The following is a 115,343-nucleotide window of genomic DNA, read 5'->3' as shown; positions in this document are numbered from 1 at the left end:
GACCAAGGTCTTCACTACAAGCGATTCTGCCAATCCCCCGCGCGCACTCACACGACAAATCAAAGAGTTACCGAGGCAGCCATATCAGAAATCGGTGAAAAACACTGGAATCGACGGGCGAATAGCGAAAGTTGGGCTAAGAATCCCAGCTGGTCAAATTCGTCAATCATTAGCGTTTTACCCCTTTCCGCTTCTGGCAAATCTTCTTCACTCGGCGGTTTCAAAACCGAAATGCAACAGGTTAATGAAGGGTTGAAGGTGTTTGCGTGTTGGTCTCGAGCATGCGCGCAAAGACTTCCAGAGGCGAGTGAAAGGCGTGGGTAGCACGGGGCCTGCTGTTCAGGCTGTCGGCGATGTCGTCAAGTTCATCCTGGCTGTAGACTGAGAGATCGGTGCCCTTGGGCAGGTACTGGCGTAGCAGTCCGTTGGTGTTCTCACAGGTGCCACGCTGCCACGGACTGTGCGGGTCACAGAAATACACGCGCACGCCGGTGGCGGCGGTGAGTTCCGGATGCCGCGCCATCTCCGTGCCCTGATCATAGGTCAGGCTCTGACGCAGTGGCGTGGCGATGGAGTTCAGTTTGGCGGTGAAGCCGGCCAGCGCTGAGGCGGCGGTGGCATCCTCCATCTTCGCGAGCAGGACAAGCCGGCTGGTGCGCTCGACCAGAACTCCCACGGAGGACTGGTTGCCCGCACCCTTGATAAAGTCTCCCTCCCAGTGCCCGGGCATGACCCGATCGTTCACCTCAGGCGGGCGCACGTGGATGCTCAGCATGTCGGCGATCTTGCCCCGTCTGTCGTTGCCACGACTGCGTGGCATTCGCGTGCTGCGAGCCTGGCGCAGACACGAGATGAGCTGGCGGCGCAGTTCGCCGCGCGGGTGTGCATAGATTGCGTTGTAGATGGTCTCGTGCGAGACGTGCATGGAAGGGTCATCGGGCCACATGCGCGTCAGCGTACCGGAGATCTGCTGCGGCGACCACTTCCAGCTAAGCAGACTGAGCACAATGCGCCACAGTGCGCCTTGGGGATTAAGCTTACCCGGCGTGCGCGCTGTAGCCCGCCGGTTCGAACTGATGGCCTGCGCGACTGCCGAAGCGTAGCCGCGCACCGGACACGCATTACGCGCCAGTTCACGGCTGACGCTCGAAGCTGAGCGGTCAAGCGTGCGGGCCATGGCCCGCACGCTCAAACCCTGCTGTTTCATGCTGGCAATAGTGATACGTTCTTCAGGCTGCAACTGCTGATACTTTCTTGTAGTCATGTGCGCACCTTAGCAGATCAAGGTGTTGCACTTCAAAATTGATCGCGCCCTCCCATAAAGCAGATAGAAATCACGCAAAGGGAAAGGCGCTTTCAATTCAAGCTTGACGACTAACCAACGGTTCGCAACTCGTCTGCCGTGCTTTTCGAGCACTTCGAGATACTCGAATTTAATCGCGTCGTTCATGTTGTGGCAGGCGGAAGTCTGCCGTGAGCCCTTTCATTACCGTCCGGAAAGGCGCCGGCATCGCTTATTGCATGGCGGCTGTTGCGTCTGTGATCGTTTCGATCGTTGCCGCTTTCGTGATCGCTTCGACCGTCGTTACCTCGCCGACCATTTTCGACTTTGGCGACAGCCGCTGAAAGTCTTCCAGCGTATGTCTTGTCGCATGCGTCTTGCCGTCCGCGTCTGTGAACGTCACGCCGAACATCACGTTGAGTTCTTTTGCCGCCCCTAGTCTCGTGCTGCAGTTCATCTCGGCGACCACACGGGGCGACCATTGCTCGCTAATCAGCGATAACTTCGCGTCGAAGTTGACGGGACTGCGCTGGACCTGATCGACCTGGGGCGTTTGACTTTCGGCTGCCATGCTGAGCTCCTTGCGATAAATGAAGTTACAAGTCTCGCGCTGGCGCGGTGCAGGGTCTTGAACGATTGTGCGGGTTCAGCGACCGGCATGGCCGCCAGCATCGACGATCTTCAACCACCTCGCCGGCGACACACCATACGCTTTCATGAACTGCCGGGTCATGTGGCTTTGGTCCGCGAAGCCCGCACCCACCGCGCAATCGGCGAGTGAGTGCCCGCGCAACATCAGGCCGCGCACAAGATCGAGCCGTCGCATGGTCAGGTAACGATGAGGGCTGGTGCCGAAGAAGCTTCTGAAGTCTCGAGACAGGCTCCAGCGGTCGCGTCCACTGGCGAGCGCGAGTTCGTCGAGCGTCACAGGGCGGTCCAGCGCGTCATGGATGTACTCGCGCGCTTTCTGCGCCGCGCGGAAATCGCCGCAATGTCGCTGCGCGGGAGAGCCTGCCGCCGCGTCCAGCGCTGCTGCCAGATCGAACAGTGCATCGTCCTGGGCAAGAGCGTCGCTGTGCGCTTCCTCGTCCAGCAGCATGGCGTGCACGGCGGCGCGCAAGCGTGCGTCGTCTGAGATGCCCCCGGGGACAAACGGCAGCGGCTTCTCGCCGAGCGCCTCCTGAAGCAGCGCGGGTGCGACATACACCATGCGATACATGAAGCCAGCCGACGTTCCCGCTTCGCCGTCGTGCTCCTCGTCGGGATGCAGCACGATGATCTGTCCGGGAAGACTGTGACGTTTCTCCCGTCGATAGCTGAATGACTGAACTCCACCGAGGGTCACACCGATTGCGTAGGTATCGTGGCGATGCATCTCGTAGCCATGGCCGTGAAAGAATGCTTCGATCCTTTCGATCCCACTCGGTCTACCCGAACGGCGAATCCAGTCGCCGGCGGAGTCGGTCGTATCAGGTCGAACGCCCGGGTTTTGCTCGTGCGCGTTCACGTTGCCTCCAGAATGTCGTGCGACAGGAACCAAGCTTCCGTCGGATGGGTTGTGCGTATCGCTTCAATGACGGACGGTATTGACGGACCCGCACAATCGTTCAAGACTCGCTGTGTGGCCGCACCTTACAGTTGTTTTAATCGTACAACTGCAGGAGGTCAGATGGAAAGGCTGATCGCATCCCTGTCGGAAACAGGGCGACCTTTGGCGGCCCTGATTCTCGCGTCTCTGGTCATCATGGGCAGCCCCGGGCCCTCGACGATCAGCGTGACGGCGGTCGGCGCCTCGTTTGGGGTTCGGCGCTCGCTTCGCTACACGGGCGGTCTTATCGCGGGCACGATCGTGGTGCTGCTGATGGTGGCGATGGGCGTCGTGGCGCTGGTGACGTCGGTGCCGCATGGCGATCGGGTACTCAGTGTCGTGTCCGCCGCATACATCCTTTTCCTGGCATACAGGATCGCAACTGCTCCGCCACTTGAACGACAAAAAGGGCGACTGGCAGCGCCGCCATTCACCGGAGGCGTTCTGCTGGCTGTTGCAAACCCCAAGGCCTATCTCGCGATTGCGGCCGTGTTTGCAGGAACGACCGTCATCGCAGGTAACCACACCCTCGACGCAGTTGTCAAAATAGCGCTGCTAAGCTTGATGATCGTGATCATTCATTTGTTCTGGCTGGTGGCGGGCGTTTCGCTGTCCCGCTTTCTTCATGAACCGGGAACGTCGCGACTGTTTAATCTGTCAATGGCGGTGGTCCTCGTGATGGTAACGTTGATTGCCGTCGTGACTTGAACATGCTTCGGCAGCGACAGAGGCGATGTCCAGCAGAAAAAGCAACACAACAACAGGATGAAAAGGCGTGGGCGAAACTGAAAACACCCTTTACTCTGATAGCAGACTAATCGGTATCTACGATTTATTGAACGCCGGCGATCATGATTTCACGTTCTATGAAGCGCAGATCGCGACACCGCCGAAATACGTGCTGGACGTAGGTTGTGGCACCGGGGTCTTCGCTGTACGTTTGGCCAGCGGAGGTCACAAGGTCGTCGCGGTCGACCCGTCACCGGCGATGCTGGGCTATGCGCGCAGGCGTGCCGGAGCGGACAGGGTGAACTGGCTGGTCGGAGATGCGGCCACCGCGCCGGGCGACACGCCGTTCGATGTGGCGACCATGATCGGGCATGCGTTTCAGTGTCTTCTCACCGACGACGAGGTGTCGGCAACCCTGCGGGCGGTTCGGGAGCGTCTCTCGCCTGGCGGGCGATTCATGTTCGAAACCCGCAACCCTGCGGTTCAACCGTGGCTCGGATGGACGGCGCAGCATTCCAGACGCGCGATCCGCACCGACGACGGCAGTCAGGTCGAGGTATTCCACGAATGCACTTCGGTTCGAGGTGAAATCGTTGAGTTCGACACGCACTACGATTTCGTCGAAGCAGGCGTGCACCTGACCAGTCGGAGCCAACTGCGGTTCATGTCGCAGCCAGTGCTTGCCCGCCACCTCGATGCGGCTGGATTTCGTGAAGTCACCTGGATCGGAGGCTGGGACGGACGCTCCTTCGACGAGGCGTCGAGTGCCGAGATAATCGCAATATGCCGCAACGACCAGGCGTCAGTCCGCCGTTTACAGGATTTCGAACACGCTATACAGCGAACCGTATGAGAACCGGTGTCCCACGCCCTGCCGCACCTCGGCCGGTCGGCTGTGCGCGCGAGATTCGCATTCGATGGCGACCTATGACAAAATAGGCCACGCGCGGACCGTCAATGCACGGCGTTCGCGATCTGCCGGCATCGAACCTTGGATCCTCTTTCCGCCACCGTACCTATCTCGCTCGTCAACGGCTTCCTCGCCGGCGCCGACCCTGCTGCGGTCGAGCGTCTCGCAGAGCAGTCGGGGATACCGCACGAATTGCTGCACGAGCCAGGCGCGCGGGTGACCCAGGAGCAGTTTTCGACGCTCTATCGCAGGCTTGCCAATGAGCTCGACGACGAAATGCCGGGTATCTTCAGCCGGCCGCTGCGCAATGGCACGCTTAAATATCTGTGTCTGAGCCTTCTGGATGCCCCGCGACTGGAAGTCGCGCTGCACCGGTTTGGCCAGTTCCTGCATCTGCTTCTTGACGAGTTCAACTTCCGATCGCAACGCGATGGCGATGTCTGCCGCGTCGAACTGGCCGCGAATCCGGACGGCCCACCGCTCAGCGTGCTGGGCCGCGAGCTGATGCTGAAGCTCGCGCACGGCGTGGCGTCGTGGTTGATCGGGCAGAAGATTCCGCTTGTCGAGGTGGAGTTCGATTTCGTGCGTCCGCCGCGTGCGAGCGACTACCTCTATCTTTTCCCCGGGCCTGTGCAGTTCGGCTGCGCGAGAACCATCATGTCTTTCGACGCCGACTACCTCGACATGGCGATCCGGCAGCGCAAGTCCGATCTGAAGACGTTTCTGTCGCGTGCGCCGGAAGACTGGATCTTCGTATCGTTTGCCGAGCAGATGGTTTGCCACCGGGTTCGCCAGTACATCGCCGGTTGCCTTCCGGTCATGCCGACTGTCGAGGTCGTGGCGCACGACCTGCATTACTCCGTCCGCACGCTGTGCCGCCGGCTGTCGGCTGAGGGCACGACGTTCCAGGCGATCAAGGACGAAGTGCGCCGCGATATTGCGATTCAGCGTCTCACGCGTTCGGCCGACGCCATCGGGGCCATTGCCTACGACGTCGGCTTCGACGACCCCACCGCGTTTCACCGCGCCTTCCGGCACTGGACGGGTAGTACACCCCAGACGTATCGCAGGACGGCCTGACGTAAAAGTCTACGCAGACGGAGCAGACCCCTCGACGTAGTGCTTGCCGAAGCGCTGCCTGAGCGTGAGCTTCTGCAACTTTCCCGTCGCGGTCAGCGGCAGCTCGGAAACGAAGATGACGTCATTGGGAATCCACCACTTCGCAACCTTGCCGTCGTAGAACGCCAACAGTTCTGCCGCGGTCAACGCACTGTCCGGACGTCGCACGGCGATCAACAGTGGGCGTTCGTCCCATTTCGGATGCTCGCATGCAATGCAGGCAGCCATGGCAATCTCCGGATGCGACATGGCGACGTTTTCCAGTTCGATGGAAGAGATCCATTCGCCGCCAGACTTGATCACGTCCTTGCTTCGATCGGTGATCTGCATATAGCCATCGGCGTCGATCGTCGCGACGTCACCGGTCGGAAACCAGCCGTCTTCGAGCGGCGACTGGTCCACGCCGTAGTAGCGGTCCAGCACCCAGTGGCCGCGCGCCATCAGGTCACCCGCCGACTTGCCGTCCCACGGCAACTCCTCGCCGCCGGAGCCGACGATCTTCAGGTCGATACCGGCGATGGCGCGGCCCTGTTTTGCGTCGATGCGCGCCTGCTCGTCGGCGCACTTGCTGGCGTAACCGGGCGAGGGCGAACAGACCGTGCCAAGCGGCGACAGCTCGGTCATGCCCCACGCGTGGATCGTGTCGATGCCGCATTCGCGCATCGACGTGGCCAGTTGCGGCGGGCACGCGGCGCCACCGACGATCGCCCGCTTGAAGAGAGGGTTGCGCTTGCCGGTGCGGCGCATGTAATCCACAAGTCCGAGCCAGATGGTCGGCACGCCCGCCGAGACAGTCACGCCTTCCTGTTCGAACAACGTGCACAGGGACTCGCCATCGAGCTTCGGTCCCGGCAGGACCAGTTTCGCGCCGACCATAGGCGCTGAAAACGGCAAGCCCCAGGCGTTCACATGGAACATCGGAACCACGGGCGAGACGACATCGCACGCGGACAGGCAGAGCGCATCCGGTGACACGGAGGCGTAAGCCATCAGCGTGAGCGAGCGATGCGAATACAGCACGCCCTTCGGGTTGCCGGTCGTGCCCGATGTGTAGCAGAGGACCGCAGCCTGCAGTTCATCGAACTGAGGCCAGACGAAGTGCTGAGGCTGCCCATCGATAAAAGACTCATAGCTCTCGAGCGGCACCGCGAACGATGGCGGCAACGCGGCCTCGCCGCACAGCATCATCCACGTTTCGACCTGTGGACACAAGTGCGCAATCTGCTCGATGAGAGGAGCGAACGACATGTCGAAGCAGACCAACCGGTCGCGCGCATGATTGATGATGTAAGCGATCTGCTCGGGGAACAGGCGTGGATTGATCGTGTGGCAAACGGCGCCGATACCGGCAACGCCGTAGTACAACTCCATATGGCGATAGCCGTTCCACGCGAGGGTTCCGACGCGGTCGCCCGCGACGATGCCGCGGCTCGTCAATGCGTTGGCCAACTGCATCGAGCGAGCGTGGCAGTCCCGATAGGTGTAGCGATGGATGTCGCCTTCGACCCGGCGCGACACAATCTCGACGCTGCCGGTATGCCGTGCCGCCTGCTGAAGCAGCGAGGAAAGCAATAGGGGCATATACATCATCTGGCCGACGAGGTTCATCGGTAAGTCTCCTGACTGAGCGTTCAGTCTCAATTCTGTTGAGGCGGGACAGGGTTCCTTCAGCGCGTTCAGCACTTGCAGCGCCTTTAGCACGTCGGATCCGATCAGGTCTTTGCCGCAGATTGCGAAGATCTGCGGGGCGTTGCCTCTTGCGACTCATTCTACTGAAACAGGGTAGCCGCGACACTGGCAGGCCAGGCCGATTCATTGACAAAACCCGCCAAGGCCAGGATGCAGGCAATCGCGTTCGGTCGTCGCCCGGAGGGTTCCTGCAAAGCGGCAGATTTTGTCAATGAAAGGGCAGGTTTGGATATTGGGCATGGCCGGCGCGCCCGTTACGATGAGGCATCCGGATCACGTTGTGCAAGCGCCAGATTCGCCGCGCGACGCATATACTCATCCAAAACACACGAAGGAGACGCGCGATGACTTATACCGCACCCGTAAAAGACATGCTGTTCACGATGAAGGAGCTGGCCGGCCTCGACACCGTCGCCGCCCTGCCGGGCTTCGAGGACGCCAACCTCGACACCGCTCAGGCGGTCCTCGAAGAGTCCGCGAAACTGTGCGGCGAGGTGCTCGCACCGCTGAACGTCGAAGGCGATCGCAACCCGAGCAGCTGGCGCGACGGCAACGTCACCGCCACGCCCGGCTTCAGGGACGCCTTCCGTCAGTTCGCCGAAGGCGGCTGGCAGGGCGTGCAACATCCTGTCGACTACGAAGGCCAGGGCCTGCCCAAGCTGATCGGCACGGCATGCATCGAGATGCTCAACGCGTCGAACCTGTCGTTCGCGCTGTGCCCGCTGCTGACCGACGGGGCCATCGAAGCGCTGCTCACCGCCGGCACCGAAGCGCAGAAGCAGACCTATGTGCCGAAGCTGATCTCGGGCGAATGGACCGGCACGATGAACCTCACCGAGCCGCAGGCGGGCTCCGATCTGGCGCTGGTGCGCACGCGCGCCGAGCCGCAGGGCGATGGTTCGTACAGGCTTTTCGGCACCAAGATCTTCATCACGTGGGGCGAGCACGACATGGCGGAGAACATCGTCCATCTCGTGCTCGCGCGCACGCCCGATGCGCCCGAAGGCGTGAAGGGCATCTCGCTGTTCATCGTGCCGAAGTTCATCGTCAATGAGGACGGCACGGCGGGCGAGCGCAACGATGTGCATTGCGTGTCGATCGAACACAAGCTCGGCATCAAGGCGAGCCCGACGGCGGTGCTGCAGTTCGGCGATCACGGCGGCGCGGTCGGCCACCTGATCGGCGAGGAGAATCGCGGCCTCGAGTACATGTTCATCATGATGAACGCGGCGCGCTTCGCGGTGGGCATGCAGGGCGTGGGCGTGTCGGACCGCGCGTACCAGAAGGCGGCCGCGTATGCGAAGGAGCGCGTGCAAAGCCGCCCGGTCGACGGCAGCGCGAAGCAGTCGGTGTCGATCATCCATCATCCGGACGTGCGCCGGATGCTCGCGACGATGCGCGCGCTCACCGAAGGCTCGCGCGCGCTGGCCTACGTGGCAGCCGCCCATTGCGACATCGCGCACCGTCATGCGGATGCGGCGAAGCGCGCCGAACATCAGGCCATCTATGAATTCCTCGTGCCGGTCGTGAAGGGCTGGAGCACCGAGCTGTCGCTCGAGGTGACGAGCCTGGGTGTGCAGGTGCACGGCGGCATGGGCTTCATCGAGGAAACGGGCGCGGCGCAGTACTACCGCGATGCGCGCATCCTGCCGATCTACGAAGGCACGACGGCGATTCAGGCGAACGACCTGATCGGCCGCAAGACGGTGCGCGACGGCGGCGCGGTGGCGAAGGCGCTGCTGGCTGATGTTGCGCAGACGATCGAGGCGCTCGGGCGGCACGAGGGCGCGGCGTTCCGTTCGATGAAGCGCTACCTCGAGCAGGGACATCGCTCGCTGGCGGCAGCGGTTGATTTCGTGGTTGCGAACACGAAGACCGATCCGAACGCGGTGTTTGCCGGTAGCGTGCCGTATCTGAAGCTCGCGGGGATCGTGCTGGGCGGTTGGCAGATGGCGCGTGCGCTGCAGGTGGCGGCGCAAAAGCAGTCGGAAGATCCGTCGTTTTACGGCGCGAAGATCGCGACCGCGCAGTTCTTCGCGGAACACGTGTTGCCGCAGGCGACGGCGCTCGAAGCGTCGATCGTGACGGCGAAGGGCGGCGAGGGGGTGCTGGCGCTGGCGGAAGATCAGTTCTGACGGCGGGACCAGCAATCATGTCTCCGCCGCGCAAACAATCCTGCCCGGTGAAGTGTATCGGAGGCGACCAGGGCATTGCTGCTATATTCGAGAACCTTCAACAAGCGCAATACATTGCGTCGCTGAAAAGGAATAGCCATGGCAATCAACTCCGTTGGGATTATCGGTGCAGGCACGATGGGCAACGGCATCGCTCAGGTCGTTGCCGTCGCAGGGTTCAAGGCGGTTCTGATCGATGTCACCGAAGCCGCACTCGCGAAAGGCGTGGCCACGTTGACCGGCAGCCTCGAACGGCTGGTCGCGAAGGGCAAGCTGGACGCGGCGGTGCGCGATGCCGCTCTCTCGCGCATAGAAACGTCGACTGACTATCAGCGGCTCGCTACCGTCGACCTCGTGATCGAAGCGGCCACGGAAAACACCGAACTGAAGATTCGTATCCTGCGGCAGATCGAATCGGTGGCACGCCCGGACGCGATCATTGCATCGAACACATCGTCGATCTCGATCACGGCGCTCGGTGCGACGTTAGCCGATTCGTCGCGCTTTATCGGCATGCACTTTTTCAACCCGGTGCCGCTGTTGCCGCTGGTCGAAATCATTCGTGGTGTGCAGACGAGCGCCGACACTGTCGAAGCCGTGCGCGAAATGACGGTGAAGCTCGACAAGTCACCGATCAGCGTAAAGAATTCCCCGGGTTTCGTGGTGAACCGCATTCTCGTGCCAATGATCAACGAGGCGTTCTTCGTGCTGGCTGAAGGCGTCGCTACGGCGGAGGAGATCGACGCGGGGATGCGTCTCGGCGCGAATCACCCGATCGGCCCTCTGGCGCTTGCGGACCTGATCGGGCTTGACGTCTGCCTGTCGGTCCTCGATGTCTTCCTGAAAGACTTCGGCGATTCGAAGTATCGCGCCTGTCCACTGTTGCGGGAACTGGTCGCGGCGGGTCATCTGGGACGCAAAGCTGGCCGGGGTGTTTATCGCTACGATCAGGCGTAATGCTTTTATCTGATCCGGGGCGTGCGCAGGTTCCCGCCGTCGAACGGGACCGGCTCGAAAGCGCATAGGTCGCCGGGGGCTTGTGTGACGATTGCGGAGTCTCTATAATCCGCGCCTCAACAGGCTCGTAGCTCAGCTGGTTAGAGCACCACCTTGACATGGTGGGGGTCGTTGGTTCGAGTCCAATCGAGCCTACCAACGCACAATCGACGTGGACGGAAGCTGTCGCAACGTGTTGCCGGCAGCTTCCGCTTCCATTCGTCGTTACATCTTCTCATCCATTCCTCATCACGGATTGTTGTGGGCACGGCCCTTGAAGAGCGGCGCCGTGCAGCAAACGGACCCATGCCGGTTCGTGCCGGCGCGGCGGGCGTCGTTTATACGGCGCATTCGGATGCGACTTGAGCCTCGGCGGGACGGAGCATCGGTTAATGTGCCGGTAATTCCTCGAAGTATATTAATTGGCATGCCGAAGTAAATATCGGTTGTCGCCTATATCACACGAATGGTTGCGTCACGAGGTTCAGTGCGGGCTTTGAGGTGGAGCGCCGCGCTCCGGCAGGACGTGCAGCGAGGCCGTGTAAGCTCTCGATCTGGAAGGTGCGAGCCCGATTGCCCGTATCGACGTGAGCCCGGCGACATGCGTGAACAATGAACAGAGGAATGACAGTGCTGAAGATCAATCCGGAACGGTTGTTGGACGATCTCAAGCAGTTGCGCAGCTTCGGCGCGACCGGGCCAGGCGTCGTGCGTCTGGCGCTTTCGCCTGTCGATATGGAGTCGCGTCGCTGGCTTGTCGAGCGCATGACCGACGCGGGGCTGGATGCTGTCATTGACGGCGTGGGCACGGTGTTCGGACGTTCCCGCAAGAGCGGGCCGGCGCTTGTGATCGGCTCGCACACCGATACGCAACCGACGGGTGGCTGGCTCGACGGCGCGATGGGCGTGATCTATGGAATCGAGATTGCGCGCGCGCTGGCTGAAAACAAGGAAACAAGCCACCTGGCGGTCGATGTGGCATCGTGGATCGATGAAGAGGGTACCTTCGCCGGGCTGCTAGTAGTTCGTTCCATCAATACAGTTACTAAATAAGCGATAATAGCCTCGTTTCGTTCGCAACTCTTGACGGAGGTGACGATGGCGAGGAAGTCCAAACGTGCGGCGCTGGTGCTTACACCGGAGCAGACGACGACGCTCAAGGAACTTGCTGGATCGAGGACAGCGCCCGCGCGCGAAGTCGAACGGGCGAAGGTGCTGTTGGGCTACGCCGCGGGCACTTCGATCACGGAGCTGCAACGCCAGCTCGGGTTCAGTCGTCCGATGATCTATCGCAGCGTTGACAAGGCGCTGGCAGCAGGTGTGCAAGCGGGTTTGAAAGACAGGTACCACCGGCCGCATGAACCCGAGATCAGCGATGAAGCCAAAGCCTGGGTGGTGAGCATCGCGTGCACCAAGCCCAAGGATCAGGGCCTGGCGGCCGAGTTGTGGAGCATCTCCGCACTGGCGCGGTTTGTATCTGAAGGAGCCGAGGCCGCTGGATTCGCTCGCCTGGCCAACGCTGGCAAGAGCACCGTGTGGCGCATCCTCAACGAGAACGAGATCAAGCCCCACAAGATTCGCTACTACCTGGAAAAACGGGACCCGGAGTTTGACCGCAAGATGCAGGAAGTCCTGATGGTCTACCGGGATGTCTCGATCTACCGGGAGGGCGCCGTTCATGATGCGCGACCCAACCCCATCTATACCGTCAGCGTCGACGAGAAGCCGGGTATTCAGGCGATCGGATTGACCGCGCCGGATCTGCCCCCGGTACCGGGCAAGGCATCAACCGTCGGGCGCGACTACGAGTATGTGCGTCGGGGCACGGTATCGATTCTCGCCGGAATCGACTTGCACTCGGGTCACATCTTCGCCAACGTCGAGGACCGCCACCGCAGTGTGGAGTTCATCGCGCTGCTCAAGCGCCTGGACGAGTACTATCCGAGCGAGGCCATCATCCGCGTGGTGCTGGACAACCATTCGGCCCACATCTCCAGGCAGACCATGGCCTATCTCGCCTCGCGCCCCGGGCGCTTCGAGTACGTTCACACACCCAAGCATGGCTCCTGGCTTAATCTGGTCGAATGCACCTTCTCCAAAATGGCCCGCACTTTCCTTCGCCACATCCGGGTCAAATCGATCGATGAACTGAAGGAGCGCATTCTGAGGGGCATCGAGGAATTCAATGCCTCACCGGTTGTCTTCCGCTGGAAAAAGGTCGACCTCGGCGTGGCTTAATATGTAACGACTTTGATGCAACGATCTACTAGGCAGTCGCTGCTTCGTCGGCGATTCCGTCGAGGAGTCGATCCGGAGCGCGCGAAACCATGAGGGGCTGCTTCTTCAGGATGCGCTGCGGATTGCGGGGCTTGCCGGCAGGCCACAGGTTCGCCTGGAGAAGGGGCGGCACATGGGTTACCTCGAGCCGCACATCGAGCAGGGCGGACGGCTGGAGGCTGCGGGCAAATCCATTGGCGTCGTTACCACGATCGTTGGCCTTCGCGAATTGCGGTTGCGCTTTACCGGCCAGCGCAATCATGCCGGCACGACGCCCATGTCGATCCGCAGCGATGCCGGCGCGGCGCTCGTTGCGTTTATCGCCGGGATGAACGAAGCGTTCGGGCAGCTAGCCGACGCCGATACCGTGTGGACGGTCGGCCGTATCGACCTCGACCCGGGCTCGCTCAGCGTCGTACCTGGTCAGGCCGACATGTATCTGCAATTCCGCGACGCGAATGCTGCCCGTCTGCGGGCGATGGAAACGAGGCTGGCGGAGCTGGTCCAGGAGTTCAATGCGCGAGGGCCGGTGGGCGTGGTATTGACGGATGCCGATGAACCCATGGAGCCGGTGACCATGGATGCGACGCTTCAGGCGCATATCGTGAGCGCCGCCGAGGCCGTGGCGCCCGGTCAGTGGATTCGCATGCCGAGCGGGGCTGCTCACGACGCCCAGCTCATTGCGGCTCATATCCCGGCCTGCATGCTGTTCGTGCCCAGCATCGGTGGCGTGAGCCACGACTTCATCGAGGATACGGCCGAGGAGCATATCGTCCTCGGCTGCCAGGTCGCCGCCACGGCTGCCGCCGCGATGTTGCAGACATGGTGGGAGAAACGATCCTGATTCCGTTTGCCAATCACCCATTGTCATTGTCGTGATGCGAAGAAGCTGCTGGTTGACGACAGCAGCCTGCGAGGCACTTGAAGCACGTGCGGCCCGATGTTGGCCGCTCCTCCCTCGATCTCGACGCGGGCCACACACAGAGTGCCGCGTCAGAACGCAGCGGTATAGATCGCCAATGCGTCAGCTTCGGAAACGGGCCGCGGATTGTTGATCAAAAGCCGCGTTTGCAGCATGGCGTCGCTTGCCATTCGTTTCAGGCCGTCTTGTTCGATGCCCACTTCTCGCAGCGTGGAAGGAATCCGGGTTGCGGCGATCATCTGTTCGAGGTGCGCGATCAATGCCTGGGTTTTGCTTTCGGCGCTGCCAGTCGCCGCCGGCACGATCACGTCAGCGAGCTCCGCGTACAGTTGAGCCGCGGCCTGGGCGTTGAACTTCAGCACATGCGGGAGCACGAGCGCATTCGAAAGACCATGCGGAACGTGATAGATGCCACCGATCGGATACGCCAGTGCATGGACCGCGGCGACCGGCGAGTTGGCGAACGCCTGGCCCGCGAACGTCGCGCCAAGGAGCATGGCTTCGCGCGCTTCGCGATTGTTCCCGCTCTCGCATGCGCTCAACAGATTGCGTGACAGCAGTTCGAGCGCCTTCACCGCGAGCATGTCGGACACCGGGTTCTTCAATCGCGCGGACGTGTACGCCTCGATTGCGTGCACCATCGCGTCGATGCCGGTTGCGGCGGTTGCGGCGACGGGCAGCCCCAGCGTGAGTTCCGCATCCAGAATCGCCAGATCCGCGATCAACTGCGGCGCAACGACGCCCATCTTCTTCGCTTCGCCCACGGTCACGATCGATACGGCTGTGACTTCGGAACCCGTGCCCGCTGTAGTCGGCATCTGGACCAGAGGCAATCGCGAAACCGTGATCCGGTTGACGCCGTACATGTCGGCCAGCACCTGCTCCTGTTGCGGGACCAGCACGGCAAGCAGCTTCGCGACATCCATCGACGACCCGCCGCCCAGCCCCAGCACGATCTCCACGCCCGCTTCGCGTGCGTGAGACGTCGCCTCCAGCACGATATGTTCGGGCGGATCGGCGATGACGTCGTCGATCACCGTTGTGTTCCAGCCGTAAGCGGCGAGATCGGCCAGCGCCGGATCCAGCAGGCCACTCCTGTGAAGGAACCCGTCCGTGACGACGCACAACCGCGTCAGCGTCGGAAACTGCTCCCGCAGCAAAACACCCAGACGGCGCGCCGCGCCAAACTCGACGACGAGCGTCGGAACGGTTTGGAAGCGAAATGAGTTCAAGGCTTGTCCTCCTCGCGCACCATGTAGCTCGTGACCGCCAGCAATTCCACAACCCTGTGGCCGTTGCCCGGGCTGGCATGGTAATGCGCAATCACCTGCAGGTAAGCATCAGCCATCGATCACTCCGTCAAGTTCAGCACTTCAGCGTTCAAGGTCCCGATTCAGAAGTTCGCTGCCGCGGGTGGCCGCGCGGCGAGCCGCGCCCGCAACGGGCTGGCACCGCTGTGGAGCCTCGATGCGGCATTGTATTTGATCAACACGGTGTTGGTGACATTGCGTGCCTGCGTGCCGGGAGATTCACGCCTCGCTTGTCGCTTCTACAAACAGACGCGCGATGACGGGGTGCCGAGATGAACGCCGCCGCAACAATCAGCAGTGTGGAACGCCGAAGCGGCCAACGTCACTCGACGTCATGCCCACGTACGAATGCGGCTTCCGGCTGGTGACGTCGCCGGTGTTTCGGGCAGCACTATCTGCACGCGATCGTACATACCAGGGCGGACACGCCGGTTACTGCGCCGATCAACCCGCCCAGGGCAAATGTGCCGACGGTAGTCGAGCAACCTTGCAGGCTGAGAGCGACCGTCAACGTTAATGCAATCACAATGCTACGCATAGGCGTTTTTTAGTTTTGAAGTTCGTAAGCCAGGGCTCATAGGCCATCAAGCATGTGCTCGCATATGTCGCGCCGATATGAAAGCGGGCAATGCCTGGTGTCGGGTCTCAGCATTGCCCACAGCACTCGCGAGGCGGAAGAAGCCACCGCCTTTCGCCTGTTTATGGACTAACGTGCCGCAACTTCAGGGGCCGGTTTTTTCATCTGGCGGACTGCCGCTTCAGCGGACGGAGCAAGCTTTTGCGCGGACAGCGCGGCTTCGAAAGCAGCGTTCTGCACGGCCTTTGCCTGTTCGTAGTCGGCATCGAGTTCCGCGATGCGACGCTCATACCAGGCGGAGACGCATGCGTTGTCCGTGCAGTTGTGTTGTCGCCAGAGCCACTGGTGCGTTCGGTCTGCTTCAATCGAGCGTGGGTCGGCGGCTGTGTCCCGGGCTCGTTGGTATGCGATGGCGAGCTTGTCGTCGAGCGCCGATAGTCGCTCGTCCTGGCAGACGATGCGCTCCGAGGCCGATGACTTGCCGGTGCAATGAAAGCTTGCCGCAGACGCATCGATGCAGAAGAGGGCAGCGATGGAAGAAACCGCAAGCGCTTTCGCAGACTTTGAGAGCCACTTCGGGGTTGACGGATATTCAGTGTGTGCGGGCATGTGGACGCTCCTTAAGCGACATGTCGGATTCGATACGTGACGCCCGATTTCGCATGGCTGACGAGTCTGGTCGGTCTTTGCCAGCGGCCATGAATGCGGGGCGTGAGGTGAGCTTAAGGCGATTCGCTGATCGTCATTCCGCAATAACAGGGGGGGTTCACGGAGCCCTTACCAAAGATTTCCAGGCTGTTGTCCAGCCTTGCGCGCGGCATTCGCGACCGGACTTTCCGCCGTGACGGCGCATGGGGTCGGCCGCTGCACAGCGGCTCCGCAATTCGACATGGAAGCGCAGGAAAACACAGTGGAAAGCCACTAGAGTCGCGCCTCGCCTGTTGGTCTCGCCGCCGACGGTGCCCTTTTATTAATGTTGCGCTGCAAAACTCTTAAGTTCGGGTTATCCTCGTAAACCCGAAGACCTCGATGGTTTCCGGAAGCACGTTTGTCGGCCTCGTGCCACATCGAGCGCGCCTCTCCAGCGCAACACCCCGTTTTGATTTTCCTTTCAACGCTTTCATTCTGATTGCGCTGATGGATCCGTTTTTTCGCTTTCCTGGTGGCTTTAACAAATAGCACATGCAATCCGCTCCACTTCTCAGCCTTTTGATCTGGATTCCCATTGCGGCGGGCGCCATCGTCATGCGCGCCGGCTCCGATCGTTCCGCCGACCGCGTGCGCTGGCTCGCGCTCATCGGCGCGATTGCCGGCCTTCTGCCGGCGATCCCGCTCGTCGCCCGCTTTCAGAACAGCGTTGCAACTGCGCAGTTCGTCGAGCACGTCAACTGGCTGCCGGAGTTCGGCATCGGCTGGCACCTCGGCATTGACGGCATCTCGTTGTGGCTGGTCGTCCTGACGGCGCTCACCACGATCATCATCGTGATCGCTTCGTGGCGGTCGATTACCGTGCGCGTCGCACAGTACTTCGGCGCTTTCCTGATGTTGTCGGGTTTCATGCAGGGTGTTTTCACGTCGCTCGACGGCATGCTGTTCTTCATCTTCTTCGAAGCGACGCTGATTCCGCTTTACCTGCTGATCGGCGGCTGGGGGCACTCGAACCGCACGTACGCGGCAGTGAAGTTCTTCTTCCTGTCGTTCATCGGCTCGTTGGCGATGCTGATGTCGATGCTGTACCTGTATAGCCAGACGAAGTCTTTCGACCTCGACAGCTGGCGCGCACTGCATCTGGACCTGCTACCGCAGGTGCTGATTTTCCTCGGCTTTCTCGCGGCCTTTGCCGTCAAGGTGCCGATGTGGCCGCTGCATTCGTGGCTGCCGGACGTTCACCTTGACGGTCCGACCGGTGCGGCCGTGATGATCGGCATGCTCAAGCTCGGTGGCTACGGGCTGCTGCGTTTCGCGTTGCCGATCACACCCGATGCAAGCCATTTCTTTGCGCCGGCGATGATTACGCTCTCGCTGGTTGCAGTCATCTACGCGAGCTTGCTGGCCCTCGTGCAGACCGACATGCGCAAGCTGCTCGCGTATTCGACCGTTGCACACATGGGGCTCGTCACACTGGGTCTCTTCATCTTCAACCGTATCGGTCAGGAAGGCGCGATCGTGCAGATGCTGTCCTACGGTGTCGTGTCAGGCGCGATGTTGTTGTGCACCGGCATGCTGTACGACCGCACGCAAAGCGGCGAAATCGCTGCTTATGGTGGCGTCGCCAATACGATGCCGAAGTTCGCTGCCTTCGCGATGCTGTTCTCGATGGCGAATCTCGGCTTGCCGGGCACGTCCGGTTTTGTCGGCGAATTCATGGTGTTGATGGGCGCGATCCGTTTCAACTTCTGGATTGGCGCGATCGCGGCATCGACGGTCGTGCTGAGCGCTGCCTACACGCTGTGGTTCTACAAGCGCGTGATTTTCGGCAAGATTGCCAACGCCCGGGTAGCGAAGCTGTCCGACCTCGGCCGGCGCGAATTCATATTGCTTGGTGCGATGGCGCTGCTGGTTCTCGCGATCGGCCTTGATCCGAAGCCGTTCACCGATGCGATCGATCCCACCGTCGGCAATCTGATCGCGCAGGCAGAGCATGCAGGACATCCGGGCGATTCCGCGCCGTCGGAGAGCGTCCCGTTGCGCGCCAGCGTGCCGGCTGTCGTCAATGTGCACCTGCCTGGCTGATCGCCGCATAGCGATGATCAATTGGCGTGAACAGCCCCTGGAACCCTTCGCGGGTCATTCTCCAACCCGGTAGCATGTCGTCGCGCCCTGAGACCGGGCTGGGCGCGGGTAGGGAAGCGCCCGGAAGTCAGGTTGACGGGCCCCTGCGTTATTTAAGCCCGACATACCAGAACTGGGTCGGGCCAAACGGATCGATCCTGAAGCCGGTGATGTCCTTGCGCAGCGGCTGGTAGACCGTCGAGTGCGCGATCGGCGTGAATGGCACCTGCTGTTTGAAGATCTCCTGCGCCTCGGTATAGTACTTCGTGCGCTCCGCCGTATCGGTCGTTTGACGCCCCTTCCGGATCAAGTCATCGAACGGCTTGTAGCACCACTTGGAGAAGTTGCTGCCGTTCACTGCCGAGCATCCGAGCAGCACGCCCAGCCAGTTGTCCGGATCGCCATTGTCGCCAGTCCAGCCGATCAGCATCGCGTCGTGTTCCCCCGCATGCGCGCGCTTGATGTACTCACCCCATTCATACGTCACGATCTTCGCCTTCACGCCGATCTTCTCCCAGTCGGCCTGAATCATCTCCGCCATCAGACGCGCGTTCGGGTTATACGGCCGCTGCACCGGCATGGCCCACAGCGTCAGTTCGAAGCCGTCCGGAAGGCCGGCTTTCGTGAGCAGCGCCTTTGCCTTCGCGGGATCGTACGGCGCATCGCGCAGACTCCCGTCGTAGGACCATTGCGTGGGCGGCATTGGATTGCTCGCTGCCTGGCCCGCGCCCTGGTACACGGATTGGATGATCGCCTGCTTGTTGATCGCCATGTCCAGAGCCTGACGCACTTCAACCTGATCGAGCGGCTTGCGCGTCGTGTTGTACGCGAGGAAGCCGACGTTGAAGCCGACCTGATGCGGCAGTTGCAGATTCGCGTCCGCGGCCAGCGACGCAATGTCCTGCGGGCGCGGATAGCTCATCACTTGACACTCGTTTTGCCGAAGTTTTTGCACGCGTACGGCCGGGTCGGTCGTGATCGAAAAGATCAGTTTGCCGACCTGCACGACACCAGGCTTCCAGTAGTCGGGGTTGCCGTCGTAGCGGATGGTCGAGTCCTTCGTATAGCTGCGGAAGATGAACGGACCCGTGCCGACCGGATTGAGGTTGATGTCCGCCGGCTTGCCAGCCTTCAGCAGTTGATCGGCGTATTCGGCGGAAATCACCGACGCGAACGGCATGGCGAGTGCCTGCAGGAACGGTGCATTTACCGCGTTCAGCGTGAAGCGGACCGTGTACGGATCGAGTTTTTCAATTTTTTCGATGCTCTTGTCGAGGCCCATATCGGTGAAATACGGGAACGCTACCGGGTAGGCGGTGCGAAAAGCATTGTTCGGATTGAGCATCCGTTCGAACGTCAGCATGACATCGTCGGCATTGAACTCGCGCGTCGGCTTAAAGAAGGACGTCGTGTGGAATTTGACGCCGTGGCGCAGATGGAACGTGTACGTCAGGCCATCGGGGGAGATTTCCCACGATTCCGCCAGACCAGGTTCCACTTTGGTGCCACCGTGCTGGAACTCGACGAGCCGGTTGTACACCGTGTAAGACGCTGCGGTGAACTCGACGCTCGTCGTGTATTGCGCCGAGTCGAAGCCGGCGGGACTGCCTTCCGAACAGAATACGATGGTCTTGTCGGGCAGCGGCGCGGCGTTGCACGTCGCGTCGAAGCCAGCGAGCGCAAGGGCCGTCAGGGCGGCAAACCCGACCACACGAAAGGCGGACAACCGAAGACGTTGCAACATGGGCGCACTCCTGCGGAAAACCAGTGTGATGCGAGCGATGCGTCAAGCGACGTGTTGAAAGCTTAGTAAAAATTTTCCGTTGCGGGTAAGGAGATTGCGCTCCCCGACCGGGAGCCGGTACTCGGTCCACGAATGACGCCCGCGCCGTCGGCACGGACGCCCGTGACTTCAAATTGCCGGCTCCTTGATCGTTTAGGGAGACGGGATTTGCGTTCAGGGAGGGAGGCGTCATGTCCACCGGCAGGCAGAAATTCGACGTTCGCCACCGCGCTCCACGCGTGCAGATTGAATACGAAGTCGAAGTGGACGGCGACGAACAGAAAAACCGGTTGCCGTTCGTAATGGGCGTGCTGGCCGACCTGTCGGGCAAGCCCGCAGACCCGTTGCCGCCGGTCGCGGAACGCAGGTTCGAGGAGATCGATGCCAATAACTTCGATAGCCGGATGAAGGCGATCAAGCCGCGCGTCGCGTTTGAGGTGCCGGATACGCTGACTCAGGCAGGCGACCTCAGCGTCGACATGACCTTCGAGAGCATGGACGACTTTGCACCCGGCGCACTCGTGCGCAGGATCGACGCGCTTCGCCAACTGCTCGAGGCGCGTACCCAGCTTGTCGGTCTGCTCACCAGAATGGATGGCAAGGCAGGCGCGGAAGAACTGATTGCGAGGATGCTGAAAGATCCGGCGTGGCTCAAGACGCTTGCATCGGACGGTCCGCCAGCCGGGAGCACGTGATGGCGCACATGGGTTTGCGCAGCTGTCGCAAGTCCGCCGCCCAGAGGCGCCCCAGGCGCCGGTCGATACCACGTATCGAAAGCATCTACCGGGAGAATGCCACCATGTGCAAGACACCTCGATCCTCCGGCCCGCCGCCGGCTCGACCGGATGCACAGGGGGCGATGCCCGAAGGCGACGACCTTGCCGCCCTGCTGGAAAAGGAGTTCAGATCGAAGACGGAGGGGACGAAGAAGGCGCTACGGAGTGAGGTGCGGACACTGGCGCAGCAGGTCCTGTTGCAAGACCAGGTTGTCCCGGACGATGTTGTTCGGACGATCCAGACCCTGGTCGCGGGGATCGACGGGAAGCTCGCCGGGCAGTTGAACCTGATCCTGCATCATCCGGAATTTCAGCAGCTAGAGGGCTCGTGGCGCGGTTTGCACTACCTCGTCAACAACACCGACACCAGCGAGATGCTGAAGATTCGCACGCTGAACATCGCGAAGAGCGAGCTTGGCGAAACCCTCGAGCGTTTCAGGGACGACGCGTGGGAGCAGAGTCCGCTCTTCCGGACGGTCTGCCAGGAACCTTTCGCGCACGTCGGCGGTGAGCCGTTCGGCGCGCTGATCGGCGATTTCTACTTCGATCACGGGCCACCCGATCTGGAACTGCTTGGCGGGATGGCGAGTCTCGCGGCCGCTGCGCAGGCGCCGTTTATCGCGGGCGCGAGCCCGAAGCTGATGCAGATGGATTCGTGGCAGGAGCTGGCGAGACGGCGCGATCTGACCGGGATCTTCAACGCGCCCGAATATGCGGGCTGGCGGTCGCTGCGCGAATCCGCGGCCGCGTGTTATGTCGGCCTCGCCATGCCGCGGTTTCTGGCGCGCATGCCCTATGGCGCGCGCACCGCGCCGGTCGACCAGTTCGAATTCGAGGAGGACACCGGTTCGGCGGAGCATGGGAAATATGTGTGGGCCAACGCGGCGTATGCGATGGCCGTCAATATCAACCGGTCGTTCAATCTGTATGGCTGGTGTGCGAGGATTCGCGGCGTGGAATCGGGCGGGGCGCTCGAAGGCCTGCCGGCGCACAGTTTTCCGGGCGACGATGGCAGCGTCGAGACGCAATGTCCGACCGAGATCGCGATTTCGGACCGCTGTGAAGCGGAACTGGCGAAGAACGGCTTCATGCCGCTTATTCACCGCAAGCACGCGGACTTCGCCGCGTTCATAGGCGCACAGTCCCTGCAAAAGCCCGCTGAATACGACGATTCCAATGCGACGGCGAATGCCGCTCTGGCCGCGCGCCTGCCGTATTGCTTCGCCTGCAGCCGGTTTGCGCACTATCTCCGGTGCATTGCGCGCGACCGGCTCGGGACATTCAAGGGGCACGCCGACATGGAGAGGTGGCTTAACAACTGGATCATGAATTATGTCGATGGGGATCCGCTCCATTCGTCCGAATTCACCAGGGCGCAAAAGCCGCTTGCCGCTGCGAGAGTCAGGATCGAACCAGTCGAAGGCTCGCCCGGTTACTACACGTCACAATTTTTTTTGAGGCCGTACTACCAGCTGGACGGGCTCACCGTTTCGCTGTGCATCGTGTCGACGCTGCCCTCCGGAAAATTTGCCGCTTAAGCGTCACCGGCGCGCTCGATGGCCACCAGCCGCTTTGTGTCATTGGCTCTCACATTGAAACAATGCGTCCCAATGTTTACTCCGCGCGGTACCACAACGGTTTAGTGCCCTCTGGCTCACTTCCTGCCTTCGCGTAAATGCCCGTTTTCCCGATATTCAAATAAGCAACATGTCGTTGTCTGAGAATTTGACCCGGTCGAAAATATTCTGGCTCGAAGCAGACCATAATGTAATGAGGCAGTTCGAAACCGGGCGCGCAATCGTCGACCGTTTGCGCATGACCGACGCCGCAGGAAGAAGGCTCATCCTAACGCGAAGAAACGCATGCACATTCTTCTCGCCGGCCCCGCCGGATTACTTCCTGACGGAGTTGCACGCATTCTGCGCGATCTGGATCCGGCGGCAGAAGTCACATGCGTCGACTACGCGGGGGCGGCGCTCGACACCAGCGCGCCGGCCGATCTCGTCGTGCTCGACGGCGACTATCTGAAAGAGGCGCTGCAGGCGATCGACGCGATACGCAAACTGGTACCTGCTGCGCCGATCGTGGTGCTGCTCACGACAACCGATCCGAACACTGTCGAGAACCTGATCGCCTCAGGCGTCACAGGCTGTTTCGACAAATCTGAATCCTCCTCCGTATTGCTCGACGCATTGCGTCTGGTGCTATCGGGAGGCATCTATCTGCCGAGGGCGTTGGTGGACTTCGCGGTGAATCAGCACGGTCCGCGCGAAATTCCGCATGCAAAGCCGGACAAGGAGTCGCAGGACAGCCCGCGCGCCCTGACTCCACGACAGATCGAAGTGCTGGCGAGAGCCGCGCGCGGCGAATCGAACAAGACGATCGCGCGTCACCTGGACATTGCCGAAGGGACCGTCAAGGTGCATCTTTACACGGCATACAAGGCACTCAAGGTGAGCAGCCGCAGTCAGGCCAGCGTCGCTGCGACGCGTCTGAAAACCGTTGCCGACGAGCAGATCCGCCAGGCGCTGGAGGGACAGCTTTCAGTCGGGCGCCTGCTCGCATACATGACGCGCACTCAGTACCGCCGCGGCGAGACGCTCTTTCGCCAAGGCGATCCTGCCGACGCGCTGTACTACGTCGTGCGGGGAACGATCCGGCTGAAGGAGATCGATGTCGACGTGGGTCCCGGTACGATGCTCGGCGAAATCGGACTGTTCTCGCCCGATCACAGACGCACCTGCACGGCCCGGTGCGAAACCGACACGGAGTTGCTGACGGTCACGGCCACCGACGCGATGCGGCTCTACTACCAGGACCCGGAATTCGCGGTATACCTCATTCATCTCATTACGCGCCGGCTCGAGGCGGACAAACGGCGCTCCTCGTCCTAGGCCATGGCTTCGAGCGCATCGCTTGCGAAGCCTCGCACGGACCACTCTGATACCTCTGTCCACGGGTCACGCACGCGATGAAATGCTCGCCTGCAACGCCCCGCAGTGCGTTAAAAATGAGCAGTCAAAAACCGTTTATCGGCTATAACTCATACAAACGCGAATCCGGTGAAGACGACCCAGAGTCACGCATCATCCATTGATACGTGCGCCTTATCCAGACAGGTCTTCAGTAGCGTGCACGAGTCGTCGGCGCAGCACGTAAAGTGCTGTCGCGCCATCCGGCAACGCGTGAGCAGAGGCGGGCGGACGTGCGTCATGGCCGACGCACCTCACCATGCCAAGGGCTTCCGAAAAGCAGGTTCGAACAATGTGACCCCAAACGTTTCACATTCATCGGATGAATTCGTGCGGGTGGTCCGGACAGTGCTGTTCGCCGACCTGGTGGAATCGTGTCGCCTGATCGAGGACGATGAAGCGGGTGCGGCCACGCGATGGCGCGATCTGCGAGCCCATATCGAAAGCAGGATCGTACCGGCGCATAGCGGTCGCCTGATCAGGACAGAGGGCGACGGGTTGATGGTCACGTTCGTCAGCGTGCATCACGCTGTGCAGGCCGCCTTCGCGATCCAGCGTGCGTGCGTGAGCCTCAACGTCAACCTTGTGCCGGCCCAGCACCTGCTGTTGCGCATGAGCCTGCATGTCACCGAACTGTTCGAGGACCAGCGCGACGTGTACGGACGCGGCGTCAATCTGGCCGCACGCCTCTACACCCTGGCCGGGCCCGGTGAAATTGTGGTCTCGGTGGAAGTTCGCGACCAGTTGACCGCGGAACTCGACGCCGACATCGAGGACCTCGGCGATTGCCACCTCAAGCACCTGAAGCGTCCGGTGCGGGCGTATCGCATTGGCGCTCCGGGGCCGCGCCCTGTGATCGAGCCGCATAGCTCATTTCTGCCTGAACTTCGCCCGACGATCGCCGTCATTCCCTTCACCGCGCGCGGCGTCCAGCCCGAGCACTTTGTGCTTGGCGAGGTGCTGGCCGATGAGATCATTTCGTCGTTGTGCCGTACATCGGAACTGGAAGTCATCTCCCGTTTATCCACCACCGCCTTTCGCGGACGCGACGCGACGCTTGACGAAGTCAGCGATTTTCTCGGCGTCAACTACGTCCTGTCGGGTGCTTACCGGATCTCGGGCGATCATTTGATACTCGTTGCCGAACTGGCGGAAACGAAGTCGCGCCGTGTCGTGTGGAGCGACAGCCTCACGGGCCGCATAGCGGAAATCATGAATGGCGACGATGACCTGACGCATTGTGTCGTCTCCGAAATCAGCACGGCGATCATTGCTCACGAGGTGCAGCGCGCCCAGTCGCAGGCATTGCCGACACTCGAAAGCTGCACGCTGTTGATGAGTGCGATCGTGCTGATGCATCGCGGCGTGGCCTACGATTTTCACCGCGCGCGGGACATGCTCGAAGTTCTCGCTGAGCGCGCGCGCCGTCAGGCGACGCCGCACGCATGGCTTGCGAAATGGCATGTGCTGCGCTTTAACCGCGGCTGGACGAACGACAGGCTGAGCGAGGCCGAAGCCGCGCTCGATTGCACGAAGCGGGCGCTCGATGTCGATCCGCGCTGTTCGCTGGCACTGGCCATCGACGGCTTCGTCCATACCAGTCTGCTCAGGCGGCTGGACATCGGGCAGAAGCGCTATGAAGAAGCGCTGAGCGTCAATCCCAACGATTCGCTTGCCTGGCTTCTCGACGGCACCCTGCACGCATTCAAGGGCGAAGGGTCGGTCGCGGTCGATGCCACCGAGCGCGCGCTCAGGCTGTCTCCCCTCGATCCGCTGCGTTCGTTTTATGAATCGCTCGGCGCCACCGCGGCTCTGTCCGCGGGTCGCTACGAGCGGGCGATCGAACTCGCGCAACGCTCATTGCGCTCCAACCGCACCAACACATCGACGCTGCGCGCGCTTGCCATTGCCCAATCGCTGCTCGGGCAGACTGAAGCGGCTCACGCGACGGTCAACGAAGTGCTCGCCTACGATTCGACGCTGACCGTCACGAGCTATCTGGAGCGTTCGCCATGTGCCGGGTACAAGACCGGTCCAATCTGGTCCGAGGCGTTGAGGAGGGCAGGATTGCCCGCGTAGCCGCAGTTCACGGGCTGGTTTGATATCGAAGACGGAGGAGCGATCGTGAGCGGACTCGGTGGTGCAGGCGGGGCGGGCGGCGCGGGTGGCGCTGGCGGCGCCGGTGGTGCGGGCGGAGGGAACGACGTGGGCGGCGCGCCCGCCTCCGGCGGAGGGGTGACCTATGAGTCCTGGCTGTTGGCGGACGCCCTGATCGGTCACCGCGACGGGATAGTCGGCAACTGGAAAGGCAAGCAGATCGAGGTCGACCTCAACGAGGGACCGGCGCTGCGGCTCGTCGAAGACCCGGCGCAGCTATGGAGATGGGAACCGTGGGTGCGGGCAACGGTATTCGATTTCGAGCTGTTGTCCAACCTTCACTTTTCCAGGTCGAGCGACGGCAAGGTGAGCCTGTGGCACAAGGGCGGTGCGCCCGGCGGACAGGGGACGGGCTGGAGCGGCCAGGACGAAAGCGGCAAGGGTGGCGGCCAAGCCAGCATGACCCGGATCGCGAGCATGATCCGGCCGCCGGAAAGGGCCTTCATCGAGCAACTGGGAAAGATGGACGAATACGCCGATCTGCGGGAGGACCGCGCATCGGAGATTCTTTACCAAATGGGACCGCAGCTCGCGTTCTGGAGTTCGATCGCGAACCTTCATCCGGCGCGTACGCCCAAGACACTGGAGTTGCTCGATACGGTGGTGCGCTTTGCGATCTTCGTGGAAATGAGGTTCAAACACGCGCTGGCGGTACCGCGCCCCATCGACTACTCGCCCCAGGTACAGCCGATGATCCAGACACCGGGGCACGGCTCGCTTCCGAGCGGTCACGGCACGCAGGCCTATATCGTCTCGAATGTCCTCTGCGCGCTGCGCGGCCAGCCGGAAACATCGGTGTTCGGACAACAGCTCATGCGCCAGGCGTACCGCGTCACCATCAACCGGACGATCGCTGGCGTGCACTTCCCGGTGGACCACATCGCGGGACGGTTGCTCGGCACCACGCTTGCCGAGTATTTCGTTCACCGCTGCAAATACGTGCCCGGGAAGCGAGGCGGATTCACGCCCAGAACGTTCAACGGTCCAAAGTTCAATGGGCTTCTCGACTTCGAGCCGCACCAGCCGTTGAATATGGCCGAACTCCTTGCCTGGTGCCAAAGGGTCCCCGACAGAGACCCTGAGGAGGTACGTCGCGACGATTTCGGGTGGATCGAATGGTGCGATACCGAATCGGAGGTCGAAGGATCTGAAATTCTCGCGTGGATATGGAATCAGGCGGCCGCTGAGTGGGACAACCGGGCGCTTGCCACGACGCGGCTTCCTGGTACCTGAACGGACCTCCCGTCCTTCTGCAAAAGAGGTGGACCCATGGGCACGCACTGGATGTCAGGCGTCGCAGATAGCTGGACCGGTCAGGACTGGACCGGGCGCGCGGATGATGCCGCGCGTATCGATCCGTATCTCGTCTGGGCGGATGCGACGCAGTTCGTCGATCTAGGTCACCCGCCGGCGCATCGGGTTCGCGTGATGATCGAACTGGTGGACCAGCACCCAACCCGGGGAGCCGGGGATGCGCAGCAGTTTGCGCGTATGGTCGAGAGCCAGCAATGGGGCGAATGGCTCCAGGTGTCGCCGCTGTATCTGAACCCGCCTGCGGATCTCGTGCGGACCCGCTTTCTCACCGCAGCGGTCACGAAGCGGTTCTTTGCAGAACTCGACGGTTTGCTCAAGGGTATCGTGGCGCGTGTCGAGCTTGGGCTGCCCGTGGTCCCCGACGATGCCGTCGTGCCCGTACCGGCGATCAGTTATCCGTTCGATCCCGATCGTACGGTCGACCCCCTTGCAGGGGTGGATGAAAAGTGTCACCCGGTTTTCATGGGCGTTATCGACGACGGTCTGGCATTTGCCCATCAACGCTTTCGCGAAGTCGATACTGACGAACCTTCGACGCGGATCGAGTGCTTCTGGGACCAGGGGCCGCCCGGGATACCGACGGATGCAGTCTACGGGCGGGAGTTTCTGAAGCGCGACATCGATCACCTGATGAAGCAATGCCTGTACGGCGGACTGGTGGATGAGGACGCCCTGTACAGAGAGGCCGAATACATGAGCGTGCGGCACCGATGGGCGCACGGTACTCAGATCATGGACCTGGCATGCGGTGCGAAACCGGCCGAAGCCCCGCAGGCGGCAGGCGCGCAAGCGCCTCAGCCCACGCACCACGCGCACAGCGCCGACGGCTCGAAAGAGGTGGGCGAGCCGCACATCATCTGTGTCCAGTTTCACCCGCCGGGACGCACGATCCGCGACACGTCAGGTCTCTGGTTCGGGGTATATGCGCTCGACGCGCTCCGCTATATCCTGCATCGCGCGAACCAGCTTGCCAGGGGCCCGTGTCCGGTGATCGTCAACCTGAGCTACGGTTACATTGCAGGACCGCACGACGGCAGCTCGATGATCGAAGACGCGATCGATGAACTGATTGAACGACATCCTGATCTTTCCATCGTGATTCCCGTCGGCAACAGCAATCTGGCCCGGTGTCATGCGGAATTTCTTCTCGAGCGTGACAAGTCCCAGACGCTCAATTGGCGCACGCTGCCCGATGACGCCACGCCGAGTTTTCTGGAAGTCTGGCTGCCGCCCGACGCCGACGCCGGCCAGGTCGAGCTCGAAATCACCACGCCCCGTGGCGACAAAAGTCCGTCTATCAGGCTAAACGAAGTGCATACGTGGAAGCCGGCGGGCGACGTCCTGTGCACGGTGGTCTATCTGCGTCGCGTCGCAACGGGGAGCCGGCAGATGATTCTCGTCGCGCTCGCGCCCACCACGACGCACGATCCCGAACGCGATACTGCGGACACTGGCATGTGGATGATCCGCGTCACAAACGGAGGGAAGTCCGATCTTCGTGTGCACGCGTGGATACAGCGCGATGAGACCGCGTACGGGTACCCGCTGCGCGGCCGCCAGACACGCTTCGAAGATTGCCGGTACAGGCGCTTCGATTGCTGGGGGCATGAGAAGGACACGGACGACGGCAACGAAAATAGCTGGGTCAAACGCAAGGGGACGATCAACTCCGTGGCGACAGGTAAATACACGGCTGTTGTTGCCGGCTTTCGCGGCAGCGACGGCAAGCCGGCGCGCTACTCTGCCACCGGACCAGGCGTAGAGCCGGGGTACCTGGGCAAGCCGCTGCGGGAGGGACCGGACGCAGCCGCTGTCAGCGACGACTCGGCCGCATGTTTCGGCGTCCTTGGTGCAGGTACGCGAAGCCGTAGCGTAGTCGCCATGGATGGAACCAGTGTCGCCGGCCCTCAGATTGCACGAATGCTGGCAAGGGAAAAGCTGCGGCAGATGCACGCCCGGTGTATCGCCGGAGAACCGGCCGGTGTGACTGCCCACAGCACGACGGACCACGAGTGGGCACGTAACTGGGTCGAGTCAAGGGCGTCGAAGGAGGAGCGGATCAGGTCGGAGAAGCACGAAGCGAACGCCGGGCAGGGGCCGCCTCCACATGCCATACCGCACGCCGACAAGAAAGAGTTTCCGAACCAACGGGAAGGCGCTGGCCGCATTCCTCCGCCAGCAGGCGACAGGATCAAGAGGCTCGACTTCGACTCCTGATGCACGATGGACACGGAGGCGAGCGCGATTGGCGCCCCTTCCGTTGGCGGTTCTCTTTCCGGCAACGCAATATGAGGCAACGCAAGGTAACTCAAACCGTGCGGCCCCAGCGACGTGTGTCAGGTATTGCGGACATGTCTTCGGTCGTCTGGCGGCCAGCTGCGGTTCTCGACTTCAACGGCACGAGCTTGCACGAGGCGATGGCGTCAATCCATGCGGTCAGCTGCCGCCCTTGTAAAACTCCTGCATGCGCTGCTGTTCTCCACTGCGTTGCGATCTCAGCAAATCCTGGTAGATGTCGTTCCGGGTTTTCGGACCGGACATGTTGGGGCCGCCTGACATGCCGCCACCTGAGGTCGAGGGTCCCTCGGCCTCCATGGTTGCCTGGGTGGGTGCAGTCGCTGAATCCGGACTGACGTCCGCAGCGCTGGCTTGCCATGACGATGCGCAAAGCAGTCCGCCTGCAAGTATGTAAGCCACTTTCATGTGAGTCTCCTTTCAAGATGGTCAGTGCGGTTTTGCACTGCGCAGATTCGCGGGAACGACGCGTACGGCGAATGACGCGAACAGACAGGCACACTCACCGGGACGTGATGGCGGCGGTTCTCATTCTTGATAGCCAGCTAGCTGGATGCACGAGAAACGTGTGAGGAAACGAGCTTTGAGAAGGAGAACGTCCCGCAGTCCGCCATGCAGATCAGACGAGCGAGATGCGCGGGAATTGAACCCAGGTCTCGATCTGGATAGCGCAAGACATTGCCGGATCTGGCAATAAGCTTTCGATGGCATTTCCTGATCAGCGGAATGCTGGCGCCGCCAGCAACGCGTAGTGGTTTACACCGTTGGCCACGCAATCAATCCTTCATCAAGCGCTGCTACGGTAGCGCGGTTACACCTGTCAGTCCGTATACGAACAATCCCCCTAATGCCGTACGGAGACTATCAATGCAAACCACTGTCCTTGCCCCGCCGACTCGCCATCCTCTCGTTGCTGGCCGTCGGCCACTCGTCGCGCTCACATTGGTTGCCGCCAGTATCGCCGCGCATGCGCAGCAGTTTTCTTTCGGTGGCGAAAACCGCTTTCAGCCAGGTTTCCTGGTGATCAGCCGCAGTACTTACGACAATCTGTCGAGCAACGTTCAGGTGGGCTCGATTTTGCCGCCGAACTGCGCGAACACGACGGGAGGCTGTTCTGCATCAACCGGTGCGCCCAGCGACGGCACGTATCCGTACGTATGGAACAACGACGGCTATGACGGCAGTTTCGGCATTACGTCGCGGATTTTCCTCGATCAGATCACGCCAGGAGGCGGGTTCGTGAGCACACTCGAAGTGCCTAACAGCCTGCAGAGGGGTTTCGCGCGCGACCAGATGGTGACCAGCTTCAGTTCAAAATCAGAACTCGGCCTGCATCTGTCCACCGACGGCAAGTATTTGACCTTCATGGGCTACGTCGCGCCGGTCAATACGCTCGACGTATCGAACTCGAACACTCCGGGTGTGATCGATCCGACTAACCCCGTTGGACAGAATATCTATCGTGCTGTCGCCCGCGTCGACCGCGATGGACATTTCCGTTTCACCGAAACCAACGCCTATAGCGGCAATAACGGCCGCTCGGCGATCCTGAACAACAGCAACGGTCACGACATCTTCTACACGGCGGGCAATGCCGGCAACGGCGCCAACCCGCAACCGGATGGCGTGATTCTCGGCGCGGGCGCCCAGTTCATCGACGCATCGAAGCAGCACGAAGCGCAGCAGAATCCTGGCACGCCGACTCCGCTCGGCAGTTTCTCGATCACTGAACTCGGCGCCAAAGCCGACAAGATCGGCAAGGACGACAACTTCCGCGGCATGACGGTATTCAACAACGTGCTGTTCTTCACGAAAGGCAGCGGCGGCAACGGCGTGAATACGGTGTACTTCCTCGATACGACGGGTAAGGCCTGTCCGTCGGGTGTGGGTGTGCCGTCGGCTACGGCGACGCTGCCCACGACGCCGCTCGCCTACAACCCGGCCACGCTGCAATCCAGCGGCCTGCCGAGCAACATGTGCGTGCTGGCAGGTTTCCCGGCAACCCCCAACAAGTCCGCGACGACGCTCTCCTACCCGTTCGGACTCTGGTTCGCCGATGCCAATACGCTCTACGTGGCCGACGAGGGCGACGGTTATACCGGCGGCACGGATCTGTATGCGCACGCGGCCGCACAGACGGGCGCAGGCCTGCAGAAGTGGGTATACAACGCGGCTGCGAAAAAATGGACGCTGGCCTACACGTTGCAAGCGGGTCTGGATCTCGGCACGCAGTACACGGTGCCTGGCTATCCGACCGGCTCCAACACGGCGACCGGTCTGCCCTGGGCACCCTCGACAGACGGCCTGCGCAACCTGACCGGACGCGTCGAGGACGACGGCTCGGTGACGATCTGGGCGATTACGTCGACGGTCAGCGGTAACGGCGATGTCGGCGCTGATCCGAACAGGCTGGTAGCGATTCGCGACGTACTGAAGAACACCACAGCCGCCGGCGCGGCGCGCGAGAAATTTGTCGTGTTGCGCGGTGCGGGGTTTGCAGAAGTGCTGCGCGGGGTGTCCTTCACACCGGGCACGGACGTGGATCACCGGTTCTGATACGCGATGTTGTTTTGAAATCGAACGGGCGGTCGGTCGGGTGTCTGCCGCGCCCGTTCTGCGATGTCAGCGGGTAGGCGTGGCCGGGACTGGCCACGCGCCGGGTAGTGTGGGTGGCGCGCGGGATGCGCGGTAGCTTCGCTGCCGTCGGTTCGATTGATCTTTCTCGTACCTGCGGTTAGCTACGCTCAAGCACTTTCAATATTTGTTCTCGTTGTGCTGATTGCGCCGTCGCCACAATCGCGGAAAGATTGTCTGGTAGCATGGCCTTCGCACTGCGCAATTTGCGAAACAGTCAGTACGCTCCAGCCGGCGGATCACTGAGACTTCTTCGATTCGGCAACGCGTTCGATTGCTGGCAGGCGGCCCATGCCAGATCGCAAGCTGCTTTCATGATCGGCCGTGGCCCCGGGTTCATGGGGCTGTTTTCTCGCATCGTTCATCTGCCATCCCGCATGACCGACAAGTCCATAGTGTCCAGCCGTCCTCGTGTTTCATGCATTATTTGCGCATTCAACGAAGCGCCCCGAATCGGCGCGGTGCTGGCGGTTGCATCCGTCCATCCGCTGCTGGACGAAGTCATCGTGGTCGACGACGGCTCAACCGATGGCACCGCCGAGGTCGTCAGGCGGTTTCCTTCGGTAAGGTTGATTACATCCCCCTCTAACCGCGGCAAGAGTGCAGCGATGGCTAAAGGCATCGACGCCGCGTACAACGAGTTGCTGATGTTGCTCGATGCGGATCTCAAGGGACTCGCTCCCGGACACATCACGGCGCTCGCTGCTCCGGTTCTGAGTGGCGCCGCGGCTGTCAGTATCAGCCTGCGGGAAAACAGTCTGCTGGTGTTTCGCGCAATCGGTCTCGACTTCGTTTCTGGCGAGCGAGTGGTCAGCAAGGCCTTGCTCGGCGACACGCTTGGTGAAATTCGCGGCTTGCCGCGCTTCGGAATCGAAGTGTTCATGAATCGCCGGATTATCGCGCGGCGGCTGCCGATCGCGGTCACGCACTGGCCTCACGTCACGCAGGCCCGGAAGACCGAAAAGCTCGGCTACTGGAAAGGGATGCGCGCGGAGTGGCGCATGATCGCCGACCTGTTGAAGGTCACGTACCCGCTCGCACTGCTTTCGCAGACGTTTCGTCTGTTTTCGTTGCGGGTCGATCATGCCAGCCGCGTGCCGTTTCTCGTACGGATCAGGAAGCCGCGCGGCAACCTGGTCTGAGCTGCGTCGCGTGACCAGGCCCTATTCCGCCGCCGGCGTTCGCGAACGCCGGCGCCACTCGAGAGCAGCGAAGCCCACGGCGCCCAGCATCAGCGGGCAATAAAGCGTGGCGAAGCGCCACAGGACCAGCGCTGTCGCCATCGTCGCACGCGGTACCCAGTTGGCGAACACCGCGGCAAGTGCAAGATCTCCCCCTCCACCGCCGGCGGGGATGCCGGTCCAGAGCGCGGCATGCAGCACCACCGCCTGCACGGCGAGAACGAATCCGGGCGGCAACGGGTAGCCGAGCTCAAGCAGTGCAAACCACAACGCGCCGTAGCGAAGCAGCCATTGCAGTGTGGTGAGCAGCAGCAATGCGACAAACCGGTCGCGAGGCCCGGTCATGAGGCTCGCCCATTGCGCGCGCACATTCTGGCGGAAACGGGCCAATTGGGCCCTCCGTGCCCTGAGCCACAGAATGCGGCGGCAAACGGCGTCTAGCGCGCGCTCAAGAGGCCGGCGGGAAACCCATAGCATGCCCACAAGAATTGCCGCTCCGGCCACCACTCCCGCGATGATGGAGAGGTTGATCCCCGGCAGTCCCGTCGCTAGCGGGCCAACCAGCGACACCAGGGAGATCGGCACGGCTAGCGCGAAGAACGTCAGGTCGAGCACCTGGTCGGCGCTGACGACTGTGGTGGCTTTCGCCCACGAGGCCCCTGAGCGCTGCAGCAAGCCGATATTGACGCCGTACCCCGCAGCTCCGAGCGGTGAGACGAGAAAGGCGAAGTCAGTCACGAAGGTGATGGCGACCGTGCGCATGAAACGAAGCCGCAGGCCAAGCGCGTTTTGCAGCAACTGCAGCTTGCCGGCCTTGGCCAGCGCACTGACGGCGGCGCCCGCGGCCAGCAGCAGAAACACATGCGCAGGTACGGCCCGCAAACCGGCCGCCAACTCATGCGCGCCCAGCAGGAAAGGCGCGGCCATCGCCAGTCCGCCCCCGAGCAGGGCCAGCATCAAGGCGGCACTACGGATGCGAGATCCGCTCAAACGTGCCGCCCTGGTGCACGCTGAAGGGTGGCGAGCGCCGAGGTCCGTGCGTCGCTCAACAACGCCGAAGCGGTTGGATCTTTCATCGCAAGCTGAGCTTGGGCAGGCTGGGGCGTGTGCATGTGGATCGAGGGATTGTGACTGCAGCGTGACGATTTGACAGGGCGCGAAGCGGGACAGTCGAGCGTGTTGCACTGTCCCGCTATCGGGCGCCGTGGGTCGCTAAGGGGCACCATGGGTCGCGATCCTACCAGTATTTTCTAACGCGACAATGTCGGGCTTTCTCGAGGCGTTGCGCGGAGACTTTCGCTCTCGACTGACGTTTGAAGCGGTGTCTGGCGAGGCGGGCACTCATCAAGGCGCGGCGCCTCGCGTGCCCGCTTCAGCGCTCTCGAAAACGGCTATTGCGACAGAATTATTAAAGTCTGTTCCGGATATCGCAACAGTGTTCCTCGTATGCCGGCGTTACTCTGACGCCCGCGGATTTCTATACTTGCGGGCGACTTCCTCCCGTGATTTCCAACACCATAGAGTTTCCTCGTGAAAAAAATCCCTCTCGTCATAGCGGTATCGTCGGCGCTTGCTGCATCGTCTGCTTACGCACAGAGCTCCGTGACGTTGTACGGTCTGATCGACGCCGGTCTGATGTACACCAATAACGTCGCCAAGGGCGGCACCTCGGGCTCGCTCTTTCAGGCAACAAGCGGCAACATCAACGGAAGCCGGTTCGGTTTGCGCGGCGCCGAGGACCTCGGTGGCGGTCTGAAGGCCATCTTCGTGCTGGAAAACGGGTTTAACGTGCAGAACGGCAACCTCGGCCAGCACAGCCGCCTGTTTGGTCGCCAGGCATTCGTGGGCCTGAGCAGCAACGAGTTCGGTACGGTGACGCTGGGCCGCCAATATGATTCGCTGGTCGACTTCGTCGCGCCGCTGTCGGCCACGGCTGGGACGTTCGGCGACACCGGCTTTGCGCACCCGTTCGACAACGACAACCTGAACCACTCGGTGCGGATGAGCAACGCGATCAAGTACACGAGCAACAACTACTCAGGCCTGAAGTTCGGCGGCCTCTACGCGTTCTCGAACAGCACCGACTTCTCGATCAACCGTGCTTACAGCGCCGGCGCAAGTTTCAACTATGGCCCGTTCAACGTGGCAGCCGGCTACCTGCAGATCAACGGTTCGAACAGCACGACGAATACCGGCGGCGCAGTTGACCTGGGCGAATCGACCGCGAACGGCACGGGTGGATTCCTGCTCGGGTCGAACGTTCAGCGTACGTTCGGCGCGGGCCTGAACTACACCTTCGGCCCGGCGCTGATCGGCTTCGTATATACGAACAGCCATTTCCAGGGCACCAACTCGTTCAATCTCAACAACGGGTCGCAACGGTTCGACAACTATGAACTGAACGCCAAATACGCACTGACACCCGCGGTCACGCTCGGTATCGCCGATACGTTCACCGATGGCCATCTGTCAGGCGCGACCTTGACGGGCAAGACTCCGTTCGGCACGGATCCTAAGTTCAATCAGGTCAATCTGCAGGCCGTCTACGCGTTTTCGAAGCGCACGGACGTGTACGCCGAAGGCATGTATCAGCGCGCCATCGGCCAGAACTATGTCGCGTTCATCAATACGGCGGGTGGCGCGTCGTCGACGGGCAACCAGGTGGTCGGTACCGTGGGACTGCGCACGCGTTTCTAAGCGTGTCTGCCTGAACGTGAGAGGCCTTTGCTGCAGCGATTTCTGCTGTTGAAAGGCATCTCGCGAGACAGACGGAATTCGCACGTCTGCGCGGACTGGATCAGATCATCGAGCGTGCCGCGCAGGCCGAAGTCCATCGGGACGTCATCTTCCTGCAATCGCCGGCTGCCAGCGAGGTCATGCTGCGCAGCGCCGCCACGGAACTCGAGCGGCTCGATGCCGCATTCATCCGCTGTGGTGTATCGAATCGATCGATATCCATCATATCGGCCGGCTGATTCTGGATCTGGCACGGCCGTACCCGTCACGCGTGCACCTTGGCACCGAAATGAAACGGTGCGTCCGCCAGCGATGGCGGACGGCGCATCAGGACCTTATTGATCGATGCCGACGATCACGCTCGACGCCTTGAAGATCGCGACAGCGGGTTTCCCGCTGGCAAGCCCAAGGCGGTCTGCGCTTTCGTTGGTGATGATGGCTGCGACCTGCGCGCCACTTTGCGCCGCGATGACGACTTCCGAGTTGACGGCGCCTTTGGTCACCGAAGCAACGTTGCCAGCAATGCAGTTGCGCGCCGACACCTTGCTGCTGTCGACATCGACCATCACGATCACCGACGATGCCTTCACCAGCGCAAACGCCGGCGTGCCGGCGGCGAGCCCGAGCGAGGCGGCGCTGCCGTGCGTGATGATGGCGACGAGGGTGAGGCCCTCCTGCGTGCGCAGCGTGATTTCGTCATTGACGACGCCTGGCTTGACGGCGGTTACCTGACCGGCAAAGTGGTTACGGGCGCTGGTTCGCATGGTCATCTCCGTGTGCGGGATTTCCGAGGTGCCGTGGGAAACGGTGGTTGATGGTGTCTGCACGAGTGTACCCGGGAACCTGCAACCGGCACACATGGCCAGTTCGGTGGCGGGACCCGCAACCACCGACATTGCTGGTCTGCACGCCGCGAAGGTCAGCCGGCGGCGGGCTGCGAGCCGGAAAAAACGTCGGCGCACAACGCACGTCCGGCGTCGCTCAGGCGCGCGGTGCCGGTGCCTTCCTCGCTGAACGTCGTCTCGACGAATCCGCTGTCGACGAGCGCCGTCAAGTGACGTCGCAAGCCGCTCATCGGCACGCCGGCCTGCTTCGAGAGCCTGGCGAGCGACCACGCGCGCCCCGGCGTCTCATGCTCCGCGCGCCACAGTTGCGTGAGTACAGCGACCAGCACGGGATCGATTTCATCGTTCATCTGCGTCTCCTTGCGGGCCGTTTCAGGCCATTTGTGCGACGAGTTCGCCCAGCGTTTTCAGCGCGTCTTCCGTCTGCGCAGTCCACGGATAGCTGTAGTTCAGCCGGATGAAGTGGCGAAACACGTTGCGTGTCGAAAACATGTAGCCAGGACCGATCGTGATGCCGCGGGCAAGCGCAGCCTGATAGAGCCACATCGAATCGACGCGCTCAGGCAGTTCAACCCACAGCACGTAGCCGCCTTGCGGCGCGGACGTGCGCGTCCCGGCAGGAAAGAAGCGCTGAACCATCGCGGTCATGATGCGCGCCTGTTGCCGGTACACCCTGCGCACATGCCGTAAATGGCGATCGTAACCGTCCTGGCGGAGATAGTCCGCGACGGCGACCTGCGGCACGGAAGGCGTCGTCAGCGTATTGAGAAACTTGAGCTTCTCGACCTGCGCCCGATACCGTCCGGGCATCGCCCAGCCGATCCGGTACGAAGCCGTCAGGCTTTTCGAAAACGACGCGCAATGCAGCACGAGCCCTTTGCTGTCGAAGTTTTTCAATGTCGAGGGCCGCGATTCGCCGAAGTAAAGCTCCTGATAAACATCGTTCTCGATCACCGGAATGTCTTGCGCGCCGAGCAGTTCGACGAGCCGCTTCTTCCGTTCGTCCGGCATCTGGAAACCCAGCGGATTCTGGAAGTTCGGCATGACCATGCATGCCGCGATCTTCCGCGCGGCGAGAATCTGTGCGAGCGCGTCGAGATCGATGCCATCGGCGGGATGGGTGGGGACTTCGATGGCACGCATGCCGAGCCGCTCGATCGCGTGAAGCATCGCGTAGTAGGTCGGCGATTCGACGGCCACCGTGTCGCCCGGCTTCGCGACGGCCTGGAGACTCAGGTTGATGGCCTCGGTTGCACCCACGGTGATGATGATTTCGTCGGGATCGACCGGTACGCCATTTTCGGCGTAGCGCCGCGCGATCTGGCGCATCAGTTCGGGATTGCCGGGCGGCAGGTCGTCCATCAGGTTCCAGCTTGCGCGACGCCGGGCGATTGCGTTCGCGTACTGGTTGATGCGGCGCCACGGAAAGAGCGACGGGTCGGGATAGGGCGAGCCGAGCGGCATCGCAGCGTTCGTGCGGATGCTGCGCAGCGTCGACAGCACGAGGCGGCTGACATCGACTTCCGAGGCGACCGCGGGCGGCGCGGAAGCCGGACTGCGCGCGGCGCGCGCAGGTCCTGGTTCGCGCACGAAGTAGCCCGACTGCGGCCGGCTCTCGACGACGCCCCGGCTTTCCAGCACGGCGTACGCATGCAGCACCGTCTTGATGCTGACGCCGTGTTGCTGGCAGGCCTTGCGCACCGACGGAATCCGCTCGCCCGCCGCGAACACGCCGCGCCGCACGGCCGACTCGATCTCGTCGGCAAGTTTTTCGTAGAGCTTCATGGGTTCTCGTTGCGGTGGAATGCGGCAAGTCTATGTCAGATTGCCTGTAACTGTATCCCTCCAGTTTCATGCTTTCTGTGTGCCGTGCCATTTTTGGAACACAGTACGCTTGCGTTCATCCACCTTTCCGTCTGCCTATCAGGCTGTTTCCAGCCCCCAGGTCATGAAGAAACCAGAAGCCCGTATCGAACCGTACACGCATCCAGCGGCAGGCTGGGGCGCGCTGAAGTACGTCGCGATCAATCTCATCAAGGAAAAGGTCGCGGGCGGCAACTATCGGACGCTGCTCGCGCAGAACCAGCCGGACGGCTTCGATTGCCCCGGTTGCGCGTGGCCGGATCGCGAGCACGCGTCGACGTTCGAATTCTGCGAGAACGGCGTCAAGGCCGTGGCCGCCGAGGCGACCGGCAAACGCGTGACGCCCGCCTTCTTCGAGGAGCACACGGTTTCGGAACTGATGGGGCAGTCCGACTTCGAACTCGAACAGCACGGCCGGCTGACGGACCCGCTCGTCTACGATGCGCTCCGCGACCGCTACGTGCCGATCGGCTGGGACGAGGCGTTCGACCTGATCGCCCGGCATCTGCAGGCACTCGACGATCCTGACCGCGCGGCCTTCTACACGTCCGGCCGAGCGAGCAACGAAGCCGCGTTTCTGTACCAGCTGTTCGTGCGCATGTACGGCACCAACAACTTCCCCGACTGCTCGAACATGTGCCACGAGGCGACGAGCCGCGGCCTGCCGCATACGGTCGGCGTCGGCAAGGGCACCGTGACGCTCGACGACTTCGAACACGCCGATACGCTGCTTCTGTTCGGGCAGAACCCGGCCACCAACCATCCCCGCATGCTCGGCGAACTGCGCGAGTGCGCGAAGCGTGGCGCGACCATCGTATCGATCAATCCGTTGAAGGAGCGCGGGCTCGAACGATTTGCCAGCCCGCAGCACCCGGTTGAAATGCTCACGATGGGCAGCACGAAGATCAGTTCCGTCTTCATCCGGCCGAAGGTCGGCGGCGACTTTGCGCTGATCAAGGGCGTCGCCAAGCGCTTGATCGAACTCGACGACGAAGCTGTCGTGTCCGGGCAGGAACGCGTGCTCGACATGGACTTTATCGCCGGGCACACGGTCGGCTTCGATGCGTTCGCCGACGATCTGCGCGCCGAAAGCTGGGACACGATCGTCGCGGAAGCGGGCGTGACGTTCGAAGAGGTGCTCAGGCTCGCCGACATCTACGTGCAGGGCCGCGCGGTGATCTCGACGTGGGGCATGGGTCTCACGCAGCACAAGAACTCCGTGCCGACCGTGCAGATCCTGTCGAACCTGATGATGATGCGCGGCAATATCGGCCGGCGCGGCGCGGGGCTGTGCCCGGTGCGCGGCCACTCGAACGTGCAGGGCGATCGCACGGTCGGCATCGAGGAACAACCCACGCAAGAGTTCCTCGACCGGCTCGGCGAAGTCTATAACTTCGAGCCGCCGCGCGAGCATGGCCTCGATGTCGTCAACACGATTCAGGCAATGCTCGATGGGCGGGTGAAGGTGTTCATCGGACTCGGCGGTAACTTCTCGATCGCGACGCCGGATACGCCGCGCACGTGGGAAGCGATGCGTTCGTGCGACCTGACCGTCCATATCACGACCAAGCTGAACCGCAGCCACCTCGTGCACGGTCGCGATGCGCTGATCCTGCCGACACTCGGCCGCACCGAAATCGATTTGCAGAATGGGGTCGCGCAGGGCGTGAGCGTCGAGGACTCGATGAGCATGGTGCACATTTCCTACGGCATGAACCGGCCGGCTTCGCCGAATCTGCTGTCGGAAATCGCGATTGTGGCGCGCATGGCGCACGCGACGCTCGGCAGCGACAAGGTTGACTGGCTCGCGCACGCGAACGATTACGCGCTGATCCGCCACGGCATCGCCAAGGTGATCGACGGCTTTGACGACTACAACGAGCGCCTGAAGCATCCGGGCGGCTTTCATCTGGGCGTCGCTTCGCGGGAGCGGATCTGGAAGACGCCGAGCGGCAAGGCGCAGTTTCTCGTGCACGCCATCGCGGTCGATACACCGATCCACCGCGCCCGCGCCCGGCACGGCCAGCGCCTGATGACGCTGATGACCACGCGCTCCCACGACCAGTACAACACGACGATCTACGGTCTGGACGACCGCTATCGCGGCGTGTACGGCCAGCGCCGCGTGCTGTTCGCGAACAGGGAAGACATCGCGATGCTCGGCTTTGCGGCCGGTCAGCGCGTGGACATCACGAGCGTGTGGGATGACGGAATCGAACGTCGTGCCGATGGCTTTCTACTCGTCGAGTACGACATCCCGCGCGGATGCCTCGGCGCGTACTACCCGGAGACGAATCCGCTCGTGCCGCTGTCGTCGGTAGCGGATGGGGCCGGGACGCCTACGTCAAAGTCGATTCCGGTGCTCCTGACCGCGTGTGTGGAGGCTGTGGCGGCCTGACTGCGCAGTTGGAAACGCGCCAGAGGCTGTCCGCAAACGCCTCCGCAGCACCCGTTCAGGCTCGTGTGCGGTTAGACAGCGCTGCCTGTCAACGCCTGACGATTTTTGACAAAACATCTGGGGAATTGCGGTTACTCTAGCGAGGCAATCCTTTCGGGCGCGGCGTTTATTTACGTAGGATACTTAAGCATGTCGCAACAGCAGAACAGCGAAACGACGTACCTCTTTGTCACCATCGGTTCGCGCACTGAGCGTGGCGGGCGCGTCACCCGGGTAACAACATGCTGCCGCTGAGCGCCGGCAAGGATCGGGGGAGCATTCATGCGTAAAGCAGCGGTCCGCGACGGCGATCCTACAACAACGGGCGGGTACGTCATTGGCACTTCGACCAGGATTAACGATAAGGGGAAGAAGGTTGCCCTGACTGACGATCACGCCACCTGTGGGAACTGCACGGGTACATACAGGATATTCGGGACCGGAAAAGGAATGTCGGACAAGGGACGGGCGGTGGTTGTCGATGGCGATTCCGTACTTTGCCCCTGCGGAAAGAACCGGGTTATCGTCGGCAGCAATCCGGGAATCTTTCTCAATACGGACCGGGGTTCGGCGGTTGCACGCAACGCGGCGAGCGCGGCGCAATCCGCCATCGCGACAGGCGCATCCGTCGCGACCTATGACGAACAAGTTCGCGCCGCCGCGTCGGGCGGCGCGCTCGACGGCTATCCGTACTTTGTCGAAACGGCGGACGGGCGCACGTTCTCTGGACGTGTAGGTGCGAACGGGCTGTTGCCCCGGATCGAAACCGATGTGGCCGGCACGTACGCGATCTATTGGGGCGACGAAGCCCTTGCGAGACGGGTAGGGGCCTGAAGCATGCCGAACAGAAAAACAGTGGTCAGAACAAACCCAACGTCCAATTCAATCAAGGAAGTGTCACTGAAGGTGCTGACCTTTCGGGAATTGTGGGACAACTACGCGACGGGTGATCCGTACAACGATCCGAACGGGCAATACGGGAATCAGTGTGCGATACGCATGAGTGTAACCTTCCATCGCGTCGGCATCGAGATGAAGTCGTTCTCTCAGAAGCTGGTCAAGCCGGCTGCCGGCAGGTCGAGCGTCGGTCGCCTTTTGCTCGATGGCAAGCCTACAGCCACGCGGGCCGACGAGTTGGCCGAGTGGCTACAATTGCGGCCAATCGCTGGGCTTCCGCCGGCAGAGAACATTACCGGACCGGATTGGGCATCCAGGGTCAAGGGCCGAACCGGCATCATTGCCTTTTCCCGATACTGGACACGCGATGGCGAAAAGTCGGACGATGCGAGCGGAGGGCATATTGACCTCTGGAACGGAACCCGACTGACCATCAGCGGCCCGATAGACTCGTTCGCAACAATTGGCCGAATGCTAGGTATGAACTCCTTTTTCGCGGGGTACTCGTTCGGATTCTCAGATTTGAGGCAGTCCAAACAAATCTTGTTCTGGGAAGTAAAGTGAAAAGATTCTTGGCAATCCTGGTCTTTGCCATCGCGGGGCTGGCCGCAGGCTGGCTCGCTTCCGGATCATTCCTTGCGTTTTCTCCGAGATGTGGATACGACTGTGAGAACCGGGTATTCGGGATATTTTTCCTAACTACGATCGGAGGCTTCTTTGGATTTGCTTTGATCGGCCATCTTGCAACGCGGAAGCGCCATATTACAGTCAAGACAGTGCTGGCTGTCAACGCAGCTTTGTGCTTGCTCATGCTGCTTCCGGCATGGGGCTTTTACACCTGGAAACTACATCAGCACTATGTAGAAGCCGAAGCGGAGCGACCGGTTAAGCCCAATCTTGAATTCTTGCACATGACCATTGCGACTCGTCCTGTGCAAGGATATACGGGCAGTGATTTTGGTCCAATTGAGCCGATGCGGGCGATTCCTCAATGGCAGCGCTGCCTGATTGGTACGGCACAATGCGAAAAGCGGCCGAGGCAGGCGGAGATGCTTTGCAAGGATGGAGTCGTATACGTGAATGAAGCAGATTGGCACGCTTTCAGTCTTATTCCCAGCGAAAATTTGCCGGGCACTATAGCGCTCCAGTCAATGGACCTGTGTGCTAGCCAATAGCCAAGCCGACTGGAAGCCACAACCGATCAAAAGTACAGGCGGCGCGCTAATCGGATTGTCGCGTCGCTTGCTGTTTCCGCGAGGCGTCACTGGTTGCGGGGGCAGTATGACGCCTGGATGAAGAACGATCCCAACTACCGCGAAGTGCAGCACCCTAGCAACAAGGCCGCTTGGCAGGATAGCCTTCAGGCTGCGAGAGACGTGTACTACGGGGTGTACCGCCTATTTTCTGGCCCGACGCCAATAGCAACGCTACATCTCAACACATCGTTCATACAACCTGAAGTTGAAAGGCTGCGGTTTGAACGGAAGCGTTTGGTGGTTTGGTACCGAGACGATTCAGGCGGCGTTAGACAGGCCTCCGTCGCGGTTCCAGTCAAGTAGGTCGAGTCAGTCGACCGTCGTCGTGGTTGTATGAGCAAGTGTAGCGGCACGCACACAACAAAACGGTAGGATCGCGAAAGCCGCACGATTCGGAACGGCCTTCTTGCGTGTGCTACGCAAGGACTCAGGAACGAGGCTGCATCGCTGCCTTCAATGGGGCACGTGCGAAAGGCGAGGCGGCATAGACACTGGCCCGATGGTGCGGCAACCGCCGCTCAACCGGCGCTGAGTTCTTGCTGTCTGCGCACCCGCGCATCTTCGTCGAGACGCGTCTCTTCGAGTTCCTGCAGCACGGCATCGAGGTCGACGGGTTGGGTGTCTTCCTCGACACGGCCTGTCAGTTCGACATCGACGTGCAGTGCGCCCGCTTCGAAGAGCGTCCAGATTTCCTTGCCGTAACTCGCGGTGAGAAGCCGCGGCGCAAACCGGCCAAAGTAGGCGGCCAGGTTGTCGACGTCGCGTTCGAGCATCGCCGCCGCTTCGTTGTTGCCGGCCGCGTCGACGGCCTGTGGCAGATCGATGATCACCGGTCCGTCCGCCGCGAGCAGGATGTTGTACTCGGAAAGGTCGCCGTGAATCACACCGGCACACAGCATGCGGACCACCTGGTTGAGCAGCAGCGCGTGCAGTTCCAGGGCGCGTGCTTCGGTCAGGTCCACGTCGTTCAGGCGCGGCGCGACGTCGCCCGTTGCATCGACGACCAGTTCCATCAGCAGCACGCCGTCGGTGCAGATGTAGGGCTGCGGCACGCGCACGCCCGCATTGTCGAGTCGGAACAGCGCATCCACCTCGGCGTTCTGCCACAGTTCTTCCTGCATCTGGCGGCCGTAGCGCGTGCCTTTCTCCATTGCGCGCGCCTGTCGGCTGTTCTTGACCTTGCGGCCTTCCAGATACGAAGTCGCCTGTCGGAAGCTGCGTTGCTTCGCGTCCTTGTAGACCTTCGCGCATCGCGTCGAGTCGCCGCTGCGCACGACGTAGACCGTAGCTTCCTTGCCGCTCATCAACTGGCCGATCACTTCGTCGATGAGACCTTCTTCGACAAGCGGGATGAGTCGTTTGGGTACTTTCATGCGGCCGCCCGGGCGGCCGCGGGACATGCGGCGCAGAAAGGGGCGGATCGTGAGGGGCGAGCCGACCGCCCTTGGGGACGGTGCTGGACAGGCTGAGTCCCTTTAACGGTAAGCGTATTCGGGAAACGGGGGCTTGGGCCGCGGGATGCGGCCGGCAGGCAATCGGCCTGCGAAGGGATGAAAGTCATGCCGGATTATACGGGCGCAGCTGTCAAGGGCATTTTCCCGGTGCTTTTTCTTTTGTGTCCAGTCCGGCCGTCATCCGCATGGAAGCCGCGCGCAACGGTGTCGGCGGTTCCCCGGTTGTAGCCGTAGAATCGACAGGCTTGTGAAGCCCGTGCCCTTGATGTGATCGTCCGGATCATCCCCCTTTGTCTTCAGGTTCGAGATTAGCCGATGAACGCAACCGCTGCCGCTCAAGCCGTCGCCCGCCCCGAGATCTGGCTGATCCGTCATGGCGAAACCGAATGGAGCCTCTCAGGCCAGCATACGGGGCGCACCGATATCCCGTTGACCCCGCGCGGACGTGAACAGGCGCACGCGCTGGCATCGCATCTCGCGGGGCAGCGCTTCGATCGCGTGCTGACGAGCCCGATGTCGCGCGCGCTGGAAACCTGCCACCAGGCGGGGCTCGGCGAGCAGGCCGAAGTGGAGCCGGACCTGAGCGAATGGAACTACGGCATCTATGAAGGGCGCACAACGAAAGAGATCAGCGATAGCGTGCCAGGCTGGTCCGTGTGGAATTCGCCGATTCCAGAGGGCGAAAGCCTCGAGCAGATTCAGGCGCGGGCGCGATCGCTGATTCAGCGTCTGCTCGCGTCGGGCGGGCGCATCGCACTGTTCTCGCACGCGCACTTTCTTCGCGTATTCGGCGGCTGCTGGATTGGCGATTCAGCCGCGCTCGGCGCGCATCTCTTTCTCGACACGGCGTCGATCAGTATTCTTGGCTTCGATCACGAGAACCGCGCGATACGTCAGTGGAATACGCGTTGCGCGCCGTGAAGTCAGGGTTGTCATGGAGCTTTCGGAGCGGGGTCTGGGCGTACGATAGCGGGACAAATATCGGGAGATACAGGTATCCGCGCGGGCCGCGGCCCCACAGGGAGGTGGCAGCACGCATTTCAGTCTATCGCCAGCTTGCGCGTTTTATGGGTGTCCCTACGACATGGACACCTATGAATGTCTGTACCGGTTCTCTATCGTGAACACTTGGTGAGCCACTTCATGATGAAGCGCAGAACCTTCCTGATCGGTGGTGCCGGCGCGGTGGGCGCGCTGCTGATTGGCTGGTCGGCGCTGCCGCCGCGCCAGCGTCTGACGACCTCAGTGCCGTTGCCGGCAGAGGGTGCCCAGGTGGCGCTCAACGGCTGGGTCAAGATCGCCGCGGACAACAGCGTCACCGTCATGATGTGCAAGGCGGAGATGGGGCAGGGCATCCACACCGGCCTCGCGATGGTGCTGGCCGACGAGCTCGACGCCGACTGGTCGCAGGTGAAGGTCCAAAACTCGCCCATCGACAAGATCTACAACAACCTGCAGGGCGTCGTCGACGACCTGCCGTTTCGCCCGGACGACGCCAGCGCACTCAGCCGTCTCTCGGACTGGCTGGCGCGCAAGCTTGCCCGCGAAGGCGGCACGATGATGACGGGCGGCTCGTCGAGCGTCAACGATCTCTGGATGCCCATGCGCGAAGCCGGTGCGTCGGCCCGCGTGATGCTGGTCGGCGCTGCCGCCGACCTGTGGAAGGTGCCGGCTTCCGAATGCCGCGTGGAGGCGGGCAAGGTGCTGCATGCGTCCGGTCATGCAGCCCGCTTCGGCGAACTGGCCGCGCTGGCTGCGCAGCAGCCGCTGCCCGTCAGGGTGGTGTTGAAGGAACCGTCTGAGTTCAAGCTCATCGGCAAGCCCCTGCGGCGCATCGAAGCCGGGTCGAAAATCAATGGGACCGCGCGCTTCGGCATCGATGCGCAGCCCCCCGACCTGTTGTACGCCAGCGTGGTGATGTGTCCGACACTGGGCGGCTCCGTGCGGCATTTCGACGGCGCTGCGGTCGCGGCGAAGCCAGGCATCGTCAAGGTGTTCGCGGTTGCGCCGTACAACGGCGGCACCGGCGGCGTCGCGGTGATTGCCGACAACCCCTTTCGCGCGATGAATGCGGTTACCGCCGTCGAAGTCGAGTGGAACAACGGTGCGGCTGCCACCCTGTCGAGCGCCGATGTCGACCGGCGCCTCGGGCAGGCGCTCGACAGCAGCCGGGGTCACACGTACTACCAACTTGGCGACGTCGATGCCGCGTTGAGAAAGGCCGCGCAGACCATCACCGCTGAATATCGCGCGCCATACCTTGCGCACGGCCCGGTTGAGCCGGTCAACTGCACGGTGCAGTTCAGGGATGGCGAGGCCATCGTGTGGGTGTCGACGCAGGTGCCGGCGCTCGCCCGCACACACGTTGCGAAAGTGCTGGGCATCGATGCCGACAAGGTCTGCGTGAAGTCGCAACTGCTCGGTGGCGCGTTCGGACGGCGGCTGGAGATGGACTTCGTCTCGCAGGCCTCGGCTATCGCGCGCGAAGCGGAAGGCAAGCCGGTGCAAACGCTCTGGTCGCGCGCGCAGGACATGACGCACGACTTCTATCGCCCGGCCTGCCGCTCGCGCTTCAAGGCAGGTCTCGACGCTTCAGGGAAGCTGATCGCCTGGCATAACACGTCGGCCAGTCAGGCGATCGTGCCGGAGTCGCTCGCGCGCAACTACAGCATACCGCGCGTTCCGATCGACAAGACCACGTCGGAAGGCGCGTTCGACCAGCCATACGAATGGCCGAATGTGCGCGTCGGCCACAAGATCGTCGACCTGCCGGTGCCCGTGGGCTTCTGGCGCTCGGTCGGTCATTCGCATCAGGCATTTTTCACCGAGAGCTTCATGGACGAACTCGCGGTGGCGGCAGGCCAGGACCCGGTGGCCTTTCGCCTCGGCCTCCTGACAGAGCATCCGCGCCATCAGGCGGTGTTGCAGCGTGCGGCGACGCTGTCCGGTTGGGGCAAGCCGCTCGCGCGAGCCGCCGATGGCGCCCGATGCGCACGCGGCGTCGCGCTGCACGAGGCGTTCGGCAGCGTCGTCGTGCAGGTGGCGGAGGTTTCGCTGGCACCCAACAAGACCGTTCGTGTGCACCGGGTGGTGTGTGTGATCGATTGCGGTCTGCCGGTGAACCCGAACCTGATTCGTCAGCAGATGGAGAGCGCGATTGTCTTCGGCCTGTCGGCCGCCCTGCAGGACGAGATCACGATCGTCAACGGGCAGGTGCAGCAGCAGAATTTTCTCGAGTTCCCGGTTGTGCGCATGTGCGAGTGCCCGGTCATCGAAACCGAGATCATGCCGAGTCAGGCGCATCCTCAAGGCGTCGGCGAACCGGGTACGCCGCCGATCGCGCCAGCCGTGGCCAATGCGCTGTTTGCGCTGACGGGCCAGCGTCTGCGTACGTTGCCGCTGAAAGTCGCATGAATACAGGAGAAGCGCGATGACATCTCTGAACGTCAACGGCAGGATCGTCAGTGTCGAGACGGACGCCGATATGCCGCTCCTGTGGGTGCTGCGGTGCGAACTCAGGATGACCGGAACGAAGTTCGGCTGCGGCGTGGGAATCTGCGGCGCCTGCACCGTGCATCTGGACGGCCATGCGGCGCTCTCGTGTCAAACGCCGGTCTCGACCGTCGGCGAGCAGAAGGTCACGACGATCGAAGGCCTGCGCGGCGCCGAGGCTCAGGCAGTCAAGGCGGCCTGGCTCGATCTGGACGTCGTGCAATGCGGATATTGCCAGAGCGCGCAACTGATGGCGGCCAGCGCGCTATTGAAGCAGAAGCCGCATCCTACCGATGCTGACATCGATCTGGCGCTTTCCGGCATCGTTTGCCGTTGTGGCACGTACCCGCGCATACGGGCGGCGATTCATCAGGCGGCAAAACGATAGGACCCGCGGGGAAACGTCTTGACCGGAGTTTGCAATGGTTGACTTTCGGTCCGGCAGTAAGCCACTACTATTGGCTGGTCACGTTACATTGCGTTGCATTAGATGAAACCCATGCATTTCTTTGCGCTTGCCGGGTGCCTGTTTGCGCTGACCTTCACGTCCCTGATTCTGCTGCTGATTTCCTGACCCGTTGTCGTCCGGTAAAAGCATCTGGCGGCATATGAGTTGACGGGCTCCCGTCTGCGGGGCGCCTTCACGGATGACCTGATGGCACTTATCGATAGCCGCAATCGTTCGGGCGACGGAACACCGACGGGCGTGGCAGCGATTCGCTACACTGGATGCTTCCCGTGTTCATGGAGAGGCGTTTTTCATGGCAACCCGAAAGACAGCAGGCAAAGCGGCGCAGATCCGCGTCGGCATCGGCGGCTGGACGTTCGAGCCGTGGCGCGGCGTGTTCTATCCGGAAGGGCTCGTGCAGAAGCGCGAACTTGAGTACGCCAGCCGCAAGCTGACCACGATCGAAATCAACGGCACGTTCTACGGCTCGCAGAAACCCACGACGTTCGCAAAATGGCATGACGAGACGCCTGACGACTTCGTCTTCTCGCTCAAGGCGCCGCGTTTTGCGACCAACCGGCGCGTGCTCGCCGGAGCAGGCGAAACCATCGAGCGGTTTTTCGCAAGTGGCGTGCTGGAACTGAAGAACAAGCTGGGACCTGTCAACTGGCAACTTGCCCCGACCAAACAATTCGACCCTGAAGACTTCGAAGGCTTTCTGAAGCTGTTGCCCCAACGTATCGACGGACGGGCGATACGCCACGCCGTCGAGGTACGGCACGACAGCTTTCGCGACGAGGCATTCGTTGCGCTCGCACGCGAGTATGGTGTCGCGATCGTGGTCGCGGGGGATTCGAAGTACCCGCAGATCGCGGACCCGACCGCTCCGTTCGTCTATGCGCGCATCATGGGCACAACCGAGTCGCACCCTCAGGGCTATGCCGACGATGCGCTCGATCTGTGGACTGAACGGGCGCGTGTCTGGGCAGCCGGTGGCACGCCGAAGGGACTCGAAACAGTCCGCAAGCCACCGGCCAGGGAAGGAGCACGTGACGTTTATCTGTACGTGATCAGCGGATTCAAGGCGCTTAACCCGGCTGCCGGCATCGCGATGATCGAGCGGCTCGCCAGCGGCGCCTGATCACGCTGCAAGCAGGGTGATGGCATAGTGGGTATGATCCCCAGGTCGCCTTCCCCAAAAGCTGCAGGCCCAGTAAGCGGTCCGCGGGGAAACCGCCGCGCATGGCAGAGGGATGCGCCTTGCGCCGGACCCGAACCCGTTTGATCGCTTTCGACACATCCAGCTATCCAACTGCTCCTGCTATCGTCTCGTTCATGCAGCCAATCATCTCGGTATCTGACCTTTCGAAAACCTACGCCACGGGTTTTCACGCGCTAAAGCAAATCAACCTGAGCATCCGGCGAGGAGAAATCTTCGCGTTGCTAGGGCCGAACGGCGCCGGCAAGACCACGCTCATCAGCATCATCTGCGGGATCGTCAACGCGTCTGCAGGCAAGGTGATCGTGGACGGCCACGACATCGTCGAAAACTACCGCGCCGCGCGGACCATGATCGGTCTCGTGCCGCAGGAACTGACCACCGATGCGTTCGAAACCGTGTGGGCCACGGTCTCATTCAGCCGGGGGCTGTTCGGCAGACGGGCGAATCCTGCTCACATCGAAAAGGTGCTCAGGGACCTGTCATTGTGGGACAAGCGCAACAACAAGATCATCACGCTTTCGGGCGGCATGAAGCGCCGCGTCCTGATCGCGAAGGCGTTGTCGCATGAACCACAGGTGCTGTTTCTCGACGAGCCGACCGCGGGCGTCGATGTCGAGTTGAGGCGCGACATGTGGAATCTGGTGCGCTCGCTCAAGTCCAGCGGCGTGACGATCATCCTGACCACCCACTATATCGACGAAGCCGAAGAGATGGCGGACCGGATCGGCGTGATCAACGGCGGCGAAATCATGCTGGTCGAAGAGAAGCATGAGTTGATGCGCAAGCTCGGCAAGAAGCAGTTGACGCTGCAACTGGAGCGCGCGCTCGAAACCATTCCATCTCAACTGCTGCCGTGGAAGCTGGAGCCGTCGCCCGACGGCACCGAGCTGACCTATACGTACGATACGCAAGGCGAACGCAGCAGCATCATCGCGCTCCTGAAAGACCTGAACGATTCAGGTATCCGTTTCAAGGATCTTCAGACGACACAGAGTTCTCTTGAAGACATCTTTGTCAGTCTGGTGAGGAAGGGTCAATGAACATTCACGCAATCCGCGCCATCTACCGCTTCGAGATGGCCCGCACGTGGCGCACGCTGATGCAAAGCATCATCGCGCCCGTCATCTCGACATCGCTCTATTTCGTCGTGTTCGGTGCGGCGATCGGCTCGCGCATCAAGGAAGTCGATGGCATCAGCTATGGCGCTTTCATCGTGCCTGGCCTGATCATGCTGTCGCTGTTGTCGCAAAGCATTTCCAACGCGTCATTCGGTATCTACTTTCCGCGGTTCACCGGCACGATCTACGAGCTGTTGTCAGCGCCCGTGTCCTACCTGGAGATCGTGGTGAGCTATGTCGGCGCCGCGGCGACCAAATCGATCGCGCTCGGTCTCATCATCCTGGCCACGGCGGGCCTCTTCGTGCCGCTTCAGGTGCTTCATCCGTTCTGGATGATCCTGTTCCTCGTGCTGACGGCGATCACGTTCAGTCTGCTGGGGTTCATCATCGGCATCTGGGCCAACAGTTTCGAGAAGCTGCAGCTCGTGCCGCTACTCATCATCACCCCGCTGACGTTTCTGGGCGGCAGCTTCTATTCCGTCAACATGCTGCCGCCGGTCTGGAAGGTCGTTACGCTGTTCAATCCGATCGTCTATCTGGTGAGCGGTTTTCGCTGGAGCTTTTATGGCCTGGCGGACGTTAGCGTCGAAGTCAGTCTCGGCATGACGGCGCTGTTTCTCGCGGTGTTTCTCGCTATCGTGGCGTGGATATTCAAGACCGGATACCGGCTGAAGACGTAGCGTCGCTGCATGGCTGTCTGGGCATGCGTGTGGAATCCGTCCGGTTTTCTCAAGTCAGGCGGCCGATCCGCATCTCATACTCCGGGATGAGCGTCACGCTGTCCAGCGTCGCCACCTGATCCCTTGTTTCTTGACGCGGGTCGAAGCGTTCGTCCAGGTAGACCGGCGAGTCCGCCCGCAACGGCAGCACGGTGAGCGTTAGCGGCACAGCCGGATCGATCGGCACATTGCACAGCCCGATATTCCACGGCAGGCCAGTGTAGAAATCGTCGTCGACCAGATCCGCGCCGGAGAAAAGTCGTCCGACATCGCCCGTGTAGCGGATCGACAGGTACGCGTTGCTGAGCCCCTTCGTCGCATCGGCAGGCAAGGCGATGCGCCACGCGGCGGATTTGCCGTACGTCTCTGGCAGCGGTTCGACGCTCGCGTTCGCCGGGCCGCCGTGGGCGATCGGCGGTACTTCCGCTGCACCGCGTATCTGATTCACAGCGACCGTGCCGGAATGCGGATCCGCATGGGCCGTGTACATCTGGAAAATTCCCGCATCGGGCAGTGCGTCAAGCGGCAGGGTTGACGGTGGCTTCGCATCGAGCGGCGGATAGACGCCGAGGGCGAACGTCGAATCACCGACCGAGCGCAGCACCAGTTGTCCGTGCGACTCGAACACGGTTGCGTCGGTGATGACGAGGCGGCGCGCACCCTCGATCGGCACGACCGTCGCACGTTCCGCGTCGCGCTGCGACAGCAGGGCGACCATGAACCGGCGGCCGCTGGCTGTCGTCACGGAAATGGCGTCGCCAGGGCTGAGGTTCACGACCAGCGCGTCATCCACCACGCGTACCGGCACATTCTGGCCGCTGTCCGAGGTGATGCTTTTCACGCTGCGCGTCTCGAACGCGAACTCCGACGTAATGCCATCGGCAGCACGAAACACCCAGGTGTCGCCCGCGAGCGTGGTTAGCCGCGTCATCGGTTGCGCGCTCGCGTAGCGCAATTGCGCGTCGTGCAGAGGCAACGCGACCGGCCACACGAAATACGTCCCCGACGGAATATCGACCGGTTCTGCAGGCAACGTCACCGTCCGGTCCCGCAGTTTTACGGCAAAGCGCACGCCGTGCCGAACGGGCAGCGGATGCTGGCGCACGTGGTTGTTGAAGAACAGAAAACCCCGTTCGCCATCCGCGCGGACCGAGAACCTTGGCGTGTCGGGATCGTCGGCGGATCGTGGTGTGAGATCGGGCTGACAGACCGTGTACGTCGCGAGTGCCGCGCCCCATTCGTGCAGAAAGAGATGCATTGGACGAATCTTGCCCAGCACCGGATGCGCCTCGCCGTTCGATCCGAAGGGCGCCTGGAAGTCGTAATTGACAACAGGCAGGTCGTTCCAGCCACCCGTGGCGGTCGATTCCTGTCCGTGCAGCAGGTGAGGCGGATTGCGTCCGCCATGGAACATGTAGTAGCCGTACAGGTTCACCCCGGAGCCGAGCTGAACCGGCAACATCGCGCCGATGTCGTCCGGATCGATGACCGGACGACGCCGGTACATCGTCGGCACACCGCCGCCGTATTCCGCGCCGAGGAACGGCGTTTCATGGGTGACAGCGTCGGCGTCGCCGGCCGCCCCGCCTTTGGTCTGCGCGCCGAGGTCGCCGCCGACGCGGCTCGTAAAGCGGAACGCATAGACTTCGTTTGGCGGCGATGCGATGCTCGTCGTTGCCCACGGCAGATCCGGATATCCGCCGAAGACCGGTGTGACTTCCCGGTGTGGAAATACCGCGTTGTCCCAGCCGGTCACCGTATAGAGCGGCGTATCGAGTCCGGCGTCGACGGCGAGATGCTTGAGGGTCGCGACATGCGCGGCACCCTGGTTCGGGCCCGTGAGGTTGTACTCGTTTTCGAGCTGCACGCCGATCACCGGACCGCCGTCTTTCCAGAGTTCGCCTTCGAGCTGCGCGGCGATCTGCCGATAGAAGCGCTCGACGTGAGCGAGGTACATGGGATCGTCAGAGCGGGAGGGCATCTGGTTCACGACCCATTCAGGGATGCCGCCATAGCGCACCTCGGCATGCACCCACGGGCCGATGCGCACGAACACCAGCAGGCCCTGCCGCGCGCAGGTCTCGACAAAGCGTCGCAGGTCGCGGGGTCCGTTCCAGTCGAAGTGGCCTGCCTCGGCCTCGTGATGGCTCCAGATGATGTACGTTGCGAGGATCTCGATGCCTGCGCACTTGACCTTCGCCAGTTCGTCGTCCCATTGTGCTTCGGGCACGCGCGAGTAGTGGAACTCGCCCATGACGGGGAGCCATGGTGCGCCATCGCGTGTCAGGTAGCGGCTGTTGATGCCGATCGTGCCGCCGTCTGGATTCGTGTCGGTACCCATGCGCAGCGTGCTGCTGCGGGGCGCCTGGGCTGGCTGGCTGGCGTCGACGGTCAGCAGCGTGACCGTGCCCATCCGGGCCGTGGCCGCACTGCTACCCAGCATGGCCGCGTCCGGCGCGGCCATGGCCATGCGTTCGACGCGGTTCGTCACGGGTTCTCCCACGCGCAGACGTCGGCTGTGCGAAGCTCGCGGCCGCCCAGCACGAAGCGCGCGTTGGCCGGCGCCGGTGCGCTTGAGGTATCCGGCCCGAAGTTGAACGCGAAGGTCACGTTGCCACGGCGGCGCAGGCGAATGCCGTCGGGAAGCGTCGCGATTTCGATGCCGGCGTCGCGCGCGGCGCCTTCGAGCAGCGCACGATGCAGCGCACGGTCGAACCAGGCGCCCGCATAGCGCACCCGGTCGTGGGCGACGACGGCGGGCCAGCCGTCGTCGAAGCTCGCCAGCACTTCGGCTTCAGCGCCAGGCTGCAGATGCTCGCGCCAGTGCACTGCGATTCCAGCGACGCCGCCAATCGACGTCGCAGGCTGCAGGGTCGGGCGCAGCGATTCGACTTCCAGCACCTGGACGGGCAGCGCAGCTTGCAGCAGGCCAGGTGGCAGTTCGGCCGGAATCGCGAACTCTGCGGTCTTGGAGCCGCTGCGCGGCCCGAACACCCATTGCGCGGATGATCGCCGGATCGCCTGCACGAGTGCGTCAGTGATCACGGCAAGACCCGGCACGACCACGAGTCTGTATGACGAGAAGTCCGCGTGAGGCGGGACGATGTCCACGTCGAGCGACATTTCGCGCAGCGCCTGATAGTACTCAAACGCGAGCGTTTGATAGTCGAAGGTTTTTCCGTGGCGCTGGATCTCGAACATCCATTGCGTCTCATAGTCGAACACCAGCGCCACTTCAGCGCGCGAGACGGGAGCGAGACCGGAGAGCACCGAAGAGTCCGAAATTTCCTTTGCGGCAAGCGCGACTTCACGGCCCCCGGGCGAAAGCTCGTTATTCGGCAGGTTAAGGCCCGAATGCATCTGTTCCTGCGCGTACGGACATTGACGCCAGCGGAAATACGACACCAGCTCCGCACCATGTGCAAACGCCTCGTAGGCCCACAGGCGGACCATGCCGGGCGCGGGCACCGGATTCCACGGCGCCCAGTTCACCGGTCCGGCCTCCTGCTCCATCACCCAGAAGCGCCCGGCGCCGATCGCGCGGTAGCGGTCGTGATCGAATGCGGACACATCCGGGTGGCCGGTACGTGCATAGCGGGCCTTGTCTTCCTCCGGTAACGCGATCACCTCGGTGCGGGCGAGCGGATAGCTATCCCATGCGGCGACGTCGACGCTGTGGTCTTCAACGAAACGGTAGTGGTCGAAGGTCGTGAAGAAGCCCATGAAGTTGTGCAGGACATCCACGCCGGGCGCAAAGCGCCGCAGCACCTCGACCTGCTCGCGATGGAACTGCGCGACTTCATCCGACATGAAACGGCGGAAGTCGAGCAGATGGCTCGGGTTCGCGTCAGTCGGCGTGAGGTTCGGCAGTTCGATGGCGTCGAACGATGGATACTCCATGCTCCAGAACACGTTGCCCCACGCGCGGTTCAGCGCGCCGACCGTTTCATGGCGGCGCGCGAGCCACGCGCGAAAGCGCGTGCGCGCAGCATCCGAATAACTCGGCACGGTGTCGTGACAGCCCAGTTCGTTGTCGGTTTGCCATGCGATCACCGCGGGGTGCCGTCCGTAACGTTCGGCCATCGCGGTGACGATGCGCAGGCATTCGCGGCGATAGCGCCCGCTCGATACATCGTAGTGGCGGCGCGAGCCGAAATTCCAGCGTGCGCCGTCGGCGCGCACGGGCAGGATCTCCGGCCAGGCGTCGACCAGCCATTTGGGCGGCGACGCGGTGGGCGTGCCGAGGATGATCCTGAGTCCGGCGGACGCGAGCGTGTCGACGGCTTCGTCGAGCCATTCCCATGTGTACTCGCCGGCCTTCGGCTCCATCCGGCTCCACGCAAACTCCGCAATGCGCACGTGCGTGATGCCCAGTTCGACCATCCGTCGTGCGTCGTCGGCCCACATCGACTGGGGCCACTGTTCGGGGTAGTAGCAAACACCTAGCTGCATCGGGATTCTCTCTTGTTGAATGGGGGATCAGCCCTTGCTGGCACCGAAGGTCAGACCGGCGACGAAGTGCTTCTGCATCGCAAAGAACATCAGCACGGAAGGCAGGGCGGCCAGTACCGAACCGGCAGCGACGAGGTTCCATGCCGTCGTCCACTGACCCTTGAGCGCGGCGACGCCGACCGTGATCGGCGCGGCATCGTCGCCTTGCGTGAGGCACAGCGCCCAGAAGTAGTCGTTCCACACGAAGGTGAAGACGAGGATGCCCAGCGCGGCCAGCGCCGGACGGATCAGCGGCAGCACGATGCGCGCGTAGACCGTCCATTCGCTTGCGCCTTCCACGCGCGCGGCCTCGATCAATTCGTACGGCAACTGCTTGATGAAGTTGCGCAGAAACAGCGTGCAGAAACCAGTCTGAAACGACACGTGAAAGATCACCAGCACCCATACGGTGTTGTAGATGCCGACTTTCAGCGCCATGTCGCGCACGGGGATCATCAGGATCTGCACGGGCACGAAGTTTCCGGCGACGAACGCGAACAGCACGGCGGTGTTGCCGCGAAAGCGGTAGGTCGCGAGGGCGAAGCCCGCCATCGAGGCCAGCACGATCGCGCCGATCACGGAAGGCACCGTGATCAGCACGCTGTTGGCGAAGTAGTGGAGCATCGGCGTCTGCGTGAGCGCCGCGCCGTAGTTCTCCCACAGCGCGAAGTGTTTGGGCCAGGCCCAGTAGTCGCCTTGCGAAAGCTCGTCGGACGAGCGTATCGACGTCACGAGGACGGCGAGCATCGGCAGCAGCCACACAATCAGCGCGAGCGGCAGCGACGCCTTGTACAGCGCGCGGTTGAATGGTTTCCAGCGTTCGACGGGAAGCGGATACATGACGAAGTCCTCTGTAGATCAGCGTTCTTCGCGCAACATGCGGCGCAGGTGGAACACGATGTAGACGAGCATGATGGCGAACAGGACGACCGCAATCGACGCCGAATAGCCTTCGCGGTAATACTTGATGGCCTGGTCGTACATGTAATAGGCGAGCACCGTCGAGCTGTCGAACGGACCGCCTCCGCTCATGACCGCGATCAGGTCGAAGCTGCGCAGCGCGCCGATCACGGTCAGCACGACGGCCATGAAAGTGGCGGGCCGCAGTTGCGGCAGGATGACGTGCCAGAGAAGCCGTACACCTTTCGCGCCTTCCATGCGCGCGGCTTCGACGACTTCCGGATTGATGGCAGTGAGCCCGGTCAGATACAGCACCATGCAGTAAGGCGCCTGTGGCCACAGTGCGGCAAAGACGATGCCGAAGGTGACCGTATGCGGATCGCCCAGCACGGGAATGCCATGCCCGACGATCATCCGCAGCAGCCCGAACGTCGGATCGTAGAACCAGCTGAACACCAGCCCGACAACGACGCCCGACAGCACGAACGGCGCGAAGAACAGCGACTTCACGACGCGCATACCCTTGATCTGCTGGTTCAGATACAGCGCGAACACAAGGCCGAGCGGCGGCGCGAGCAGGAAGAGGGCGAGCCAGATCAGGTTGTTCTTCAATGCGACATAGAAGACATCCGCATGAAACAGTTCGACGTAGTTCGCGAAGCCGACGAAGCTCTTCGGCGTCATGCCATCCCAGTTATAGAAACTGAGCGTGATGCTGCTGATGATCGGATAGATCACGCACAGGCTGAAGAGCGCGCACGCGGGCAACAGGAAGAAAAATGCCGCACGATGCTGCCTGCGCCGGGTTTTCGGCGTACGCCGGCCCCGAGCGGCCGGCAGGCTGCGGGCTGCTGAAGTGGACATTCGAATGGCCTCGTAAAGTCCGCGCTGAAGCACCTCCCCGGAGCAGACAGCCCATGCTGCCTGCTCCGGGAGGACGGTGACGTTACTTCTTGTAGATGCGCTTGCGCGTCGCTTCGAGTCGATCGAGCAGCGCGTCGAGTTGCGACGGGTCGCTATAGAACTGCTGCATCGCCTTCATGCCTTCGTCGGCCATTTCTTTCGTCATGTCGCGATCGTAGAACTGCGCGATGCCGCCGGTGGTATTGGCAAGCGTCTGGAAGCCGACCTTCGAGATCGGATCGTCGGGTTCCGTCGCCTTGCTGTTCGACGGCAGCTGGCCCCAGCCGCGGGCGAGATCCGCGTTGATTTCAGGCGACTCCATGAAGGCGAGCAGGCGCCGCGCGTCGGCCTTGTTCTTCGCCTTTGCCGGGATCAGCAACACGTTGACCGGACCGTCTTCGGCAGTCGGCACGTTGGCGTCGACGACCGGGAAGCGGAAGAAGCCGGTTTGCGGTTTGATCGATTCCGGAATGCTCGCCGAGAAGAACGTGCCCATCAGCATCATCGCGGCCTTGCCGTTCACGAGGAACGGTGCGATCGAGTCGAGATCGTAGGAGAGGGCGTTGTCGATGTAGTAGTGGTCATCCATCAGCGTCTTCCACGTCGTGTAGACCTTCTTCACGCGCGGGTCCGTGTACGGGATTTCGCCCGCCATCAGCTTCTGGTGAAAGGCGTTGCCGTTGATGCGCAGATCGAGGTAATCGAACCATGCGGCGAGCGTCCAGCTGTCCCGCGCAGCGACCGCGATCGGTGCGACGCCGCTGGCCTTCAGCTTTTTCGCGGCGTCGAGAAACTCGTCCCACGTCTTCGGCTCGCCCTTGATGCCGGCCTTCTCGAAGAGATCCTTGCGATAGAAGAAGCCGTACGCGTCATAGCCAAGCGGTGCCGCATACTGCTTGCCGTTGTATGTCGAGGCGTCCTTCACCGACGCGTATTGCTGGTTCCAGCCGTTCCTGTTCCAGTCGGACGACAGATCTTCAAGCAGGCCACGTTGTGCGTAGTACGCCATGCGCTCACCATCGTGCCAGGAGACGATGTCAGGCGGATCGGTCGCGAGCCAGCCGCCCATCTGCACCTTGTACGCTTCCTCGGTGATGTAAGTCACTTTCAGGTCGACGTCGGGGTTGGCCTTCTTGAACTTGTCGAAGGCGTCCTGCCACGTCGAGCGCTGGTTTCCGCGCGCGGACACGTTGATGTTCAACTGCCCGGCTTCGGCGCTCACTCCCGACAGCAGGGCGGCGACTACCGCGACGGCGGCGGATGCGCGGGCCACGGTACGGACAGGCCGGCAGTGTGTAAGGCGGCTAATGCGGCTTGAGTTCACTTGCTGTCTCCTTTGACTACGTTGTGTGCCGGCCGCGTGGTGCGGACGGGTGATCCTGCCAGCTCTGCGGCTGGCGTCCTTTCATGCAACCTTCTCGTACCCTACGGCCCGCTCCGGCAGTGCCGGTTCGGTCACGGTGCGTTCCAGCGCGATGCCGTCGGCGTCGAACAGATGACAGGCGTCAGCAGGAATGCGCAACGTAATGCGTTCGCCAGACTGCGCCGCCGCATCGCCGGGTGCCTTGGCAACAAGGGCGCCCCCTGCGTAATCCACGTGAATGTAGCTGTGTTCGCCGAGCTGTTCGGTCAGTGTGGCGGCACCACGGATCGCCTGGCCTTCGCCGTCGGTGCGCACGTGTTCCGGCCGAATCCCGAGTGTCACTGACTGGCCGCGCACGAGACGTATGCCATCGACGTCGACCGCAAGCGTTTCCTCGCTTTGCAGCAGCTTGACGATGACGCGGCCCGACTGGATCGCATCGACCGTTGCGTCGATGAAATTCATCCGCGGCGAGCCAATGAAACCGGCGACAAAGCGTGAACGCGGACGATGATAGAGCTCGAGCGGCGCGCCGACCTGCGCGATGCTGCCAAAGCGCTGCGTATCGGCGCCCGCATGCAGCAGGACGATCCGGTCGGCGAGCGTCATGGCTTCGACCTGGTCGTGCGTCACATAGACGACGCTCGCTTGCGGGAAACGCTGATGCAGCCGCGCGATTTCGATGCGCGTCTGGCCGCGCAGCGCAGCGTCGAGATTGGATAGCGGCTCGTCGAACAGAAACACGCCGGGCTCGCGCACGATCGCGCGGCCGATCGCCACGCGTTGACGCTGTCCGCCCGAGAGCGCTTTCGGATGACGATCGAGCAGGGCGTCGAGCTGCAAGGTGCGCGCGGCTTCGCGCACCTTGCGCTCGATCACGTCTTTGGGCGTTTTGGCAAGACGCAGCCCGAAGGCCATGTTCTCGAAAACGGTCATGTGCGGAAAGAGCGCGTAGCTCTGGAACACCATCGCGACCCCGCGCTCCGCCGAGAGGACGCCATTCATCAACTGGCCGCCGATGTGCAGTTCGCCTTCGCTCAGATCTTCGAGGCCGGCGATGATCCGCAGCAGCGTGGATTTCCCGCAGCCCGACGGGCCGAGGAAAACGCAGAACTCGTGTTCGGCGATCTCCAGATTCAGTTGCCGGATCACCGGCGAGTGAGTGCCGTAGGACTTCTGAACATGCTTGAGACTGATCGCAGACATCGTTCCGCTCCTCGATTTAAGCGCTTAAATCTGACAGAAAAAAAATGCCGGAACGCTTGCGCGGCGGGGATTTAAGCGCTTAAATTCGAAGGTGGGAATTGAAGTCACGATGCTTGTCTCCTGGATATTTGTCATGAAACTTAACAAAGCCTCCCCCGGCTACGCAACATCTGGTTGTACTTCCCTGAATGTGGGATGTCGTGTCAAGCCGAACTGCGCGTTTTCCCGGATGCGGTCGTCATGGTTACGCTGAGCGAAGTGGCGCGTCGGGCGAAAGTCACGGCAGCGACCGTATCGAACGTGCTGCGCAACCGTGAGAAGGTTCGTCCGGAAACAGCGGAGCGCGTACTGAGCGCGATTCGCGAACTGGGCTACCGGCCGAACCTGAATGCCCGGGCGCTTGCCGAAGGGCGGTCGTCGACGCTTGCGTTGATGCTCTCGAATATCGCGAACCCGTTCTATCCGGAGTTCGTACTCGCGGCCGAAAGGGCCGCGCGCCGCGAGGGCTATTTCCTGATGGTCTGCAACACCGACGACGACGCCGAAACCGGCCGTGCGTATCTCACGCAGATCGCCGGTACGCTCGCCGAAGGCGTGCTCGTGCTCAACACCGACATTGCGATCAATGAGTTATGCGAATCGGCTGCGCTCGGCGCGCCGATCGTGCTCAGCCTGTGGGAACACCCCGAGGCACCGCCGGCCGTGCCCTGTGTCGCCGTCGACTTTTCTCATGCGGGCGCGCTGGCGGCGGAGCATCTGCTGGAACTCGGGCATCGCGACATCGGCATGCTGGTCGGCGATGGCTGCGGCGGTTTGCAGGACGCCCGGGCGACGGGGTTTCGCGAAGTCATCCGGGCTTCGGGCATTGAGCCGGACAACGCGGCCGTACTGGAGATCCGCGATACGATCGACGCCGGTTATGCGGCATGCATGCAGTTGCTGACGAATGCCCCCGGCCTGACGGCCATCTTTGCAACCAACGATCTGCTTGCGATTGGCGCGATCCAGGCGCTGACGACGCTGGGCCGCCGCGTGCCCGAGGATGTGTCGGTGATCGGCATCACGGACATCCAGCTCGCGCATCAGGTTCGTCCGGCGCTGACCACGGTCGCGATCAACACGACCGCGATCGCCGACCTGTCCATCGAGTTGTTGATCCGGCTGATGCAGAAGGGCAGCGCTGAAGCGTCGCCCGCCATGGTGCTGGGGCCGCAACCGACGCTCGTCGTGAGGGAGTCCACGTGCCGGAATACGAAAGCGGGGACGGGAGCAGGGGCGAAGACCCGCAAAAAGGCGAAGACAAAAGTGAAGACGTTCTGAGGCAGCCAGGGTATTTTTCAGGTACCCGGCCGCCAGCGCATTGCGGCGTGCTTTCGTTTGCTCGAGAATAATCTTTGAAAACGTTGCAAATACCCCTCAAGAACTTCCCGGTGGTGCCGTAAACGCGTTTGGAGCATTTGCGCGCGGGGACTTCTGGTCTCCGGTGCGCGCAGATGCGAGCCTGGCATCGGTGCAACATGTTCGCCTTGGATTGCCGTCTTCAAAGTGACCACATGGCTGGACGTGTAGTCAAAATGGTTGTCGATAGAAACGACTGTCGTTGTTGAGTCATCTTTTATTGCACTGGAGACACTGTGATACGACACGCACTTGGCGGCTTGCTCCTGACGCTGTGCTGCCTTGGCACGGCCGTCGCGAGCGGTCCTGATTGCTCACGTCCATTTACGCTCGCGCTGCACGATCACGGCCTGCTTTATTCGCTCGACACCGACACCGGCATCGACAAGGACTTCGCCGACGAACTGATCCGCCGCAGCGGCTGCGAGGTCAGAGTGAGTCTTATGTCGCGCGCGCGCATCTGGACACTGATCGAATCCGGCGCGCTCGATTTCAGCCTGTCCGGTATCGCGAACGCCGAGCGCAATCGGTACGCCTCCTTCGCCTGGTACTTCAGCAATAAATACTATCTGCTGGTGCGCAAGGATTCCGGCATACGCCAGCTGTCCGACTTCGAACACAACGACCGGTTTCAGCTTGGTGTCATCCGCAGTTTCCGTTATAGCGACTCGGCTAACCAGCTGGTGGACACACTTGCGGCCGCCAACCGCGTGAGCCAGGCTGGCGGCCTTGAACCCCTGTATGAGGCGCTCATCCTGCAGCGCATCCAGGGCATGATCATTGAGCCCTTCGACTACCCGGCGATCGACGCAAAGAGGATTCGCGACGTCACTACGATCGTCGAGTTCAACGACCCAGCGGTGCCGCACGGTCTCATCATGTCGAAGAAGGCGCTGTCGCCTGCGGAGCAGCAGAAGTGGCGCGACCTGGTGAATGAGATGCGCGCGGATGGCACGGTGCGCCGGATCTTCGAGAAATATTTCAAACCCGACCTGGCCGATTCCATGGTCGATTTCCAGACGCCGCCGTGAGCTGGGTACGCCTTGTCCTGCTGCCTTTGCTGATCCTGTCCGCCGGGCTCGGCGTGACGTGGACACTCTGGGATCACGAGCGGCAGGCCTCACGGCGTGAAGTGCTCACACAGTTCAACTCCGCGCTGGGCGACGCCGTCACCCGCATCGAGCAGCGGATGGCGACCTACGAGCAGATGCTGCGGGGCGTGCAGGCCATGTTCGTCGCGACGGGCACGCTGGATCGCGACAAATTCCGCGAGTACGTCCGCGCGATCAACCTCGACGCGAACTTTTCCGGCATCCAGGGGCTCGCCGTTGTCCAGTGGGTGCCCGCGGCCGACAGGGACGCCCATATCGCCGCGATGCGCCAGCTGGGTTTGCCCCACTACACCATCCGGCCCGAGGGGCTGCGCGAAGACTACGCCCCGATCGTCCAGCGCGAACCGTACGTGGGCGGGAGTCGTTCGGTACTCGGCTTCGACGTCTGGGCGAGCCCGGTGCGGCGGCAAGCCATGGAGGAGTCCCGCGACGCCGGGATGACGATCGTATCCGGGAAGGTTCAACTGGCCGTGGACACCGGGGAGGATGCGCAACCCGGTTTTGTGATGTTCCTGCCGGTGTATGCGCGAGGCAAGCCGCAGGACACCGTCGCCCAGCGCCGGGCGCACCTGCTCGGCTGGGTCTCCGCTTCGTTCCGTATGCGGGACGTGATCGCAAGTCTCTATGGCGAGCAACCGGCCGGACTCTCCCTGACGATCTATGATGGCGTCCAGCAGTCGGCGGCGGCGCTCCTGTATCACTCGTCCGGCGCCAAAGGACAGCACCCGGATTCAACCGTTTCAGCGAGCGAGTATCTGGTCGTGAACGGGCATAACTGGATGCTCTCCATGACTGCCCACAACGATTTCAAGACCCGGTTCGGCCGCAACGCCGAAACGCTGATTGCCTGCACCGGCACGGGCCTCAGTCTGTTGCTGGCGCTGCTGGCCTGGGTCATGGTGACCGGTCGCAGCCGTGCCATGCGGCTCGCCTCGAAGATGACCAGCGAACTGCGCGAGAGCGAGGAGAAATTCCGCGCGATCGCCGACTGCACGGTCAACCTGGAGGTCTGGTGGGGGCTGGACGGCAAACCCCGCTGGATCAATCCGTCCGTTGAGGAGTACACCGGCTATACCGTGGACGAGTGCATGGCGATGCCCGACTTCACCGGCACCTTGATCCACGCCGAGGACAGGCCGCGTGTCGTGCCTGAGCTTCTGAAGGGGCTTCAGGGTTTGCGTGGCGACGACCTTGAGTTTCGTTGTGTTCGCAAGGATGGCTCGTTCGTCTGGTTTTCCGTCTCATGGGTTCCCATCCATGATGCGAGGGGCGTATTCACGGGTATCCGGACTAGCGGGCGTGACATTACCGAGCGCAAACAGGTCGAGGCCGAGCTTCGCATCGCCGCGGTCGCGTTCGACTCGCTGGAAGGCATGATGGTCACCGATTCGAACGGCACGATCCTGCGCGTGAATTCGGCCTTCACCGAGTGTACCGGCTACACCGCCGACGAGGTGGTGGGCCGCACGCCGCGAATACTGCAGTCGGGTTATCACGACGCGGCTTTCTTCCGCGAGATGTGGAATTCGATTCACCGTGTGGGCGGCTGGCAGGGCGAGATCTGGGACCGTCGCAAGAATGGCGAGGTTTATCCGAAATGGCTCACCATCGCCGCGGTGACCGGGAGCGACGGGGCGGTGACGCACTATGTCGGCACGCATCACGACATTACCGAACGCAAGATTGCCGAAGAGCGAATCAAGGAACTGGCTTTCTTCGATGCCTTGACCCGTCTGCCTAACCGCACCCTGCTGGCGGATCGTCTGAAGCAGGCCATTGCGGTCAGTGCCCAGAGCGAAGCCTCCGGCGCCCTGCTGTTCATCGATCTCGACAACTTCAAGACGCTCAACGATACGCTGGGCCACGACAAGGGAGACCTCCTGCTGCAGCAGGTGGCGCACCGGCTCTCGGAGAGCGTGCGTGAGGGTGACACGGTAGCGCGGGTAGGGGGCGACGAGTTCGTCGTCGTGCTGGGAAGCCTGAGCGAGAACCGCCAGGAAGCGGCCAGCCAGACTGAAGCGATGAGCGAAAAAATCCTCGCCGTGCTCGGCAAGAGTTATCGACTCGATGGCGTCGAATATCGCAGCACCGCGAGTATTGGCGCGACCGTCTTTAGTGGGCATCAGGCTTCCATCGACGAACTCCTGAAGCAGGCCGACCTTGCCATGTACAAGTCCAAGGAGAGAGGGCGCAACGCGATGTGCTTCTTCGATCCGGCGATGCAGACTGTGGTGGTGGAGCGCGCCGCTCTGGAGGCGGGATTGCGCAAGGCGATCGAAGAAAATCAGTTCCTGCTGCATTACCAGGCACAGGTCACAGCCTGCAATACCGTAACGGGCGCCGAGGCACTCGTGCGTTGGCAGCATCCCGAGCGTGGAATCGTAGCGCCTGCCGATTTCATTCCTCTCGCCGAAGAAACCGGATTGATCTTCGCGCTTGGAAACAAGGTGCTGGAAACCGCCTGTCTTCAACTCGCGCGATGGGCGGCCCAGCCGGAAATGGCGCGTCTGACGATCGCGGTCAATGTCAGCGTTCACCAATTTCGTGAGCCTGATTTTGTCGACAAGGTGCTGGCTGTCATCAGCCGGACGGGGGCCAACCCGAGCAGGCTCAAGCTGGAACTGACTGAGAGCGTGCTCGTCGACAATGTGCTCGATATCACCGGGAAGATGCGTGCGCTCAAGGCCACCGGGGTGGTCTTCTCACTGGACGATTTCGGTATCGGATATTCGTCGCTTTCCTATCTGAAGCGTTTGCCGCTGGATCAGTTGAAGATCGATCGCTCGTTTGTGCGTGACATTCTTGTGGATCCGAACGATGCCGTGATCGCCAGAACGATCGTGGCGCTTGGTCAGAGTCTTGGTCTGGAGGTGATCGCCGAGGGCGTCGAGACCGAGGCTCAGCGAAACCTGCTCGCTGAGTCGGGATGTTATGCGTATCAGGGTTATTACTTCTGCCGGCCGCTGCCTGTCGAGGGCTTTGAGGCGTTTGTGAGCAGGTTTGATTCCGGGCGGCGGATGTGTTCTGAACTGTCGGGGCAGGAGCAGGGCTGGACGGTTGAGTGAGATCGGGATAGCCAGGTCGGTTGCTTTGCCGGGAGGGTGACGCAGATCAGGCGGCGAGCCGATAACCCGTCATCGACGGTCGTGCGATCCGGGCCGGAAATACGCGCCAGCAGCCGTCATCGTGCCGAAAGAAAAAAATTGCATGCGAGCCGGTCGGAGCCGATGCCTCGACGTGTACGTAGCGCCGACTGTCATTTTGCATACGACCAAACTGGACTACCCGGATCCGCGCCAGTTTAGTGGGTGCAAGCCACTTTTCGACCAGATAGTGCAGGGACTTCTCGGCGGTGTTCATGACACTCTCCTTCAACCTCACCTTCCCTGACTACGCTGTCGGCGGTTCGACTACGGCGACCGAGGCGCGGTGTGAAGGGATGATTAGAGAGTAGGGCGGAACAAAAATTTGCGATAGTTAATGTTTTTTACGGTAACGATAAACTAAAGGTTATGTAAGTTTTTTGGCGCGGGCGTCGCGTCATGCGGAGCGACCATGAACGGCTGATTGCGCGCGGTAGCCTTCCTCTTGACCATGAGTCGCTCGCTTGAAATCCATCGCCCAACCGGTGGCGTTCGGGACACAGTCATTCGCGGTCTAACTTCGGATAGCGATGCCGATCGCTTCTGACTGACCGGACTACAATCATTCAACAGGCCTGAACCTGCCTCATCCTGGCTCGCCTCGCGCAGGTCGTTGAGTGCCTATTCCGGGCAATCAGGGTTGCGTCAACAGCCATTCCGCCGCGCTCCAGGCAGGTCAGCGTTGCGCAATGATCCGGCCGCAGCAGAGCATGTGACGGGCCAGCAAAGGAGGGGGCGATGCGATCGGAAGTGAGGTCCGGCGTGCGCCTGAGACGTTATGCAATTATGGCTGCGGCCGCCCTCGCCTGCCTGATTGTCGTCGGGCGTATCACAGGCATTCTGGTCGACTGGCTGTGGTTCTCTTCGCTCGGCTATGTCGGGGTCTTCTGGACGGTCTTTTTCGCCAGGGTGCTGCTGTTTGTCGCCGTGTTCGCTGCCTCGGCGGGCGCGATCGGCGTGTCGGGGTTCCTGGCGCATCGTTACGCGAGGGCTGTCTATCCCTCGCAAGCGGGAGTACGCAGTTTGTCGGTCGTGACGGAAGCCACCGGCGATCTGGCCGAACTGGTGGCGCCGCGCGTTCCCTGGCGCTCCAGTATCACGGGCGCCGCTGTCGTCTTTGGGCTGATTATCGCCGGCAGCGAAATCTCAAACTGGGACATCGCGCTTCGCTTCCTTCAGCAGGTACCTTATGGCGAGCACGATCCGATCTTTGGCAGGGATATCAGCTTCTATCTCTTCTCACTGCCCGTGTATGTCGCGCTCAAGAACTGGCTGCTGCGAGTGCTCTTCTGCAGTGCGATCGTGGCAGGTGCGGTCTATGGATTGCGCGGCGACATCGCGCTAGAGCGGCCGCCACGGAAGCTCTCGTCCGCCGCGGCCACTCATGGCTCGGCACTGCTCGGTTTGTTCTTTGTGCTGAAGGCCTGGTCTTATTGGCTCGACCGCTTTCTGCTGCTCTATGGCGACAACGGCGTCGTGGTCGGCGCCAGCTATACCGATGTGCACGTCGAATTGCCGGTCCTGTGGGTACTCGTGGGCCTTGCGGCTGCCTCAGCCGTCGCCATGTGGGTCAATATGCGCACGCGAAGCTATCGACTGCCTGCCGCCCTCGCGCTGCTGGTGTTCGGCAGTTCGTTTGTGTTCGCGCTGATCTATCCGGCGCTGTTTCAGCGCTTCTATGTCAAACCGAGCGAACTGCGCCTTGAGACGCCCTATATCGAACACAATATCGCGCTGACGCGACAGGCTTACGGCCTCGCGCAGATTGCGGTCAGACCGTTTGCTGCCGAGCAGGGGCTGACTCTCGCCTCGCTTGAAGCCAATCGCGCGACCATCGACAACATCCGCCTGTGGGATGTGCAGCCGCTGCTGGATACCTACGCACAGTTGCAGGAGATCCGGACTTACTACAAGTTTCTCTCTGTAGACATCGATCGCTACGGGCTTGATAGCGGTTACAGGCAGGTGATGCTGTCGGCGCGGGAACTGGAGCCGGCGATGCTTCCGCCCAACGCCCAGACCTGGGTGAACCTGCATCTCATCTTCACGCATGGCAACGGCGTCGTGATGTCGCCGGTCACCGAGAAATCCGCCGAAGGCTTGCCTTCCTTCTATCTGCAGGATATCCCGCCCGTCGCCAAAGGCGGCCCGACCATCCACGAACCGCGCCTCTATTTTGGTGGAGGCAATCCGGGCTACGTCATCGTGAAGGGCAGCGTGCCCGAATTCGACTATCCCAAAGGGGCGGATAACGTCTATAGCACTTACAGCGGGCGCGACGGCGTTGCCATCGGCGGCGTGGCGCGACGCAGCCTCTTCGCCTGGGAGTTCGACGATCCCAACATCCTGCTTAGCGGCTATATCACGGACGAAAGCCGGATCCTGCTTCACCGTAACATTCAGGAGCGCGTGCGCACGATCGCGCCGTTCCTTGGTCTCGACCGCGACCCGTATATCGTCGCGAGCGACGGGCGCCTGTTCTGGATCCAGGACGCGTACACCACGAGCCAGTGGTTTCCCTACGCCCAGCCTGGTTTCGGCGACGGCGCCAATTACATTCGCAACGCGGTCAAGGTTGTGGTCGACGCGTACAACGGCACGGTCGACTTCTACGTCAGCGATTCCACCGATCCTATCCTGCGGACATACGAGCGCATCTTTCCGGGTTTGTTCAAGCCTTTGGATGCGATGCCACAGGAGCTTCGGCAGCATATCCGCTATCCTGAGGATCTGTTCCTGATCCAGGCGAAAATTTATCGCACCTACCATATGGATGCGCCGGAAGTCTTCTATAACCGCGAGGACCTGTGGCAGTTCCCTCGGGAACTGGCCGGTATAGATGGTGGGAACGCCGCCGGCACAATGCCGCCGTACTACATGATCATGCGACTGCCCGGGGACGCGCGCGCCGGGTTCGTCCTCATGCTGCCGATGGTGCCGAGCCAGCGCGAGAACATGATTGCCTGGCTGGCGGCGCGTTGCGATCCGGCCGGGTACGGCAAGCTCATCGTCTACACCTTCCCAAAGGACAGGCTGGTCTTTGGGCCGTTTCAAATCGAAGCACGCATTCAGCAAAATACCGAGATCTCGCAGCAGATCTCGCTGTGGAACCAGATGGGCTCACGCGTGATTCGCGGTCATCTTGTGGTTGTGCCGATCGAGAACTCGATTCTCTATGTCTCCCCGCTCTATTTGCGTGCGGCGTCCGGCCAGTTGCCCGAGTTGAAGCGGGTGATCGCCGCCTATGGTGACCGTGTAGTGATGGAGGAAACCTTGGGTGAAGCCCTGGCGGCGCTCTTCAGGGAGACCGCGCGAGCAGCATCGCCGGCCCAGGGCACGGCGGACGCGCGCGCCCGCGAGGCACTGGCCCACTATGACCGCGCCATCGAGCGACTGAAGGCGGGAGACTGGACCGGCTTCGGCTCGGAACTTGATGCTCTGCGGCCGTTGCTCGATGCGCTCGGTGCTGGCCGTCCCGCGGACCAGAAGTGACCTGGGACTGAATATCGAGCCGTGTTGCTATTGTGCTGACGGAGGCCCGAAACAGTTGACGTGCGGCGTCCTCATTCGCCTGCTCCCATCGCGTGCGGCCCGGCACCAGCCTCATGTTTCTGTGGCTCGCCGCCAATTCCTCGAGTGTTCAGTGAAGCGTAGTCCGGCGTCTTGTCACTGCGCGCGCGAAGCTTCTTTACAGCGAGCGCGGCCAGGCCGCCGGTCGATGTCGCCGCCGATCCAAGGAGAGCGACGGTCGTAAGGCATATCGGACACATAGCGGTCCTCCTTTCTCGATGGAACAACGCCTGCAGTGTCACGGTCGTCGCGGTGACCGGCCACGGCAGCCTTGAGCCGGTCACGAGCGTACTAGTACAACATCCCGCAAATACGTTTAATAATTATCGGGCTGCAAATAAGGCTGCAGGAGCGTGACGACCACGTCGGCCATTTCGTCGAGCGAACCCGTGCCCGGCAGCGGTTCCCAACGCCCACTATGGCTGCGAAAGGCGGCGCCATATCGATTGCGGCCGAGCTCGGTGAGGCGCGCCACGACGGTTGGCTCCTCATCGTCCAGACGTTTGATCAGCAAGTGGCGCCCGTAGGCTTGCGTGACAATCTGCTCATGGCCGAGCAGGCTGCGCAGTTGACGCTGCAGTTCAGCAGCGTGGTGTTTGGCGGGTACAGCTGGCATCTGCGTTCCTCGATTACGATGCACCGCTTTGCAGCGGATAGCCCCGGAAACTCCATTTGAAGGGGCGTGCGGCCTGATTGTGCTCGCCGACGAACTGCCCGGTGCGCTCGTGCAGGTGCGCGGTGCTGGTGTGGCTGGCATGGCGCAGCACCCGGCGCGTATAACGGGCAAACCAGAGTTCGATCTGATTGACCCAGCTTGCGTGCAACGGCGTGAAGTGGAAATGAAACCGCTTGCCATGCCGCACATTGAACGCCTGCCAGACGGCCTGGGCGCGATGCGTGTTCAGATTGTCCCAAACCACGTGCACCTGTTTGTCCGGGTACGCGGCTGCCACGCGTTCCATGAAGGCTACCAGATCGTCCTGGGTGCGCCGCTCGCGGCACTCTGCCAACACCTTTCCGGTATGCACATCGAGCGCAGCAATCAACGCCTGGGTGCCGTGACGGATATATTCGAATTCACGGCGACGCAGCCGTCCTGGCGCGGGTGCCCGTCCCGGGTGCTTGCGCTCAATGGCCTGAATGCCGGTCTTCTCGTCGATGCTGAGCACTACCGCGTTTCGCGGCGCCTTGCGGTACAGCTTGCAAATCACGTTGACCTTCTCGCGAAAGGCCGGGTCCGGACTGTGCAGCCATTGCCGGACCCGGTGCGGGCGTACGTCGCCGGCCTGCAGAATGCGCTGCACGTGACTGCGGCTGATCTGCCCGACGACGCCACGCTCCACGGCACGCGCCGCAATCTCGTCGAGTGTCGGCGTGACCCGTCCCTCAGGTTCCTGTGCTTCACACGCCAGCGCAATCAACTGCAGTCGCGCTTCGTGCGTGATGCGTGGCGGACGGCCACTGCGCTCGCCCTCGCGAATACCCAGGACACCTTGCCGGGCAATGCGCTTGCGCCACAGGCAGACCGTTTGCACCGAGACACCCAGTTCCCGCGCAATCACCGTATTGGAGTGACCCTCGTGGGCCCACAACGCGATACGCGCCCGCATCACATCTCGCTGCGTAGCCGTTTTCCGCTCAATCAGCGATAGCAGTTCCTGTCGTTCTTTATTCGCCAGCTTCACTGGCGTTGCATGGCGGCCTCGACTCATCCAGACATGATATCCGAGGCAGTTAATTATTCAACCTATTTACGGGATGTTGTACTAGCCCGTCAACGTGGCGCTCCATCCGTCTGGGCACAGATACGCCTCGAACAGGACCTGTTCCGACGGATTCGAACGCGGTCTTGCTTTGGCATCGGGAGCAGGGACGTCAGAGCGTCTGACCTCCCGATACTCCCTGGCAAGGCGAGCGATCCTTTCTTCATGAGGCGACACCGCCTGTTCATCGAGCCGCGACGCCTGTGCATACCGGCGTGCCGCGGCGGCCAGATCGCCTTTCTGTTCCAGAGCACGACCCCATTCGACATACGAGGGAGCAAGGTCAGGGCGAAGCGCGACCGCGCGGGACAACCTGTCGATCGCATCGTCGTATCGCCCGACTGCTACGAGGGCCTCGCCCCAATCGTGCAGCGTGTCGACTGAGTCGGGGTTCATGCGCCAGGCGTCCTTGAACGCGTCTAATGCATCTGGATAGCGATGCGCATGCAGGAGCACGTCGCCGAGCAGACGCAGGTTTTCAGCTGTCTTCGATTTCTCTTGAGCGCCTTGCCTGAGTACGACAATCGCGTCGTCAATCCTGTGCTGCTGTTCGAGGGCGATCCCGAGGGCGGCCCGCAGAATGGCCGAATGCGGGTACGTGAGAAGTGCGTCACGGGATTGCTCTTCCGCGTCTCGTGAACGATCCTGCCTCGTCAGCAACCAGGCTTTACCGGCAAGCGCCCATTCCGATTGCTGGGAAGCTGGCAGCGCAAGCACTTCGTCGTAGATGCCTACGATCTCGTGATAATCGCATTCGGCCGGCGAGCACTTCTTCTTTTGCGCCTGCGTGAAGAGATGGCCCGCCAGTATGTTCGGTTCGGCGAGCTGCATTGCCTTTGCGGCGATCTCAGGCACGAACTTGTCCAGATCGCGTCCCGTAAAAAACACCACATCCTCGCGGGAATCAAAGAGACCTCCTGCGATCCGCACGTGCGCAACGTACGAATCGGGATCGCCATTCAGTCTGGTGATGCCGATATTGACAACCACATCTTCCCGGCCGACGAACCCTTTGAGGAAGCGGACTGTCGACGCGTAGGACATCTCCTGTCCGGGAATCTGGATATCGGGCCGGGAGTCGTTGGCCATCATGTCGTCGTGCGGGATGGACCCCACGTCACGCCCGATCTCCTGCATGGCGGACATGACCCTCTCCGCGAGAAAATTCGACGTGTAACCGCGCTCGATCAGGGACGGAGGCGTTTCCACCGGAGGGACCAGTAAATGTCGCTTGAATACGCCTTGCGCGACGAAGCAGAAAAAGGCGATCGTCAGAATGCCAAACACCCACGGGCGCACGTACGGCCACAACGCGCTGGGTCCGCGGCCGATCCATCCCGCGGCGCGCAATCCGTTCAGGATGTGTTTCATGATTTTCAAACTGTTACGGTTTCCGGCCGTTCGGCGGGATTGTGGCAGTCCTCGCCACCCGGTCCTGCGACCTTGACGTTGAACACTCGACATGACGCACCTCAGTCCACTCAGCGTTGGCAAGTCCGCGACTTGGCCATAGACACGTAGCATCGACCATGCCAACTTCGTCAAACGCAAGCCGGTAGAGGGGTTACCGCTCTTTAGCGATAGAAGAGGGGGCGGAAGGTGTTGTCGCGTGGCCAACGCTTTATTGTCGGAAGTTCGGCTGCTCAAGACACGGCGTGTATGGTGTTATTGGTGATCGGGCGTATTGCTGCGTCGAGAAGGAGTCAGGGACACGACGGAAGAGGTGCGCCGCCGTCGCTGAATATTTTGTATAACTTTGGTATGGCTTTGGGGGTGATAAAGCGACACGTATGGAATGTCTCAGGCGAGCGGTGAACCACATGTCCAGCCCTGCACGCATGGCAAAGGATTGAAGATGTCTCACGAACTCTACATCCAGGTACTTAGCGCGATGTTTCTCTTCTGGAATGGTGCACGCGTCCTCACGTACCTTCCGACCATCAGCAAACTGCTGGAACGGGAAGTCGACGTGCGCAGTTACAGCCTCTTGAGCTGGGGAAGCTGGGCGCTTAGCAACGGTACGTTCGCACTGATGCTGCTCGAAATGAGCCGCGGGGTCACAAACCCGATGTTCTGGATGAATCTGGCGAACACGCTGATGTGTGCCGTCGTTACTTTCATCATCGTTCTCAGACGGTCCCGGCGGCTTCACCCATGGGTCAACGGACTCTATCGAACGATCAGCCGAAGCGATTCGACGCGGCTTGCGATATCCACAGAGGCTGGCTTGCCGGATCTGGGTGTCCGTCCAGGGGGCGATGCCCGTATCGAGGCGGGTTACATTCCGCTTGCACAGCGAGGGCGGTTCGGCCGCGTGACGCTCTGGGCTGCGTCGGCAAGCGCGATAGCCGTCGGGGTAGTGGGGACCGGCGCGTACGGCGTCTGGTTCAACCATGACCAGCGCGGCTACGTCGAAGCGATGGCAAGCTCTCAGCACGCGCCTGAGATAACCGCACCCGCAGCAGCGCCAATGACACAGACTGCTCTGCCTGCTCAGGTCACGGTATCGCCGGCGCCTGTGGCTCGCGCCACTTCGGTGGTGAGTGTCGAGCCCGCGCCGCCCGCAGCGCCCGTTCCGTCGAAGGCCGAGGCGGCACCTGCGGTGTATTCCGTCGCACCGCAGCAGGCATCAACCAGGCCTCTTCAGGTGAACCATCACGCCACCCAGAATCGTCGCCCTTCGACGCCGCAGATCAAGCCGAATCCATTCGTCCGTGTGAGTCTGTTCTTTCAGCGCCTGAGTTATCAGCAGCATGGCACGACAAGCCAGCGAGACAGGGATTCGGATTCGCATCGTTAATCCGCAGCGCGCCTAGCCGTGCCGTAGGCAGGCTCGTGGGCAGCGTGCGGCGGCTGAATTCAGGCTGGAGGTTCGTGAGATTACGCTGTCGATGCTCGCGGAGGCGCGAGCCAGCAAGCTGCCGTTTGTTTCCTGAGAAGGCGGATAGGGACCGCCGGAAACGGCACTGAGGGTTGATGGCTGCCTGCGCCAAGACTGGCGCAGGCAGCGCAGGGGCAGTTACGAACGCTCGCCCATGAACGCAGCCAGACGGTCTGCACGGCTCGGATGCCGCAGCTTCTTCATCGCCTTGCTTTCGATCTGGCGAATCCGCTCACGCGTCACGTCGAACTGTTTGCCGACCTCTTCCAGCGTGTAGTCGCTGGCCATGTCGATACCAAAGCGCATTCTGACCACCTTGGCCTCGCGCGGCGTCAGCTCTTCGAGCGCCGCACGCACGGTCGCGCGCAGGCTTTCGTGCAGCGCGGCGTCGGCTGGCGACACCGTGTCACCGTCTGCAATCATGTCGCCGAGACTCGTGTCGCCATCCTCGCCGATCGGCGTTTCCATCGACACAGGCTCCTTCGCGATCTTCATGATCTTCTGGATCTTGTCTTCGGGCATCTCCATGCGTGCGGCGAGCGTCGCTGCATCCGCTTCCTTGCCGGTACGCTGGAGGATTTCCCGCGAGATGCGATTGAGCTTGTTGATCGTCTCGATCATGTGCACCGGCACGCGAATCGTGCGCGCCTGATCGGCGATCGCGCGGGTGACGGCCTGGCGAACCCACCACGTCGCGTACGTGGAGAACTTCCAGCCGCGGCGATATTCGAACTTGTCGACTGCCTTCATCAGGCCGATATTGCCTTCCTGAATCAGGTCCAGGAATTGCAGCCCGCGATTCACGTACTTCTTTGCGATGGAAATCACGAGGCGCAGGTTGGCCTTGGTCATCTCGTGCTTCGCCTGCCGCATCTGACGCTCGGCAGCCAGCATCCGCTTGTTCACCGACTTCAGTTCGGTCAGCGACAAAACCGCCCGCGCCTGAATATCGATCAGCTTTTGCTGATGCGCTTCGAGGTCCGGCAGGCTGCGCCCGACCGCGTCGCTGTATGAACGCGATTTGCCTGCAAGGCCGCGCCCCCAGGAGAGGTCGGTTTCGTTGCCGGGGAAGCTCGCGATGAACTCGTCGCGGCTCATCCCGCAACGGTCCACCATCAACTGAAGAATCTGGCGTTCGACCCCGCGCACTTCTTCGACCATCGCGTGAACGTCGGCGCACAGGCGCTCGATGATCTTTGCGGTGAAGCGGATCGTGCGCAATTCTTCGCGCACTGCGTCCTGTGCCGCGATGAACCCCTTCGACTCGGCTCCGCTCGCGGTGTAGGCCGCCTCCATCAACGCAAACTGGTCGGCAACGCGGCCAAAGCGCGTCAGACACTCTTCCTTCAACTGGGCGAGATTCGCCTCGTTGGCCTGGGAAGCGCTGGTTTCGTCGCCGTCGTCTTCCGTCTCCGAGTCGTCGCTCGTGGTGTCGTCCTGGGCGGCGGCATCGAAGTTTTCGCTGATGCCGTCGTCGATCACACCGTCGACCAGCTCGTCGATACGCATTTCATCGCGGGCGACGCGATCCGAAAGTTCGAGAATCGTCGCAATTGTCGACGGACAGGCGCAGATCGCATGGACCATGCTCGCGAGCCCGTCTTCGATGCGCATCGCGATTTCGACCTCTTCCTTACGCGTGAGCAAGGTTGCCGAACTCATTTCGCGCATGTACATCCGCACGGGATCGGTGGTCCGGCCAAATTCGGAGTCGACCGTCGACAGGGCGACCTCGGCTTCTTCGTCAGCCTGGTCGTCTGCGGTTCCTGCGGCAGCGTCCTGCAGAAGCAGCGCTTCAGCGTCGGGCGTCTGCTCGTAGATCGTGACCCCCATTTCAGCGAACGTCCGGACGATGCTTTCCATCGCCGCCGTGTCGGTAAAATTGCCCTGCAGGTGGTCGGTGATGTCGGCATGCGTCAGATAACCGCGTTCCCTGCCGAGCTGGATCAGCTCGCGCAGCTGCTGGCGACGCTCGTCCGCTTCGAGCGCAGATTCAGCAGGAACGGCGGGCATTACCGCATTCTTGCCGGCATCCTTCCTGGAAGCCATCGTTGATCCAGTTTTCGCTACCGTTCGTTGTTCCCCGCTTGCCATTGACTGCTGCTCCCTTACTGACGACCTACGTGACTGATTAGACTGGACGAATGCGCGCGCCAAACCGTCGCTTCAGGCCACAGGAAGGCCGTGATGAGGGCGTCGGTGCAAAAAGAATGGAACTGGCCGCGGCAGTTGCCACTTGGGCTTGCCGGATCCTCGAGCCTCGGGCGCTCGTCCGGGCAAAAGGGCGATATTCTACCTCGGCCGCTGCCTCGCTGCTCATCATGTGGGCAGTAAATCTGCAGATTCAAGTGTGTGGGGCCGGGTCTCGCTATCAGATCGCTATCAGATGGCAGAGGTCGCCTGTGGGCTCGACGACCGCTGGCCTCGATATCCTGTTACGTCTGATGAATCGACGCGACAGGACCGGCTCGATGGGGCGGGCGTCTGGCAGACGTTTCACGGCCCTGGCTGCCACGCTGTCGACGATCCTGACTGGGTAAGGTCTGATCAGGTTGGCTGACGCGGCCCGACGCGCTTCCGCGGATATTTCACCATCAGTCACTGTTGACCAGCTCTACGATTGCTCTGTCCCCGGCAATTCCGCTTGCCCGGTTCTCGCTCAGTTCCTGACAGTCGGCCGGATCCTGCCGCCGAGACAATCAAGCCGGCTTCTCGAAAGCAATCTGCTCGATCAAATCGACGTTTCTCCATTGCCCGCGCGGTGACGCCGGAACAGCATCCGGACAGCCGTCTTGCCGACGCCTTTACGTAGTGGCTGCGCCTCCCGCTTTTCCCATGTGCGCGGGTCGTCAAAATCCCGCGTCAGCGCAGTCACAATGGGCGGTTGTTGTCATTTTGCTCATGGAGCGGGTCCGGACTCTTCTGGGTCGACCGCAGCACACCGGCGTTGTCGAAATAGAAGTTAAAGAGCAGGTACCAGACGCCGTCTTCGAGATAGCGATAACTCCATACTTCGCGTTTCATCATTGGAAAGTAAACCACCTCTTCAGGGCGGCCGAAGTTGACCAGCACGTCCTGTTTCATCCACTTACCCGGCTCGACGCGATAGAACTCAGTCGGCTGGAGCACCTGCCTGACGCTGATCACCTTGCCCGCTGCATTGATGTCCGCCGCCGTAGTGGTCTCTCCCATCGGCTGGGTCGGCCACATCAACCGCTTCGAACCGTCTGGCAGGTCATAGATTTCCTGCGGTTGACCCAGCCGGGCGATGACAGCAGATTGCGCTTCGCCGGGTTGAAAGCTCTCCCACGGCTGCGCGCAGGCGCTCAACGCGAATACCGCGGCACAAGCCAGCACGCGGTGGGCGTTGCAGCCGCGACGCCACGCCGTCTGCGCTGATTTCGATCGACGCGATTCCATCTCGAACTACTTTCATGAAGTCAGCCGGATGATTATCCGGTGCTGTCAGCCCTACGCTGCACGGGCGTCATCCTTCCGATCGGACAGACTACATTCCACAGTTTATGCCGCCTGCGGTGGCATGGCGACGGGCCCGGGACGGCGAGGTCTTGATTGCAGTGCGCGTTGATCGTTCAATGACAAAACGTCAACCCGCCGATGCCACTCGGTTCGATAGAAGCGGTCTTCTTCGGGTTGGTAGATGAGGCACTGCTGCGTATTGCCCGCCGCTTTTGATCTGGCCACACCGTTCAGGCGCCTGCATCGACCACCCACTCAACGAACTTCGTCGACTGCTACGCCGCGATATTCGGGTGACGCTTCCGGTGCGGCCTTTGCGGCGAGGGTTTCCAGCGCGAGTCCCTTTGTCTCGATGCCCATGACCCAAACCGCGAACGCCGCCACGCCGAACGACAATGCGCCGAGCGTAAAGACGCCACCCTGGCCGAACATCGGCAGCACGACGCCGACCACATACGGACCGATCAACGAGCCAACCCGGCCAATCGCCGACGCAAATCCCGAACCCGTTGCGCGCGCACCCGTCCCATAGAGTTCCGGCGTGTACGTGTAAAGCACCGCCCACATGCCGAAGAGGAAGAACTGCATCGCGAGCCCGGTCCAGATCAGGAGCGTGACGCTATCCGCGTGCAACGCCGTTTGCCCATACACGTAGGCCATCACGCCACCGCCGACGAGCGAGGCAATGCACGTCGGCTTGCGTCCCCACCGCTCGACAAGCCACGCTGCGCACAGGAAGCCGGGAATACCGCCAAGCGAGATCAGCACCGTATACAGCACCGATTTCGTGACTGCGAATCCGGCCTGCTGCATCAGTGCGCCGAGCCACGATGTCAGTCCGTAAAAACCGAGCAGCGCAAAGAACCAGAGCAGCCAGACCATGATCGTGCGTTGCCGGTAAGCGGCGCCCCAGATTTCGCGAAACGCGCTGCCCGCGCGCGCGGCAGGCGGCTCCGCGAGCATCGACGGCACAGGCAAGGAAGCAAGGCCGTTCGACTTCATGACCTTGAGTTCGATCTGCGCGAGCACGCTGTCGGCCTGATGCAGTCGTCCGCGATGTTCGAGCCAACGCGGCGACTCGGGCACGATGCGGCGCACGATCAGCACGAACACGGCGGGGATCGCCAGCAGCCCGAACACGCTGCGCCAGCCGAAGTGCGGCAGCACGAAGTACGACACCACTCCGGCTGTGATGAAGCCGAGCGGCCAGAAGCCGTCCATCAGCGCGACGAGGCGGCCGCGCGATGCGGCCGGCACAAACTCGGAGAGCAAGGTCTGCGCAATCGGAAATTCCATGCCCATGCCGATGCCGAGCAGCACACGATAGAAAATCAGCGCATCGACCGATTGGGCCGTCGAGCACAGATACGAAGCCACGCCCCACAGCACCATGCTCCACTGAAATACCGGACGGCGTCCGAAGCGATCGGCGAGCAGACCGGCTACGGCTGCGCCGAGCACCATGCCGAAAAAGCTCGCGCTCGCTACGAGGCCGGTGGTCGCACTCGACAGCCCGAACTCCGTCTTGATTGATCCGAGCACGAACGTCATCGTGCCGAGGTCGACCGAATCGAAGAAGAACGCGACAGCGATGATGATGAAGATCGTCCGGTGATAGCCGGAGAACGGCAGGCGCTCGAGGCGCGCGGCGGCTGTGGGACGGGAGGTGGACGACGGAGCGGCGGCAGTCGACATGGCATCCTCTGGGTGGATGTGGAAAGGGCCTCGATGCCAGCAGACTTCGAGGCCCGGTTCCTTTCAATAGACTTGACCAATAATCGTCGACATAGAACGGATCCGGCATCCGGCTGTTACAGGGCCGACATGGTTGCCGCCAGTCGGCCTCTGTTTTGCATCAAACCCTTATCCGGAAAGAGTTTTCGCCGGTATCACCCAACGCTTTTCAGACCGTTTGCAGACTCGCTGAGACCCGCCTGTGACCAAAGTGTGACCGCGTTTGCATGTTCGGCCAGATGGTCGGGGGCGAGGTGGACATACCGCAGCACCATCTCGTAGGACGCCCAGCCGCCCAATTCCATCAGCACGTTCAGAGGCGTTCCATTCTGGACGTGCCATGTCGCCCAAGTGTGGCGCGTGTCGTGAAACCGGAAATCGGTGAGCCCGGTGCGCGCGCATGCAATCTTCCACAGCCGGTTGTCCAGCCTTGCGAGGCCGTGTCCCCTCGTCGTGAACACGAACTGCCCGTGCTTGCCGATCTGCCGTCGGATTACTTCGACCGCTGCGGGGTTCAATGGGACGCCAATCGGCTTTTTCGCCTTCGCCTGATCCGGATGAATCCACGCACACTTCCTGACCAGATCGACCTGAGCCCATTCCAGCTTCGCTGCATTCGACCATCGGAGTCCCGTATTGAATGCCAGCTCGGTTACCTCGCGCATCCACATCGGCGTCATGCATGCCAGCAGGCGCTGCGCTTCCAGCTGGGTAATCCACCGGACTCGTTTTTTTGCTTCCGGCAAGTCAAGCAGCGACGGCGCCTCATGGATCCAGTCCCACTCTTCGGCGGCGTCCTTCAGCATTCCGCGGATCGTTGCGAGATAGCGGTTTCGGGTCGCTGGGCATACCGGCCGCACGTCCTGTTTCAGCCTCCTGTTGTGCGTCGGGACGGCATCCAGAATTTCCTGTCGGGTGATCGTGTGCAATGCGCGGCCGGCGAACCACTGGCCGAACCAGACGAGGTGACGTTCCTTACTCTCGAAATCCTTCTTTCCTGCTTCCTGAGTCAGATACTTCTCTGCTGCCTCTTCGAACGTCCGGGGAGGCTTTTCTCGCCTATTTCAAATTCCGAGTGGCTGGTTTGGCGGGTCAAGTACGGGCGTCAGCCCGGCGAAGCGAATACTTGACGCGCGTTGAAGAAGTAAGCTGGGACAGGGCTGGTTGCGGCAGAATGCGGCAACCAGCCCTGCAAGACAACGTGAACCGATGAACCAGACCCAACTGTTTGAAGCCGCCTTGGGAATCAAGGCCCCGTGGTACGTGCAAGGCGTCGATTTCGATGCCGCGCGGCGTGAACTGACCATTGCCGTGGACTTTGTCGCGGGTACGCGCTTTCCCTATCCCGGCGTCGCGGGCGAGCATCCGGCTCACGACACCCAGATCAAGCGGCTGCGCCACCTCAACTTCTTTCAGCACGAGTGCTATCTGGAGGTTCGGGTGCCGCGGGTGCGTCTGCCGGACGGCTCGGTGCGCCTGGTCGAACCCGACTGGATAGGCAAGCTGGACGGCTTCACGCTGCTGTTTGAAGCGCTCGTGCTGACGCTGTGCCGGGAGATGACATTTGCCGCGGTGGCCCGCGTGGTGAACCTGTCGTGGCATCGGGTGAAGGCCATCTGTGACCGTTACGTGGACCTGGCCGTGGCCGCGACCGACCTGTCCGAAGTTACCGCGGTGGCCATTGACGAAACGTCGGCCCGACGTGGGCAGGACTATATCTCGCTGGTCGCCGACATGGACGCAAGGCGCGTGGTCTTCGTCACGCCAGGCAAGGATGCCGGCGTTGTCGAACGCTTTGCCCGGCACCTGGAGGAACATAATGCCACGCCTGCACAGATCGAATCGGTCAGCATCGACATGTCGGCTGCCTTCATCAAGGGCGTGGACGAACACCTGCCCGACGCGCGTGTGACCTTCGACAAGTTTCATGTCGTGGCGCATGCGTCCAAAGCGCTTGATGGTGTGCGCCGCGCGCAGCAGAAAACCGATCCCTCGCTGAAGGGCATGCGCTGGTCGCTGCTCAAGGATGCCGAGAAACTCGATCTCGCGCAACTGACCGATCTCGAGGCGCTGATCAGCCAGTACGCCACCAACCGCACGGCCCGAGCGTGGATGTACCGCGAGCAACTGCGCGAGATTCTCGATCGCAAACAGATCCACGTCGTCTCCAAAATGCTGCGCCGGTGGTGCGGCAACGTCATGCGTTCCAAGGTCGAGCCCATGAAGGACGTCGCGCGCATGATCCGTCGTCATTTCGACGGCATCATCGCGTGGGCGCAGACACGCCAGACCAATGGATTCATTGAGGCGATCAACGGCCTGTTTCAGGCCGCCAAGCGCAAGGCACGGGGATACGCCAGCTTCAAGACCATGCGCACCGTGCTGTTTCTCATCGCGGGCAAACTCGACTTCTCAGCACTCAATCCGCATGCCTCGTGAGCCGCATTACCCACTGCGCTTTTAAAAGAGCCTGAAAAAGGTACTAGCAACTTCGGCTTTTGGGTTGGTTGCTCTCAGCGCGCACGCCCAGAGCAGCGTGACGTTGTACGGCATCGTGGACGCGGGGATCGGCTATCAGAGCAGCCAGACGTCACTTGGTTCGACAACGGGTGGCCGGTCGGCGGTCAAGATGGTCAACGGTATCTGGGGGGGGAGCCGCTTCGGCCTGAAGGGCAGCGAGGATTTGGGCGGCGGCACGAAGGCGATCTTCCAGCTGGAACAGGGCTTCAACAGTGCAACGGGCGCTCAGTCCGTCACAGGCCTCGGCTTCAGTCGTCAGGCGTATGTGGGCGTGACGAATCCTACCTCCGGTACACTGACGGCAGGCCGCCAGTACACGTCGTACTACAACCTGCTCGCGCCCTATAGCCCTACAACGTGGCTAATTGGCGCCTATGGCGCCCACCCGGGCGATATCGATGCGCTCGACGTGGATTACCGCGTGAACAACTCGCTGGTGTATACGTCACCGAATTTCCATGGTCTGACGGCAGGCGGCTCGTATTCGCTGGGCGGTGTGCCGGGCAGCCTTAACGCGGGTTCGACGTGGAGCGCGGCATTGCAGTACCTGAGCGGTCCGTTTGGCATTGCTGCGGGCTTCCAGCGCATCAATAACTCGACGCCCGGCGGCGGTGCGTGGGGCGCGGATTCCACGACGTCGAATGCCGGTGCGCAACCAGCTGTGTCGGGCATTAACAACGGCTATCAGACGGCGCAGGCCCAGCAGCGGGTTGCTGTGACAGGCGGTTACGCGTTCAACTCCCAATGGGACGTGTCGTTCTCGTATTCGAACGTGCAATACATTCCCGGCGTCAATTCGGCGTTCCGCAACGAAGCGATCTTCAACACGGCTGGCGCAGTGTTGCACTTCAAGCCGCTGACGGCGCTGGATCTGGCTGCCGGCTATAGCTATACAAGGGCAACGCAGTCAAATGGCATCACAAGTGCGGCGCGCTATCAGCAATTCAATCTCTCACAGTACTACAGCCTCTCTAAACGTACCGGACTGTATGCGCTGGAAGCCTACCAACGTGCGGGCGGCCAGACTTTAGCGCCGAACAAGGCCGGTACGTCTACGAGCATCATCAACGCAACGGCTGATATCGGAGATGGTCAGAACGGCGCGCCGTCCTCGTCACGCAGCCAGTTCGCGGCAGGCGTGGGCATCATCCACCGGTTTTGATCGGGTAGGCGAGCAGCGCCTTCTTGCCGACTCCGCCCTTGAAGACGGGCTTAATGAAGATCTGGCGATGACGGTCGATCAGCGCCTTGACTTCCTCTTCGCTGGCGCTCGGACCCAGGATTTCGCTGGCCGGAAATCCGACGAATTGCAGCAGGCGCGCGCCGTGCAACATACCGGTGATTTGCATGGAAATGTCTCCTGAAGTTTAAGCAATGCACTTCGCTTGCTTACAAAACAGCACGTTGCGGGCGGACAGCGGTGAGTTCAGTCGCGAGATGCCGGTTCGCCGGGACGCGGCGATTCGCGAGCAAAGGTTGTTGGAACCGAATCATTCGGAGCGGGGCGCATAGGCATTTTGGTCCCGCCGCTCTGCGGGCCAGGCGACGAGATGCGTGCCTTGCGCGACTCGTCAGGCGACGGTCGCCGATCGCTCCGCTGCACCGCCTCGCCGATAGAGCACAAGCGTCGCGACGAGGCCACATACGGCTGCGAAACTCAACCAATAACCGGGCGCCGCCTTGTCGCCGGTCACTTGAATGAGATAGGTCGACACGGCGGGAGTAAATCCGCCAAAGACGGCGGTTGCAAGGCTGAAAGCGAGCGAGAAACCAGCGACGCGCACGTTGACCGGCATGACTTCCGTCAGAGCCGCGACCATCGCGCCGTTATACATCCCGAAAAAAAACGACAACCACAGCAGCACCGCGAGCATGCGGCCAAAGCTTGGCGCGGCCGCCAACCAGGAAAGAGCCGGGTATGACGAGCAGATGGCAAGCAGTGTGATCGCGATCAGGATCGGCCGGCGCCCAATACGATCCGACAACGCACCGCCGATCGGTAGCCAGATAAAGTTGGATATGCCAACACAGATAGTGACCAGCAGGCTGTCCGCAGTCGTGAGCTTCAGCACCGTCTTGCCGAAAGTCGGGGTGTACACGGTGATCAGGTAGAACGTGGTGGTCGTCATCGCGACGAGCAGCATGCCTGCAAAGACGGTGCGCCAGTTTGCCAGCATCGTTCGAAACACCTCGCCGACGCGCGGATGATGGCGCTGCTTCTTGAACTCCTCCGTCTCCTGCAATGAGCGCCGCAGGAAGAAAATGAACGGCACGATCGCACAGCCAAGGAAGAACGGAATACGCCAGCCCCACGCGCCAATCTGATTCGCCGTCATCCAGTTGTTAAGGAAATAGCCGAGCGCCGCTGCGACCACGATGGCGACCTGCTGGCTCGCCGATTGCCAGCTCGTATAAAAGCCTTTGCGGCCTGGGGACGCCATTTCCGCAAGGTACACCGAGACGCCGCCGAGCTCGGCGCCGGCCGAAAAGCCCTGCAGAAGTCGTCCCGCCAGCACCAGTGCAGGCGCGAGCATGCCGATCGTCGTATACCCCGGCACGCATGCAATCAGGATCGTGCCGCTCGCCATGATCGACAATGTCACGATGAGCCCCTTACGGCGGCCGACTTCGTCGATGTACGCCCCAAGCACGATGGCGCCGAGCGGTCGCATCAGGAACCCCGCCCCAAAGACGGAAAACGTCAACATCAGCGATGCGAACTCGCTACTGGACGGGAAGAACACCCTGGCAATCTGGGCGGCATAAAAGCCGAATAGAAAAAAGTCGAACTGTTCCAGAAAGTTGCCGCTGGTGACGCGCAGGACTGCGCTGAACTTTGACGTGCGAGCGCCAACCGGATCTTTCGCCGCTAACGATGAGGCGTTCATGATTTGTCTCCATGGATGTATTTTTATTGCTAACGGCCGGTCGACAGCGTTCGACCGGTTTGCGGTCAGTCGGACCCGGTTTGCGGGGTATTGACTTGTCGCTTTTCGATCGACGACTTCAGGAGTGCAGCCGACCGATAGACTCCGTGGGCAAATTTGCCGTACGGCAGCGTGGCGAAGAGCGCCATGACTACGCCCAGGTGTGCCGCGAGCAACCATGCCATTTGAGCGGTGTCGCGCCAGGCCAGAAGCGCGAGCCCGGTTGCACTGGTGAGCAGGAGCAGCGCAATGAAGCCTCGATCCATCGGTCGCTGCTTCGGATCGCCGTGATTCGGGTGGCGGCGCAGGTTGAGCCATAGCAGCCCCGCCGGCCCAATAAGCAGGCCAATCCCGCCCGCGGTGCCGAGGAGCACAGGCAGGGTGAACAATGCGTAGGGAGCGTGCAGTCCGAGCGCGTAGTGATAGAAGGTCGCGACGACGGTGGCCGCGAAGCACAGCATGAAGCCGTAGAACGTGAAATGGTGAAAGCGGCGACGGGCGAGTGTGAACGCGTCGCTCGATTCATTGCAGCCGTCTCCGTGCCCGCCGTCGAGGTAAGTCAGTGCAAGCACATGCTTCGTAGCCTCGGCGACGGCGGGAACCGAGGCCGCCGTCCCGGCGGACACATCACGCCAGAATCGCGTCACGCCGGCTCCGAGTGCAAGGATCGCAAAGCCGAATACCGCTCCAAAAAGCGCAGCCAGCAGGTTGTGCGGGAACACAGCATAGAAGTTTCCGCCCAAGCGCTCGCCGGTGAGTGACCCTTTCAGCCAGACGCCGAGAATGAGAAAAAACGCGAGACCGGCTGCAAGCGCGAGCGAGACGGTCAGGCCGTTGCGCTTGTAAAGCGCGCCCATAAAGGATGGCCATGCGTATTCGGCGTAGGTCTCTATCCGAACCTGAGCCATCGCCTTCGGTACGTTGACCGCGAACTCATGCGGCGGGGCGTACTGGCATGCGTGGTAGCACGCTCCGCAGTTGTGGCAAAGGTTGGCGAGATAGTTGACGTCGGCCTTGCCGAACTCGAGTCGGCGCGTCATGGCCGGAAAGACTGCACAGAATCCTTCGCAATAGCGGCAGGCATTGCATATCTGCATCTGTCTTGCGACTTCAGCTTCGTTGTCGGTCAACGGAAGAACGCGAATGACCGGAGACGGCAGCTCGCTCATGGAGCGATGGATACCGGAGGGAGCCGACGCGAGTTCCTGAGCCTCGCGAGCCAGTGCTTCAAGCTTGTGCACGGTGAACTCCATGGTGTTGGGTAGCGGCCTCTGCCGCTTCAGCGCCCGCGATGCGTCCAAAAGCGGTGCCGATTGACATGCCGACGCCCGCCGTATAACCCTTGCCGAGCACATTGCCGGCCATCATTTCGCCTGCTACGAAAAGGTTGTCGCTTGGGCGTCCGCCGAAATGCACCTGGGCCTTGTCGTTGACCTTGAGCCCGAGGTACGTGAACGTGATGCCGGGTCGCAATGCATAGCCATAGAAGGGTGGCGTATCGATCGGGCGCGCCCAGTGAGTTTTCGGTGGCAGCAGGTTTTCCGTGTGACAGTCATCGAGCGCAGTATGGTCGAATGTCCCAACCCTGCACGCGGCGTTGTACGCGTCGATCGTCTTGACGAACGTGGACTCGGGCAGCTTCAGTTTTCGGGCGAGTTCCGGAAGTGTGTCGGATCTTTCACCCGGGAAGACCGGCGGCATGAATCGGCCGATGGCCTTGGCATCGATAATCGAGTAGCCGATCTGGTCGGGCTGCTGCGCCACAAGGCGGCCCCAGATCGCGTACCGCTTTGGCCAGAAGTCTTCGCCCTCGTCATAGAAGCGCTTCGCGTCGCGGTTAAGGACTACGCCGAGCGACACACAATCGATCCGGGTGCAGATTCCACCGTCATACAAAGGCGCGCGTGCGTCGATTGCCACACAATGCGATTGCGAGGGGTCGCCGATTGCATCCGCGCCCGCATCGATCATGAATTTCAGCAAGACGCCCTTGTTGAAGCGGGTGCCGCGAATCAGGAAGTTGTCGGCGGGCCACTCGCCGCGTTCATTCTGGCCCCACGCCTCTCGCAACCATTCGCGATTGGATTCGAAGCCGCCGGCCGCCAGCACGCACGCGCGTGCTTCAAAACGTTGCTTGCCGCTTCTCGCAGCGACGAACCGGTCGCCATCGAGCTCGATGGCGTCTATCGGGGTGTCGTAGCGAATCTGGACGCCATACGCTTCAGCGCTGCGATAATACGCATTGACCAGCGCCTTGCCGCCGCCCATGAAAAACGCGTTGGTCCGGGCCACATGCAGCGCGCCTGAAAGGGGTGGCTGGAACCGCACGCCGTGCTTCTGCATCCACGGCCTGCAACTGGACGACGCACGGATCACGAGACGCGCCAGATGCTCGTTCGTCAGGCCGCCAGTGACCTTGAGCAGGTCCTGCCAGTATTCTTCTTCGGGATAGGCGTCGACCAGCACATCCTGGGGCGCATCGTGCATGCAGCGCAGATTTCGTGTGTGCTGGGAGTTGCCGCCGCGCCATTCCCTGGGTGCCGATTCGAGCAGTTGCACGGAGGCGCCGGCTTCGCGGGCCATGAGGGCGGCGCATAGCGCCGCATTGCCGCCGCCTATGATGAGCACGTCGATCATCTCAGTTGTCTCCTTTGAGACGAACTGTAGAGGGCGACGGCACCCGCCGCCATCAGCAAAGCGGCAAGGGGGCTTCAGGCTTCGTGAAGGGTTCTCTAGCGCAGAGTCGCGCCCGGCCAGCGGCCTTCGGCTACGACCGCCCGGGCGACATCGGCAAGTACGACCCGCGCAGCGAGCCCGGCGGGCGACAATTCGTCATCGGAGACGCTGACGATCAGGTTCGGTCTTCTGGCGTCGGCATCCGCGATCTGGACGCTCGCTAGAGCCGCGTTTTCCGGGCGCGCCAGCGCCGCGCCTGGCTGGATCGTTGCCCCAAGCCCGCCGCGCACCGCGTCCATCAGCATGGCAAGGCCATCGACTTCGGCGACGATACGCGGCTCGTACCTTGCGCGTTTGAATGAGGCGGCCAACAGCGCGCGCAGGCCGTGTGATCCGCTCGGCAGAATGAGCGGCAGCTCGCCGAGCTTCGCGATGTGTACTTGTGAGCCGGCAGGCATGCCGTGAAGCGTGCTGGTGCCGATGACGAACAGCCGTTCGTCAAGCAACGGTATGACGCTCCAACGTTGGGCCGGCTCCTCGTGGAACAGGATCGCGAGATCGATCTGCCGCGCGCCAAGCATGGAAGCAAGATACCCCGACAAACTCTCGACCATGCGCAGCCGGACGTCGGGGTAGCGTTCGCGCATCGCCTGCATGAAGGCCAATCCCAGTACGCCCGTGGTGCTCGGTGCCAGGCCTACGCTCACATGGCCCGAAAGACGGGCCTGCCGGGCGGCAAGCGCTGCATCGTCAACATGACGCAATGCAAGCTGCGCTTGCCGCCAGAACGCGAGTCCTGCGTCGGTTGGCACCACGCCGCTAGACGTGCGCTGCAGCAGACGGGTCGAGAGCTCGCTCTCCAGCCGGCTGATCTGCTGGCTGAGCGCGGAAGTGACCACGCCGAGTTCGAGCGCGGCGCGCCCCATGCTTCCGTGCTCCACGACACTGACGAAATATCGTAACTGTCGCAATTCCATGCGTTTCTCCGGAGAGTGGGCGTGGGCTCCATTCTGGCAGGGCAACGGAAAAGGGCAAACTAAACGCGCCCGCAACGTAACTCCTTGATTGGTCGGGAAGCCGATAAGCTCGGGATCTCAATCGGTCCTGGCGTCGAGCGTCTGCCTGTCCTCATGAAGCGGACATTGCATCCAAACGCGATAGCTTTGACGACGTGATCGACTCCTCATCACGCTGGCCGCGCCCGGGCAGTACACTACCGGTCCAGGCAAAAGCCAGGTAATCCCATTCACGTCAGACAGTCCATGGACTACTTCGCCGCAGTACGGGCCTTCGTTTGCGCAGCGGAACTGCAGAGCTTCAGCAAGACGGCCAATGCACTGTCCGTCAAGACCTCGACTGTCTCGCGCTACGTAAGCGAACTCGAAAGCGATCTGGGCATCGCCCTATTCAACCGGTCGACGCGCGGCCTCGTCCTGACAGAAGGCGGCCGACTGTTTCGTGAACACGCCTTGTTAGCGTTGCAAGCACTCGATGACGCGCGCGAAGTGACGTCGTCGCTAAATCGCACGCCACAAGGCGTGCTGCGCGTGACAATGCCACCGGCATTCGGCCGCCTGCACATCGTGCCGCATCTGCCGGCCTTCATGGCGCGCTATCCTGATATCGACCTCGACATCGTCTCTGCGGACGAAACGCTCAACATGATCGACGCGGGCATTGATGTGGCGATCCGTACCGGCGTGCTGCCCGATTCGTCATTGATGGCGAGGCGCCTGGCACCGCATCGTCGTATCGTCTGTGGCAGCCTGGCGTATTTCGCGCGTAGCGGCACACCACGTGTCCCTGGCGATCTGGCCGCGCACGATGCGCTTCGCGTACCCCCGGTACCGGACGACAAATGGTATTTCACGTTGGTCACCGCGGACGCGCGGGCGCTGCAAGAACAGGAACAGGTGTTGGTGGAATTGCAGGGGCGCTTGCGCGCTGACGACTCCGAAGCCGTGCTCGCGCTCGCCGTGGCCGGTTGTGGCGTGGCGCTGCTGCCGACATGGCTCACCTCTACGGCCCTGCGCGAAGGGCGCCTGCAGCACGTGCTGCCGGAATGGGAAGCACGCACCGGACGAGCCGAACCCGCGGTCTGGGCGGTCTACCCACCGAAGAAGACCGTCTCGTCGAAGGTGCGCGCCTTCGTGGATTTCTATGCCGAGGCGTTTGGCGAGCCGCCGTACTGGGACGACGGACTCGCACTGGAGCCTCAGCCTTAGTGGGCGAAGCGGATGTCTAGCGTGCGCAGGTAAGTCTGCAATCCTGCATCCTGGATCGGAATCACATAGGCGTTTTCGTTCGTTTCATTGAAATGTGCATGCCAGTGTCCCGGCGGCGTGACGAATGCCATTCCCGCTTCCCAGTCGACGCGCGTCGGATTCACGATATTGCCATCGCAGTCCAGTTCGGTTCCGACCAGCGTATAGACACCCGGCTTGCCGCCGGCGATGAAGTCTAGTGTAACCGACTGGTGCCGGTGCGGCTTCTGCACCGAGTTGGGTGGCACGATACCGAACATCGCCCACAACACATGCGTGACCGTGCGCGTCTGCGGAAAGTTGGTGTTGCCCATTAGTACGCTAATTCGGTTGCGACGACCCGCGTTCGCTTGTTCCGCGACCGCGCGCAAAGCTGCCTGCGCCTCGGCGGCCGGATAGCGTGTCGGCGCAAAGCGCGCATGTACACCGGTGGTACCAAGATAGGTCAGCAGCGGCGCGTCATTGACGTAATACAGCGTGGTCGTCGCAGAAGCGGACAGCACCGTGGCATGGCCGCCCGGGAACGTGAAGAAATCGCCCATCGAAAACGGGAAGTTCGTTTCCGACTGCTTCACGCTACCCGATCCGCTAATGACGTAGCAGACCTGCGAGGTCGCATTCGGATCGAGTGTCAACGCATCGCCCGCATTGATGCGCAGGAAGCTGGCGCTCAGACCGGGACTGGTCGCGGGACAGGGGCAACCCAGCTCGGCAGACAGATCGAGCGGCACGACCCGAGTTGCGCCGTCTGCATAAAGCGAAGGCGGAAAGTTACGGAACGGCACACGCGAAATGAGCTTCGCACCAATCGGATTGGCGGACGAGGTGTATTCGAAGTATTGCGCGTCTTCCGTGGCGACATTCGGTTCAGTGCGAACCGCGGGGGATGTCCTGGTCAGCATGGTTTTACTCCTTTCGACTTTTGAGGAGGCTTCGCGCGGGTCCATTTATGAGGACCCGCGTCCGAAGGCCGACCTGACTTTAGGCGCGCGGCGTTTGCGCCAGAAGTGCCGGACATCGAAATCACCTTTGCGCAAAAGGAACAACGTGCGACGGTTTCGAGGCGCGGCGGGTTATTCGTGCCAGGCCGCTATGCAGTTCATCATCGGCCAAGGTTCGACCAAGGGGCAATGTTGAACGAGGTTGTGTTGACGGGCCGAAATGGTACCGACAGCGGAGTTTTTTTTCGGACGCTGATCGACCGCTCCGGGTCGCCTGCTGCCTATCGCTACCCTCCGAGGTTGGGGTCTTGTATGCCAATTGTATGAGGCAGTGACCGGCCAATCAGGGACGCCCGGCACCAGTTATCCTACGAATGCTTTCGAAGTGTTAGCTGCCATCCCCTGCGGTGTGACCCCGCAAGTCTCCCGGTTTCCCTGCCATTCGTTGCGGAATTGCTGCATCATGTGCAGCAATTATCTGCACTTATCCCGCTTGATGCACGAGTCCGACTTTCCCATAATTTGACGCATCGAAAGGTCATCGGGAGACGGTCGGACGCGTCGATCACGAAATCAGCGCAATCGATCTCGTTCAACCTTTCGGACGGACCAATGGAATACGCCAATATTTTCGATAACCGTCACTCTGACGAAATCGCAGCCTTCCTTGCGGTGGCAAAGCAAGGCAGCTTCGTTGCAGCCGGGAAGCTTTTGAACCGCCACCCGACCGTGCTTTCGAAGCGGATAGCCGCGATGGAGGCACGACTTGGCGTCCGATTGATGGAGCGATCGACGCGACATGTTCGATTGACCCAGGTTGGGCTAGATATGGCGTCGCGTCTGCAAATCGCAATGGCGATGATCAGTGATGCAGAGCGGCAGGCAGCAAGTGAATCTGCCGACGTCCGAGGAAATTTGAGACTGGCGCTCCCTGCTTCGATGGGGCGTCGATGGATTGCACCGATACTGCCAGAGTTTATGGAGACGTATCCGGCGGTAAAAGTGGTTGCTGAGTTTGATGAGCGATTTGTCGATCTGATACGCGAAGGGTTCGACGCAGCTATACGTATCGGTGAGCTTGAAGACAGCCGACTGGTAGCAAAAAAACTGAGCACGCATCGCCGGATTCTGGGCGCTGCACCGTCCTATGTCAAAAGGCGAGGCCACCCCGCAGGACCGGCCGATTTGATAAATCACAATTGCCTTCGCTTTAGCGGATTCACATCATACCCGGAATGGAAGCTGGTTCGTGGAGAGGAGCGACACACCTGTCCTGTCGACGGAAGTTTAACGACTAACGATAGCGACACGTTGCTAGCAGCCGCAGTTTCGGGAGCAGGAATTGTCGGCGCGGGGGAGTGGCTTATGAATCAGGACATATCGCAAGGACGACTGGTCCGCGTACTGCCGGATTGGGAACTGGATTCAGCGGGAGACATATCTTTTGTCCGGCCTTCCGCCAAATATGAAGCAGCACCGGTGTCTGCCTTCAAAAGCTGGATCGAAAGCCGATTCAGGCACGGAGCACCGTGGGATTTTCCTCTGCGATGACGAGCCTTAAATAGGAGAACGACGTGTTGAAAGGTGTAGCTTTGTCCATCACAGCCACAAGCCTCTTTGCGGGTTTGTACTATTACTCTACGTTGCTGCACCCGCTGACGGGCGAGTTGATATTTGGCTGGCGGATGGTTCTCATGATGCCTTGCATCACCGTTTTCTTGATTGCAACTGGCGAGTGGAGCAAGGTTAAGGCATTGTGTTTCCGGATCAGAAAGCGTCCTCAGCTATTCCTTTACCTTGTGCTGAGCAGCGCGCTTCTGGGAAGCCAGCAATGGCTGTTCATGTGGGCCCCGCTCAATGGCCAGGCGCTTAACGTCTCCATGGGCTACTTCCTCCTTCCATTGGTGATGCTGCTTGTTGGCCGCTACTTCTACAAAGAGAGACTGAGCGGTATGCAGAAGCTCGCGGCCGCATCCGCAGCCATCGGCGTCGCTAACGAATTCTATCAAGTTGGCGGCGTATCCTGGACATCGCTCTTTGTCTGTCTCGGGTTCCCTGCGTATTTCGCTCTGCGGCGCAGGCTGAATACGGCTCACCTTGGCGGCCTCTGGTTTGACGTCACGCTAACCTTGCCCGCTGCGTTCTGCTTTGTCTCCCGCACGCCACACGATGCTTTTTCTACCGCCCCGCACCTGAGCGTTTTGCTTTGTTTGCTCGCTATCATCAGTGCTGCCGCTTTTATGGCCTATACGGCTGCGAACCGGCTGCTTCCATTCGGGCTGTTCGGATTGCTGGGGTATGTTGAGCCAGTTCTGATGGTGATGGTCTCCCTGATGCTTGGAGAGCGAATCCATGCGGAACAGTGGTTAACGTATATTCCGATCTGGATCGCGGTCTTGCTTCTCGCTGCCGAAGGTGGGATCAACCTGGCTGGCTTCAAACTGAAACGCCGTGCCCTTGCAGGATCGCCGTGCGACTGCAACTAAAGTGAAGCGCTCAACCAGCGGTCCAAATCTAGCCCGCGACCGGTCGCTTCCGAATGAGCATTCGACACTCCAAAAAGCGTGGCGAGTGGCCGTTCGGGGTCGCGTGCTGCCGATCGCCGTCAGGCAGGGATCGGCCAGGAACGGCCCGTCACGATCTGTTCGCGAACGTCAACTCATGAGGGGCGAGCGGCCCTTCGACGCGGCGATGCCTCGACAACGCTCGCCAGTGACGTCGATCATTTGCCGTAGCGGTATTGAGGGGGCGGTTTCAAAACCGAAATGCAACAGGTTAATGAAGGGTTGAAGGTGTTTGCGTGTTGGTCTCGAGCATGCGCGCAAAGACTTCCAGAGGCGAGTGAAAGGCGTGGGTAGCACGGGGCCTGCTGTTCAGGCTGTCGGCGATGTCGTCAAGTTCATCCTGGCTGTAGACCGAGAGATCGGTGCCCTTGGGCAGATACTGGCGTAGCAGTCCGTTGGTGTTCTCACAGGTGCCACGCTGCCACGGACTGTGCGGGTCACAGAAATACACGCGCACGCCGGTGGCGGCGGTGAGTTCCGGATGCCGCGCCATCTCCTTGCCCTGATCATAGGTCAGGCTCTGACGCAGTGGCGTGGCGATGGAGTTCAGTTTGGCGGTGAAGCCGGCCAGCGCTGAGGCGGCGGTGGCATCCTCCATCTTCGCGAGCAGGACAAGCCGGCTGGTGCGCTCGACCAGAACTCCCACGGAGGACTGGTTGCCCGCACCCTTGATAAAGTCTCCCTCCCAGTGCCCGGGCATGACCCGATCGTTCACCTCAGGCGGGCGTACGTGGATGCTCAGCATGTCGGCGATCTTGCCCCGTCTGTCGTTGCCACGACTGCGTGGCATTCGCGTGCTGCGAGCCTGGCGCAGACACGAGATGAGCTGGCGGCGCAGTTCGCCGCGCGGGTGTGCATAGATTGCGTTGTAGATGGTCTCGTGCGAGACGTGCATGGAAGGGTCATCGGGCCACATGCGCGTCAGCGTACCGGAGATCTGCTGCGGCGACCACTTCCAGCTAAGCAGACTGAGCACAATGCGCCACAGTGCGCCTTGGGGATTCAGCTTACCCGGCGTGCGCGCTGCAGCCCGCCGGTTCGAACTGATGGTCTGCGCGACTACCGAAGCGTAGCCGCGCACCGGACACGCATTACGCGCCAGTTCACGGCTGACGCTCGAAGCTGAGCGGTCAAGCGTGCGGGCCATGGCCCGCACGCTCAAACCCTGCTGTTTCATGCTGGCAATAGTGATACGTTCTTCAGGCTGCAACTGCTGATACTTTCTTGTAGTCATGTGCGCACCTTAGCAGATCAAGGTGTTGCACTTCAAAATTGATCGCGCCGGGCATAATGTCATCCGTGCGGCCCACCAGCCCCGACTTTGAAAGAAAGGTCAATATGGCGGCCCCTGAAAAAATTGCTCAACACTTTCCGCGAACCCTCCGTTACGGAACGGGAGAAGGGACCCACGTCGAAGAATTGATCTCGTAGAGTGCGAGACAGCGGGGTCGCAATTCAAATAGACAGATGAAAAGAATCTATACGTACAGGGGCTTCGAGATCGCGGTGGAGCTTGAACCAGTGTGGAAAGCGTCTGGCAACGTTACATTGCTGCCACCGCGTGGTTTTATCACCGTCGTGCAGATCAAAATGATTGGCGCTAGTCGACCGACGGTTGCGCCGATACGCCTGATAGCAGACAATCATCGGCCCTTCGCGACGGAAGCCGAGGCGCTCATGGCAGGGTTCAGCGCCGGACAGCGGGTCGTAGACGACACGCTTGCCCCGTGAAACGTACTTCATCGCGATGATTGAACGTTGGACGAAGGCAACGTCGGCGGTGGGTTGGGGTACCGCTTACTTTCGGTCATGCATGGTGGTATCACGCGGCGCAGGGTGAAGCCGATCCAGTCTTGCCAGTAGTGCCGAACCCTGTTCCACAACGCGACGAGGCACATCAGGAAGCGCCAGTACCGTGCGAATGCGCGTTCGCCAATATTCCACGTGCATCACGGCACTTGAATGTTCTGTCCGGTGGCTGACACCTAGGTGTTCCAACTGGGAAATCACGGCCTCGATATGATCCAATTCCTGCTGCGCATGGTCGTGCCAAGACATAGCCACCTCGCCCAGAAGGCTCACCTTCTCGCTTCATCGCCCGCCACATTGTCAATGTCGGGTCCGGGTCCAGCGGCACCAGTCGTGGTGGTCCAGGTTCCGGAGGAGCTGTCGTCGACGGTGCTCGCGCCGATAGTGGCCGGCCACGAGCACTGATGCGATCATCAGCACAAACGAGCCCATCACAATGCCTACCCACGAGTCGCTCATTTCGCTCTCCTGCGCGGTTGCCGTTACCGACTCAGGCGATCCACCGGAGCCCGTCCATCCGGGCCGCAGGCTTCCATCGCCCTGTTGTGCAGTGAACCGGCTGCATGCCAGCTCACCTCCGTCGCCCGGCTGCAAGCCTGGTTGTTTCACTGCAGGTGCTGGCCGCCATTGATCGCGATGTTGGCTCCGGTCACGAAAGCCGCCTCACTCGAGCACAGGTACAGAACAAGCGCGGCCACTTCGTCCGGCTGCCCGAGGCGGCCGACCGGAATCTGCGGAATGATCTTGCTGTCCAGAATGTCCTGGGGCACCGCCGTGACCATCTTCGTGGCGATATAGCCGGGCGAGATCGTGTTGACGGTGACGCCTTTCTTCGCCACTTCGAGCGCCAGTGACTTCGTGAAGCCATGCATGCCGGCTTTGGCGGCCGCGTAGTTCGTCTGACCGAAACCGCCCTTGCAGCCAATGATCGACGACACGTTGATGATGCGGCCCCAGCCTCGTTCAACCATGCTGTCGCACCACGGCTTCGTCATGTTGAACACCGAGTCGAGGTTGGTGCGGATCACCGCATCCCAATTGACTTTGTCGAGCTTCCTGAAGCCCGCATCCCGTGTGATACCGGCGTTATTGATCAGGATGTCGACCGGGCCGACTTCCGCCTTGATCCGCTCCGCGCATAGTTGGCACGAGTCGTAGTCGGCGACATCGACGGCAAATGCGCGGAACCGCCGCCCGTCGGCCTCCATGCGGGCCCGCCACCGGTCTGCGCCGGTATTCTGCGGCGAGCAGGTGACCACGACGGTATAGCCAGCGTCGTGCAGTTTGATGCTGATCGCTTCACCGAGTCCGCCCATTCCGCCCGTGACCAGGGCAACCTGTTTCGTCATCTCACTTGTCTCCGGTAAAGGGAGGGCGATCCTCGCTCATACAGAACAGCGATGCTCGCCCGCTGACCGTCCAGATGCGCCAACATCCACCGGATTCCTTGGTATGACGCAACTGACTGACGCGGGCGCCAGGCCCGCTTCGGCGGCTATTGCTTGGCGCCCGCCGACGCTTGCTCGGCAGTGCGCCGGGCAGTCTTCGATGCAGCCGTCGCGACGGCGTCAAGGTTGCTTTCGGCGACCTGCACCGCTTGCTGACTGGTTTTCTGCAGGGTCTCGACCAGCGTACTGGTGGCGGTGATCGCCGACTTCCACGCTGCAATGGCGGCTTCGGAACCCGCAGGCGCGCTTTTGGCGACCTCTTCGACGAGCGTTTGCGTCCGGCGGTTGTACGCTTCGTATTGCGTCTGCGCGAGCTGTGTGAATTCGGCCTGGGTGGCCGACACGATCTCGAACAGCTGACGGCCGTACGACTGCACTTTTTCTGCCGTCGGTGCAGCGAAAGTGGTTTGCAGCGCGAGCCACTCTTGCGGTTCCTTGGTGGAGCACGCTTTCAGCGCGTTCTCCTGAGTTTCCGCCAGCGTCGACCGGATCGTTTTCAGATTCAGTTCGGCCAGCCTTTCCATCCCCGCCACAACATTGTTGGCCAGGCCGTAAGCGGCGTCGAGGTTAGCCTTCTGTGCTGCTGCAAATTGTTCCGGGGTCAATAGATTCATTGCGAAACTCCAGGGAAGTCGACCCGGCACCTTTCCGTTCAACCGGATGGCAATGGGGGCGCGCTGCGGTCGTGTGGATGGACTGGCGGGAAAGCACGTGTGCAATGCGAACTGCGCATTGCACGCGCCAGGATGATTAATAGTAGTAGTACTAATTGCGTTCTTGATTCACTTATCCCGATGATAAGGAACTGCCCGGCGGACGCGAGTGCTGCGTTTTATGGGGCGGACAATGATCCGCTGACGAATGTCATCAGCCGAACCGCGTGACAGCCTTGAGTACGGAAACGCCGTCGCTGGTTATATGGGGGCGTTGCTGGCCGGATGGGAGTGTTTCCAATGCGACGAGTTGGTGTTCGAGCAAAATATCCAGATCTGAACGATCCAGCCCGAGTTGACCGGGAGCGTCCTTGACCAGCATCAAGGTTGCGAACTCATGAGGACTCAGCATCTTTGTCTCCTGTTGATAGGTGTCAATTTGCTGGAAAGCTCAACCGATCTCGCGTGACGACCGTGACCGCGTCTCGCGAAATGTGACTTTACGCAAGATTCACGCTAACCGGATGCCGACTGCGCGCCCGGGAGGTCATCTTAATGTGTCCCCATCCGCACGATCAATATGTGGGAATTAACTTTTTTCTTACGATTGCATTCGAACGGTGGGCGGCCACCTGCACGCATATGGGCGTGCGCCCCGTCATTAAAGGCGCTTGAAGATTTTCAGACGCACGGTTCGCCCCCTTGTCGCACGGTCGTTCACGAGGGTAAACGACAACTCAGCTCGCCTGACAATAGTAGGCGCCCGAAATCTGAAGTGCAACATCCTTCCCGCATAAAGTGTACGTCCCTGTCGAGGCGCTTCCGCATTTCGTGGGGCAGTTGCTGCAGCGCCTCAGGCGTCACCAGTCGCCTGTCTGGAGCATCCAGGCTAACGTAGTGATTGCGACCGGAGGCATGCGCGGATAGGCTCGATCGACAAACCCGGCGTCGACTGCCAGCGTCCCATGTTGTGCCGAAAGCCGCCATCCATTGGCTCAAGCTTAATGGCGCTTGTGGGTCGTCATACGCCGCTCGCGGAACTGGTGAACCGCGCTCTTGCGCGTCCTTTCAGACAACGAAATAGTGTTAAACGGGCATATGTGGGCGTCCGTTCTTCGCGGATCGTTGCCGTGACAGCCGGGTCGCGGATGACGCATTGACCTTCCTTTCCAGTTCCGCAGATCTCCAAGGCATAATGCACGTTGGGCCACACTCCTCGTTTCGCTTTCTTCTCAAAGGAAATCGCGAAGAGCCCGTAACGAACATGGCCACTGTGTTCTTGACCGGCGCAAGCGGATTTCTGGGCGGGCATTTATTGCGCGAGTTGCGCGCGGCTGGCTTCGAGGTCCGGGCACTGTCGCGTCGCGCGGAGTCCGACGAGGCCATCGCCAGGCTGGGCGGCGTTCCAGTTCGCGCCGACCTGGCGGACGTTGCATCCCTGACGGCAGCGCAGGCCGGTTGCGAAGCGGTTTTTCATGCGGCGGCCAACACCAGCATGTGGCAGCCGCACGCGGCGGTGCAGACGGCGACCAATGTGCAAGGGACGGAAAATCTGCTGCGAGCAGCCGGGTCGGTGGGGGTGAAGGCCTTTGTGCACACGTCGTCGGTTGCGGCGTACTCGCACCTGGCGCACGGCACGCTGAACGAGTCCGTGCCGCAGCGAGGCGCCGAGAGCTGGATCAATTACGAGCGCACCAAGTTCCTCGGCGAACAAGCCGTGCGGGGCTCCAGCGTGCCGTGGATTGTCTTCAACCCCTCACACATTCTGGGTCCGGGCGATTGTCGCAACTGGGGGCGCCTCATCATGCTGGTGGACCACGAGAAGCTGCCGGGCATTCCACCGGGCATCGGTTCATTCGCCGACGTGCGCGAGATCGCTCGTGCGCAGGTACGTGCGTGGCAACGGCAGAGGTTCGGCGAGGCCTACCTGGTCGGTGGCGAACACGCAAGCTACATCGACCTCGTGCACCGCTTGGGTGCCGCACTGGGCAAGCGCACGCCTCACAATCCTGTGCCGGCGTGGGCATTGATGACATATGCGCGCCTTGTCGACGGATGGTCGAAAGTCACGGGGGAGGAGCCCGACGTGACCCCCGAGAGCGCAACGCTGGTCTGTGGGTCCCTGCGCGTGGATTCGGCCAAGGCGAAGCGCGAGCTGGGCTATGTTGAAAGTCCCCTGGACGCGCTGCTTGCCGACACCGTGGTCTGGATGAGGAAGGAAGGTTTGATCGGACGTTGAGGACGATCCTCGCGGTACGGGGCGTTGACGTGTCGCTTATCGCTGCGACGGCGATCTGGATGTCAACGACGGGCAGCTGGCAGCTGCGGTCAGCCGAATGAAGATTTTCCGCCGGTCTGTCATGGCGCGAATGGTCGCCCGGCTTGCGTCGCACCTGCGCCGCGCTGCGGCAACGTCTCCGCCCGGCCAGGTTGTGCCACTCGGAGTCGGCCAGCGACCGTCCCTTCCCGCTCCGAGATTGGACGGTCGCCCATCAGGGCCGGTTCTTCCGTTCATCGGCCTTATCGGGGCTCAATGCCGGACTCGCCCGGTTGCCGGAAATGTTCATTTACACCCTTGAATCCGGCCGGCGAACCGCTTAGTCGCTCAAAGGTGACTTGTGTCCCAGCACGGCGGCCACCATCAGCACCGCGACCATTGCAAGCGCTTCGACGGCCAGCAGCCGGTCGAAGCCGCGCTGCGCATGGCGAAAGGCTGCGCCGCCACCGGTCACCGCCGACTCCAGGCGCGGTAGGTAGATCATCCGGTTGTAGCCTCCCAGCAGCACCGCCAGCGTCACGAACACGAGTTTGAGCGTCAGGATCCGGCCGTACTGCACGCTCAGCAATGGCGCGGCGAGGTGCGCGGTATCCTGCATCGCGTTATAGACGCCGGTCACGATCACCACACCGAGCGCGACCGTCGCCAGGTGCGAAAGGCGTGTGCAGAACGCCACGCGACGCGGCGGCGAAGCAGAAGACGAGTTGTCCCAGCGGTGCAGCGCGCATGCCGCGACGATCACGCTGCCTGCCCACAACGCCGTCGCGCAAAGATGGATGACGTGCACAGCCTCGCGCAGCGTGAAATCGCCGGCGTCGGCGGCATGGCTGGCGGCGGCCTTGCCCGACGCATAGACGATTGCGCCCGCCGCCGCGATCAGCCACGCCGGGCGGCTTTCACGCGTTCCGGCGAGGCCGGCGATCACCACACCGCTAAAGCCGACCGCCCACGCGATACCGAAGTGCGATTGCGTCAGCACAGCGACCACTGCCGGGCCGGCGTCGCCGGGCGGTGCACCGCTCATCACGGCAGCCTGCAGCCACAGATAAAGGCCGCAGGCGAGCGTGAGCCCGCATAGCACGCCCACTCGCCAGCGGCCCAGCGTGGCAAGTGAAGCCCGGCCCTGCTGCCCGAGCATCGCACTGCATGCAAGCGCCCCCACCGCAAGCGCGAACAGCACGTCCTGCGTGGCGGCAATCACGATCTGTGCGATAAGGAGCGGGTCCATCATTACTTGACGGTGAAGGTGTAGTGGCCTTGCGTACGGTGCCCGTCGGTGGCCACTGCCACCCACGCCACCGTGTACACGCCTGGCGCTAGCGGCTTCAGTGCGACTGACATGTGCTTCGTGTTCGAGGGGTCGACTACCGCCTTGTTGCTGGTTACCGACTTGCCCTGCGAATCGGTGACGGCGATCGAACTGAATGCCGGTTCGAGACCATCATCGAAGTCGATGGCCACATCCTTCTGCGAGGTGGAGACACTGGAACCGGCGGACGGCGCCTGATGGGTCGGAAAGGCGTGCGCGTGTGCCAGGTGCGCGACAGTCAGCGTAAGCGTCGCGACGAGGCCGCGAGCTACGGAGGAGTTCAGCCAGGAGGTTTTCATGGGTTGATGAAAGGCTTGTCAGGTGATTGGAGAAGTCGCCACCGTCAGTGACACGGACGACGGCTTGCAGCCAGGCAAAATGTGACTTTTAACAGGGCGCACAAACGAGGCGCTGGAGAAGGCGATCTCAGCGACGAACACTGGCCAGATCACCGTTGATTGCCGGCGTTCGCCTCTGCGCTTTTTCACCACGGGAATAGTGGCTTCCCGATCGTCGTCGGCGCGATGTCGTCGAAGAAGATATGGGCCTGCACCAGGATGCCCACGTGCGAACCGCTCGCATTGTTGATCGGTATCTGCGCTTCGACGCCGAACTGACCGTAGCGGTTAATCCAGATGAAACCCGGATTGACCGTCCCCGTCGTCTGTCCCTGGCTTCTCGACAGCGGAATCTCGACTATAGGAATGAGGTTCGACAGCGGTTGCGGCAGCCCCACGTCATGAACGTGCTGCTGCAGGTAGGGCAGGCTGTACTGGACCGTGAAGCCGTAATTGAACGCGTTGGGCTGTCCGGCCCCGGTGGTCAGCGCCGGAGCAGCTACGCCAGTAATGGCGATCGGCCGCAGCCAGGCGAGCGAATCGGGCAGGTCGCCCATGCCCTTGCCGGCGTAGATCGTCGGTGAGATGGTCGAAAAGTTGTTGGCGATTGCCTGGCTTCCCGTCCCGCCGAGTTGGGCGTTGACGCCGACCGACGTCATGAACTCGTGCGCTTCATTCACGTACAGCAGATACTTCAAACCAACCCCAAAGTTATCAAAGCCACGAGTGGTCGGGTTGTTTTGCATCACATAAGCGCCCGTAACGGATAGTGCCAGTCGTGATGTGATCAGCTTGTCGTACTCGAAACTGAAGGTGTTGATGCTTTGGTCACCGTTGTCACTGGGAACGCGGATGTGACCATATAGAAGGTTGGCCTCGTCGCCGACGCCTGGGTCATCGACGGCCAGCGTCGACGGAAAAACACGGTCGCCCGCAATTGCATGGGCGGTTGCGAGCGAAGGGATGAGCAGAAGCGCGCTTGTGGCAGCCGAAATGAATGCTGCCGTGAGCAGCGGTTTGCCGCCGCGCGTGGAAAGGGTGTGCATGGTTCATCCTTGTTTGGGGTCGTCGTTATGCCGCCGCACGTCTGATTACAGACGCGCGACACACCGCGATGCAGCGAGTGCATCGCGTCGATGAGATTCAGATCAGGATGAAACGGGAGGGGCGCGGGGCTGGGCGGGCGTAAGCGGTTCAACCAGGCGAACGCTTTCGAAGCGGGTTGCTACCGGATGCTGGATGGCCCGGACGGTGACGGCGAAAGTCGCTTGTACGCCGGGTATGACGGGCAGATGCGCAAGCAGGCCACAATAACCGCACGCCTGCCCGTCGGACATCGTTGAGTCTGGATGGGATTTGCTGTCCTGCTCCTGATGCTGCATCGAAGGCATTGAACAGCCCTCACCCAGCGTCGAATCGTCAGCACGAGCGGCGGCCAGTGTGTGCGAAACCGTCGGCGCGAGCGTTGCCATCAGGATCGCGAGCAATCCCAAAAGGCTACCTATTTTCCGTTGAAAACGGCTCAGCATGTGCTTGGCGATTCGGTGTCGGTTGGTGGAACGGCACGGATTATGCCACGCACTTTGATTAACTTATGCGGTCCCGGCCGCATGTGCGACAGGCGACCGCACTCGGGCCGGATTTACGGGCAATTCGTCGTACGGTTTGAGCTCGTGGGTAATCGCATGGGTCCTGGGGGGCCGTGGACACGACCGTAGTCGGCTTCGCATTCTGAATTGCACCTCCAAACTGGTGGTGTAGCCATGCCGCAGGACTTCGAACGTCAATCAGGAGATGATTGCGCAGGTCACTGCCGCAGATCTTCGCGAATCATGCAATCGTCGAGCCCCGACCTGAAGAGGTCGGCTGGCAACCGCTTGCCAATGAAGACGATCTTCGTTTCACGCACTTCATCCTCACCCCATGACCTGTCAATGTTCGCACCAAAGATCATGTGCACGCCCTGGAAGACGGTGCGACGGTCAACGCCATGGATATCAAGCACTCCCTTGTAGCGCAGCATGGCGGTGCCATAGGTCGCGACCATTTCGCTGAAGAACGCTTCGACCTTGTCCCGATCGAGCGGGACCTTGGTGCGGTAGACAAACGACGCAACGTCGTCATCGTGTTCGTGCGCCAGGTCCTCGAGGAAGTCCGGTTCAATATCGATGATGGCATTGAGGTCGAAACTTCGAGTGTCCAGCAGCTCCGTGAGGTCGGTCTCGCCGAAATGCACGGGCTTGATCGGTGCCCGCGGATTCATTTGCCGCAGTCGCGCACTGAGCTGACTGGCCTCTTCGTGCGATACGAGGTCAACTTTCGACATCAGGATGCAGTCCGCGAATCCGACCTGCTCCTGTGCCTCGTGATGTTCGGTCAACTGCGCCTCGGCATGCTTCGCGTCCACCACCGTGACGATCGCATCGAGCATGTATGAAGCCTGCACCGTGTCGTCGACGAAGAATGTCTGCGCAACGGGCGCAGGATCAGCAAGGCCTGTCGTTTCGATAATCACGCGCTCGAAGTTCAACTCTCCATTCGCGCGCCTCTCGGCGAGCGTCGACAGGATCCGCACCAGATCCCCCCGCACCGTGCAGCAGATACAGCCGTTGTTCATTTCGACGATCTGCTCATCGCCGTCCTGTACCAACAGTTCATTATCGATACCGGTCTCCCCGAATTCATTTTCAATCACAGCGACGCGCCCGCCGCGATGTTCGGACAGGATGCGGTTGAGCAGGGTGGTCTTGCCGCTGCCCAGAAAGCCCGTCAGGATCATCGTAGGGATAAGATGGGTAGAGTTTGTGGCGGTCATCGCAGATCAAGCCTTTTTGACAGTTGGTGCTGCAAATCGAGTCGGGCAACGGGTGCGGCAACTGGGCCAGCACTACCTGGCCGGACATACCAGCGAACCCGTCCAAAGCGTTTATGCAGCATATACGCAATGTTATAACATTGCATTAATATTTTGAACGACGCCTTTGTAACTGTTTCCCGGGAGTGTGGGCTGCGGGAATAGTCATGCGTCTGGATTCACGCGGTGACAGGAAATGAATCCCGCGTCTGTGCCTGAGCGGCGACGTGCTTCCAGGCACGGGCGACGCGAATCCCACCTTGGCGAGAAGCGATTCGCAGCCAGATTTAGTTCGACGGATATCAGTCCGCTTTCAAAGACTTCGATCGCCTTTCATCGCTCGCTCAGGCGAGTTCGACCGCGCCGTGATCGTCACAATGATCTCCGTGCGGATGATGCAGGTGACCGTCGACGAGATAGTCAACGTGGTCGCCATGTGGCATAGGTTCGTGGCCGCACCCGGGGCCATGGACGTGACCCGGCGCGTGGCCGCCGCAGCCAGGCGTACATTGATCGGGATTGTTCGCGCTCACTTCGAGCCTATGCTCATCTACATGATCGCCGTGCGGGTGATGCAGGTGACCGTCATGCAGGTAATCGACGTGATCGTTATGTCTGATCGCCGTGTGGCCGCAATTCGGACCGTGCTGATGGTCGTGATGCGCATGGTGTGGTTCGTGACAGGTGCTCATGGTGACTCTCCTCGTCGTGCGTCAGGGGGGCTTCTCTTCCGGGCCCGGGCTCGGCTCGCCCGCATGGGTAAACGCGCTGCTGAGCAGAGTGGGCACATGGTGGACCGGCAGGGCACAGAAAACATGCTTTGCGTCTCGCCGACGGATCACCAGCCGTGCCGCATGCGTTACCTGCAGGCGCTGCCAGAGCATGACCAGGCGGCAGGCGCGCCGGGCTCCGGAGCGCGTTACACATTCGCTCCTGCAGCTTCCAGCCGGTGGCCGGAAACCACAATTGTCGCAAACGCGTCGGACTCGTTCACACTCATTCGGTTGATTCTCGTTCAATCCACAGATTGATGGAAGTGAATTGGTGGTGGCTTTCAGGCAACTGTCGGCGCGGGGGGAACTGGCCGGTTAACCTAAGCCGGACGAGCCGGAACCAAACAGGTAGTACGATGCGTAGCCATATAGCCAGCCGATGCCGAAGTGAACCATGAAGGCCGATCTGATTGAGCGTTACGCGGCGAATTTGCACGGCGTGCTGTCGTGCTTTGACCGAATCCTGATCACGGGCACGCTGCCTGGCGCGTGCTACGCAGCGGGCATGACGAGTTTTCTGAACGCCAACGGCATTCGCCTATTCGACTACGCCAGGTTCGCCGAACCGCTGCGCGAACGCATCCGTGTGCGCGCGCAAGAGGTCTGCGCTGCCGCCGGCATCGAGATTGAGCACGTCAACAAGAGCCACATCCGCAAGGAAGATCTGGTGGCACGCGTGCTGCAGGGGCGTGGCGATGCACCCGGGCTGGTGCACGTCATCTCGGCGATGGAGGCCTGCCCGAGCTACAAGCCGTGGCACGACAAGAGCAGCGGCAAGACCTACCTGCGCCCCGAGACGGGCAAGTGTCTGCACTACTACTTCTACTTCATCGATGACGAACTCGGGCTGTGCTACCTCAGGGTCCCGACCTGGGCACCGTTCGGCTTGCAGTTCTACTGCAATGGCCACGGCGCCGTGGCCCGTGCGCTCAAGCGCGAGGGCATCGGGTTCGTGCAGGCCGACAACGCCTTTTTGCGCATTGCCGATATGGACCGTGCACAGGCCATCGCCGACGCGCTGAGCCCCGATATGCTGCATGAGCGACTGGACCGCTACGCGCAGTGGCTGTGCCCGGTGCTCGACGTGTTCGGCCAGACCTACCACTGGAGCCTGCGGCAGGCCGAGTATTCCACTGACCTGATGTTCCGCAGCCAACAGACGCTGGTGCCGCTGTACGACGTGCTGTCGCGTCAGGCGGTGCTGGCCGCGCACGCCGGGAAAGTAGCCGGCTTCCTGGGCAAGAAGGTCACGCCGCAATTGGCGCAGGAGATCGGCTCGCGGCTGTCCACCCGCATCGAGGGACGCTGCATCAAGCACCATATGGGCGTTGCCAGCGTCAAGGTTTACGACAAGTTCTCCCATGTGTTGCGGATAGAAACCACCATCAACGACGTGAGCTTCTTCAAACACCACCGCAAGGTGGAACACAGGAATGGCCAAAGCACCTACGAACTCGCAGCGTTGAGGAAAACCATCTACAGCCTGTTCGACCTGCGCGAGATCATGCTGGGCTGCAACCAGCGCTACCTCGCGTTTTTGTCGAGTCTGGATGACCCCAGCGCAGGTGAGCGCGACCTTCAACGTTTGAGCCAGTCCCGCGTGGGCAGTAATGAGCGCAGGGTCAAAGGACTCAACTTCTTCAACGGCGGCGAGCAAGCACTGCTGCGTGCCTTGCAGCGCGGCGAGTTCAACGTGCATGGCCTGCGCCGTGCCGATCTGGCCAGGCATGTGGACATGAGCGCCCCGGTGCTGTCCCGACAGCTCTCGCGACTGCGCACACTCGGCTTGATCAAGAAGGTGGCCCATACCTACCGCTACTACCTCACGCGTCTGGGCCGCGCCGCCATCGCTGCTGCCTGTTCTCTCACCCGTTTCAACATCGTTCCAATTCTGGCCGCAGCACACTGAAGTCTTCTCACAAATCGCGAAGACTTAACTTTTTAGTTACTAATTGCAATGGAAGTGAGCGTTTAGGGGAAAATGGATTTCACGCGGTAGCCGGCGACGCGCGTGAATCGTTGAAGCAGCACCAGGCCGTCGAATTGCGAAGCTTTACACCCAACAGTGTGGTGTGTCTGGACGCGAGCGGGGCGAGGTTAGGTTTGCCTCGCGCACATTGTGAATACGACCTCGCCAACACTGCACGCGTTCATTTTCGACAGCGTCAGGCTATGCTGTTCAGTCATTGATCGTCTAAAGCGGCAATTCTTCTGTCAGGAACTGCCTGATGGCGAGGGAGACGACTTCCGGGAACTCTTCGTGAATTGTGCCAACGCGTCCATCTCGGCACGCGATTTTGGCGGCGTCTGATCGCCGTAAGGAGGGTCGGAATGTTGGCTCGCCGCGCAAGATCAATGAACGCTGCGCGGTTGTCGACCCGGTCAAGCGCACCGGTCACAAAGCGTACCGAACTGTGCCGGGCACCAAGAGCGCGGGTCACGGCGAGTTTGGCCGCGAGACGATCGCCGCCAAGCCAGTCAGGATCGCTGTAAACGTGTTCTATCGCCATCATGGTGATGACATGGCGGTTGACGTTGAGCCGATAGAGGAGCGGGCCAACGACGGGTGATCGATCGCGCCGCTACACGCTCAACTTCAGAACGCCGTCGTCTAGCGTCGCATTTGCACCGTCGTTCACATCGGGGCGACGAGGACCAGCCGATCAATCGTTCCGGGCCGCAAAACGGCCTGGTAAAGCGCATAGGTGGCTGCGTGTCCGGCGGCGACAATGGCGTGCGGCGGCGCCACGATGTGGCTCAGGAACCAGTTGAGAAACGCCAAGAGAAGCTCCGGCGACCATTCCTCTTTCGGGCGCGCCTGGCCTCCGAATCCTGGCCAGTCAACCGTCACCACGTGGAATTGAGGCACGAGCCCGTCGAACAGCGGGTGCATCTCCAGGCGCGTGGAAATCGAACTCAGGGCCGGCAGGAGAACGACCGAAGCGCCGCTGCCGGCCTCATCGACGTCCAGCGAAATCTCTCCTCTGTCCCATTTGCAGCGTATCGTTTTCGTCATTGCCCTACCAATTGCGTCCAAACGTATCGCGCGGCAGAACTTGATGACCCGTTTGGCGGTTGGTCTCCGGCCATGCGCGGGTACGGTTTTCGTGCTGATTGCCGCGCTTGCTACCGGAATGGTCATTTTCTTCGGATCCGGCCGGTGCGCGCGGCCTTCGCATAGATGTCGTCCGGTACGCCAGGAACCCTTTCCTGCCTTTGGTGACAGAACCACGGACTTACCGTAGCGAGTCGTGTTGTGCCTAGCAGATGATATGTTATAACATCTCGAATATGTAGTGCCACCTGATCTTGCTGGAATCTGGCGAATCTCTCCCTGCGCGTCATGTTGAGCGGTGCGCCGTGCACCAGCCCCCGCCTACCTATTTAAAAAGAAGATGAACAATCGCACGCCCGTTTCGTTGTGCAGCATCCTGTTGCTTGGACAGGCTTTCTCATCGCACGCGCTTGATGCGCCCCAGAGCGTTGCACTGACAGGCATCGTCAACGATTCACAGGGCCAGCCGGTCGAAAACGCCGGCGTTTCGATTCAGGATGCGAAGGGCGAAACGATCGGTCACGCCACCACAGGGCGTGACGGCCACTTCACCGTGGACGGCATCGATGCTGGAACGTATGCGGCGACGGTCGATGCAAAAGGCTTCGGCACGGCTACCAGCATTACGACAGTGGAGGCGGGGCAGTCGGCTCGCGTGCTGAACATCGTGCTTAAAAAGTACGCCACACTCGACGTCACGGTCAACGCGCAACGTCTCGACAGGGCGCGCAACGGATTGCTACCGGAGGTGGGCACCAGCGTCTATCGCATCACACAGGCCGACATCAATGCTATGCCGCAAGGCGCTAACACGCCGCTCAATCAGGTACTGCTGCAGGCGCCGGGCGTGGCTAGCGATTCCTTTGGTCAAGTCCATGTGCGCGGCGATCATGCCGATCTGCAATACCGTATCAACGGCATCATCATTCCAGAGCCGATCAGCGGCTTCGGCCAGTCGTTCGATACACGGATCATCGACCAGCTGAATCTCGTCACCGGTGCGCTGCCGGCGCAGTACGGCTATCGAACGGCAGGCATCGTCGACATCCGCACGAAGTCGGGCAATCTTGGCAACGGCGGGTCGATTGATGTCTATGGCGGCAGCCATCAGACGATCCAGACGAGCGCCGACGTCTTCGGCTCAGCAGGTCCATTCAGCTATTACTTCTCCGGCATGCTGGGTCAGAACAATCTGGGCATCGAAGCGCCCACGTCCGACGGCAGCCCCCTGCACGATCACACCCGGCAGGGCAACGGCTTTGGCTATATGTCGTATCTGATCAATCCGCTGACGCGCGTCAGCGTGATGTTCGGCACCGCGAGCAACCAGTTCCAGATTCCGAACACGCCCGGCCTGCCGCCCGTCTTTACACTGAACGGAAGCTCGAATTTCAATTCCGCAGACCTCAACGAAACGCAGTCGGAGCTGAACAACTTTGCGGTGCTGGCGTTGCAGGGCACGAATGGCGGTGCCCTCGACTATCAGGTTGCACTCTTTACGCGCTACACGCGCACAAAGTTCAACCCTGATCCGGTTGGCGACCTGATATTCAACGGCGTTGCTTCGGAGGATTTTCACAGCAACAGGGCTAACGGCGTGCAGGCGGACACGACGTACCGTCTGAACGACAGCCATACGCTGCGCGCGGGCATCATGTTCCAGGAGGAGCACGCGGTGTTCGACAACAGCGTATCGGTCTTTCCTGCCGATGCAGATGGCAACCAGCTATCCGACCAACCGTTCACGATTGACGACTCGAACAGCAAGACAGGGTACCTGTACAGCGCTTACGTCCAGGACGAGTGGAAGATCACCAGCAAGCTCACGCTGAACTATGGCCTGCGCTACGACCGGATGGATGAGTACGTGCAGGCGGGACAACTCAGCCCGCGCATCGGCCTCGTGTATCAGCCGACTAACGCGACGACGATTCACGCAGGCTACGCGCGTTACTTCACGCCTCCCGCATTCGAGCTGGTGTCCAGTTCGACCGTCAGCCGCTTTAACGGTACGACCAACCAAAGCCCGACCGCACAGAACGATCCCGTGCAGCCGGAGCGCAGTCACTATTTCGACATCGGCGTGACCCAGCGTGTCACGTCTGCGTTCACGGTCGGACTCGACGCGTACTACAAAATATCCTCTAACCTGCTGGACGAAGGCCAGTTCGGCACTGCGCTGATCTTCACTCCGTTCAACTACCAGTACGGCCGCGTCTACGGGTTCGAACTGACGACGAGCTACAGGCAGGACAACATCTCCGCGTACCTGAACGTCGCGTACAGCCGCGCCCAAGGCAAGAACATCGATTCGGCCCAGTTCAATTTCGGACCTGACGAGCTCGCGTACATCTCGAACAACTGGGTCTATCTCGATCACGATCAACGTATAACTGCGTCGTTCGGCGGGACCTACGCGATCGGCGCTACCACGCTCACTGCCGACGGCATCGTGGGTAGCGGGCTACGTAGCGGCTTCGCAAACACGGACAGGCTGCCTTGGTATGCGCAGATCAATCTTGGCGTGATCCAGCATTTCAACGAACCGCTTGTCGGCAAATTCGATGCGCGACTGGTGCTTGTCAACGCGTTCGGCCGCGTCTACCAGATACGCAATGGTTCGGGCATCGGCGTCGGTGCGCCGCAGTACGGACCGCAGCGCGCGGTTTACGCGGGCATCACGAAGCACTTTTGAGGCAGCAACCGGGTAAGGAAACATCATGAACGACTGGACCACGCTTGGCGACGCCGTTCGGCTTGGCGGCTGGGTGATCTATCCGCTGAGCGTGCTGGCGGTCGCCGCTATGGCGATCATCCTCGATCGGGCCTACGCGTTATGGCGTTTCGCGCGCGTGCCGCGCGATGTCGCAGACCCGACGGCGCGCGGCGGCCCGGACGGCCGTTTTGCTGGCGACATCATCGGCAAGCTGCCGCATCAGCATGCGTTGTGTCGTCTCGCCCGCCTGCTCGACAACGACAAGCACGCGCCGCGTTGGCGCATCGAAGCCAGGATCGAAGCAACGGCTGTGCAGATCGAACGCGATATGAGCCGCGGGCTATGGCTGCTAGAAACGATCGTGACTGCGGCTCCATTGCTTGGTCTGCTCGGGACCATCGTCGGCATGATGCATTCGTTCCGGCTGATCGGTGGCGACGGGCTGGTGAATCCCGCGGGTGTGTCGGGTGGCGTCGCCCAGGCGCTGATCGCGACGGCGATCGGCCTCGTGATCGCGCTCATCGCGTTGTTTGCGTTCAACTACTTTTCGCGTCGCGTCGACCGGTTGCTGGACGAGCTTGAATCGTTTGCCAACGAATCCATGGGCCAGCTCCGCCTCGCCGAAGAACAGCGCGGTACGCCATCATGAAGCTGCGTCGCTCCCGTGCGTCGAAGCGCGGCCGCATCGAGATCATTCCGATGATCGACGTGATGTTCTTCCTCCTGGCGACGTTCATGCTGACGTCGCTGGCGATGCAGCGCCTTGATGCGGTGCGCGTGAACCTGCCGCAGGGCCGCGCGCAACAGATGTCGGAGGACCGTCCGCTGACGCTATCCGTGAGCCGCGCGAACCAGGTGTTTATCAACCAGCAGCCCGTGCAGCTTCGGCAGATCGAACCGCTCGTGGCGAAGCTGTTGCATCGAGACGGCAACATCGTCGTGGCGGCTGACGACGGCGCGTCGCATGGCGTTGTCGTGCAGGCCATGCTGGAAGCGAGAAAGGCCGGCGCCGAACATTTTCTCGTTGCCGTGCATCGTGAATAGGTGGATGCAGCGCGCACTTGCTGCAGTGGACGGGCCGTCGTTGAGCTTCGGCATCGCTCTTGCAGTTGCAGCAGTACTCTGGCTGCTGCTTCTGACGCGCTTCGCTGGGTGGCTTAATCCCGGCAGGGAACCCGCGAACACGCCCGCTGCCATTGAGATGCGGCTGGTGGAAACGCCGCCGCCAGCGCCGCCACCGCCGCCACAGCAGCCGCTTGCAACTGCAGCTCCACATCCGCCCGCGCACGAGCACTCGTCAGCCCCAAAGCCCTCCCGCATGACGCAGGCGAGTCCGCACGTGACGCCGCAGGCCCCACGGCAGGAAACAGTACAAGCATCGTTATCCGCGCCGCTCCAGCACGAACGTCCAATCTCGAGCGATGGGCACACGGCCAGTTCGCCAGAGACCAGCAACGACGACGCCGCGCCAACCCGTTCAACAGCCCAGTCCGGCGTGATGCAGGCACGCGTACTTTCGCAACCGTTGCCCGTCTTGCCCGACGATTTGCGCGAGGTGGCGTACCAGGCCGTGGCGGTTGCGCGCTTTGTGGTTCACGTCGACGGCACGTTCGATGTTGAACTGGTCAAACCAACGCAAAATCCGCGACTCAACCAGATTCTGCTGGAAACGCTGCGAACCTGGCGGTTTTTCCCGGCGATGGATAACGGGCATCCGGTGGAAAGCCATCGGGACGTGCGGGTTCACTTTAACGTGGACTGACTGACAGACATCACGGCCCGTCCTGCAAGCCGAAACTGTCAGCCGCCGTGCCGATGACGTCCCGGAAACCTCCTTTCAATTCGAGCTGGCCCGTCGCTCGCGATCGTCTCATGTTGGCAGGAGAGCAGACCGTCGCCCGCTTTGATTGAGCGGCTCAAACGGGTCGGATAGCGCCGGTCCCGGCGGGCCGCCTGGGCGGACGGACTCAGTGTGGTCGGATTTCGACGTGGCCAAGGTAAAAAATATAGGTTTAGCGGCGAAAGCAAGGTCCGCCGCATCTTCAGTCACATCAACTCTTCTCAACGGCTTCGGCCGCTCGCAGCGACAGGGCGTTCAATTCTTCGCATGCGGGGCTAACCAGGACGAAGTAGTTCGTCCCGCTCGGATTGCGGGGCTGGCCTCGAGGCCGAGCCTCCTCCTCCAGAAGCCCAGCGTTTCGGAGCTTCAGTGCAAACGGGCCAACATCCCGAAAGATGTTCAACGGGCTTTCGTCTTTATCCGTTTGAAGTAGGTGTTGCCCGTAGCTGCTTGCCACGGCTCGTGAGGTCTCCGGCCTTGTAAGATAAACAGGGGTTACTTCGCCCTTTGCCATCATCGCAATCGATATTCGTTCAACGCCAAGGCCCGCCTGACCGGCGAGCGCCAATGAATAGTTCTGGTCTTGGTGCGCGTAATGCATCCAGTTCTGTAGATCAGAGAAATCCTTGTCCTTCAGCACCTCGGCGCCTTCGAACACCATCTCCTCAATTTCGGATGCGTCTCGGTCCTCGAGAACCAGTCGTGCGGTCAAAAGCCCGATGATCATCGGTCCCATGTCCTTGCTCGCCGACAACGCAACTCTGCGATAGGCATCGAACAACGCGCTGGTCTGCTCGTCACTTCTGGCCAAGGATTTCAACATGTCGTTGAGATCCGCTGAAGTGGTAAGGACGTCTCGTTCTTTGCGCACTTCATCGACGAATGCGTCAAAGAATTTTTTGGCCCTGTGCTCGCTCCAACGGCCTATCGCCTTTTCTTTGAAGAAATCAACGATGGTGGTTTTAACCTCGTCTTTGACGATTTCACCAGCCGCCACTGCGACAATTGCTGTAGTTATCGGTTCCATGCCCCATCCCGTTGTTATTCGGCGACAATTATAGGGTGCCTATCCTCGGAAGATCGAGTCATGGGCCTTACGGAGTGACGCCTAACGCGCTCGATCGAGGACATCCAACAGCAGGCTTCGCCCACTATCAGCTGCCGCTCGCGTCGGACGTTGAATGACCGTTTGCGGGAAATGCGAACGTCTCCTGCGGGTCGACTGCTGCCCGACGTGGGAGCCTCAACGTCGGAGCGCACTGTTGGTTCATCGTCGGACCGGGTTCGGCCAGCAGCGGACATCGCCGCGATGACTCCCGACGCAGTGAAGGTGTCTGTGGTGAAAGGAACGCCCACGCCTTCCTGAGACAGGTGTCCAAATCCTCAACGCGCCAGATAGAAGTCTAAGGGGATAAGCTCCACGGCCCATCCGCCTTCTTCGCCCAGTGTGGCAGCCGGGTGCATGGACGCGATGCGTAACGCCTCGTCAACGCTGTCCGCCTCGATGATGAACAGGCCGCCCACGACTTCCTTCGACTCGGTGTAAGGCCCATCGGTGATGCGCGTCTCTCCAGTGCGCGGGCGAAGCGTTTTCCACTTGTCCAGATCGCCAAGGGAGGCGGAAATCAGAACCTTGCCGGTAGCGCGCATCTTCTCGTCCAATGCCGGACACTGGCTCACCAGTTCCTTGATTTCGTCCGGCGCCATCGCGGCGAATTTTTCGGGGGAGAAGTACGCCAGGCCGAGGTATTTCATGGGAGATCCTTTGAATGGGGTTCACTAACGACGAATCTGATGATCGGAAATCGACAATGTCCTAGTACTACTGTGTCACAAAACCTATTTACAGCGAAGCGATACCTGGTAGTATTGAATAATACAGACTTCGGGCGATGATGATGAGAGAAGATGTCGACGAATTTGACGCGTATCTGAATCATCTGGCGCAGACGTTAGGGCACGCCGATCGCCACGCTGGCTTCAAGGGTTACTGTTCGGGCCTGGTGTTGCCGTTGTCTCGCAAGAGCGTCGAGCCGATGGCCGCGCACATTGACCCACTTCACGCGAGTGCGAAGCACCAGTCACTCCACCACTTTGTGGCGAAGGCAGACTGGTCTGACCGTGAGGTCCTGCAGCGGGTACGCGAATGGGTGATGCCCGCGTTAGACAAGCACGCTGCTGAAGAAAGCGGCTACTACTGGATTATTGACGACACGGGCTTCCCGAAGAAAGGCAAGCATTCGGTCGGCGTAGCGCGGCAATACTGTGGGCAACTGGGCAAACAGGATAACTGCCAGATCGCCGTGAGCCTGTCGATCGCGACGCAACGCGGGAGCCTGCCAATTGCCTGGCAGCTGTATGTCCCCAAGGAATGGATTGACGACCGGGAACGAGCGCGTCGTGCGGGCATTCCCGACGATCTCGCCTTCGAGACCAAGCCACAGATTGCGCTAGCCCAACTTCGAGAGGCTATAGCATCCGGCATTGCAC

General features: G+C 61.4%; 92 protein-coding genes, 1 tRNA gene and 3 pseudogenes (1 of these 96 cut by a window edge). 48 read left to right on the top strand and 48 right to left on the bottom strand.

The genetic code is table 11. The features are described 5' to 3' along the window. Positions 1-241: 241 nt before the first annotated feature. From B0G77_RS24235 to B0G77_RS24225, 3 genes are all read right to left on the bottom strand, one after another. Positions 242-1,264, bottom strand: coding sequence for an IS30 family transposase (locus tag B0G77_RS24235; RefSeq protein WP_133664606.1), 1,023 nt, complete (start codon positions 1,262-1,264; stop codon positions 242-244). 250 nt (positions 1,265-1,514) lie between these two features. Further along, positions 1,515-1,853, bottom strand: coding sequence for a hypothetical protein (locus B0G77_RS24230; RefSeq protein WP_133664605.1), 339 nt, complete (start codon positions 1,851-1,853; stop codon positions 1,515-1,517). A 75-nt stretch (positions 1,854-1,928) separates the two neighbouring features. Next, entirely contained in the window at positions 1,929-2,789 is an 861-nt protein-coding gene (locus tag B0G77_RS24225; RefSeq protein WP_243751193.1) for an AraC family transcriptional regulator, read from the bottom strand. 162 nt (positions 2,790-2,951) lie between these two features. Here B0G77_RS24225 and B0G77_RS24220 point away from each other — a divergent pair, with 162 nt between their 5' ends. The 3 genes from B0G77_RS24220 to B0G77_RS24210 all read left to right on the top strand — a co-directional run bounded on the left by B0G77_RS24220 (position 2,952) and on the right by B0G77_RS24210 (position 5,589). Next, entirely contained in the window at positions 2,952-3,578 is a 627-nt protein-coding gene (locus tag B0G77_RS24220) for a LysE family translocator (protein WP_133664604.1), read from the top strand. Positions 3,579-3,645: 67 nt separating this feature from the next. Then, the gene (locus B0G77_RS24215) at positions 3,646-4,452 is read left to right on the top strand and encodes a class I SAM-dependent methyltransferase (RefSeq protein WP_133664603.1); all 807 of its coding nucleotides are present in this window, start codon (positions 3,646-3,648) and stop codon (positions 4,450-4,452) included. Between the two features lie 138 nt (positions 4,453-4,590). After that, the gene (locus B0G77_RS24210; RefSeq protein ID WP_208116488.1) at positions 4,591-5,589 is read left to right on the top strand and encodes an AraC family transcriptional regulator; all 999 of its coding nucleotides are present in this window, start codon (positions 4,591-4,593) and stop codon (positions 5,587-5,589) included. A 9-nt stretch (positions 5,590-5,598) separates the two neighbouring features. Here the strand turns inward: B0G77_RS24210 and B0G77_RS24205 are convergent, their stop codons facing one another. Further along, on the bottom strand, positions 5,599-7,236 hold the full coding sequence (locus B0G77_RS24205) for a 3-(methylthio)propionyl-CoA ligase (RefSeq protein WP_133664602.1): 1,638 nt from the start codon (positions 7,234-7,236) through the stop codon (positions 5,599-5,601). A gap of 425 nt (positions 7,237-7,661) precedes the next feature. On the opposite strand from B0G77_RS24205, the gene B0G77_RS24200 reads away from it, so the two are divergent. The 6 genes and pseudogenes from B0G77_RS24200 to B0G77_RS24175 all read left to right on the top strand — a co-directional run. Further along, positions 7,662-9,452, top strand: a complete 1,791-nt coding sequence (locus B0G77_RS24200; protein WP_133664601.1) for an acyl-CoA dehydrogenase — start codon at positions 7,662-7,664, stop codon at positions 9,450-9,452. 138 nt (positions 9,453-9,590) lie between these two features. Beyond that, complete coding sequence (locus B0G77_RS24195; protein ID WP_133664600.1) at positions 9,591-10,448, top strand: 3-hydroxybutyryl-CoA dehydrogenase; 858 nt, start codon at positions 9,591-9,593, stop codon at positions 10,446-10,448. A 121-nt stretch (positions 10,449-10,569) separates the two neighbouring features. Further along, positions 10,570-10,646, top strand: a tRNA-Val gene (locus B0G77_RS24190). 471 nt (positions 10,647-11,117) lie between these two features. Next, a pseudogene (locus B0G77_RS24185) lies at positions 11,118-11,507 on the top strand (M28 family peptidase); the annotation flags it as partial. A 78-nt stretch (positions 11,508-11,585) separates the two neighbouring features. Further along, positions 11,586-12,725 carry an IS630 family transposase gene (locus B0G77_RS24180; RefSeq protein WP_133660551.1) on the top strand — a complete coding sequence of 380 codons (1,140 nt, stop codon included), beginning with the start codon at positions 11,586-11,588 and terminating at the stop codon, positions 12,723-12,725. A 19-nt stretch (positions 12,726-12,744) separates the two neighbouring features. Next, positions 12,745-13,608, top strand: a pseudogene (locus tag B0G77_RS24175) (M20/M25/M40 family metallo-hydrolase); the annotation flags it as partial. A 149-nt stretch (positions 13,609-13,757) separates the two neighbouring features. Here the strand turns inward: B0G77_RS24175 and B0G77_RS24170 are convergent. Both B0G77_RS24170 and B0G77_RS24160 read right to left on the bottom strand, forming a co-directional pair. Then, positions 13,758-14,918, bottom strand: coding sequence for an iron-containing alcohol dehydrogenase (locus B0G77_RS24170; protein ID WP_133664599.1), 1,161 nt, complete (start codon positions 14,916-14,918; stop codon positions 13,758-13,760). A gap of 784 nt (positions 14,919-15,702) precedes the next feature. Continuing rightward, positions 15,703-16,182 (bottom strand): hypothetical protein, encoded by a 480-nt coding sequence (locus B0G77_RS24160; protein ID WP_133664598.1) that lies wholly within the window; start codon positions 16,180-16,182, stop codon positions 15,703-15,705. A gap of 573 nt (positions 16,183-16,755) precedes the next feature. Between B0G77_RS24160 and B0G77_RS24155 the strand changes: the two genes are divergently transcribed. Then, complete coding sequence (locus tag B0G77_RS24155; RefSeq protein ID WP_133664597.1) at positions 16,756-18,306, top strand: NADH-quinone oxidoreductase subunit M; 1,551 nt, start codon at positions 16,756-16,758, stop codon at positions 18,304-18,306. A 148-nt stretch (positions 18,307-18,454) separates the two neighbouring features. On the opposite strand, the gene B0G77_RS24150 is transcribed toward B0G77_RS24155, so the two are convergent. Further along, complete coding sequence (locus B0G77_RS24150; RefSeq protein WP_133664596.1) at positions 18,455-20,089, bottom strand: ABC transporter substrate-binding protein; 1,635 nt, start codon at positions 20,087-20,089, stop codon at positions 18,455-18,457. 230 nt (positions 20,090-20,319) lie between these two features. Here B0G77_RS24150 and tssB point away from each other — a divergent pair, with 230 nt between their 5' ends. From tssB to B0G77_RS24120, 6 genes are all read left to right on the top strand, one after another. Next, entirely contained in the window at positions 20,320-20,823 is a 504-nt protein-coding gene (gene tssB / locus B0G77_RS24145) for a type VI secretion system contractile sheath small subunit (RefSeq protein ID WP_133664595.1), read from the top strand. 164 nt (positions 20,824-20,987) lie between these two features. Next, entirely contained in the window at positions 20,988-22,442 is a 1,455-nt protein-coding gene (gene tssC, locus B0G77_RS24140) for a type VI secretion system contractile sheath large subunit (RefSeq protein ID WP_243751386.1), read from the top strand. Between the two features lie 324 nt (positions 22,443-22,766). Further along, positions 22,767-23,798, top strand: coding sequence for a cyclic nucleotide-binding domain-containing protein (locus tag B0G77_RS24135; protein WP_133664593.1), 1,032 nt, complete (start codon positions 22,767-22,769; stop codon positions 23,796-23,798). 318 nt (positions 23,799-24,116) lie between these two features. Further along, positions 24,117-25,955, top strand: a complete 1,839-nt coding sequence (locus tag B0G77_RS24130; RefSeq protein ID WP_243751192.1) for an adenylate/guanylate cyclase domain-containing protein — start codon at positions 24,117-24,119, stop codon at positions 25,953-25,955. 45 nt (positions 25,956-26,000) lie between these two features. Then, complete coding sequence (locus tag B0G77_RS24125; RefSeq protein WP_133664592.1) at positions 26,001-27,266, top strand: phosphatase PAP2 family protein; 1,266 nt, start codon at positions 26,001-26,003, stop codon at positions 27,264-27,266. A gap of 36 nt (positions 27,267-27,302) precedes the next feature. Beyond that, positions 27,303-29,564, top strand: a complete 2,262-nt coding sequence (locus B0G77_RS24120) for a hypothetical protein (protein ID WP_133664591.1) — start codon at positions 27,303-27,305, stop codon at positions 29,562-29,564. 219 nt (positions 29,565-29,783) lie between these two features. Here the strand turns inward: B0G77_RS24120 and B0G77_RS24115 are convergent, their stop codons facing one another. Then, complete coding sequence (locus B0G77_RS24115) at positions 29,784-30,050, bottom strand: hypothetical protein (RefSeq protein ID WP_133664590.1); 267 nt, start codon at positions 30,048-30,050, stop codon at positions 29,784-29,786. Between the two features lie 459 nt (positions 30,051-30,509). Here B0G77_RS24115 and B0G77_RS24110 point away from each other — a divergent pair, with 459 nt between their 5' ends. Next, a complete protein-coding gene (locus B0G77_RS24110) occupies positions 30,510-32,198 on the top strand; it encodes a hypothetical protein (protein ID WP_133664589.1) in 1,689 nt (562 codons plus the stop codon). A gap of 263 nt (positions 32,199-32,461) precedes the next feature. Further along, positions 32,462-33,418, top strand: coding sequence for a glycosyltransferase family 2 protein (locus B0G77_RS24105; protein WP_347814187.1), 957 nt, complete (start codon positions 32,462-32,464; stop codon positions 33,416-33,418). 21 nt (positions 33,419-33,439) lie between these two features. Here the strand turns inward: B0G77_RS24105 and B0G77_RS24100 are convergent, their stop codons facing one another. After that, a complete protein-coding gene (locus tag B0G77_RS24100) occupies positions 33,440-34,414 on the bottom strand; it encodes a lysylphosphatidylglycerol synthase transmembrane domain-containing protein (RefSeq protein ID WP_133664587.1) in 975 nt (324 codons plus the stop codon). Between the two features lie 573 nt (positions 34,415-34,987). Between B0G77_RS24100 and B0G77_RS24095 the strand changes: the two genes are divergently transcribed. Beyond that, on the top strand, positions 34,988-36,154 hold the full coding sequence (locus tag B0G77_RS24095; RefSeq protein ID WP_133664586.1) for a porin: 1,167 nt from the start codon (positions 34,988-34,990) through the stop codon (positions 36,152-36,154). Positions 36,155-36,254: 100 nt separating this feature from the next. On the opposite strand, the gene B0G77_RS43415 is transcribed toward B0G77_RS24095, so the two are convergent. The 4 genes from B0G77_RS43415 to B0G77_RS24080 form a co-directional block, all read right to left on the bottom strand. Next, positions 36,255-36,416: a hypothetical protein gene (locus B0G77_RS43415; protein WP_166656264.1), complete on the bottom strand. Its 162-nt coding sequence runs from the start codon at positions 36,414-36,416 to the stop codon at positions 36,255-36,257. Positions 36,417-36,528: 112 nt separating this feature from the next. Continuing rightward, entirely contained in the window at positions 36,529-36,957 is a 429-nt protein-coding gene (locus B0G77_RS24090; RefSeq protein ID WP_133664585.1) for a TOBE domain-containing protein, read from the bottom strand. Between the two features lie 155 nt (positions 36,958-37,112). Continuing rightward, positions 37,113-37,388, bottom strand: coding sequence for a helix-turn-helix domain-containing protein (locus tag B0G77_RS24085; RefSeq protein WP_133664584.1), 276 nt, complete (start codon positions 37,386-37,388; stop codon positions 37,113-37,115). Positions 37,389-37,410: 22 nt separating this feature from the next. Beyond that, on the bottom strand, positions 37,411-38,823 hold the full coding sequence (locus B0G77_RS24080; RefSeq protein WP_133664583.1) for a PLP-dependent aminotransferase family protein: 1,413 nt from the start codon (positions 38,821-38,823) through the stop codon (positions 37,411-37,413). Between the two features lie 163 nt (positions 38,824-38,986). Here B0G77_RS24080 and B0G77_RS24075 point away from each other — a divergent pair, with 163 nt between their 5' ends. The 4 genes from B0G77_RS24075 (at position 38,987) to B0G77_RS24060 (ending at position 43,410) form a co-directional block, all read left to right on the top strand. Next, on the top strand, positions 38,987-41,299 hold the full coding sequence (locus B0G77_RS24075; protein WP_133664582.1) for an FdhF/YdeP family oxidoreductase: 2,313 nt from the start codon (positions 38,987-38,989) through the stop codon (positions 41,297-41,299). Positions 41,300-41,620: 321 nt separating this feature from the next. Beyond that, entirely contained in the window at positions 41,621-42,172 is a 552-nt protein-coding gene (locus B0G77_RS24070; protein ID WP_347814185.1) for a PAAR domain-containing protein, read from the top strand. Positions 42,173-42,175: 3 nt separating this feature from the next. Beyond that, positions 42,176-42,799: a type VI secretion system amidase effector protein Tae4 gene (locus tag B0G77_RS24065; RefSeq protein WP_133664580.1), complete on the top strand. Its 624-nt coding sequence runs from the start codon at positions 42,176-42,178 to the stop codon at positions 42,797-42,799. A gap of 8 nt (positions 42,800-42,807) precedes the next feature. Further along, positions 42,808-43,410, top strand: a complete 603-nt coding sequence (locus B0G77_RS24060; protein WP_133664579.1) for a hypothetical protein — start codon at positions 42,808-42,810, stop codon at positions 43,408-43,410. Positions 43,411-44,009: 599 nt separating this feature from the next. Here the strand turns inward: B0G77_RS24060 and B0G77_RS24055 are convergent. Continuing rightward, complete coding sequence (locus B0G77_RS24055; protein ID WP_133664578.1) at positions 44,010-44,864, bottom strand: PA4780 family RIO1-like protein kinase; 855 nt, start codon at positions 44,862-44,864, stop codon at positions 44,010-44,012. Between the two features lie 396 nt (positions 44,865-45,260). Here B0G77_RS24055 and B0G77_RS24050 point away from each other — a divergent pair, with 396 nt between their 5' ends. The 6 genes from B0G77_RS24050 (at position 45,261) to B0G77_RS24025 (ending at position 51,905) form a co-directional block, all read left to right on the top strand. Then, positions 45,261-45,866: a histidine phosphatase family protein gene (locus tag B0G77_RS24050; protein ID WP_133664577.1), complete on the top strand. Its 606-nt coding sequence runs from the start codon at positions 45,261-45,263 to the stop codon at positions 45,864-45,866. A gap of 222 nt (positions 45,867-46,088) precedes the next feature. Continuing rightward, complete coding sequence (locus B0G77_RS24045; protein WP_133664576.1) at positions 46,089-48,359, top strand: xanthine dehydrogenase family protein molybdopterin-binding subunit; 2,271 nt, start codon at positions 46,089-46,091, stop codon at positions 48,357-48,359. 16 nt (positions 48,360-48,375) lie between these two features. Then, the gene (locus tag B0G77_RS24040) at positions 48,376-48,825 is read left to right on the top strand and encodes a (2Fe-2S)-binding protein (RefSeq protein ID WP_133664575.1); all 450 of its coding nucleotides are present in this window, start codon (positions 48,376-48,378) and stop codon (positions 48,823-48,825) included. A 373-nt stretch (positions 48,826-49,198) separates the two neighbouring features. Then, the gene (locus tag B0G77_RS24035) at positions 49,199-50,026 is read left to right on the top strand and encodes a DUF72 domain-containing protein (RefSeq protein WP_133664574.1); all 828 of its coding nucleotides are present in this window, start codon (positions 49,199-49,201) and stop codon (positions 50,024-50,026) included. A 194-nt stretch (positions 50,027-50,220) separates the two neighbouring features. Continuing rightward, positions 50,221-51,147 (top strand): ABC transporter ATP-binding protein, encoded by a 927-nt coding sequence (locus B0G77_RS24030; protein ID WP_133664573.1) that lies wholly within the window; start codon positions 50,221-50,223, stop codon positions 51,145-51,147. Then, positions 51,144-51,905, top strand: coding sequence for an ABC transporter permease (locus B0G77_RS24025; protein ID WP_133664572.1), 762 nt, complete (start codon positions 51,144-51,146; stop codon positions 51,903-51,905). The genes B0G77_RS24030 and B0G77_RS24025 overlap by 4 nt, the downstream gene beginning before the upstream one ends. Positions 51,906-51,954: 49 nt before the next feature. Here the strand turns inward: B0G77_RS24025 and B0G77_RS24020 are convergent, their stop codons facing one another. The 6 genes from B0G77_RS24020 to ugpC all read right to left on the bottom strand — a co-directional run bounded on the left by B0G77_RS24020 (position 51,955) and on the right by ugpC (position 60,807). Further along, positions 51,955-54,435 (bottom strand): beta-galactosidase, encoded by a 2,481-nt coding sequence (locus B0G77_RS24020; protein WP_243751191.1) that lies wholly within the window; start codon positions 54,433-54,435, stop codon positions 51,955-51,957. Continuing rightward, on the bottom strand, positions 54,432-56,396 hold the full coding sequence (locus tag B0G77_RS24015) for a beta-galactosidase (RefSeq protein ID WP_133664571.1): 1,965 nt from the start codon (positions 56,394-56,396) through the stop codon (positions 54,432-54,434). Before B0G77_RS24015 ends, B0G77_RS24020 begins: the two co-directional genes overlap by 4 nt. Positions 56,397-56,423: 27 nt before the next feature. Next, entirely contained in the window at positions 56,424-57,275 is an 852-nt protein-coding gene (locus B0G77_RS24010) for a carbohydrate ABC transporter permease (protein WP_133664570.1), read from the bottom strand. 18 nt (positions 57,276-57,293) lie between these two features. Next, a complete protein-coding gene (locus tag B0G77_RS24005; RefSeq protein WP_133664569.1) occupies positions 57,294-58,199 on the bottom strand; it encodes a sugar ABC transporter permease in 906 nt (301 codons plus the stop codon). 82 nt (positions 58,200-58,281) lie between these two features. After that, entirely contained in the window at positions 58,282-59,511 is a 1,230-nt protein-coding gene (locus B0G77_RS24000; RefSeq protein WP_243751385.1) for an extracellular solute-binding protein, read from the bottom strand. A 132-nt stretch (positions 59,512-59,643) separates the two neighbouring features. Continuing rightward, complete coding sequence (gene ugpC, locus B0G77_RS23995) at positions 59,644-60,807, bottom strand: sn-glycerol-3-phosphate ABC transporter ATP-binding protein UgpC (protein ID WP_133664568.1); 1,164 nt, start codon at positions 60,805-60,807, stop codon at positions 59,644-59,646. 240 nt (positions 60,808-61,047) lie between these two features. Here ugpC and B0G77_RS23990 point away from each other — a divergent pair, with 240 nt between their 5' ends. From B0G77_RS23990 to B0G77_RS23980, 3 genes are all read left to right on the top strand, one after another. Beyond that, positions 61,048-62,127 (top strand): LacI family DNA-binding transcriptional regulator, encoded by a 1,080-nt coding sequence (locus B0G77_RS23990; protein ID WP_133664567.1) that lies wholly within the window; start codon positions 61,048-61,050, stop codon positions 62,125-62,127. 314 nt (positions 62,128-62,441) lie between these two features. Further along, positions 62,442-63,236, top strand: a complete 795-nt coding sequence (locus tag B0G77_RS23985) for a transporter substrate-binding domain-containing protein (protein ID WP_133664566.1) — start codon at positions 62,442-62,444, stop codon at positions 63,234-63,236. Then, positions 63,233-66,382: an EAL domain-containing protein gene (locus B0G77_RS23980; RefSeq protein ID WP_133664565.1), complete on the top strand. Its 3,150-nt coding sequence runs from the start codon at positions 63,233-63,235 to the stop codon at positions 66,380-66,382. The genes B0G77_RS23985 and B0G77_RS23980 overlap by 4 nt, the downstream gene beginning before the upstream one ends. Positions 66,383-66,428: 46 nt before the next feature. Here B0G77_RS23980 and B0G77_RS23975 read toward each other — a convergent pair whose 3' ends face one another. Then, positions 66,429-66,677 carry a hypothetical protein gene (locus tag B0G77_RS23975; RefSeq protein WP_133664564.1) on the bottom strand — a complete coding sequence of 83 codons (249 nt, stop codon included), beginning with the start codon at positions 66,675-66,677 and terminating at the stop codon, positions 66,429-66,431. Between the two features lie 521 nt (positions 66,678-67,198). Between B0G77_RS23975 and B0G77_RS23970 the strand changes: the two genes are divergently transcribed. Next, positions 67,199-69,952: a UPF0182 family protein gene (locus B0G77_RS23970; RefSeq protein ID WP_133664563.1), complete on the top strand. Its 2,754-nt coding sequence runs from the start codon at positions 67,199-67,201 to the stop codon at positions 69,950-69,952. A gap of 394 nt (positions 69,953-70,346) precedes the next feature. Here B0G77_RS23970 and B0G77_RS23965 read toward each other — a convergent pair whose 3' ends face one another. From B0G77_RS23965 to B0G77_RS23955, 3 genes are read right to left on the bottom strand one after another with little or no spacing between them, the layout of a single operon-like run. Then, positions 70,347-70,646, bottom strand: coding sequence for a hypothetical protein (locus B0G77_RS23965; RefSeq protein WP_133664562.1), 300 nt, complete (start codon positions 70,644-70,646; stop codon positions 70,347-70,349). A gap of 13 nt (positions 70,647-70,659) precedes the next feature. Then, on the bottom strand, positions 70,660-71,742 hold the full coding sequence (locus B0G77_RS23960) for an IS630 family transposase (RefSeq protein ID WP_133664561.1): 1,083 nt from the start codon (positions 71,740-71,742) through the stop codon (positions 70,660-70,662). A gap of 54 nt (positions 71,743-71,796) precedes the next feature. Then, on the bottom strand, positions 71,797-73,164 hold the full coding sequence (locus B0G77_RS23955) for a tetratricopeptide repeat protein (RefSeq protein ID WP_243751190.1): 1,368 nt from the start codon (positions 73,162-73,164) through the stop codon (positions 71,797-71,799). Positions 73,165-73,648: 484 nt separating this feature from the next. Between B0G77_RS23955 and B0G77_RS23950 the strand changes: the two genes are divergently transcribed. After that, positions 73,649-74,593 carry a hypothetical protein gene (locus B0G77_RS23950; RefSeq protein ID WP_133664559.1) on the top strand — a complete coding sequence of 315 codons (945 nt, stop codon included), beginning with the start codon at positions 73,649-73,651 and terminating at the stop codon, positions 74,591-74,593. Between the two features lie 219 nt (positions 74,594-74,812). On the opposite strand, the gene rpoD is transcribed toward B0G77_RS23950, so the two are convergent. The 4 genes from rpoD to B0G77_RS23925 form a co-directional block, all read right to left on the bottom strand. Next, positions 74,813-76,723, bottom strand: a complete 1,911-nt coding sequence (rpoD, locus tag B0G77_RS23945; RefSeq protein ID WP_243751189.1) for an RNA polymerase sigma factor RpoD — start codon at positions 76,721-76,723, stop codon at positions 74,813-74,815. An 822-nt stretch (positions 76,724-77,545) separates the two neighbouring features. Next, positions 77,546-78,094 (bottom strand): hypothetical protein, encoded by a 549-nt coding sequence (locus B0G77_RS23940; protein WP_208116487.1) that lies wholly within the window; start codon positions 78,092-78,094, stop codon positions 77,546-77,548. Between the two features lie 315 nt (positions 78,095-78,409). Then, positions 78,410-79,849, bottom strand: a complete 1,440-nt coding sequence (locus B0G77_RS23935; RefSeq protein ID WP_133664557.1) for an MFS transporter — start codon at positions 79,847-79,849, stop codon at positions 78,410-78,412. A 194-nt stretch (positions 79,850-80,043) separates the two neighbouring features. Continuing rightward, a complete protein-coding gene (locus B0G77_RS23925; RefSeq protein ID WP_133664556.1) occupies positions 80,044-80,694 on the bottom strand; it encodes a site-specific integrase in 651 nt (216 codons plus the stop codon). Positions 80,695-81,097: 403 nt separating this feature from the next. On the opposite strand from B0G77_RS23925, the gene B0G77_RS23920 reads away from it, so the two are divergent. Together B0G77_RS23920 and B0G77_RS23915 are read left to right on the top strand one after the other, a co-directional pair. Next, a complete protein-coding gene (locus B0G77_RS23920; RefSeq protein WP_133662124.1) occupies positions 81,098-82,327 on the top strand; it encodes an ISL3 family transposase in 1,230 nt (409 codons plus the stop codon). A 31-nt stretch (positions 82,328-82,358) separates the two neighbouring features. Then, positions 82,359-83,570, top strand: coding sequence for a porin (locus B0G77_RS23915; RefSeq protein ID WP_133664555.1), 1,212 nt, complete (start codon positions 82,359-82,361; stop codon positions 83,568-83,570). A gap of 19 nt (positions 83,571-83,589) precedes the next feature. On the opposite strand, the pseudogene B0G77_RS23910 reads toward B0G77_RS23915, so the two are convergent. From B0G77_RS23910 to B0G77_RS23890, 5 genes and pseudogenes are all read right to left on the bottom strand, one after another. Beyond that, positions 83,590-83,757: pseudogene (locus B0G77_RS23910) on the bottom strand (carboxylate--amine ligase); the annotation flags it as partial. Between the two features lie 222 nt (positions 83,758-83,979). Beyond that, positions 83,980-85,296, bottom strand: a complete 1,317-nt coding sequence (locus tag B0G77_RS23905) for an MFS transporter (protein WP_133664554.1) — start codon at positions 85,294-85,296, stop codon at positions 83,980-83,982. Positions 85,297-85,361: 65 nt separating this feature from the next. Next, on the bottom strand, positions 85,362-86,576 hold the full coding sequence (gene tcuB / locus B0G77_RS23900; RefSeq protein ID WP_243751188.1) for a tricarballylate utilization 4Fe-4S protein TcuB: 1,215 nt from the start codon (positions 86,574-86,576) through the stop codon (positions 85,362-85,364). After that, positions 86,563-87,972, bottom strand: coding sequence for an FAD-dependent tricarballylate dehydrogenase TcuA (gene tcuA / locus B0G77_RS23895; protein WP_133664552.1), 1,410 nt, complete (start codon positions 87,970-87,972; stop codon positions 86,563-86,565). The genes tcuB and tcuA overlap by 14 nt, the downstream gene beginning before the upstream one ends. A 95-nt stretch (positions 87,973-88,067) precedes the next feature. Beyond that, positions 88,068-88,988 carry a LysR family transcriptional regulator gene (locus tag B0G77_RS23890; protein WP_133664551.1) on the bottom strand — a complete coding sequence of 307 codons (921 nt, stop codon included), beginning with the start codon at positions 88,986-88,988 and terminating at the stop codon, positions 88,068-88,070. Positions 88,989-89,273: 285 nt separating this feature from the next. Here B0G77_RS23890 and B0G77_RS23885 point away from each other — a divergent pair, with 285 nt between their 5' ends. After that, positions 89,274-90,236, top strand: a complete 963-nt coding sequence (locus B0G77_RS23885; RefSeq protein WP_133664550.1) for a LysR family transcriptional regulator — start codon at positions 89,274-89,276, stop codon at positions 90,234-90,236. Here B0G77_RS23885 and B0G77_RS23880 read toward each other — a convergent pair. Continuing rightward, positions 90,233-91,177, bottom strand: a complete 945-nt coding sequence (locus B0G77_RS23880; RefSeq protein ID WP_133664549.1) for a cupin domain-containing protein — start codon at positions 91,175-91,177, stop codon at positions 90,233-90,235. The two genes, B0G77_RS23885 and B0G77_RS23880, sit on opposite strands and share 4 nt — an antisense overlap. Positions 91,178-91,828: 651 nt before the next feature. On the opposite strand from B0G77_RS23880, the gene B0G77_RS23875 reads away from it, so the two are divergent. Then, entirely contained in the window at positions 91,829-92,767 is a 939-nt protein-coding gene (locus tag B0G77_RS23875; RefSeq protein WP_133664548.1) for a LysR family transcriptional regulator, read from the top strand. Positions 92,768-92,790: 23 nt separating this feature from the next. Next, entirely contained in the window at positions 92,791-93,702 is a 912-nt protein-coding gene (rarD, locus tag B0G77_RS23870) for an EamA family transporter RarD (protein ID WP_133664547.1), read from the top strand. A gap of 289 nt (positions 93,703-93,991) precedes the next feature. Here rarD and B0G77_RS23865 read toward each other — a convergent pair whose 3' ends face one another. The 6 genes from B0G77_RS23865 to B0G77_RS23845 all read right to left on the bottom strand — a co-directional run bounded on the left by B0G77_RS23865 (position 93,992) and on the right by B0G77_RS23845 (position 98,102). Beyond that, entirely contained in the window at positions 93,992-95,014 is a 1,023-nt protein-coding gene (locus tag B0G77_RS23865) for an IS30 family transposase (RefSeq protein ID WP_133664546.1), read from the bottom strand. 221 nt (positions 95,015-95,235) lie between these two features. Then, entirely contained in the window at positions 95,236-95,523 is a 288-nt protein-coding gene (locus tag B0G77_RS45595) for a hypothetical protein (protein WP_166656263.1), read from the bottom strand. Positions 95,524-95,889: 366 nt separating this feature from the next. Beyond that, complete coding sequence (locus B0G77_RS43405) at positions 95,890-96,048, bottom strand: hypothetical protein (protein ID WP_166656262.1); 159 nt, start codon at positions 96,046-96,048, stop codon at positions 95,890-95,892. Between the two features lie 146 nt (positions 96,049-96,194). Continuing rightward, positions 96,195-96,938, bottom strand: coding sequence for an acetoacetyl-CoA reductase (gene phbB / locus B0G77_RS23855; RefSeq protein ID WP_133664544.1), 744 nt, complete (start codon positions 96,936-96,938; stop codon positions 96,195-96,197). Positions 96,939-97,084: 146 nt separating this feature from the next. Continuing rightward, on the bottom strand, positions 97,085-97,651 hold the full coding sequence (phaP, locus tag B0G77_RS23850) for a TIGR01841 family phasin (RefSeq protein ID WP_133664543.1): 567 nt from the start codon (positions 97,649-97,651) through the stop codon (positions 97,085-97,087). A gap of 253 nt (positions 97,652-97,904) precedes the next feature. Next, positions 97,905-98,102, bottom strand: coding sequence for a hypothetical protein (locus B0G77_RS23845; RefSeq protein WP_133664542.1), 198 nt, complete (start codon positions 98,100-98,102; stop codon positions 97,905-97,907). Positions 98,103-98,846: 744 nt separating this feature from the next. On the opposite strand from B0G77_RS23845, the gene B0G77_RS23840 reads away from it, so the two are divergent. Next, positions 98,847-99,929, top strand: a complete 1,083-nt coding sequence (locus tag B0G77_RS23840; RefSeq protein ID WP_133664541.1) for an NAD-dependent epimerase/dehydratase family protein — start codon at positions 98,847-98,849, stop codon at positions 99,927-99,929. Between the two features lie 358 nt (positions 99,930-100,287). Here B0G77_RS23840 and B0G77_RS23835 read toward each other — a convergent pair whose 3' ends face one another. From B0G77_RS23835 to B0G77_RS23815, 5 genes are all read right to left on the bottom strand, one after another. Next, complete coding sequence (locus B0G77_RS23835) at positions 100,288-101,196, bottom strand: CopD family protein (protein WP_166656261.1); 909 nt, start codon at positions 101,194-101,196, stop codon at positions 100,288-100,290. A 2-nt stretch (positions 101,197-101,198) separates the two neighbouring features. Further along, entirely contained in the window at positions 101,199-101,576 is a 378-nt protein-coding gene (locus B0G77_RS23830) for a copper resistance protein CopC (RefSeq protein WP_133664539.1), read from the bottom strand. Between the two features lie 185 nt (positions 101,577-101,761). Further along, entirely contained in the window at positions 101,762-102,661 is a 900-nt protein-coding gene (locus B0G77_RS23825) for a hypothetical protein (protein WP_208116486.1), read from the bottom strand. Positions 102,662-102,763: 102 nt separating this feature from the next. After that, complete coding sequence (locus tag B0G77_RS23820; protein WP_133664538.1) at positions 102,764-103,144, bottom strand: DUF2946 domain-containing protein; 381 nt, start codon at positions 103,142-103,144, stop codon at positions 102,764-102,766. A 278-nt stretch (positions 103,145-103,422) separates the two neighbouring features. Then, on the bottom strand, positions 103,423-104,430 hold the full coding sequence (locus tag B0G77_RS23815; RefSeq protein WP_133664537.1) for a GTP-binding protein: 1,008 nt from the start codon (positions 104,428-104,430) through the stop codon (positions 103,423-103,425). A 404-nt stretch (positions 104,431-104,834) separates the two neighbouring features. On the opposite strand from B0G77_RS23815, the gene B0G77_RS43400 reads away from it, so the two are divergent. The 3 genes from B0G77_RS43400 to B0G77_RS23800 all read left to right on the top strand — a co-directional run bounded on the left by B0G77_RS43400 (position 104,835) and on the right by B0G77_RS23800 (position 107,812). Further along, a complete protein-coding gene (locus tag B0G77_RS43400) occupies positions 104,835-105,500 on the top strand; it encodes a hypothetical protein (RefSeq protein ID WP_166656260.1) in 666 nt (221 codons plus the stop codon). A 136-nt stretch (positions 105,501-105,636) separates the two neighbouring features. Continuing rightward, complete coding sequence (locus B0G77_RS23805; protein WP_133660315.1) at positions 105,637-107,151, top strand: winged helix-turn-helix domain-containing protein; 1,515 nt, start codon at positions 105,637-105,639, stop codon at positions 107,149-107,151. A 388-nt stretch (positions 107,152-107,539) separates the two neighbouring features. Next, positions 107,540-107,812 (top strand): hypothetical protein, encoded by a 273-nt coding sequence (locus tag B0G77_RS23800; protein WP_133664535.1) that lies wholly within the window; start codon positions 107,540-107,542, stop codon positions 107,810-107,812. Between the two features lie 65 nt (positions 107,813-107,877). On the opposite strand, the gene B0G77_RS23795 is transcribed toward B0G77_RS23800, so the two are convergent. Beyond that, complete coding sequence (locus B0G77_RS23795; RefSeq protein WP_133664534.1) at positions 107,878-108,384, bottom strand: alpha/beta fold hydrolase; 507 nt, start codon at positions 108,382-108,384, stop codon at positions 107,878-107,880. Between the two features lie 253 nt (positions 108,385-108,637). Here B0G77_RS23795 and B0G77_RS23790 point away from each other — a divergent pair, with 253 nt between their 5' ends. From B0G77_RS23790 to B0G77_RS23775, 4 genes are read left to right on the top strand one after another with little or no spacing between them, the layout of a single operon-like run. Next, the gene (locus B0G77_RS23790) at positions 108,638-110,992 is read left to right on the top strand and encodes a TonB-dependent receptor (protein WP_133664533.1); all 2,355 of its coding nucleotides are present in this window, start codon (positions 108,638-108,640) and stop codon (positions 110,990-110,992) included. Between the two features lie 25 nt (positions 110,993-111,017). Beyond that, positions 111,018-111,662: a MotA/TolQ/ExbB proton channel family protein gene (locus B0G77_RS23785; RefSeq protein WP_133664532.1), complete on the top strand. Its 645-nt coding sequence runs from the start codon at positions 111,018-111,020 to the stop codon at positions 111,660-111,662. Next, the gene (locus B0G77_RS23780; protein ID WP_133664531.1) at positions 111,659-112,057 is read left to right on the top strand and encodes a biopolymer transporter ExbD; all 399 of its coding nucleotides are present in this window, start codon (positions 111,659-111,661) and stop codon (positions 112,055-112,057) included. The genes B0G77_RS23785 and B0G77_RS23780 overlap by 4 nt, the downstream gene beginning before the upstream one ends. Before the next feature lie 4 nt (positions 112,058-112,061). Next, positions 112,062-112,775, top strand: a complete 714-nt coding sequence (locus B0G77_RS23775) for a TonB family protein (protein ID WP_133664530.1) — start codon at positions 112,062-112,064, stop codon at positions 112,773-112,775. A gap of 289 nt (positions 112,776-113,064) precedes the next feature. On the opposite strand, the gene B0G77_RS23770 is transcribed toward B0G77_RS23775, so the two are convergent. Beyond that, complete coding sequence (locus B0G77_RS23770; RefSeq protein WP_133664529.1) at positions 113,065-113,880, bottom strand: hypothetical protein; 816 nt, start codon at positions 113,878-113,880, stop codon at positions 113,065-113,067. A 356-nt stretch (positions 113,881-114,236) separates the two neighbouring features. Beyond that, positions 114,237-114,608, bottom strand: a complete 372-nt coding sequence (locus B0G77_RS23765; RefSeq protein WP_133660558.1) for a YciI family protein — start codon at positions 114,606-114,608, stop codon at positions 114,237-114,239. Positions 114,609-114,751: 143 nt separating this feature from the next. On the opposite strand from B0G77_RS23765, the gene B0G77_RS23760 reads away from it, so the two are divergent. Continuing rightward, a protein-coding gene (locus tag B0G77_RS23760; RefSeq protein WP_133662055.1) for an IS701 family transposase crosses the window boundary here: on the top strand, positions 114,752-115,343 show its 5' end (the start). It continues 725 nt past the right edge of the window; only the first 592 of its 1,317 coding nucleotides appear in the window; its start codon is at positions 114,752-114,754; the stop codon falls past the right edge of the window.

It is taken from the genome of Paraburkholderia sp. BL10I2N1 (assembly GCF_004361815.1).
Taxonomy (GTDB): Bacteria; Pseudomonadota; Gammaproteobacteria; order Burkholderiales; family Burkholderiaceae; genus Paraburkholderia.
Note: the sequence above shows the minus strand (reverse complement) of the source record. Positions and strands in the feature narration are given on the sequence as shown.

What these genes read in the sequence shown, in the direction of transcription:
- B0G77_RS24235 (WP_133664606.1), bottom strand. Translation starts at nt 1,264, where the DNA reads ATGACTACAAGAAAGTATCAGCAGTTGCAGCCTGAAGAACGTATCACT.
- B0G77_RS24230 (WP_133664605.1), bottom strand. Translation starts at nt 1,853, where the DNA reads ATGGCAGCCGAAAGTCAAACGCCCCAGGTCGATCAGGTCCAGCGCAGT.
- B0G77_RS24220 (WP_133664604.1), top strand. Translation starts at nt 2,952, where the DNA reads ATGGAAAGGCTGATCGCATCCCTGTCGGAAACAGGGCGACCTTTGGCG.
- B0G77_RS24205 (WP_133664602.1), bottom strand. Translation starts at nt 7,236, where the DNA reads ATGAACCTCGTCGGCCAGATGATGTATATGCCCCTATTGCTTTCCTCG.
- B0G77_RS24200 (WP_133664601.1), top strand. Translation starts at nt 7,662, where the DNA reads ATGACTTATACCGCACCCGTAAAAGACATGCTGTTCACGATGAAGGAG.
- B0G77_RS24195 (WP_133664600.1), top strand. Translation starts at nt 9,591, where the DNA reads ATGGCAATCAACTCCGTTGGGATTATCGGTGCAGGCACGATGGGCAAC.
- B0G77_RS24180 (WP_133660551.1), top strand. Translation starts at nt 11,586, where the DNA reads ATGGCGAGGAAGTCCAAACGTGCGGCGCTGGTGCTTACACCGGAGCAG.
- B0G77_RS24160 (WP_133664598.1), bottom strand. Translation starts at nt 16,182, where the DNA reads ATGCCCGCACACACTGAATATCCGTCAACCCCGAAGTGGCTCTCAAAG.
- B0G77_RS24155 (WP_133664597.1), top strand. Translation starts at nt 16,756, where the DNA reads ATGCAATCCGCTCCACTTCTCAGCCTTTTGATCTGGATTCCCATTGCG.
- B0G77_RS24150 (WP_133664596.1), bottom strand. Translation starts at nt 20,089, where the DNA reads ATGTTGCAACGTCTTCGGTTGTCCGCCTTTCGTGTGGTCGGGTTTGCC.
- tssB (WP_133664595.1), top strand. Translation starts at nt 20,320, where the DNA reads ATGTCCACCGGCAGGCAGAAATTCGACGTTCGCCACCGCGCTCCACGC.
- tssC (WP_243751386.1), top strand. Translation starts at nt 20,988, where the DNA reads ATGCCCGAAGGCGACGACCTTGCCGCCCTGCTGGAAAAGGAGTTCAGA.
- B0G77_RS24135 (WP_133664593.1), top strand. Translation starts at nt 22,767, where the DNA reads ATGCACATTCTTCTCGCCGGCCCCGCCGGATTACTTCCTGACGGAGTT.
- B0G77_RS24130 (WP_243751192.1), top strand. Translation starts at nt 24,117, where the DNA reads ATGGCCGACGCACCTCACCATGCCAAGGGCTTCCGAAAAGCAGGTTCG.
- B0G77_RS24120 (WP_133664591.1), top strand. Translation starts at nt 27,303, where the DNA reads ATGGGCACGCACTGGATGTCAGGCGTCGCAGATAGCTGGACCGGTCAG.
- B0G77_RS24115 (WP_133664590.1), bottom strand. Translation starts at nt 30,050, where the DNA reads ATGAAAGTGGCTTACATACTTGCAGGCGGACTGCTTTGCGCATCGTCA.
- B0G77_RS24110 (WP_133664589.1), top strand. Translation starts at nt 30,510, where the DNA reads ATGCAAACCACTGTCCTTGCCCCGCCGACTCGCCATCCTCTCGTTGCT.
- B0G77_RS24105 (WP_347814187.1), top strand. Translation starts at nt 32,462, where the DNA reads ATGGCCTTCGCACTGCGCAATTTGCGAAACAGTCAGTACGCTCCAGCC.
- B0G77_RS24100 (WP_133664587.1), bottom strand. Translation starts at nt 34,414, where the DNA reads ATGCTGGCCCTGCTCGGGGGCGGACTGGCGATGGCCGCGCCTTTCCTG.
- B0G77_RS43415 (WP_166656264.1), bottom strand. Translation starts at nt 36,416, where the DNA reads ATGGATATCGATCGATTCGATACACCACAGCGGATGAATGCGGCATCG.
- B0G77_RS24090 (WP_133664585.1), bottom strand. Translation starts at nt 36,957, where the DNA reads ATGCGAACCAGCGCCCGTAACCACTTTGCCGGTCAGGTAACCGCCGTC.
- B0G77_RS24085 (WP_133664584.1), bottom strand. Translation starts at nt 37,388, where the DNA reads ATGAACGATGAAATCGATCCCGTGCTGGTCGCTGTACTCACGCAACTG.
- B0G77_RS24080 (WP_133664583.1), bottom strand. Translation starts at nt 38,823, where the DNA reads ATGAAGCTCTACGAAAAACTTGCCGACGAGATCGAGTCGGCCGTGCGG.
- B0G77_RS24075 (WP_133664582.1), top strand. Translation starts at nt 38,987, where the DNA reads ATGAAGAAACCAGAAGCCCGTATCGAACCGTACACGCATCCAGCGGCA.
- B0G77_RS24070 (WP_347814185.1), top strand. Translation starts at nt 41,621, where the DNA reads ATGCGTAAAGCAGCGGTCCGCGACGGCGATCCTACAACAACGGGCGGG.
- B0G77_RS24065 (WP_133664580.1), top strand. Translation starts at nt 42,176, where the DNA reads ATGCCGAACAGAAAAACAGTGGTCAGAACAAACCCAACGTCCAATTCA.
- B0G77_RS24055 (WP_133664578.1), bottom strand. Translation starts at nt 44,864, where the DNA reads ATGAAAGTACCCAAACGACTCATCCCGCTTGTCGAAGAAGGTCTCATC.
- B0G77_RS24050 (WP_133664577.1), top strand. Translation starts at nt 45,261, where the DNA reads ATGAACGCAACCGCTGCCGCTCAAGCCGTCGCCCGCCCCGAGATCTGG.
- B0G77_RS24045 (WP_133664576.1), top strand. Translation starts at nt 46,089, where the DNA reads ATGATGAAGCGCAGAACCTTCCTGATCGGTGGTGCCGGCGCGGTGGGC.
- B0G77_RS24040 (WP_133664575.1), top strand. Translation starts at nt 48,376, where the DNA reads ATGACATCTCTGAACGTCAACGGCAGGATCGTCAGTGTCGAGACGGAC.
- B0G77_RS24035 (WP_133664574.1), top strand. Translation starts at nt 49,199, where the DNA reads ATGGCAACCCGAAAGACAGCAGGCAAAGCGGCGCAGATCCGCGTCGGC.
- B0G77_RS24030 (WP_133664573.1), top strand. Translation starts at nt 50,221, where the DNA reads ATGCAGCCAATCATCTCGGTATCTGACCTTTCGAAAACCTACGCCACG.
- B0G77_RS24025 (WP_133664572.1), top strand. Translation starts at nt 51,144, where the DNA reads ATGAACATTCACGCAATCCGCGCCATCTACCGCTTCGAGATGGCCCGC.
- B0G77_RS24015 (WP_133664571.1), bottom strand. Translation starts at nt 56,396, where the DNA reads ATGCAGCTAGGTGTTTGCTACTACCCCGAACAGTGGCCCCAGTCGATG.
- B0G77_RS24010 (WP_133664570.1), bottom strand. Translation starts at nt 57,275, where the DNA reads ATGTATCCGCTTCCCGTCGAACGCTGGAAACCATTCAACCGCGCGCTG.
- B0G77_RS24005 (WP_133664569.1), bottom strand. Translation starts at nt 58,199, where the DNA reads ATGTCCACTTCAGCAGCCCGCAGCCTGCCGGCCGCTCGGGGCCGGCGT.
- ugpC (WP_133664568.1), bottom strand. Translation starts at nt 60,807, where the DNA reads ATGTCTGCGATCAGTCTCAAGCATGTTCAGAAGTCCTACGGCACTCAC.
- B0G77_RS23990 (WP_133664567.1), top strand. Translation starts at nt 61,048, where the DNA reads ATGGTTACGCTGAGCGAAGTGGCGCGTCGGGCGAAAGTCACGGCAGCG.
- B0G77_RS23975 (WP_133664564.1), bottom strand. Translation starts at nt 66,677, where the DNA reads ATGAACACCGCCGAGAAGTCCCTGCACTATCTGGTCGAAAAGTGGCTT.
- B0G77_RS23970 (WP_133664563.1), top strand. Translation starts at nt 67,199, where the DNA reads ATGCGATCGGAAGTGAGGTCCGGCGTGCGCCTGAGACGTTATGCAATT.
- B0G77_RS23965 (WP_133664562.1), bottom strand. Translation starts at nt 70,646, where the DNA reads ATGCCAGCTGTACCCGCCAAACACCACGCTGCTGAACTGCAGCGTCAA.
- B0G77_RS23960 (WP_133664561.1), bottom strand. Translation starts at nt 71,742, where the DNA reads ATGAGTCGAGGCCGCCATGCAACGCCAGTGAAGCTGGCGAATAAAGAA.
- B0G77_RS23955 (WP_243751190.1), bottom strand. Translation starts at nt 73,164, where the DNA reads ATGAAACACATCCTGAACGGATTGCGCGCCGCGGGATGGATCGGCCGC.
- B0G77_RS23950 (WP_133664559.1), top strand. Translation starts at nt 73,649, where the DNA reads ATGTCTCACGAACTCTACATCCAGGTACTTAGCGCGATGTTTCTCTTC.
- rpoD (WP_243751189.1), bottom strand. Translation starts at nt 76,723, where the DNA reads ATGGCTTCCAGGAAGGATGCCGGCAAGAATGCGGTAATGCCCGCCGTT.
- B0G77_RS23940 (WP_208116487.1), bottom strand. Translation starts at nt 78,094, where the DNA reads ATGGAATCGCGTCGATCGAAATCAGCGCAGACGGCGTGGCGTCGCGGC.
- B0G77_RS23935 (WP_133664557.1), bottom strand. Translation starts at nt 79,849, where the DNA reads ATGTCGACTGCCGCCGCTCCGTCGTCCACCTCCCGTCCCACAGCCGCC.
- B0G77_RS23925 (WP_133664556.1), bottom strand. Translation starts at nt 80,694, where the DNA reads ATGCTGAAGGACGCCGCCGAAGAGTGGGACTGGATCCATGAGGCGCCG.
- B0G77_RS23920 (WP_133662124.1), top strand. Translation starts at nt 81,098, where the DNA reads ATGAACCAGACCCAACTGTTTGAAGCCGCCTTGGGAATCAAGGCCCCG.
- B0G77_RS23905 (WP_133664554.1), bottom strand. Translation starts at nt 85,296, where the DNA reads ATGAACGCCTCATCGTTAGCGGCGAAAGATCCGGTTGGCGCTCGCACG.
- tcuA (WP_133664552.1), bottom strand. Translation starts at nt 87,972, where the DNA reads ATGATCGACGTGCTCATCATAGGCGGCGGCAATGCGGCGCTATGCGCC.
- B0G77_RS23890 (WP_133664551.1), bottom strand. Translation starts at nt 88,988, where the DNA reads ATGGAATTGCGACAGTTACGATATTTCGTCAGTGTCGTGGAGCACGGA.
- B0G77_RS23885 (WP_133664550.1), top strand. Translation starts at nt 89,274, where the DNA reads ATGGACTACTTCGCCGCAGTACGGGCCTTCGTTTGCGCAGCGGAACTG.
- B0G77_RS23880 (WP_133664549.1), bottom strand. Translation starts at nt 91,177, where the DNA reads ATGCTGACCAGGACATCCCCCGCGGTTCGCACTGAACCGAATGTCGCC.
- B0G77_RS23875 (WP_133664548.1), top strand. Translation starts at nt 91,829, where the DNA reads ATGGAATACGCCAATATTTTCGATAACCGTCACTCTGACGAAATCGCA.
- B0G77_RS23865 (WP_133664546.1), bottom strand. Translation starts at nt 95,014, where the DNA reads ATGACTACAAGAAAGTATCAGCAGTTGCAGCCTGAAGAACGTATCACT.
- B0G77_RS45595 (WP_166656263.1), bottom strand. Translation starts at nt 95,523, where the DNA reads ATGAAGTACGTTTCACGGGGCAAGCGTGTCGTCTACGACCCGCTGTCC.
- B0G77_RS43405 (WP_166656262.1), bottom strand. Translation starts at nt 96,048, where the DNA reads ATGAGCGACTCGTGGGTAGGCATTGTGATGGGCTCGTTTGTGCTGATG.
- phbB (WP_133664544.1), bottom strand. Translation starts at nt 96,938, where the DNA reads ATGACGAAACAGGTTGCCCTGGTCACGGGCGGAATGGGCGGACTCGGT.
- phaP (WP_133664543.1), bottom strand. Translation starts at nt 97,651, where the DNA reads ATGAATCTATTGACCCCGGAACAATTTGCAGCAGCACAGAAGGCTAAC.
- B0G77_RS23845 (WP_133664542.1), bottom strand. Translation starts at nt 98,102, where the DNA reads ATGCTGAGTCCTCATGAGTTCGCAACCTTGATGCTGGTCAAGGACGCT.
- B0G77_RS23835 (WP_166656261.1), bottom strand. Translation starts at nt 101,196, where the DNA reads ATGGACCCGCTCCTTATCGCACAGATCGTGATTGCCGCCACGCAGGAC.
- B0G77_RS23830 (WP_133664539.1), bottom strand. Translation starts at nt 101,576, where the DNA reads ATGAAAACCTCCTGGCTGAACTCCTCCGTAGCTCGCGGCCTCGTCGCG.
- B0G77_RS23825 (WP_208116486.1), bottom strand. Translation starts at nt 102,661, where the DNA reads ATGCACACCCTTTCCACGCGCGGCGGCAAACCGCTGCTCACGGCAGCA.
- B0G77_RS23820 (WP_133664538.1), bottom strand. Translation starts at nt 103,144, where the DNA reads ATGCTGAGCCGTTTTCAACGGAAAATAGGTAGCCTTTTGGGATTGCTC.
- B0G77_RS23815 (WP_133664537.1), bottom strand. Translation starts at nt 104,430, where the DNA reads ATGACCGCCACAAACTCTACCCATCTTATCCCTACGATGATCCTGACG.
- B0G77_RS23805 (WP_133660315.1), top strand. Translation starts at nt 105,637, where the DNA reads ATGAAGGCCGATCTGATTGAGCGTTACGCGGCGAATTTGCACGGCGTG.
- B0G77_RS23795 (WP_133664534.1), bottom strand. Translation starts at nt 108,384, where the DNA reads ATGACCATTCCGGTAGCAAGCGCGGCAATCAGCACGAAAACCGTACCC.
- B0G77_RS23790 (WP_133664533.1), top strand. Translation starts at nt 108,638, where the DNA reads ATGAACAATCGCACGCCCGTTTCGTTGTGCAGCATCCTGTTGCTTGGA.
- B0G77_RS23785 (WP_133664532.1), top strand. Translation starts at nt 111,018, where the DNA reads ATGAACGACTGGACCACGCTTGGCGACGCCGTTCGGCTTGGCGGCTGG.
- B0G77_RS23780 (WP_133664531.1), top strand. Translation starts at nt 111,659, where the DNA reads ATGAAGCTGCGTCGCTCCCGTGCGTCGAAGCGCGGCCGCATCGAGATC.
- B0G77_RS23775 (WP_133664530.1), top strand. Translation starts at nt 112,062, where the DNA reads ATGCAGCGCGCACTTGCTGCAGTGGACGGGCCGTCGTTGAGCTTCGGC.
- B0G77_RS23770 (WP_133664529.1), bottom strand. Translation starts at nt 113,880, where the DNA reads ATGGAACCGATAACTACAGCAATTGTCGCAGTGGCGGCTGGTGAAATC.
- B0G77_RS23765 (WP_133660558.1), bottom strand. Translation starts at nt 114,608, where the DNA reads ATGAAATACCTCGGCCTGGCGTACTTCTCCCCCGAAAAATTCGCCGCG.